The 115,343-nt window shown below is 60.2% G+C and carries 98 protein-coding genes, 1 tRNA gene, 1 rRNA gene and 2 pseudogenes (1 of these 102 running past the window's edge); 71 read left to right on the plus strand and 31 right to left on the minus strand.

The window, feature by feature from the left end; translation table 11 throughout:
* The first annotated feature begins 174 nt into the window (after positions 1-174).
* Positions 175-290: ribosomal RNA gene (gene rrf, locus AOA60_RS10065) — 5S ribosomal RNA — on the plus strand.
* An 83-nt stretch (positions 291-373) separates the two neighbouring features.
* Here the strand turns inward: rrf and AOA60_RS10070 are convergent.
* The 3 genes from AOA60_RS10070 to AOA60_RS10080 all read right to left on the minus strand — a co-directional run bounded on the left by AOA60_RS10070 (position 374) and on the right by AOA60_RS10080 (position 4,452).
* Positions 374-2,869 carry a TonB-dependent siderophore receptor gene (locus AOA60_RS10070; RefSeq protein WP_099584294.1) on the minus strand — a complete coding sequence of 832 codons (2,496 nt, stop codon included), beginning with the start codon at positions 2,867-2,869 and terminating at the stop codon, positions 374-376.
* Between the two features lie 91 nt (positions 2,870-2,960).
* Complete coding sequence (locus AOA60_RS10075) at positions 2,961-3,944, minus strand: FecR domain-containing protein (protein ID WP_099584295.1); 984 nt, start codon at positions 3,942-3,944, stop codon at positions 2,961-2,963.
* Positions 3,928-4,452, minus strand: a complete 525-nt coding sequence (locus tag AOA60_RS10080; protein WP_099584296.1) for a sigma-70 family RNA polymerase sigma factor — start codon at positions 4,450-4,452, stop codon at positions 3,928-3,930. The genes AOA60_RS10075 and AOA60_RS10080 overlap by 17 nt, the downstream gene beginning before the upstream one ends.
* A 280-nt stretch (positions 4,453-4,732) precedes the next feature.
* Between AOA60_RS10080 and AOA60_RS10085 the strand changes: the two genes are divergently transcribed.
* Positions 4,733-6,613 carry a methyl-accepting chemotaxis protein gene (locus tag AOA60_RS10085; RefSeq protein ID WP_099584297.1) on the plus strand — a complete coding sequence of 627 codons (1,881 nt, stop codon included), beginning with the start codon at positions 4,733-4,735 and terminating at the stop codon, positions 6,611-6,613.
* A 37-nt stretch (positions 6,614-6,650) separates the two neighbouring features.
* Here the strand turns inward: AOA60_RS10085 and AOA60_RS10090 are convergent, their stop codons facing one another.
* The 5 genes from AOA60_RS10090 to AOA60_RS10110 form a co-directional block, all read right to left on the minus strand.
* The gene (locus AOA60_RS10090; protein WP_099584298.1) at positions 6,651-7,115 is read right to left on the minus strand and encodes an SRPBCC family protein; all 465 of its coding nucleotides are present in this window, start codon (positions 7,113-7,115) and stop codon (positions 6,651-6,653) included.
* Between the two features lie 19 nt (positions 7,116-7,134).
* A complete protein-coding gene (locus AOA60_RS10095; RefSeq protein WP_099584299.1) occupies positions 7,135-10,512 on the minus strand; it encodes an amino acid adenylation domain-containing protein in 3,378 nt (1,125 codons plus the stop codon).
* Positions 10,509-11,456, minus strand: a complete 948-nt coding sequence (locus tag AOA60_RS10100) for a diiron oxygenase (protein WP_099584300.1) — start codon at positions 11,454-11,456, stop codon at positions 10,509-10,511. The genes AOA60_RS10095 and AOA60_RS10100 overlap by 4 nt, the downstream gene beginning before the upstream one ends.
* Positions 11,453-12,211, minus strand: a complete 759-nt coding sequence (locus AOA60_RS10105) for a DUF3050 domain-containing protein (RefSeq protein ID WP_099584301.1) — start codon at positions 12,209-12,211, stop codon at positions 11,453-11,455. The genes AOA60_RS10100 and AOA60_RS10105 overlap by 4 nt, the downstream gene beginning before the upstream one ends.
* 337 nt (positions 12,212-12,548) lie before the next feature.
* Positions 12,549-13,247 (minus strand): GntR family transcriptional regulator, encoded by a 699-nt coding sequence (locus AOA60_RS10110; protein ID WP_099584302.1) that lies wholly within the window; start codon positions 13,245-13,247, stop codon positions 12,549-12,551.
* 266 nt (positions 13,248-13,513) lie between these two features.
* Here AOA60_RS10110 and AOA60_RS10115 point away from each other — a divergent pair, with 266 nt between their 5' ends.
* The 11 genes from AOA60_RS10115 (at position 13,514) to AOA60_RS10165 (ending at position 26,399) form a co-directional block, all read left to right on the plus strand.
* Positions 13,514-14,407, plus strand: a complete 894-nt coding sequence (locus AOA60_RS10115) for a TauD/TfdA family dioxygenase (protein ID WP_099584303.1) — start codon at positions 13,514-13,516, stop codon at positions 14,405-14,407.
* 14 nt (positions 14,408-14,421) lie between these two features.
* Entirely contained in the window at positions 14,422-15,447 is a 1,026-nt protein-coding gene (locus AOA60_RS10120) for an ABC transporter substrate-binding protein (protein WP_099584304.1), read from the plus strand.
* A gap of 1 nt (position 15,448) precedes the next feature.
* On the plus strand, positions 15,449-16,300 hold the full coding sequence (locus AOA60_RS10125; RefSeq protein ID WP_099584305.1) for an ABC transporter ATP-binding protein: 852 nt from the start codon (positions 15,449-15,451) through the stop codon (positions 16,298-16,300).
* An 11-nt stretch (positions 16,301-16,311) separates the two neighbouring features.
* On the plus strand, positions 16,312-17,160 hold the full coding sequence (locus AOA60_RS10130) for an ABC transporter permease (protein WP_099584306.1): 849 nt from the start codon (positions 16,312-16,314) through the stop codon (positions 17,158-17,160).
* A 60-nt stretch (positions 17,161-17,220) separates the two neighbouring features.
* Positions 17,221-18,141, plus strand: a complete 921-nt coding sequence (locus tag AOA60_RS10135; RefSeq protein WP_099584307.1) for a LysR family transcriptional regulator — start codon at positions 17,221-17,223, stop codon at positions 18,139-18,141.
* Between the two features lie 130 nt (positions 18,142-18,271).
* On the plus strand, positions 18,272-19,807 hold the full coding sequence (locus tag AOA60_RS10140) for an MFS transporter (protein WP_099584444.1): 1,536 nt from the start codon (positions 18,272-18,274) through the stop codon (positions 19,805-19,807).
* A 15-nt stretch (positions 19,808-19,822) separates the two neighbouring features.
* Positions 19,823-20,881, plus strand: a complete 1,059-nt coding sequence (locus AOA60_RS10145) for an HlyD family secretion protein (protein WP_099584308.1) — start codon at positions 19,823-19,825, stop codon at positions 20,879-20,881.
* Positions 20,878-22,323, plus strand: a complete 1,446-nt coding sequence (locus tag AOA60_RS10150; protein WP_099584309.1) for an efflux transporter outer membrane subunit — start codon at positions 20,878-20,880, stop codon at positions 22,321-22,323. The genes AOA60_RS10145 and AOA60_RS10150 overlap by 4 nt, the downstream gene beginning before the upstream one ends.
* Before the next feature lie 73 nt (positions 22,324-22,396).
* Positions 22,397-22,906: a sigma-70 family RNA polymerase sigma factor gene (locus AOA60_RS10155; RefSeq protein WP_099584310.1), complete on the plus strand. Its 510-nt coding sequence runs from the start codon at positions 22,397-22,399 to the stop codon at positions 22,904-22,906.
* Positions 22,903-23,853 (plus strand): FecR domain-containing protein, encoded by a 951-nt coding sequence (locus AOA60_RS10160; RefSeq protein ID WP_099584311.1) that lies wholly within the window; start codon positions 22,903-22,905, stop codon positions 23,851-23,853. Before AOA60_RS10155 ends, AOA60_RS10160 begins: the two co-directional genes overlap by 4 nt.
* A gap of 92 nt (positions 23,854-23,945) precedes the next feature.
* Entirely contained in the window at positions 23,946-26,399 is a 2,454-nt protein-coding gene (locus tag AOA60_RS10165) for a TonB-dependent siderophore receptor (RefSeq protein WP_099584312.1), read from the plus strand.
* A 5-nt stretch (positions 26,400-26,404) separates the two neighbouring features.
* Here AOA60_RS10165 and AOA60_RS10170 read toward each other — a convergent pair whose 3' ends face one another.
* The 5 genes from AOA60_RS10170 to AOA60_RS10190 all read right to left on the minus strand — a co-directional run bounded on the left by AOA60_RS10170 (position 26,405) and on the right by AOA60_RS10190 (position 31,410).
* A complete protein-coding gene (locus AOA60_RS10170; RefSeq protein ID WP_099584313.1) occupies positions 26,405-27,076 on the minus strand; it encodes a protein phosphatase 2C domain-containing protein in 672 nt (223 codons plus the stop codon).
* Positions 27,073-27,759 carry a hypothetical protein gene (locus tag AOA60_RS10175; RefSeq protein WP_099584445.1) on the minus strand — a complete coding sequence of 229 codons (687 nt, stop codon included), beginning with the start codon at positions 27,757-27,759 and terminating at the stop codon, positions 27,073-27,075. The genes AOA60_RS10170 and AOA60_RS10175 overlap by 4 nt, the downstream gene beginning before the upstream one ends.
* A gap of 14 nt (positions 27,760-27,773) precedes the next feature.
* Entirely contained in the window at positions 27,774-28,469 is a 696-nt protein-coding gene (locus AOA60_RS10180; RefSeq protein WP_099584314.1) for a hypothetical protein, read from the minus strand.
* Positions 28,470-28,549: 80 nt separating this feature from the next.
* Positions 28,550-29,254, minus strand: a complete 705-nt coding sequence (locus tag AOA60_RS10185; RefSeq protein WP_099584315.1) for a DUF3142 domain-containing protein — start codon at positions 29,252-29,254, stop codon at positions 28,550-28,552.
* Positions 29,251-31,410, minus strand: a complete 2,160-nt coding sequence (locus AOA60_RS10190; RefSeq protein WP_099584316.1) for an outer membrane assembly lipoprotein YfiO — start codon at positions 31,408-31,410, stop codon at positions 29,251-29,253. Before AOA60_RS10190 ends, AOA60_RS10185 begins: the two co-directional genes overlap by 4 nt.
* 217 nt (positions 31,411-31,627) lie before the next feature.
* On the opposite strand from AOA60_RS10190, the gene AOA60_RS10195 reads away from it, so the two are divergent.
* The 4 genes from AOA60_RS10195 to AOA60_RS10210 are packed head-to-tail and all read left to right on the plus strand — an operon-like array spanning position 31,628 to position 36,287.
* Entirely contained in the window at positions 31,628-32,344 is a 717-nt protein-coding gene (locus AOA60_RS10195) for an efflux RND transporter periplasmic adaptor subunit (RefSeq protein ID WP_256592823.1), read from the plus strand.
* Positions 32,341-33,660: an efflux RND transporter periplasmic adaptor subunit gene (locus tag AOA60_RS10200; RefSeq protein WP_099584318.1), complete on the plus strand. Its 1,320-nt coding sequence runs from the start codon at positions 32,341-32,343 to the stop codon at positions 33,658-33,660. The genes AOA60_RS10195 and AOA60_RS10200 overlap by 4 nt, the downstream gene beginning before the upstream one ends.
* On the plus strand, positions 33,660-35,756 hold the full coding sequence (locus AOA60_RS10205; protein WP_099584319.1) for a biotin/lipoyl-binding protein: 2,097 nt from the start codon (positions 33,660-33,662) through the stop codon (positions 35,754-35,756). The genes AOA60_RS10200 and AOA60_RS10205 overlap by 1 nt, the downstream gene beginning before the upstream one ends.
* A 15-nt stretch (positions 35,757-35,771) precedes the next feature.
* Entirely contained in the window at positions 35,772-36,287 is a 516-nt protein-coding gene (locus AOA60_RS10210) for a GNAT family N-acetyltransferase (protein ID WP_099584320.1), read from the plus strand.
* Here the strand turns inward: AOA60_RS10210 and AOA60_RS10215 are convergent.
* Both AOA60_RS10215 and AOA60_RS10220 read right to left on the minus strand, forming a co-directional pair.
* Entirely contained in the window at positions 36,263-36,571 is a 309-nt protein-coding gene (locus AOA60_RS10215; protein WP_099584321.1) for a hypothetical protein, read from the minus strand. The genes AOA60_RS10210 and AOA60_RS10215 overlap by 25 nt on opposite strands.
* A 57-nt stretch (positions 36,572-36,628) precedes the next feature.
* Positions 36,629-37,216 carry a phage tail protein gene (locus AOA60_RS10220; RefSeq protein WP_099584322.1) on the minus strand — a complete coding sequence of 196 codons (588 nt, stop codon included), beginning with the start codon at positions 37,214-37,216 and terminating at the stop codon, positions 36,629-36,631.
* 197 nt (positions 37,217-37,413) lie between these two features.
* Here AOA60_RS10220 and AOA60_RS10225 point away from each other — a divergent pair, with 197 nt between their 5' ends.
* The 21 genes and pseudogenes from AOA60_RS10225 to AOA60_RS10325 all read left to right on the plus strand — a co-directional run bounded on the left by AOA60_RS10225 (position 37,414) and on the right by AOA60_RS10325 (position 66,677).
* Positions 37,414-39,018, plus strand: a complete 1,605-nt coding sequence (locus AOA60_RS10225) for a glycosyltransferase family 39 protein (RefSeq protein WP_099584323.1) — start codon at positions 37,414-37,416, stop codon at positions 39,016-39,018.
* Positions 39,019-39,136: 118 nt separating this feature from the next.
* The gene (locus AOA60_RS10230) at positions 39,137-39,970 is read left to right on the plus strand and encodes a sulfotransferase (protein ID WP_099584324.1); all 834 of its coding nucleotides are present in this window, start codon (positions 39,137-39,139) and stop codon (positions 39,968-39,970) included.
* A gap of 53 nt (positions 39,971-40,023) precedes the next feature.
* Positions 40,024-46,338 carry an Ig-like domain-containing protein gene (locus AOA60_RS10235; protein ID WP_099584325.1) on the plus strand — a complete coding sequence of 2,105 codons (6,315 nt, stop codon included), beginning with the start codon at positions 40,024-40,026 and terminating at the stop codon, positions 46,336-46,338.
* A 40-nt stretch (positions 46,339-46,378) separates the two neighbouring features.
* Positions 46,379-47,893, plus strand: coding sequence for a TolC family protein (locus tag AOA60_RS10240; RefSeq protein WP_099584326.1), 1,515 nt, complete (start codon positions 46,379-46,381; stop codon positions 47,891-47,893).
* Entirely contained in the window at positions 47,883-48,488 is a 606-nt protein-coding gene (gene cysC / locus AOA60_RS10245) for an adenylyl-sulfate kinase (protein WP_099584446.1), read from the plus strand. The genes AOA60_RS10240 and cysC overlap by 11 nt, the downstream gene beginning before the upstream one ends.
* 9 nt (positions 48,489-48,497) lie before the next feature.
* Entirely contained in the window at positions 48,498-48,743 is a 246-nt protein-coding gene (locus AOA60_RS10250; RefSeq protein ID WP_099584327.1) for a DUF2789 domain-containing protein, read from the plus strand.
* A gap of 90 nt (positions 48,744-48,833) precedes the next feature.
* Positions 48,834-50,161 (plus strand): annotated as a pseudogene (locus AOA60_RS10255) (Fic family protein).
* A 74-nt stretch (positions 50,162-50,235) separates the two neighbouring features.
* The gene (locus AOA60_RS10260; protein ID WP_099584328.1) at positions 50,236-50,889 is read left to right on the plus strand and encodes a hypothetical protein; all 654 of its coding nucleotides are present in this window, start codon (positions 50,236-50,238) and stop codon (positions 50,887-50,889) included.
* The gene (locus AOA60_RS10265) at positions 50,886-51,302 is read left to right on the plus strand and encodes a hypothetical protein (protein ID WP_099584329.1); all 417 of its coding nucleotides are present in this window, start codon (positions 50,886-50,888) and stop codon (positions 51,300-51,302) included. Before AOA60_RS10260 ends, AOA60_RS10265 begins: the two co-directional genes overlap by 4 nt.
* A gap of 351 nt (positions 51,303-51,653) precedes the next feature.
* On the plus strand, positions 51,654-52,064 hold the full coding sequence (locus tag AOA60_RS10270; protein ID WP_099584330.1) for a MarR family winged helix-turn-helix transcriptional regulator: 411 nt from the start codon (positions 51,654-51,656) through the stop codon (positions 52,062-52,064).
* Positions 52,061-54,139 carry an FUSC family protein gene (locus AOA60_RS10275; RefSeq protein WP_099584331.1) on the plus strand — a complete coding sequence of 693 codons (2,079 nt, stop codon included), beginning with the start codon at positions 52,061-52,063 and terminating at the stop codon, positions 54,137-54,139. The genes AOA60_RS10270 and AOA60_RS10275 overlap by 4 nt, the downstream gene beginning before the upstream one ends.
* The gene (locus AOA60_RS10280; protein WP_003187469.1) at positions 54,136-54,345 is read left to right on the plus strand and encodes a DUF1656 domain-containing protein; all 210 of its coding nucleotides are present in this window, start codon (positions 54,136-54,138) and stop codon (positions 54,343-54,345) included. The genes AOA60_RS10275 and AOA60_RS10280 overlap by 4 nt, the downstream gene beginning before the upstream one ends.
* Entirely contained in the window at positions 54,342-55,232 is an 891-nt protein-coding gene (locus AOA60_RS10285; protein WP_099584332.1) for an efflux RND transporter periplasmic adaptor subunit, read from the plus strand. The genes AOA60_RS10280 and AOA60_RS10285 overlap by 4 nt, the downstream gene beginning before the upstream one ends.
* Positions 55,229-56,671 (plus strand): efflux transporter outer membrane subunit, encoded by a 1,443-nt coding sequence (locus AOA60_RS10290; RefSeq protein ID WP_099584333.1) that lies wholly within the window; start codon positions 55,229-55,231, stop codon positions 56,669-56,671. The genes AOA60_RS10285 and AOA60_RS10290 overlap by 4 nt, the downstream gene beginning before the upstream one ends.
* An 81-nt stretch (positions 56,672-56,752) precedes the next feature.
* Positions 56,753-57,385, plus strand: a complete 633-nt coding sequence (locus AOA60_RS10295; RefSeq protein ID WP_099584334.1) for an NADH:ubiquinone oxidoreductase subunit N — start codon at positions 56,753-56,755, stop codon at positions 57,383-57,385.
* Between the two features lie 146 nt (positions 57,386-57,531).
* Positions 57,532-59,028, plus strand: a complete 1,497-nt coding sequence (locus AOA60_RS10300) for a YdgA family protein (protein WP_099584335.1) — start codon at positions 57,532-57,534, stop codon at positions 59,026-59,028.
* 298 nt (positions 59,029-59,326) lie between these two features.
* Entirely contained in the window at positions 59,327-61,807 is a 2,481-nt protein-coding gene (gene pgaA, locus AOA60_RS10305) for a poly-beta-1,6 N-acetyl-D-glucosamine export porin PgaA (protein WP_099584336.1), read from the plus strand.
* 12 nt (positions 61,808-61,819) lie between these two features.
* Positions 61,820-63,817 carry a poly-beta-1,6-N-acetyl-D-glucosamine N-deacetylase PgaB gene (gene pgaB, locus AOA60_RS10310; protein WP_099584337.1) on the plus strand — a complete coding sequence of 666 codons (1,998 nt, stop codon included), beginning with the start codon at positions 61,820-61,822 and terminating at the stop codon, positions 63,815-63,817.
* 2 nt (positions 63,818-63,819) lie between these two features.
* Positions 63,820-65,160 carry a poly-beta-1,6-N-acetyl-D-glucosamine synthase gene (gene pgaC, locus AOA60_RS10315; RefSeq protein WP_099584338.1) on the plus strand — a complete coding sequence of 447 codons (1,341 nt, stop codon included), beginning with the start codon at positions 63,820-63,822 and terminating at the stop codon, positions 65,158-65,160.
* A 2-nt stretch (positions 65,161-65,162) separates the two neighbouring features.
* On the plus strand, positions 65,163-65,645 hold the full coding sequence (pgaD, locus tag AOA60_RS10320; RefSeq protein ID WP_099584339.1) for a poly-beta-1,6-N-acetyl-D-glucosamine biosynthesis protein PgaD: 483 nt from the start codon (positions 65,163-65,165) through the stop codon (positions 65,643-65,645).
* Positions 65,646-66,056: 411 nt separating this feature from the next.
* Positions 66,057-66,677, plus strand: coding sequence for a hypothetical protein (locus AOA60_RS10325; protein ID WP_099584340.1), 621 nt, complete (start codon positions 66,057-66,059; stop codon positions 66,675-66,677).
* Positions 66,678-66,768: 91 nt separating this feature from the next.
* Here AOA60_RS10325 and AOA60_RS10330 read toward each other — a convergent pair whose 3' ends face one another.
* Both AOA60_RS10330 and AOA60_RS10335 read right to left on the minus strand, forming a co-directional pair.
* Complete coding sequence (locus tag AOA60_RS10330) at positions 66,769-67,356, minus strand: hypothetical protein (protein WP_099584341.1); 588 nt, start codon at positions 67,354-67,356, stop codon at positions 66,769-66,771.
* Between the two features lie 16 nt (positions 67,357-67,372).
* Positions 67,373-67,984, minus strand: coding sequence for a hypothetical protein (locus AOA60_RS10335; RefSeq protein WP_099584342.1), 612 nt, complete (start codon positions 67,982-67,984; stop codon positions 67,373-67,375).
* 173 nt (positions 67,985-68,157) lie between these two features.
* Between AOA60_RS10335 and AOA60_RS10340 the strand changes: the two genes are divergently transcribed.
* From AOA60_RS10340 to AOA60_RS10370, 7 genes are all read left to right on the plus strand, one after another.
* Positions 68,158-68,739: a hypothetical protein gene (locus AOA60_RS10340; protein WP_099584343.1), complete on the plus strand. Its 582-nt coding sequence runs from the start codon at positions 68,158-68,160 to the stop codon at positions 68,737-68,739.
* A gap of 38 nt (positions 68,740-68,777) precedes the next feature.
* The gene (locus tag AOA60_RS10345) at positions 68,778-69,458 is read left to right on the plus strand and encodes a CsgG/HfaB family protein (protein WP_099584344.1); all 681 of its coding nucleotides are present in this window, start codon (positions 68,778-68,780) and stop codon (positions 69,456-69,458) included.
* A gap of 29 nt (positions 69,459-69,487) precedes the next feature.
* Positions 69,488-69,850 (plus strand): DUF4810 domain-containing protein, encoded by a 363-nt coding sequence (locus AOA60_RS10350; RefSeq protein WP_032884856.1) that lies wholly within the window; start codon positions 69,488-69,490, stop codon positions 69,848-69,850.
* On the plus strand, positions 69,847-70,497 hold the full coding sequence (locus AOA60_RS10355) for a DUF799 domain-containing protein (protein ID WP_099584345.1): 651 nt from the start codon (positions 69,847-69,849) through the stop codon (positions 70,495-70,497). The genes AOA60_RS10350 and AOA60_RS10355 overlap by 4 nt, the downstream gene beginning before the upstream one ends.
* Before the next feature lie 144 nt (positions 70,498-70,641).
* Positions 70,642-72,264 (plus strand): VWA domain-containing protein, encoded by a 1,623-nt coding sequence (locus AOA60_RS10360; protein ID WP_099584346.1) that lies wholly within the window; start codon positions 70,642-70,644, stop codon positions 72,262-72,264.
* 131 nt (positions 72,265-72,395) lie between these two features.
* Positions 72,396-72,968, plus strand: a complete 573-nt coding sequence (locus AOA60_RS10365; protein ID WP_099584347.1) for an RNA polymerase sigma factor — start codon at positions 72,396-72,398, stop codon at positions 72,966-72,968.
* Positions 72,965-73,570, plus strand: a complete 606-nt coding sequence (locus AOA60_RS10370) for a hypothetical protein (protein WP_099584348.1) — start codon at positions 72,965-72,967, stop codon at positions 73,568-73,570. Before AOA60_RS10365 ends, AOA60_RS10370 begins: the two co-directional genes overlap by 4 nt.
* 46 nt (positions 73,571-73,616) lie before the next feature.
* Here AOA60_RS10370 and AOA60_RS10375 read toward each other — a convergent pair whose 3' ends face one another.
* Positions 73,617-74,648, minus strand: a complete 1,032-nt coding sequence (locus tag AOA60_RS10375) for an SDR family oxidoreductase (protein WP_099584349.1) — start codon at positions 74,646-74,648, stop codon at positions 73,617-73,619.
* 116 nt (positions 74,649-74,764) lie between these two features.
* On the opposite strand from AOA60_RS10375, the gene AOA60_RS10380 reads away from it, so the two are divergent.
* Together AOA60_RS10380 and AOA60_RS10385 are read left to right on the plus strand one after the other, a co-directional pair.
* Positions 74,765-75,658, plus strand: coding sequence for a LysR family transcriptional regulator (locus AOA60_RS10380; protein WP_099584350.1), 894 nt, complete (start codon positions 74,765-74,767; stop codon positions 75,656-75,658).
* Positions 75,659-76,289: 631 nt separating this feature from the next.
* Positions 76,290-77,195 carry a hypothetical protein gene (locus tag AOA60_RS10385; protein WP_143522418.1) on the plus strand — a complete coding sequence of 302 codons (906 nt, stop codon included), beginning with the start codon at positions 76,290-76,292 and terminating at the stop codon, positions 77,193-77,195.
* Between the two features lie 306 nt (positions 77,196-77,501).
* Here the strand turns inward: AOA60_RS10385 and AOA60_RS10390 are convergent, their stop codons facing one another.
* The 5 genes and pseudogenes from AOA60_RS10390 to AOA60_RS10410 all read right to left on the minus strand — a co-directional run bounded on the left by AOA60_RS10390 (position 77,502) and on the right by AOA60_RS10410 (position 84,951).
* Positions 77,502-78,635, minus strand: coding sequence for a DUF3800 domain-containing protein (locus AOA60_RS10390; protein WP_099584352.1), 1,134 nt, complete (start codon positions 78,633-78,635; stop codon positions 77,502-77,504).
* A 296-nt stretch (positions 78,636-78,931) separates the two neighbouring features.
* Positions 78,932-82,447 carry a DEAD/DEAH box helicase gene (locus AOA60_RS10395; protein WP_099584353.1) on the minus strand — a complete coding sequence of 1,172 codons (3,516 nt, stop codon included), beginning with the start codon at positions 82,445-82,447 and terminating at the stop codon, positions 78,932-78,934.
* Positions 82,434-83,210: a Hachiman antiphage defense system protein HamA gene (locus tag AOA60_RS10400; protein ID WP_256592824.1), complete on the minus strand. Its 777-nt coding sequence runs from the start codon at positions 83,208-83,210 to the stop codon at positions 82,434-82,436. The genes AOA60_RS10395 and AOA60_RS10400 overlap by 14 nt, the downstream gene beginning before the upstream one ends.
* Before the next feature lie 489 nt (positions 83,211-83,699).
* A pseudogene (locus tag AOA60_RS10405) lies at positions 83,700-84,765 on the minus strand (DUF927 domain-containing protein); the annotation flags it as partial.
* A gap of 109 nt (positions 84,766-84,874) precedes the next feature.
* Positions 84,875-84,951, minus strand: a tRNA-Arg gene (locus AOA60_RS10410).
* 369 nt (positions 84,952-85,320) lie between these two features.
* Between AOA60_RS10410 and gabD the strand changes: the two genes are divergently transcribed.
* Complete coding sequence (gabD, locus tag AOA60_RS10415) at positions 85,321-86,763, plus strand: NADP-dependent succinate-semialdehyde dehydrogenase (protein ID WP_095186318.1); 1,443 nt, start codon at positions 85,321-85,323, stop codon at positions 86,761-86,763.
* 183 nt (positions 86,764-86,946) lie between these two features.
* Positions 86,947-88,224 (plus strand): 4-aminobutyrate--2-oxoglutarate transaminase, encoded by a 1,278-nt coding sequence (gene gabT, locus AOA60_RS10420; RefSeq protein WP_032884867.1) that lies wholly within the window; start codon positions 86,947-86,949, stop codon positions 88,222-88,224.
* Positions 88,225-88,306: 82 nt separating this feature from the next.
* On the opposite strand, the gene AOA60_RS10425 is transcribed toward gabT, so the two are convergent.
* Both AOA60_RS10425 and desA read right to left on the minus strand, forming a co-directional pair.
* On the minus strand, positions 88,307-89,308 hold the full coding sequence (locus AOA60_RS10425; RefSeq protein ID WP_099584355.1) for a sensor domain-containing diguanylate cyclase: 1,002 nt from the start codon (positions 89,306-89,308) through the stop codon (positions 88,307-88,309).
* A gap of 188 nt (positions 89,309-89,496) precedes the next feature.
* On the minus strand, positions 89,497-90,681 hold the full coding sequence (gene desA, locus AOA60_RS10430; RefSeq protein WP_099584356.1) for a delta-9 fatty acid desaturase DesA: 1,185 nt from the start codon (positions 90,679-90,681) through the stop codon (positions 89,497-89,499).
* Positions 90,682-90,847: 166 nt separating this feature from the next.
* On the opposite strand from desA, the gene dibA reads away from it, so the two are divergent.
* The 6 genes from dibA to AOA60_RS10460 all read left to right on the plus strand — a co-directional run bounded on the left by dibA (position 90,848) and on the right by AOA60_RS10460 (position 97,065).
* The gene (gene dibA, locus AOA60_RS10435; protein ID WP_099584357.1) at positions 90,848-92,761 is read left to right on the plus strand and encodes a phosphodiesterase DibA; all 1,914 of its coding nucleotides are present in this window, start codon (positions 90,848-90,850) and stop codon (positions 92,759-92,761) included.
* 279 nt (positions 92,762-93,040) lie between these two features.
* Complete coding sequence (oscA, locus tag AOA60_RS10440; RefSeq protein WP_003170956.1) at positions 93,041-93,223, plus strand: sulfur starvation response protein OscA; 183 nt, start codon at positions 93,041-93,043, stop codon at positions 93,221-93,223.
* A 66-nt stretch (positions 93,224-93,289) separates the two neighbouring features.
* Positions 93,290-94,300 carry a sulfate ABC transporter substrate-binding protein gene (locus AOA60_RS10445; protein ID WP_027607869.1) on the plus strand — a complete coding sequence of 337 codons (1,011 nt, stop codon included), beginning with the start codon at positions 93,290-93,292 and terminating at the stop codon, positions 94,298-94,300.
* Positions 94,301-94,376: 76 nt separating this feature from the next.
* Complete coding sequence (gene cysT, locus AOA60_RS10450) at positions 94,377-95,195, plus strand: sulfate ABC transporter permease subunit CysT (protein WP_064450147.1); 819 nt, start codon at positions 94,377-94,379, stop codon at positions 95,193-95,195.
* A gap of 13 nt (positions 95,196-95,208) precedes the next feature.
* The gene (gene cysW, locus AOA60_RS10455) at positions 95,209-96,081 is read left to right on the plus strand and encodes a sulfate ABC transporter permease subunit CysW (protein ID WP_099584358.1); all 873 of its coding nucleotides are present in this window, start codon (positions 95,209-95,211) and stop codon (positions 96,079-96,081) included.
* Between the two features lie 3 nt (positions 96,082-96,084).
* Entirely contained in the window at positions 96,085-97,065 is a 981-nt protein-coding gene (locus tag AOA60_RS10460) for a sulfate/molybdate ABC transporter ATP-binding protein (protein ID WP_099584359.1), read from the plus strand.
* Between the two features lie 65 nt (positions 97,066-97,130).
* Here the strand turns inward: AOA60_RS10460 and AOA60_RS10465 are convergent, their stop codons facing one another.
* On the minus strand, positions 97,131-97,658 hold the full coding sequence (locus AOA60_RS10465) for a DUF962 domain-containing protein (RefSeq protein WP_099584360.1): 528 nt from the start codon (positions 97,656-97,658) through the stop codon (positions 97,131-97,133).
* Positions 97,659-97,741: 83 nt separating this feature from the next.
* Between AOA60_RS10465 and AOA60_RS10470 the strand changes: the two genes are divergently transcribed.
* Positions 97,742-98,428, plus strand: a complete 687-nt coding sequence (locus AOA60_RS10470; RefSeq protein ID WP_099584361.1) for a Crp/Fnr family transcriptional regulator — start codon at positions 97,742-97,744, stop codon at positions 98,426-98,428.
* On the opposite strand, the gene uraH is transcribed toward AOA60_RS10470, so the two are convergent.
* Both uraH and AOA60_RS10480 read right to left on the minus strand, forming a co-directional pair.
* On the minus strand, positions 98,423-98,833 hold the full coding sequence (gene uraH / locus AOA60_RS10475; protein ID WP_099584362.1) for a hydroxyisourate hydrolase: 411 nt from the start codon (positions 98,831-98,833) through the stop codon (positions 98,423-98,425). The two genes, AOA60_RS10470 and uraH, sit on opposite strands and share 6 nt — an antisense overlap.
* A gap of 22 nt (positions 98,834-98,855) precedes the next feature.
* On the minus strand, positions 98,856-99,329 hold the full coding sequence (locus tag AOA60_RS10480; RefSeq protein ID WP_099584363.1) for a heme-binding protein: 474 nt from the start codon (positions 99,327-99,329) through the stop codon (positions 98,856-98,858).
* Between the two features lie 100 nt (positions 99,330-99,429).
* On the opposite strand from AOA60_RS10480, the gene AOA60_RS10485 reads away from it, so the two are divergent.
* A complete protein-coding gene (locus tag AOA60_RS10485) occupies positions 99,430-99,795 on the plus strand; it encodes a response regulator transcription factor (RefSeq protein ID WP_099584364.1) in 366 nt (121 codons plus the stop codon).
* Between the two features lie 128 nt (positions 99,796-99,923).
* Here AOA60_RS10485 and AOA60_RS10490 read toward each other — a convergent pair whose 3' ends face one another.
* Positions 99,924-100,928 (minus strand): AraC family transcriptional regulator, encoded by a 1,005-nt coding sequence (locus AOA60_RS10490; protein WP_099584365.1) that lies wholly within the window; start codon positions 100,926-100,928, stop codon positions 99,924-99,926.
* A gap of 100 nt (positions 100,929-101,028) precedes the next feature.
* Here AOA60_RS10490 and AOA60_RS10495 point away from each other — a divergent pair, with 100 nt between their 5' ends.
* Positions 101,029-102,123 carry a fatty acid desaturase gene (locus AOA60_RS10495; RefSeq protein ID WP_099584366.1) on the plus strand — a complete coding sequence of 365 codons (1,095 nt, stop codon included), beginning with the start codon at positions 101,029-101,031 and terminating at the stop codon, positions 102,121-102,123.
* Here AOA60_RS10495 and AOA60_RS10500 read toward each other — a convergent pair.
* Together AOA60_RS10500 and AOA60_RS10505 are read right to left on the minus strand one after the other, a co-directional pair.
* On the minus strand, positions 102,014-102,949 hold the full coding sequence (locus AOA60_RS10500) for a LysR family transcriptional regulator (RefSeq protein ID WP_099584367.1): 936 nt from the start codon (positions 102,947-102,949) through the stop codon (positions 102,014-102,016). The genes AOA60_RS10495 and AOA60_RS10500 overlap by 110 nt on opposite strands.
* Before the next feature lie 97 nt (positions 102,950-103,046).
* On the minus strand, positions 103,047-104,216 hold the full coding sequence (locus tag AOA60_RS10505) for a CynX/NimT family MFS transporter (RefSeq protein WP_099584368.1): 1,170 nt from the start codon (positions 104,214-104,216) through the stop codon (positions 103,047-103,049).
* A gap of 102 nt (positions 104,217-104,318) precedes the next feature.
* On the opposite strand from AOA60_RS10505, the gene AOA60_RS10510 reads away from it, so the two are divergent.
* The 13 genes from AOA60_RS10510 to AOA60_RS10575 form a co-directional block, all read left to right on the plus strand.
* Positions 104,319-105,185, plus strand: coding sequence for a LysR family transcriptional regulator (locus tag AOA60_RS10510; RefSeq protein ID WP_099584369.1), 867 nt, complete (start codon positions 104,319-104,321; stop codon positions 105,183-105,185).
* Positions 105,186-105,409: 224 nt separating this feature from the next.
* A complete protein-coding gene (locus AOA60_RS10515) occupies positions 105,410-106,219 on the plus strand; it encodes an energy transducer TonB (RefSeq protein ID WP_099584370.1) in 810 nt (269 codons plus the stop codon).
* Positions 106,220-106,273: 54 nt separating this feature from the next.
* Positions 106,274-106,993, plus strand: coding sequence for a MotA/TolQ/ExbB proton channel family protein (locus AOA60_RS10520; protein WP_099584371.1), 720 nt, complete (start codon positions 106,274-106,276; stop codon positions 106,991-106,993).
* A 1-nt stretch (position 106,994) separates the two neighbouring features.
* Complete coding sequence (locus AOA60_RS10525; protein WP_010565408.1) at positions 106,995-107,396, plus strand: biopolymer transporter ExbD; 402 nt, start codon at positions 106,995-106,997, stop codon at positions 107,394-107,396.
* Between the two features lie 622 nt (positions 107,397-108,018).
* Positions 108,019-108,267 (plus strand): hypothetical protein, encoded by a 249-nt coding sequence (locus tag AOA60_RS10535; protein ID WP_099584372.1) that lies wholly within the window; start codon positions 108,019-108,021, stop codon positions 108,265-108,267.
* A gap of 242 nt (positions 108,268-108,509) precedes the next feature.
* Positions 108,510-109,091: an alpha/beta hydrolase gene (locus AOA60_RS10540; RefSeq protein ID WP_099584373.1), complete on the plus strand. Its 582-nt coding sequence runs from the start codon at positions 108,510-108,512 to the stop codon at positions 109,089-109,091.
* Positions 109,092-109,139: 48 nt separating this feature from the next.
* On the plus strand, positions 109,140-110,063 hold the full coding sequence (locus tag AOA60_RS10545) for a sigma 54-interacting transcriptional regulator (RefSeq protein ID WP_099584374.1): 924 nt from the start codon (positions 109,140-109,142) through the stop codon (positions 110,061-110,063).
* Between the two features lie 126 nt (positions 110,064-110,189).
* Positions 110,190-110,972, plus strand: coding sequence for a MetQ/NlpA family ABC transporter substrate-binding protein (locus tag AOA60_RS10550; RefSeq protein WP_099584375.1), 783 nt, complete (start codon positions 110,190-110,192; stop codon positions 110,970-110,972).
* A 283-nt stretch (positions 110,973-111,255) separates the two neighbouring features.
* Positions 111,256-112,644 (plus strand): TcdA/TcdB catalytic glycosyltransferase domain-containing protein, encoded by a 1,389-nt coding sequence (locus tag AOA60_RS10555; protein ID WP_099584376.1) that lies wholly within the window; start codon positions 111,256-111,258, stop codon positions 112,642-112,644.
* 336 nt (positions 112,645-112,980) lie between these two features.
* A complete protein-coding gene (locus AOA60_RS10560) occupies positions 112,981-113,646 on the plus strand; it encodes an amino acid ABC transporter permease (protein ID WP_003187615.1) in 666 nt (221 codons plus the stop codon).
* Entirely contained in the window at positions 113,627-114,286 is a 660-nt protein-coding gene (locus AOA60_RS10565) for an amino acid ABC transporter permease (protein WP_099584377.1), read from the plus strand. Before AOA60_RS10560 ends, AOA60_RS10565 begins: the two co-directional genes overlap by 20 nt.
* Positions 114,283-115,059: an amino acid ABC transporter ATP-binding protein gene (locus AOA60_RS10570; RefSeq protein ID WP_099584378.1), complete on the plus strand. Its 777-nt coding sequence runs from the start codon at positions 114,283-114,285 to the stop codon at positions 115,057-115,059. Before AOA60_RS10565 ends, AOA60_RS10570 begins: the two co-directional genes overlap by 4 nt.
* Positions 115,056-115,343 carry the 5' portion of a transporter substrate-binding domain-containing protein gene (locus AOA60_RS10575; RefSeq protein ID WP_099584379.1) on the plus strand. 561 nt of this gene lie beyond the right edge of the window, so only the first 288 of its 849 coding nucleotides appear in the window; its start codon is at positions 115,056-115,058; its stop codon lies beyond the right edge, outside the window. The genes AOA60_RS10570 and AOA60_RS10575 overlap by 4 nt, the downstream gene beginning before the upstream one ends.

Below are 115,343 nucleotides of genomic sequence, written 5' to 3' on the forward strand. Positions count from 1 at the left end.
AGTGAAACGATGCATCGCCGATGGTAGTGTGGGGTTTCCCCATGTGAGAGTAGGTCATCGTCAAGATTAAATTCCGAAACCCCATTTGCGAAAGCAGATGGGGTTTTGTTTTATGTAGAAACTCATGAATTTCATCGGAGCGATGCTAACGCAACGGTCCGATACACAGAATTTCTTGACGACCATAGAGCATTGGAACCACCTGATCCCATCCCGAACTCAGCAGTGAAACGATGCATCGCCGATGGTAGTGTGGGGTTTCCCCATGTGAGAGTAGGTCATCGTCAAGATTAAATTCCGAAACCCCTGTCTGTTAAACAGACAGGGGTTTTTTCGTTTAGAGCCGCTGGTGGGTGTGGTCCCCACTAACGGATCAGAACTGGTAACTGACGGTCGCGCTCAAGTTACGTTTCTCTCCTAGATAGCAGAAGTTCAGACTGGCACAGGACGCTACATAAGTTTCATTGGTCAAATTGTTCGCATTAAGCCGCACATCCACGCCCTTCAAACCGACCTTACCTAAGTCATATCCTACCGACGCGTCGTACAGCGTATAGGAAGGCACCTTCATCGTATTCTCCGCATCTGCCCAGCTATAACCTACATACCGCACGCCACCTCCAAGCCTCAACCCATCCAGTGCGCCAATCTCAAACTTATAGTCAGCCCAGATCGACGCCATATGACGAGGTGCCTGCGTCGGCGAGTTACCCTTGTTCTCAATCAGATTGTCAGCAGTGCTCAAGGTACTCACCATCGACTTGGAGTACTCGATATCGGTAAAGGTATAGCTGCCCAAGAGCTTGAGGTTATCGGTTAGCTGCATGTGCGCCTCCAATTCCAGCCCCTGCGAGCGCACAGCGCCGACACCACGATAGAAGTTTTCCTGCGGTAGCTTGGTTGCCAGATTTTCCTGATCGATGCGAAACCACGATGCCGTGAACAAGTTTTCGGTGCCTGGCGGCTGATACTTCAACCCTACTTCCCACTGTGTCCCATCGGTAGGTGCCAGCGGAGTGCCTGTACTGTCGGAATAGGAGTTGGGATTGAACGACTCGGAGTAGCTGACATAGGGTGCCAGGCCACTATCAAACAGGTACAACGCACCTGCGCGTCCAGTGAGTTTAGTGCGCTTATCACCGATCTCAGTACCCGCTGGCCGATTCGTCTCTGCAACGCGGTTTTCGTCAGAGGTCTGTACCCAGTCCTGACGCAACCCCAATGAAAACCGCCATTTATCCATTTCGATCAGGTCTTGCAGATAAACCCCGGTCTGCTCTAACCGTCGTAGATAGCTGGTAGGGCTGTAATAGCTGATAGCGGAGTTGCCGTAGGTGGGGTTAAACGCATTGATTGACTCAAGCGACCCACTCGTCCAATCCACCACGGTTTTACGCCGTTGATAGTCCGCACCCAACAGCGTGGTGTGCTTGGTCGCCCCAGTAAAAAATTCAGCCTGCAACATGTTGTCGATGATGAATGCATGCAGCTTCTCATCACCGCCCGAGTAATAGCGATTCAGCTCATTACTGGTCGGAGTGGTCCAGCCATAGGCGTACACCTGATCCAATTGCACCTTGGAATCCAGGTAGCGAAAGTTCTGTCGTGCGGTTAACACATCATCGAAGCGATGCTCAAACTGATAGCCGAACGACTGCTGGTCTCGCTTGTAGCCGTCAACTCCGGGCTCACCTTCAAAGAAGTGGTTGGAGATTCGCTGCCCATTGCGCTGATGCAGTGTGCCATCCGCTGGCATCCCGCTGTGATAGCCGCCATCAGGATCATGCTGAAGATAGGCCTGTAACGTCAGTGAAGTATCGTCGGTAAAGTCGATGCTCAGAGTTGGCGCCAATGCGTAGCGCTTCTCCTTGGCGTAGTCGAATTGGGTGTCGGATTTATCCGCCAGCCCTGTCAGTCGATAGGCGATGCGCTTGTCTTCATCCACTGGGCCGCTGAAGTCAAATCCCATCCCCCGTTGCCCGTTGCTTCCCACTGTCGCTTGAACCTGGTGATAAGGCTCGAACAGCGGCTTCTTGCTGGTCAGTGCCACCAAGCCGCCGGGCGAGCTGCGCCCATACAGTACCGAGGAAGGCCCCTTGAGAATGTCCACGCGCTCCAGGAAATACGGATCAACTTGCATCGTGCTATAGGTGCCGCTGTCCCCCATGGACTTCAAACCATCAAGGTAAATGTTATCCACCGAGCCATCATTGAAACCGCGCATCGCCACGTAGTCATACCGATGCGTTGCGCCATAGGGGTTGGTCAGCACGCCAGGTGTGTAACGCATGGCTTGGGAAACGGTCTGGGAGCCTTGGTCATCCATTTGCTCACGCGTCACTACCGAAACCGATTGCGAGGTCTCCAGTAGGGCGGTGCTAGTCTTGGTAGCGATCTGGCTGTGAGTCGCGTTGTAGCCTTCCATGCTCCCAAGGGCATTGCCCAAGGCGAAACCCTTGATGTCGGTGGTCGGTAGAGTCAGCGCGTTGCTTTCCGGCAGCACCTGCAAGACAAAGCTGACACCGTCTCCGGATACTGCCTGCAACCCTGTGCCTTCTAGCAGACGAGTAAAACCCTGCTCGGCAGAGTAGTCACCTTTTAGCCCCACCGACTGCCGGCCCTGAGTTTGTGCAGGCGTGCTGGACAGAGTAATGCCAGCCCGTCGAGAGAACTCATTGAGCACCTCGCTCAGCGGTCCTGCAGGTATCTCGTAGTGTTGATTAACCAGCTCTGCGCTGCCTTCTGTGGCCAAGACAGTGATCGGCACCGTACTGATACCCAGCGCCGTCGATAGCAATGCTGCGCGTATGGCTTGACCCAATAGGGGGTAGGAAGAGTCGCAAGTATTGCGGGGAAAACACACAGGCATGATCAAGATCCGTAGAGGCCGGTAAGGGCAGATTGATTGGCTTACTGACTAAGCCGGACTCTGGGAAAAAAGCCGCCAAAAAAAGTAAAAATCAGACCCTCCGCTCCAGGCTCACCCACCAAGGCGTGCGATAGCGCACGTGTACCGGCAGTGTGCGCGCAAGTATCGCCAGCAACTTATCGGTGTCCTCCAGACGGAACACACCCGATAGCCGTAAATCTGCAATATCCATCGAGCAGCCCAAATGGCCAGGGCGATAACGCCCAACTTCTGAAAGGAAATCGGCGAGTCGCATATTTCGAGTCACAATCAGCCCATCCGCCCACGCAGCAACGTCCATATCCGGTGGAGGAACAAGCATGGCTTCGGTCTGACGCAGGAGGTAACTCTCTCCCGCGCGAACGCGCGTCGAAAGTCCATCAGGTCTGTGAGGTGAGTGAATCACTACATTACCGCTGACCACATTCAAGCGTGTGCAGTCGTTGTCCTGGCGAACGGTAAAGCGCCCTTCGATGCCTTCGAGCAAGCCATGGCGCGTTTGAACCAACAAGGGGGCAGACAAAGCAGCGCCGCAGGTCACCAGCATTTCCCCACGCACCAATGTGATCAGACGCTGCAGCGCTTTGAAATCCAGGTCTACCGCACTGTCTGTGTTGAGTTGCAGGCGAGTGCCCTCGGGCAGTTGCATGCTGCGGCGCTCGCCGGTGGCTGTTGCGAAGTCAGAAGTCCAGCGCTGCCAACCGCTCAGATCCCGGCTTACCCATACCGCCGAACCCACCAACAGTGCTCCGGACAATAGCTTCAGTGCCTGCCGCCGCCCAAGGCCCTGAGCACTGTTTTCCAGTGCCCTGTGCGTCTCGGGGATCGCGGTCAGCTGGCTATTCAGCTCCTGCTGCAGCGCCTGAACCCGTTGCCAAGCCAGTTCATGATCATGATGAGCTTCGCGCCAGTGCTCACATTGCACGAGCAACTGAGTGTTGGCGCTGTTGTTACGCAAGCGCAGCATCCAACTGATAGCCTGCTTGACCACCCTAGGATCTGGGCCGCAGCGTGTGGAGTTATCCATGGGTGCCATAACGCAGGACGTAGCAGTGATAAAGCGCCTCGGCGACATAACGCTCAACTGACCTCAGTGAGATACCCATCTGCTGCGCGATCAGTTTGTACGTTAGCCCATCACACTGGGCCATCAGAAATGCCTTACGCACCTTGGGTTTCAAGCCTTCCAAAAGCCGGGCGATGTCCTCCAGCAACTCCAGCACCGATACTCGCGCCTCAGCACTCGGCGCCAACGCTTCGGGCAGATGGGCGATTGATTCGAGATAGGCCCGTTCGATCTCCTCGCGGCGCCAGTGATCAATGACTAAACCTCGGGCAATTGTGCGCAAAAATGCCCGTGGCGCCTTGAGTTCAAAACGCTCGGTTCTCTGCAGCAGGCGTACGAAGGTGTCTTGAGCCAGGTCTGCAGCATCGGCTGCATTACCCAGGCGGCTGCGCAGCCAAGTGTTCAGCCAGTTGTGGTGGGTGCAGTAAAGCGCCTGCACAACGTTTTCTTCACACGAGATGTACTCAGAGGGCGGCATGTAAACGAGCTCGGCCAGACGTCACAAATGATAATTAGTCGCATTGTTTGATAGGCGGAAAAAATTTGCAACTCTGGTCCTTGTACGACAACCACTGGTCGGTTTCCTACTTAAAAAGAAGATCTTTCCCACAAACCCCTAAGTTTTGCTTCGACGTGGCCGAAAGCCTGATAAGCCATGTGTGCACCGAAATAGAGCGGCCTGAGAAGCTGCCGACACCGTTACATGGAATGCTCCATTCGGCCCGCTCACCCCCCTTTGGCAAAAAGAAGTCGATGAAATGAATCTCAAATTCAGTCATAAAATTTTGTTGGCCGCGTCAGGCGTTGTGGTTCTGGCCTTCGCGTTATTTACCCTTTACAACGACTATCTGCAGCGCAGCACCATCAAGCAGAACCTGGAGTCGTCTATTCAGCAGTCTGGTGAGCTCACCGCCAGCAGCGTGCAGAACTGGCTCAGCGGTCGAATATTGGTGCTCGAAAGCCTGACGCAAAACGTTGCCCACCAAGGCAGTGGGGCTGACCTCCCGGGGTTGGTCGATCAACCAGCGTTCACTTCGAACTTCCAGTTCACCTATGTTGGCCAAACTAACGGGGTGTTCACCCAGCGCCCGGACGCAAAGATGCCTGACGGTTACGACCCTCGTCAGCGTCCTTGGTACAAACAAGCGGTGGCTGCCGATAAACCCATGCTCACGCCGCCCTATATGGCCGCAGTGGGAGGGCAGATCGTAACGATCGCCATGCCGGTGAAAAAGAATGGCGAGTTGCTCGGCGTGGTCGGCGGAGACCTGAGCCTGCAAACCCTGGTGAAGATCATCAACTCGGTGGATTTCGGCGGTATCGGCCATGCGTTCCTGGTCAGCGGTGACGGCCAAGTCATCGTCAGCCCTGACGAAGACCAAGTGATGAAAAACCTCAAGGACATCTATCCTGGCATCAGCCTGCGCATCGAGAAACTTAACCAGGAGGTCGTCCTCAAAGGCCAGGATCGCATCCTGTCGTTCACGCCTATCAGTGGCTTGCCTGGTGCTGATTGGTATATCGGTCTGTCGATTGATAAAGACAAAGCCTACGCACCGCTGGGTAAATTCCGTACGTCCGCATTGATTGCCATGCTGATCGCCGTCGTCGCGATTGCCGTGCTCTTGAGCTTGCTGATCCAAGTGCTGCTGCGGCCCCTGACCACCATGGGTATTGCCATGCAGGACATTGCCCAAGGCGAGGGCGACCTGACCCGCCGCCTGGCGGTCACCAGCAAAGACGAGTTCGGAGAAGTGGGCAGTGCGTTCAACCGGTTCGTGGAGCGTATTCACGCCTCGATTTCCGAAGTGTCCTCAGCCACACGCCAGGTGCATGACTTGTCCCAGCGTGTGATGGCGTCGTCCAATGCCTCGATCATCGGCTCTGACGAGCAGAGCGCACGCACCAACAGCGTGGCCGCAGCCATTAACGAGCTGGGCGCCGCTACCCAGGAAATCGCACGTAACGCCGCCGACGCTTCACAGCACGCCAGTGGTGCCAGCGAGCAGGCCGACGATGGGCGCAAAGTAGTTGAGCAAACCATCCTGGCAATGTCGGAGCTGTCGCAAAAGATCAGCCTGTCCTGTACCCAGATCGAAACTCTGAACGCCAGCACTGACAACATCGGCCACATCCTTGATGTGATCAAAGGTATTTCCCAGCAAACCAACCTGCTGGCATTGAACGCGGCCATCGAAGCGGCTCGTGCCGGTGAAGCAGGACGCGGATTTGCCGTGGTCGCTGATGAGGTGCGTAACCTGGCTCACCGTACCCAGGAGTCGGCTGAAGAAATTCATAAAATGATCACTTCGCTGCAAGTGGGTTCGCGTGAGGCAGTGACCACCATGAATGCCAGTCAGACCTCCAGTGAAGAAAGCGTTCAAGTGGCCAACCAGGCGGGCGAGCGCCTGGTCAGCGTTACGCAGCGAATCGTCGAGATCGACGGCATGAACCAGTCCGTCGCTGCGGCCACCGAGGAACAGACTGCCGTGGTGGAAACCCTCAACGTCGACATCAACCAGATCAACCTGCTGAACCAACAGGGCGTGACCAATCTCAACGAAACCCTGAAGGACTGCGATGCGCTCTCGCAACAAGCCAATCGGTTGAAGCAGCTGGTCGATAGCTTCAAGATTTGATCTGCCGAGTGTGTGGTAGGAGCGAGCGATTTCGCTCCTACCGCTTTGCCAGCAAGCGGCGGACATTCTCCAGGGCGCTGTCGACGAACCCCTGCACAAACTGTTCAAATCCCTCCTGCCCCTTGTCTTCGGGCTCGGCAATAACGGTCCAGGTTACCTTGGAGCACTGTTCTCCAAGTGCTTCTACGTTGATTGCCGCCCACAACCTGGCCACGCCCAGGGTGTTGTAGATCGTGGTCCAGGTCATGCGCATCGCATGCTCATCCCGGCTATTGAGCTGTTCCACCACGAGGTTGCCATCGTGGAAAAACTTCGTGCGCAACGCGCCCACACCGGCGCCGGTCATTTCGATATGCGTCAGGGCAGGAATGAATGCATCGAAGCCCCCGAACTGACCCACCGCGTTCCAGAGGTGGCTGGCAGGGCAATCGACCACGACGCAGGCGACGATCGGCACGCCGTTCGGGTTGCGGATTAACGTATCAGGTTGCAGCGGTTTCATGAGGTTGTCCTGAGGCGTTTCAAAGAAAGCCGATGGCCTTGAGGTAGTTACAGCCTTTGCTCAACAGCACCGAATCTTTTTCGGGGTAGGACTCCCCCATCTGCTGAACACCGTGCCGCGCGTTGTCGTGGCGAATCGTCGAAGTATCGCCGATGTCCTCATCCAGGCGATCAAGGTAGAACCCAAGTACGCCAAACAGTGCGTTGTCCGGTCCCACCGTTCGTAACGCCTGCTGCCATTGCGCAATGCTCACTCGTTCGAAGGGGTGGCCTGCCTGGCTGAATGCATCCAGGTAGCGCTCCCAACTCAAGGGTTGTGGGTTATGCAGGTTGAACACGTTTCTGTCGGCCTCAAAGCGGCCGCAGTGGAACGCCATGAAGCGCGCCAGAAAATCCACAGGCATCAAATCGAAGTTCAAATCCAAATGCGGCAGCAAGCCCAGTTGCAGAGACCCCTTGAGCATCAACATCAGGCGGTTTTTTTGCGGCTGGCAGACACCGTTGCGGCTGTTGAAACTGATATTCCCGGGACGATAGATATTCACCCAGGCACCTTGGGCGAGTGCGCCTCCCAGCTGTCGCTCGGCAACCCACTTGGACAGGTTGTAGCCGTTCTTGATGTACAGCGGCAATGTGGCCGCCGCAGGCGTTTCCAGCACCTGTCCCCGCGAATTGATGCTGCTGGAGGCCGACAGTGTCGAGACAAAATTGAAGACTTTTTTGCTGCGTGTTTCACATAAACGCAGGCACTCGAATATGGGGTCGACGTTATCCCTCGCCAGTGAGAGGTAGTCCAGTACGTGGTTGACCCGTGCCGCGTTGTGCACCAGTGCGCCGAAATCCTCTGCAAGGGCGTCGTACACCTCACGGCTCAAGCCCAATTGCGGCTGGCTGATATCGGCCGCGAAGACGTGCACCCGGCTCAGGTCCAGGTGTGCCAGGCGGTACTCGCGCAACGCCTCGGTAAACCGTGCCATCGCGGTATTCCCCGGCTCCTCGCGTACCAGGCAGGCAACCTGGGTTGCACCGCCGGCCAGTAAGGCTTCGACGATATGGCTGCCGACGAAACTGTTGGCCCCCGTCACGATCACTTTGCGGGGATCCCCCGCACGGTCTTGTGTCAGCGTGTTGATCACCCACTTCCGCTGGGCATCCCGAATCGCCTGAGCAAAGGGAGCATCGGGCCGTTCACCGTTCTCCAGCAGGGTTGCGAGGGTACGGATCGTCGGTACTTCCAGGAAGTGACCTAGCGTGAAACCACCGCCGAATTGCTCGCGAACACGCAGCATCAGCATCGACAGCAACATTGAATGACCGCCTAGATCGAAGAAGCTGTCATCCATGGACAGCCGATGAACGGGCAACGCCAGCAACTCACCCCACAGGCTGCTTAACCGCGTTTGAAACGGGGTGCATGCAGTGCAAGGAGAAGGCCGCAAAGGGGGCTCAAACGGTAGCGCCAACAGGGTTTTACGGTCGACTTTTCCATTGCAGGTGTACGGCATACCCGCCAACTCGACCCAACCGTCGGGCTGCATGTAGTCCGGCAGCCACTGCCGCACATATTGCTGCAGGCCTGCCACCGTAGCACCCGGTTCAGGCTGGGCGGCAAAACATCGGATTCTGTTTTCACCATCGATAACTACCGCAATCTGGCGATACAACCGGCTGTTGCGCAGGCATTGCTCAATTTCCTGAGGCTCAATCCGAAAGCCACGGATCTTCACCTGATCGTCGCATCGCCCACCCAGCACAATGCCGTCGGTGGTCCACTTGGCCAGGTCGCCGCTGCGGTAGGCCTGCAGGTTCCGGCCACCGGGCACTGTCAGTTCGACGAAAGCGCTGGCCGCTTGTTGCGGTTCTTTCACATATCCCAGGCTTACCCCAGGGCCGATGATGTACACCTCGCCCATCACCTGTTCATCCACCGGTTGCAGGTCGGCATCAAGGATCAGCACCTGGCTATTGGCAATGGGCAGGCCAAGGCTGCGGTTGCTGTCGCCGACCTGCATCACCCGATGGGTGACCAACACCGTCGCCTCTGTAGGGCCGTAGAGGTTGTGAAACTGACATTGCCCCGCCAGTCGCTCGATCACATGAGGCTCGCACGCATCGCCTCCCGTCAGCAGGTGCGTTAGCCCCAACCAGGCGTCGGGCGGCAGGATGTTGAGCAGGGCGGGCGGCAGAAAGGCGTGGGTGACACAGTGCTGGTGGAGCATTTCAAGCAGTTGGTGAGGATCGCGCCGTTGCTCTTCGCTTGGGACGACCAACTCGGCACCGGCTATCAAGGCAGGGAAAATATCGATCAGCGACGAATCGAAGCTCAACGGCGAGAACTGCAGGACGCGGCTCTGCGCGTCCAAACCCATGCAGCGCTTGAACCACGCCGTGAAGTGCGCCAGGTTGTATTGGCTGAGCAGCACGCCCTTGGGCTGGCCGGTGGTGCCCGATGTATAAAGCACGATGCAGGGGGCATCTGGGTGCGGGCGTTGGCGTATCAACGGGCGTGTGATGTCGGCGTCGAGGGGAGCGACACTGCGCACATCCACTGACACAAAACGCCCCCGCAATGGATGCTGACCGGCGTCCAGCAATACGCGAGCCCCCGCGCTTTCGAGCATGACGTGATGGCGTTGAGCGGGCTGCTCGGTGCCGAGCGGCATGTACACCGCGCCACAGCCCAGCACTGCGAGAATACTGGCGTATAGCTCAGTGGATTTTTCCAGGTACACACCCACCACCGGCGGCGCGTCTGCGGTGTCCAGCAAGGGCAGTAATCGTTGCTGGATCGCCAGGGCGTGGCGATGCAATTGACGGTAGGTCACCTGGCTGCCGGCGATGTTCAGCGCCGGGCGTTCGGCGAAGGTGTGCAGGCTGGCCTGCAGTTGTTCGATTGGCGACACCCGCGCTTCCTGCATCAACGTGAGGTCTGCCGTACGGTTGAATCGATGAAGAAACGCCAGCGCCTCCAAGGCTCGCAAGTCCTGCTCGGGCCACTCATTGGCAACTGCGGTTGCAGAAAAGTACCCTGGATCGCGGGCGAAGCCACTGACGTGCAGCACGACCCATTCGACCAGCGCACTCATCGCCTGCTGGCGCAGCCGGTGACCGTTTCCACTGGGCTCGTCGGCGATGTGCAGTACGGCAACTGTCCGCCAGTCGTGCGCATAAGCGCGCACTTGCAGCTGGGGCAGCCCGCCGTCGGCGACCGGACCAATGCCCACGCGCAGGCGTATCCGTGGGGTTTGGTCAGCGTGGATCGGCGGTGGTTGGCTGCCATCGTCAATCAACAGGTCGAGGGCGTCGTCGCTTGAGATATGCCCGTATTGCTCAAGCACTTGCCGGATATCGTTCAAAGCGCTGCTGGCGCCGCTCCAGCCAATGTTCAGTCGCCTCATGTAGGCCTCCCGGACGCTGGCAGGTAGTCGTTCAACGCCTGCGCAACACTGGGTGTCTGCAATAAACCGCTGTGCTGAAGGAAGGTCATGATATTGCCCATCAATGGGTGATGGCGGCTGATGGGGAACGCCAGTGCCATGACCTCATCGCGCAGTGCATTGCGTACTTTGTCATTGATGTCGAGATGATCAACCAGATGCAGGTCGAAGTTCTTCTGCAGGTCGTTGGTCAGGTAATGCGCCAGGAACGTCGGCAGCACTTGAGCGATGCTGTCGCGGTCATCGGCACTCGCGGCCTGCCAATAAATGCGCACCAGCCGCGTCCAGAATTGCGCGTGGCGACCTTCGTCAAACAAGTGGTCGGCCATCAAGCCGCGAACCGACGCTTTGACACTGTTGTCCTTGGAAAACGCTGCTACATCCTGGGTGACGGTGTTTTCGGCGATGGCCACGCCAATCAACTCCACCGCATCGCTCAGGTGAGCGGGTGCCAGGGCTTGTGCCGCCGGCAGCGCGCGGCTCAACTCGATTTGCCCGGGCAGGTCCAGCGGTTGTATGCCCGTCATGGCCACCGTCTGTTGCAGAAAATCCAGTGCAACCAGCGCGTGATAGTCCTCGTCCACCACAACGGTCATCGCGTCAACGCGGCAGGCGAGGGGGAAGGGCAGCGAGAAGCGATTCTTGGCTATGCTGCGGGCAGTTTTATCGACGATTTCAGTCTCGAAGATGACCACGTCATTGATGAACTTGTAAAAGCTTTGCACCAGCACGAAGTCGCGCCACTGCGGGCAATGTTGAACAAAGGCCGTGCTGAGTACCAATGGCTGGCGGCACAAGGGGTAGATCAACTTGTCATCGTTTTCCAGCAGGCGGCGAGGGCGTGTGCGAACGGTTGCGCGGCGCTCCCAATCTTCGGCAATGGCGGGGTAATTGGCAGTGTTCATGGGCGTACCCCTTGCAACGAGACCCGCAACTCGTCCCATAAGTCGATGCGACTTTGCATGGCGGCGAGGGCTGTATCCCCGGCTTGTTGGGCATACGCTGGATCTGCACTGAGCAGACGTGCGAGCAGTTGCTCCGCTGCCGGGCCATGATCCTGTGTATCCAGTTCGATGTGGCGCTTGAGATAGCCGCACAAGGTAGGCGCCTGATGCAGGATCGACGCATCCGCTTGCAGGATGCGCTCGAACATCGCGGGGATGACACGCTCGCGGCCGTACAGAAACGCAGCCGCCACACAGTGCGTGGGCGCGTTTACCGCGACGCATAACGTTGCCCTGACAAAACGGGCCACCCCGGCAGGCGGCGCAACCTCGTGCAAGGCCATATCTGCCGTCGCGCCTTGACGCAGGAACGCAACGAAACGGTTGATTGCAGAGGTGCTGGCGCCGACCTCGGCCATGGCTTCCAGGTACAGCTCGAAGTGGCTGCAATGGCCTCCACGGGGATGCGTGTCTGACTCTTCGCTCAGCACTATTTCATTGATCAGGCGTGCAGCTTGCGGGTCGCAGGGTGGCAGCCAGGGCAAGTGAGTGCAGGTCAGGTCCTGTTGCAGGCGTTTGGTGAGTGTCATGAAGTCCCAAACAGCGAAAACATGGCCTTCCATAAAGCGTCGTAACTTGCTAAGTGAAGTTATTTCCGCAAATAACGGATGGCTGTATAACTGCAGTTTTTTTTGTTCCAGTAACGGTTGATGCATGGTTGATGCCTATAAATTATTGCGTCTACTGTAGAAACAGCGATGGGCTTTTGTGATTGGCAAAAAGATAAGTAGATGTAAACCAGGCATGGCCAGGAAAGCCGCCCGCGCGCGTGAGGCGCTGAGTGAGTGGCCTGGTTTAGTAATAAAAGATGATAGGCGGGTTAAACAATTTGGCGAGCATACAAATATGTTAGAAGTTTTTCTAAATAATATGTGCTGTCAGTTAGTTTCGTTATTGAAGTCGGAAGTTTCTTCAGTGCGGGCCTCTGTCCAATGGGCAGTGACCCGCAACTCTTGATGGGCAAGGCGGGAGAGCGAGGTTCTGCTGAATGAATTACCTGGCGTCGGCTTCCAGGCCATTCAGGTAGGTGGTGATCACTTCCATCCCGCGCATCAAGTGATTGCGTAACGTCAGGATGCTCTCAGCGACGTGTTTGTGCGCCACGAGGTTCAGCAGTTCACGGTGATCTTCCTGGGATGTCTCCCCCAGCCCCATTGCTTCAAGGTTGAAACGCAGGAAGCGCTCTTCCTCATTCAGCCCGTGCTCTACCAATTTGAGTAGTCGCTGGTTGGGCGCCTTGCCATACAGGGTCATGTGAAACAGGCGATTAAGGCGACCAATCTCGGCGTAGTCTTTTTCCTGTTCCAGGGCACAGATGAAGGTGTCTGCCTCGGCGATATCAGCTTCGGTCAGCAAGGGAATCGACAGGCGCAGCGCCTCGGACTCCAGCAACATACGCAGCTCATAGGTCTCAGCTGAATTGTCTTCGATCAGCGGTGCAACCACGGCGCCTTTGTGGGTGACCACATGCAACAGTGACTGCGCCTCCAGCTGGCGCAAGGCTTCACGCACCGGCATGCGGCTGACCCCGAACAGGCTGGCCAGCTCTTGCTGGCGCATGGCGGTCCCGCAGGGCAATCGGCCGTCGAGGATGGCATTGCGCAGGGTTTCTTCAATCACGGAGCGAGCAAGATGGGCGGGAATAGGCCCGCTGATCTTGATGCTGTTCAAAGGGTTCGGCTTCTGCGTCACGGTTACGCTATCCTCCTTATTGGAAAAGTGGTGGCTAATTGGATCCAATGCACACTAGAGGCTGCCCATAGGCTTGTCAAACGGGCACGGTTTCGGCTTGTAAGCGTTTCAACATGCTGCTCAGACGGCCCACGTCGGGGTCTTGCGGGGTCTTACACGGCATTGGCATGCTGCGACATTCCCGCATATAGATATTCTCTAACGGTATTTAAATTGCCGTTCTTATATCTATAAAGTCACTCTCCTGTCTGACCGGGAGTGAACTCATGTCTGCCACCTCTACTGTTCCAACAGCGATCCCTACCGCCCAAACGTTCGAGATTCGCCCGCTGCCCGGCAGTGTCGGCGCCGAGGTTATTGGCCTGGACCTGTCCCGGCCAGTCAATGACCAGGATTTCGTCCGTATCCACCGTGCGCACCTGGATCACCATGTGGTGGTCTTTCGCGACCAACGTATCACCCCCGAACAACAGATTGCCTTCAGCCGTCGCTTTGGCGTGTTGCAGATCCACGTGCTCAAACAGTTCCTGCTGGCCAACCACCCGGAAATCCTGATCGTCTCCAACATCATCGAAAACGGCCAATCCATCGGCCTGGGCGACGCGGGAAAATTCTGGCATTCGGACCTGTCTTATAAAGAACTGCCGAGCCTTGGCTCGATGCTGCATGCCCAGGAGCTGCCCTGCGAAGGCGGCGACACCTTATTCGCCGACATGCACAAAGCCTGGGACCAACTGCCCGAGCATCTGCGCAAAGCGGTCGCTGGCCGCAGCGCCGCACATTCCTATACCGCGCGCTACAGCGAGACCAAATTCGAAGGCAACTGGCGCCCCACGCTCACCCCCGAGCAGTTGGCGCAGGTCGCAGAAGTGGTGCACCCGATTGTGCGCACTCACCCGGAAAACGGTCGCAAGGCGCTGTTCGTCAGTGAAGGCTTCACCACCCGCATCGTCGGCCTGCCCGAAGACGAAAGCCGCGACCTGCTCACCCAGCTCTACGCCCACAGCGTGCTGGCGCAGAACATCTATCACCACCAATGGCAGCCCCACGACCTGGTGTTCTGGGACAACCGCTCGTTGATCCACCTCGCCGCCGGTTGCCCGAGCCATCTGCGCCGCAAGCTGTTTCGCACCACCATCCAGGGCGACGCGCCTTTCTGATTCGGAGCATGACCATGTCCAGGAACATTCCATTTGCACGATTGGCCGCCACCGTTGGGCTGGGTATCAGCCTGCTGGCCGGCAGCCTGGTAGCCCCGGCGGTTGCCCAGGCGGAAGGAGAGATCCGCATCGCCGAACAATTCGGCATCGTTTACCTGCTGCTCAACGTAGTGCGCGACCAGAATCTCATCGAGAAATACGGCAAGCAGGAAGGTATCGACATCAAGGTCGATTGGACCCAGCTCTCCGGTGGCGCGGCAGTCAACGATGCGCTGCTTTCCGGCTCCATCGACATCGCCGGTGCCGGCGTCGGCCCACTGCTGACCATCTGGGATCGCACCCACGGCAAGCAGAACGTCAAGGCCGTAGCGTCACTGGGCAACTTCCCGTACTACCTGGTCAGCAACAATCCCAAGGTCAAGACCATTGCCGACTTCACCGACCAGGACCGCATCGCCGTGCCTGCGGTGGGCGTTTCGGTGCAGTCGCGCTTCCTGCAATATGCCGCCGCCAAGCAGTGGGGCGATAAGGAATTCAATCGCCTCGACAAGTACACCGTCGCCGTCCCGCACCCTGACGCCACCGCCGCGTTGATCGCTGGCGGTACCGAGCTGACCGGGCACTTTTCCAACCCGCCATTCCAGGATCAGGCCCTGGCCAACCCCAATGTGCATGTGGTGTTGAACACCTATGACCTGCTCGGCCCCAACTCACCGACGGTGTTGTTCGCCACCGAGAAATTCCGCAATGACAACCCGAAAACCTACAAGGCGTTCGTCGAGGCATTGACCGAAGCCGCACAATTTGCCCAGAACGACAAAGGCGCCGCCGCCGACACCTACATCCGCGTGACCAAGGCTAAGATCGACCGCGCCGAGCTGCTCAAGATCATCGACAACCCGCAGTTCGAATTCAGCGTCACGCCGAAAAATACTTACCCGCTGGCGGAATTCCTCTACCGCGTCGGCGCCATTAAAAACAAGCCTGAATCGTGGAAGGACTACTTCTTCCAGGACGCCAGGCCCCTGCAAGGAAGCTGAGATGAACGCGCCCTTGCAAGGCCACACGGCCAGCAACCTGCACACCGCCGAGCCGTTGCTGGCGGTGGATAACGTCAGCCTCGAATACCGCACCCCCGAGCGCGTGGTGCGGGCCACCCATCAGGTCAGTTTCGAGATCGACCCGGCTGACCGCTACGTGCTGCTCGGCCCTTCGGGCTGCGGCAAATCCACCTTGCTCAAGTCCATCGCCGGGTTTATCAAACCTTGCGAGGGCGAGATTCGTTTGCTGGGGCAAAAGGTCGAGCAACCGGGCCCGGACCGCATCGTGGTGTTTCAGGAATTTGACCAACTGCCGCCGTGGAAAACCGTCAAGCAAAACGTAATGTTCCCGCTGCTGGCGTCCAAGACCCTCAAGCGCCGCGAAGCTGAAGAACGCGCCCTGCATTACCTCGACAAAGTCGGCCTGAGTGCCTTCGCCGACGCCTACCCCCACACGTTATCCGGCGGCATGAAGGCCCGCGTGGCCATCGCCCGTGCCCTGGCCATGCAGCCGAAAATCCTGTTGATGGACGAGCCCTTCGCCGCCCTCGATGCCCTCACCCGGCGCAAGATGCAGGAAGAATTGCTGCTGCTCTGGGCAGAGGTGCGCTTCACCCTGTTGTTCGTCACCCACTCCATCGAAGAAGCACTGGTGGTGGGTAATCGCATCCTGTTGCTGTCCCCCCATCCGGGGCGCGTACGCGCAGAAATCCACAGCCATCAATACGACCTGCACAGCCTGGGCGGTGTGGACTTCCAGGCGTCGGCGCGACGGATTCATCGCTTGCTGTTCGATGAAACCAGCGCCGCGGAACCCGAGTTGGGTTTTGCCGACATCCGCATCGCTTACTAAGAGGGCAACCCATGCGCCAGGAATATGAAGTCACCCTCGAACCGCTGCTCAGTGTCCCCGTGGAGCGCGAATTGCCCCTGCGCCAACGCCTGTGGCAACAAGGCTGGCTGCGCAAGGGCCTGATCCTGATTGTGCTCGCGATCCTCTGGGAAGCCGTGGCGCGCTACCAGAACAACGACCTGCTGCTGCCGAGCTTTCTGCAGACGTCCGCCGCGTTGTACGACGGCCTGCTCAGCGGCGAATTGCTGAGCAAGGTGAGCATCTCGCTGGTGGTGCTGATCAAGGGTTACCTGATCGGCATTGTGCTGGCGTTTGCCCTGACCACCTTGGCCGTGTCGACCCAATTGGGCCGCGACCTGTTGAGCACCCTGACCTCGATGTTCAACCCGCTGCCAGCCATTGCGTTATTGCCGCTGGCGCTGCTGTGGTTCGGCCTGGGCCAGAACAGCCTGATTTTCGTGCTGGTGCATTCGGTGTTGTGGGCGCTGGCGCTCAACACCTATTCAGGGTTTCTCGGCGTGTCCGAGACGCTGCGCATGGCCGGTCGCAACTATGGTCTGAAGGGCATGCGCTTTGTGCTGTTTATCCTGATCCCGGCCGCGCTGCCGTCGATCCTCGCCGGCCTGAAAATCGGCTGGGCATTTGCCTGGCGCACACTGATCGCCGCCGAGTTGGTGTTCGGCGCCACCAGCGGCAAGGGCGGGCTGGGTTGGTACATCTTCCAGAACCGCAACGAGCTTTACACCGACAAGGTGTTTGCCGGGTTAGCGGTGGTGATCCTGATCGGCCTGCTGGTGGAGAACCTGGTGTTTGACACCTTCGAGCGGCTCACCGTGAAGCGTTGGGGCATGCAGCGCTGATCCACCTATCCCTGCTACGATTGCGCCCAGTTCACTCCCCTCTGATCATGAGTGCTTGGCATGCAACTACCGGACATGAACCTGCTGGTCGCCCTCGACGCTTTGCTCGACGAGGGCAGTGTGGTCGGCGCCGCCCGGCGGATGAACCTCAGCCCGGCGGCCATGAGCCGCACCCTCACGCGCATTCGCGAAGCGGTGGGCGACCCGATCCTGGTGCGTGCCGGGCGCGGCCTGGTGCCAACGCCCAAGGCATTGCAGTTACAGGGCCAGGTGCGCAACGTGGTGGAGCAGGCCGCGCTGCTGTTTCGCTCGGCTGACCAGGTAGACCTGAGCACGCTGCGCCGCCGCTTCAGCGTGCGCGCCAATGACTTTTTCATCGGTGTGTATGGCGGTCGTCTGTTCGACACCATGGAGCGCGTTGCGCCATTGTGCGAGCTGTGTTTCGTGCCCGAAGGCGACACCGACGACGAAGCCCTGCGCGAAGGGCGCCTGGATTTGCGCGTGAGCAACACCCAGCCGGCAAGCCCTGAGGTCAAGGTGCAGAACCTGTTCTCCACCACCTTCGTCGGCCTGGCGCGGCAGGACCACCCGTTGTTCGACGAGGAGATCACCGCGGCACGTTTCGCCAGCTACTCCCATATCAGCATCTCGCGGCGCGGCATCGCCCGGGGGCCGATCGATACCGCGCTGAATGCCCAGGGCCTGGAGCGCCGCGTGGCGATGATCGCCCCAGGGTTTCACGGCGCGATGTTCATGCTGCCCGACTCCGACCTGATCCTGCCGGTGCCCAAGGAAGCGCTCTACAGCGCCAACCGCCTGAAGCTGCCCCTGCGCGCCTTCCCGCTGCCGATCTCCTTGCCGACTCTGGTGTTGGCCCAATCCTGGCACCCGCGTTTCGACAAGGACCCGGCGCACAAATGGCTGCGCGAAACCATGCGCGAGAGCTGCCACGCCACGTGGCTGGAAGCCCAGCCGACCTGAATCTCAAGCGTACACAGGGCAAATTCAAGGATTGCGCCTGACGCACTTATAAGCTGCCGATAAGTAACTTTTTGTCATGGTTTTGCCTGATTAAACTGCTCGGGTATTTACCATGCCGAGTTACCTGTTCATGACTTCCCTCGCTGCCCCCACCCTCGCGGCCGCAGCCAAACCCAGCGCCCTCACCCCGCCCGTGTTCGGCGCGCGCATCATCATCGGCCTGGTCGGGGTGTTGCTGGCGGTGCTGGTGTCCGGCCTCAACGAGATGGTCACCAAGGTGGCCCTCGCCGATATCCGTGGTGCGCTGTACATCGGGTTTGACGAAGGCACCTGGCTGGTCGCGGCCTACACCGCCACCTCGGTCGCGGCGATGGCCTTTGCGCCCTGGTGCGCGGTGACGTTTTCCCTGCGCCGTTTCACCCTGTGCGCCATTGGCCTGTTCACCGTGCTTGGCATCCTGTGCCCGTTCGCACCGAACTACGAAAGCCTATTGCTGCTGCGCACCGTGCAAGGCCTGGCCGGTGGCGCGTTGCCGCCGATGCTGATGACCGTGGCGCTGCGTTTCCTGCCGGCCAACGTCAAGCTGTATGGTTTGGCCGGCTATGCACTCACCGCCACCTTCGGCCCGAGCCTCGGCACACCACTGGCGGCGCTGTGGACCGAATACGTCGGCTGGCAGTGGGCGTTCTGGCAGATCGTCGCGCCGTGCCTGCTGGCGATGGCCGCCGTGGCCTACGGCTTGCCCCAGGACCCGCTGCGCCTGGAGCGCTTCAAGCAGTTCAACTGGCGCGGCCTGCTGCTGGGCTTCCCGGCGATCTGCATGCTGGTGATCGGCATCCTGCAAGGCAATCGCCTGGACTGGTTCGAGTCGGGCCTGATCACCTGTTTGCTGAGTGGCGGCAGCGTGTTGCTGGTGCTGTTCATGCTCAATGAGTGGTCGCACCCGATGCCGTTTTTCAAGTTGCAGATGCTCGGTCTGCGTAATTTGTCGTTTGCCCTGATCGTACTGGCGGGCGTGCTGATGGTGCTGACCTCGGTGATCATCATCCCGTCGAGTTTCCTCGCCCAGGTCCAAGGCTATCGACCGCTGCAAACCGCGCCGGTGATGCTGCTGATGGCACTGCCGCAGTTGATCGCGCTGCCGCTGGTGGCTGCACTGTGCAACCTGCGCTGGGTCGATTGCCGCTGGGTGCTGGGGATCGGCCTGAGCATGCTGGTGCTGTGTTGCATCGGCAGCGCACACCTCACCTCGCAATGGATTCGCGACGATTTCTACGGCCTGTACCTGCTGCAAATCTTTGGACAGCCCATGGCTGTGTTGCCGCTGCTGATGCTGTCCACCGGCAGTATTCAGCCACAGGACGGCCCGTTCGCCTCGGCCTGGTTCAACACCGTCAAAGGCCTTTCCGCCGTGGTTGCCACCGGCGTGTTGGACACGTTGACCACCCAGCGCCTGCACTTTCACTCGACCATGCTGGTGGACCGCCTGGGCAATTCGCCCCTGGCCGACGGCAACGCGCCGGGCCTCGCCCATCGGTTGCACGAGCAGGCCGTAGTGCTCACGTCTTCGGATCTTTATTACGTCATGGGCGGCGTCGCCGTGGCGTTGATCCTGCTGATTTTCTGGATGCCCACGCGGATCTTTCCGCCTCGCGCACCGACCTAGCCAAAAGGAATTTTCATGAAACGCAAAGACAAAGTGGCCGTCTCCGTCATCACCATATTTGCCGTCGGTGTGCTGGTGTACCTGGTCGCGCCTGGCTTGTTGGGCAGTAAGCACCAAAGCACCAACGACGCGTTCGTCGCCGCTGACTTCACCTTGGTCGCCCCGCGCGTGGCGGGTTTTATCAAGGAAGTGCTGGTGGAGGACAACCAGCGGGTCAAGGCCGGACAACTGCTGGCGCTGATCGACGACCGGGATTTTCGCGCCGCCGCCCAGGCCGCTGATGCCGACACCTTGGTCGCCCAGGCTCAACTGAAAAACGCCACCGCGACCCTGGAACGGCAAAGTTCGGTGATCGCCCAAGCCCAGGCCACCGTCGCCGCGGACCGCGCCGAAGTGGCCTTCGCCGAACACGAACTGAACCGCTACAACCACCTCGCCGGCGTGGGCGCCGGCACGGTGCAAAACGCCCAGCAAGCCAAGACCCGCATCGACCAGGCCACCGCACGCCTGGCCAATGCCACAGCAGTGCTGGCAGCCGAGCGCAAGCAGGTGGAGATTCTCACCGCCCAGCGCGATGCCGCCGAAGGCGGGCTCAAGCGCGCCCAGGCCGCGCTGGAAATGGCCAGCTATCAGCTGTCCTACACGCGCATCGTGGCGCCGGTCGATGGCATGGTCGGCGAGCGCGCGGTGCGCGTCGGCGCCTATGTGACGCCGGGCAGCAAGATCCTCGCCGTGGTGCCGTTGGCCGAGGCCTACGTGGTGGCCAACTTCCAGGAAACCCAGCTCTCTCACATGCATGCCGGCCAAGCCGTGCAGGTGCGGGTCGACAGCCTCGACGGCGAGTTGCTCAACGGTCATCTGGAGAGCCTCGCCCCGGCGACTGGGGTGACCTTCGCCTCGGTCAAACCGGACAACGCCACGGGCAACTTCACCAAGGTGGTGCAGCGCATTCCGGTCAAAATTGTGCTGGAACCCAACCAGCCGCTGACCGAGCGCCTGCGCGTCGGTATGTCCGTGGAAGCGAGCGTCGACACCCAACCTGTTGCCGTTCAACGTGAGGTGGCGCAGCAATGAAACGCCTTGCCTGGCTCACCCTGAGTCTGATCAGCCTGAGCGCCTGCACCGTCGGCCCGGATTTCCAGCGCCCGCAAAGCCCTCAAGTGGCGCAATGGAACGAGCCCCAAGGCCGCCAAGCCGACAGCCGCGCCATCAGCGACCCACTCCAGGAGCGCTGGTGGGACGTGTTCCACGACGCACAACTCTCGGCCCTCACGCGCCGCGCCCTCACCGATAACCTTGACCTGAAACTGGCCAGCAGCCGCCTGGAACAAAGCCGCGCCGTGCGCCAAGTGACGACCGCCGAGCGCTATCCCAATGTCGAAGCCTCAGGTGCTTACCAGCGCAAACGCAACAGCGGCAAAGGCTTGAGCGACCCATCCGGCGAAAACGGGCGTTCCGCCTTCAACCAGTGGGACGCGGGCTTCTCCGCGTCCTGGGAGCTGGACTTCTGGGGCCGCGTCAAACGCGAAACCGAAGCCGCCGACGCCACCCTACAAGTCGCCGAAAACGACCGTCGCGCCGTGCTGTTGTCGGTGCTGGCCGAGACCGCCCAGGACTATATCCAACTGCGCGGCGTGCAAAACACCCGTGCCGTCACCGAGCAAAACCTCGACGTTGCGCGCCACAGCCTCAAGCTCTCGCAACTGCGCCTGGCCGACGGTGTAGCGACTGATCTGGACGTGGCCGAAGCCGCTGCCCAAGTCGCCGCCATCGAAGCGCGCTTGCCGGATTTGCAGCAACGCCAGGATCAGCTGATCAACGCCCTGAGCCTGCTGATGGGCGAGCCGCCACAAGCCCTGCACGCGCAGTTGTCCAAGGACGCCGCCGTACCGCAGACCCAGCGCCAAGTTGCCATCGGCCTGCCGTCGCAGCTTGCCGAACGCCGCCCGGATATCCGTCAGGCCGAAGCCCGTTTGCACGCGGCCACCGCCAACATCGGTGTGGCCAAGGGTGATTTCTACCCGCGTATCACCCTGTCCGGCAGCCTCGGCTCCCAGGCCATGCAGCTTTCGGATCTTGGCTCCTGGGGCTCACGAGCCTTCGCCTTCGGCCCTCAGTTCAGCCTGCCGCTGTTCAATGGCGGGCGCTTGCAAGGCATGGTGAATCTGCGCGAAGCCCAGCAACAGGAAGCGGCCCTGGCCTACCAGCAAACCGTGCTGCGCGCCTGGCATGAAATCGACGACCAACTGACCCGCTACAACGCCAGCCAACTGCGCCGCGACAGCCTCGCCGAAGCCGTGCGCCAGAACCAGATCGCCCTGACAACCGCGCAGCATCAGTACGTGGAAGGCGTAGCGGACTTCGTCAACGTGCTCACCGTGCAGAGCGCATTGCTGGCGACGCAGGAGCAGTGGGTGGAGAGTTCTACCGGCGTGTCGTTGGCCATGGTCGGGTTGTACAAGGCGTTGGGTGGGGGCTGGGAGTCGGTGTATCCGCTGCACACCGCCGAGCGCTGAGCAATAAAGAGTTTTGTCAGTCGCGAAATAAGATGTAATGATAATTGCTCTCAATAACTTATCTGAGCGTTTCATGGGCATCGCGACTGACGGCCAGCAACAGCTTCACCTCCTGTACCGCGACCACCACGGTTGGCTGCAAGGCTGGTTGCGCAAGCGCCTGGGTGACCGTGAGCATGCGGCGGACGTGGCTCAGGACACGTTCCTGCGCCTGCTGGTGTCCGGTCGCTTCCCCGGCGACAAGGAAAGCCGCAGCTACCTGGCGCAAATCGCACGTAACCTGGTGATCGATCATTGGCGACGGCTGCGCATTGAGCGCGCCTACCTGGAAAGCATCGCGCACCTGCCCGAGCCTGTATCTCCGTCCCTGGAGACCCGTGCGCTGATCCTCGAAACCTTGATGCAGATCGACGCCATGCTCGACCGCATGCCCGACAACGTGCGCCGTGCCTTCCTGTTGTCGCAGTTCGAAGGGCTGAGCTACACGCAGATCGCCGAGCGTCTGGGCGTTTCTGTCAGTTCGGTGCAGAAGTACATGACCCGTGCCATCGTCGCCTGCTATCAGGTGGTCTACGAAGAATGAAACACGACGCGCCTATCGCGCCGGCCATCGTCGAGCAAGCCAGTGAGTGGTTGATGCTGCAATGGGGGGGTGAGTTGCAAGGCGATCAACGCCAGGCGTTTGCCCAGTGGCAGGCCGCAGACCCGGAGCACCGGCGTGCCTGGCAGCGCTTGCAGCAGTTGCAGCACACCCTCGGCGGCGTACCCACTCACAGTGCCCGAGCGGTGTTGCGCGACACCCCGGACACCCAGCGCCGCGCCGCGCTCAAGCTGCTCGGCTTGCTGCTGGCGGCCGGTGGCAGCGGGGTTCTGGTGCAGCGCAGCGAACCCTGGCAAGCGGCGTTTGCCGAGTACCGCACGCGCACGGGCGAGATCCGCCACGTCACCCTCAGTGACGGCACGCGCCTGGACCTTAACAGCGACAGCGCCGTGGACCTGCGCTTCAGTGCTAGCGAACGGCGTGTCCGTCTGGTGCGTGGCGAGATCCTGTTGACCAGCGGCCAGGACCCTTCCCGCCCGCTGATCGTCGAAACCCCAGCCGGTGATGTGCAAGCGTTGGGCACCCGTTTTGCCGTGCGCGAGTTGCCCGACGGCAGTCGCGTCGACCTTTACGAAGGCCGCGTGCGGGTCAGCCCGTTGCACGGCACCGCCGTGCAGATGCAGGCCGGTGAGAGCCTGTGGTTCAACGCGGGCCAAAGCTGCGCGTTGCCTGGGTTGAGTGCCAATACCAGCAGTTGGACCGAGCATCGCCTGATCGCCGAGCGCCAGCCGCTGGGCGAGTTTGTCGCGCAATTGAGTCGCTATCGACCTGGGCTGCTGCGCTGTGATCAGGCGGTGGCGGGGCTGTTGCTCACCGGCGTATTTCCGCTGGATAACACCGACGCGATCCTCGCGGCCCTAGAGCGCTCACTGCCGGTGCAGGTGCAGGCGGTGACGCGCTACTGGGTGACGATCAAGGCGCGGGTCTGAAAATATTTTCATCACTGCTTGTCGGTTTCGGCTGCCCGCTCGGGATACCTCTTGAAAGCCAATCAAGAAGCGATCTCACGGGGAGTCCTGCAATGCCGCACCACCCAGTCCAACCCTTGGCCCGCGCGCTGCGCCGTGGCTTGTTTGTCAGCCTTTTGGCGACGGTGCCTGTGGCGCCGAGCTTTGTTCAAGCGCAAGAAAGCGCCGAAGCGCAGCACGCCTATAACATTCCGGCGGGTAGCCTCGACCAGGCACTGAATCGCTTTGCCAGCGCGTCGGGCATTTTGCTGTCGGTCGACGCCACGCTCACCGAAGGCAAGCGCACGGCGGGTCTGCAGGGCCGTTATGCGGTAGGGGTGGGGTTGGAGCAGTTGCTGGCAGGCAGCGGTTTGGTCGCCGTGCAATCCCAGGGCAGTTGGTCGTTGCAGGCGAGTTCTGCGGGCGGCCCGTTGCAGTTGGGCGCCACGCAGATCAATGGTCAGCAGGAGCAGGAAAGCGCCTGGGGCCCGGTGGACGGGATTGTCGCCAAGCGCAGTGCGTCCGGCAGCAAGACTGATTCGGCACTGGTGGAAATCCCGCAGACGATCAACGTGATCACCGCCACAGAGATCAAGGCCCGTGGCGCCCAGAGCGTGACCCAGGCGCTGCTCTACACCCCTGGCATGAGCGCCGGCGGCTTCGCTGACCGGGTCAAATTGTTTGACGAACCCACCTCGCGGGGTTTCTCGCCCACGCCGCTGTACCTCGACGGTTTGCACCTGCCTTACGGCGGCGGCAGCACCGGCGGCGCATTGCAGATCGAACCCTACTCCCTGGAGCGTATCGAAGTGCTCAAGGGCCCGGCGTCGGTGCTGTACGGGCAGAACCAGCCGGGCGGTATCGTCAACATGGTGAGCAAGCGGCCCAGCGAAACCCCCGTGCATCAGTTGGTGCTGGAAGCGGGTACGTACGAACACAAAAGTGCCGCCATCGACCTCAGTGGTCCGTTGGATGAGCAGGGGCAATTTCTCTACCGCCTGACCGGCCTGGCCAATGATGGGCAGGACGAAATCAACTACGTCGAAAACAAACGCCAGTTCATCGCCCCCAGCCTCACCTGGCAGCCCAACGACGACACCCGCCTGACCGTCTTCGCCCAGTACCAGAAAGACAAAGGCGTGCCCGAAGCCCAAGGCCTGCCGGCGTCCGGCACCCTCTGGGCCAACCCCAACGGCAAGATCAAGCGCGATCTGTTTATCGGTGAGCCGGGCGTCAACCAGTACAACCGCGAGCAGTACGTGCTGGGCTACGAGCTTTCCCATCGCCTCAACGACACCTGGACCCTCAAGCAAAATGCGCGCTACGCCGAGGTCGACGATCGCTACACCGCGCCGCTGCACGGCTACCGCTTCGTCGCCAACCCGGCCACCGGCGTGCAGGATCAGCGCTACCTGCAACGCTTCGGCGTGGACTGGTCGCAAACCAACAAAGTGTTCGGCGTGGACAGCATCGCCCAGGCCGAATTCGCTACCGGCGTGCTGGACCACACCCTGATCGTCGGCCTGGATTACTACCACTCCAACTCCCAGTTCCTCGGCCTGTACGACCGAAATCCGCCGATCATCGACCTGTTCAAGCCGGTCTACGGTCAGCGTATGAACTTCGGCCAGCCCTATCGCTGGGACCGCACCATTACCCAGACCGGCCTGTACGTGCAGGACCAGATCAAACTGGATAAATGGGCGTTTGTGCTCGGCGGTCGTTACGACTGGGCCAATGTGGTGAACAAGGAACCGATTCAGGACAGCCGCTTCGCCAGCAAGGACCAGGCCTTCACCGGTCGTGCCGGGTTGGTTTACCTGTTCGATAACGGTGTGGCGCCCTTCGTCAGCTACACCGAATCGTTCCTGCCGCTGGCCGGCACCAGTATCGATAAAAAACCGTTCGAGCCGTCCACCGGCAACCAATACGAAGTGGGCGTGAAGTACCAACCGCCCGGCCAGAAGAGTTTCGTACAGGTCTCGGTCTACCAACTGGACCAGGAAAACGTGCTGACCACCAACCCGGTAGATACCACCTACAGCACCCAAAGTGGCGCGATGCGTTCGCGGGGTGTCGAGCTGGAAGCCAAGGCCTCCCTCAGCGATGCATGGGACGTGGTGGCCTCGGCCTCGCGCAACGACGTCAAATACACCAAGGACAACGACGGCCGCGAAGGTCGCCACCCGGCCGGCATCTCACCGCTCACCGCCTCGATGTGGGTCAACTACACCGTGCTCGGCGACACCCCTTTGGCTGGCCTCGGCGCAGGCCTGGGCGTGCGCTATGCCCGTCAGAGCCTGGGTGACTATTACGCAGGCGCTTTCACCGTGCCGTCCTACAGTGTCTATGACGCCAGCCTGAGCTACGACCTGGGCAGTTCGCCGCTGAAACTCAAGGGCGTGAAGCTGGCGATGAACGTGCAAAACCTCACCAACAAGACCTATGTGTCGCAATGCACCAGTGATTTGGATTGTTACTACGGGGAAGGGCGCACAGTGGTGTCGAGTTTGACCTACGACTGGTGAGCCTTTCAGGTGTGTATCAGCAAACAGGTCACATCGTCTTCAGTCGGGTAGGCGTCGAGAGATCGCGCGGCAATGACGGCTAATTGGCTTTCGGGTGAGAGCTCTGCCCAGAAGCCGTCTGTTGCCAGAACCCATAGTGTATCTGGGGCTACTGGCAACGATTGAACGCAGGGCTCGTGGCTCCTGCGATGACTCATGCAGTTGAGTAGTTGTTTACGGGCCGCACTGCTGGCAATGAGCGAGTGGCTCAGATCGCCTTTCCAGTTGGGGCCGCAGTGTGGCGAGCTGAGCCAGTTCACGGGCTGATTTTTTTCCAGATGCCCCAGGCAGCAATCGCCAGCGTGAATGGTGATTGCGGTTTGGCCAAGAACCAGCAAGGCAAGGTAACTGGCGGAAGCGAATGGGAAGTCCGGGCACAGGTTTGAGTGCACGTCGTTGAATGAAGTGAGCGTCAGCTTCAGCGCCTCATCGAGCGAACGTACTTCAGTTGGCTGTGCATGGGCGAACGCATCGAGCACATGTTGAATCATGGCTTTCGCCAGTTGACCGCTTCCGGGTTTAGACGTCCCATCGGCGATGACATAGAGCTGGGCGCCAGCATTGTGCGCCCAGCCGCTGAAGTCACGGTTTTCTGCTCTATGAGTTCCTTTGCGGCTAAGTCTCAGGCGCAGGGTCAAACGCTCGCTCCTGCATCAATCAATGCAGCGAGACGGCTGTAAATCAAGGCCTCGCGATCGGGGTCTTGGGCTGTGCTTTGGATTACGTCTTGAAACGCCGTCAACTTGAGCAGCGCCGACAGTTGATCGCTCACGAAGCGTCGCAGGTCGACAGGGGCTTGTTTTACTTCTGCTGTCAGTTCCTCCCGGCCGTCCAGTAAAGCAATGATGTCTTCAATGTCGTTGGACATCAGGACGTCGCCGTTACCTCTTCCTTGATACGCCTGCAGTTTTGCGGCGAGAAACCAGGGGGCGGCAAAGACTTTGATGCGGGTGCCATTGGGCAACGCGTAATCAATGGCATGTTCCAGTCCACCGACAAACCAAGTATTAGAGAAACCCAGTACTTTCTCATCGGTGGGCATGAAGTCGACTTTCAGTTCACCCAAGCGCAAGCGGCATGTAACCGTATCCTGGCCTGTGTTTTTGAATCCCTTGATCTTGAGAGTTTCCTCCAGTCGGTACCAGGCTGCGGTGCTTGTCAGGTGGATGACCAAGTCCACGTCATCGGTGCCACGAATGGACTCCTGAGTGTATTCGTCGGTGATCAGCAGGACTGTCGTGCATCCACCCACAAAAGCCACTTGCCGCCGCAGCTCGGCCCCCAGCGCGTCGGCGACTTCCTCAAGCATTTGCAGCATCATTTCCCGGGCGGAGTTCACAGAATCCACTCCCTCAGCATGGCGTCGGCTACTTTGGCTTCGCGGGGGCCTCCTATGCGGATGGCATCAACGAGGGCCAGGAAATGGTAAAGAAGCTCATCCTTTTTTACCGCTCCCGGCACCGTCTTGTACAAGGGCGTGATTTCCTGGCCTTTGCTTTTGCCGTAGGCGTCCGGCCAAACGGGGATGAATTCGCCGCCGCTGATGACCTTTCCCGCCAGGATGGGGGCCGCGAAGGCGGTCGGAATGCCCCGAACGATGGGGCCTGGCTTCACCGGAAAAATATAACGAATGCTGTAAGTGACGAGATCAAGCAGTGCTTTTTTTCTGACGAGAGGCGAACCGTCGTTATTGTCCGTAAACACCAACCCAATTTCGCGGCATCGGCTTAAAGATGAAGATACCTCTGTCTTGCTCAGCCCCAATGCCGATGCGAGGGCTCTTACAGAGTAGCTTTGTTGATTGTCCTGTTCGGCAGGCTCGCTCTCGTCCCAACCGCGCCAGTCTTCGAGATCAGAAAGCTGAACGGCTTGTATGTCGTTTTCATTTTCAAAAAATTGCTTGATGGTCGAGATGACCGCCCCTTCCGAATCTTGCATCACGGAGAACTCGCGTTTTTTCACGCGCTCCCCCCTGGCCTGCAATTCCAGGCTTATGAGTTTGAACAAGATAAGTACGTCTTGACTTTTCATGGGGCTCCAAACTTAAGTGTCCTCTGTCCGCGGACAGAGGACACTTTCTTGCACGGCTTCAATACCGATGTCAAGGATGATCAGCGATTCTGCAAAAACACCACATACCCCCGAAACCATTCACTCCCCTGCAAATACCCCGGTTCCTCCCAGTCCCCACCCTGAATCAATCCGACCTTGAACGGCAGCCCCAGCCGATTCATACGTGGCAAATACGCCGCGTAATCCGGGATGCTGTGGCGGCCTTGATACGTTTGCACCACCACTTCATCCACCACGCCCTTGAGCTGGGCGATGGCGGCTGGGTCTGCGTTGCTGCTCCAGTCCATCAGACCGGTGATGCTCAGGCGTAGGTCGGCGGGCAGGCGCTGGCGCAGGTCGCGCAGGAAAGCGGCGTATTCGTGCAGGTATTGGGTGCGGGCGTCGAAGTCGATCTGGATGCCGACCACCGGGTTGCCCGCGTCGCGCCAGCGTTGCACCTGGCCGAGCAGTTGGGTGTAGACGCGTTCCGGCCAGTGCAGGGTGTGGGCGCGGTAGACCACCCAGACTTCGCCTTGGGTGATGCGCGGCACGCTGATGCCCTGGGCGATAAATTGCACGCCGCGTTGGGGCGCGCCGCGGGTTGAGTTGATTTGGCCCTGGAGGATGTACAGGGTCTTGGCCTGTTTGAGTACCGGCTGGGGCGTGACGCCGCTCCACAGCCAGAAGGCGTCATAGTCGCGAGCGTCGACGGCCGCGAAGGCCGGGCTTGCCAGCAGCAGCAAGCCTAGCCACAGGTATTTCACCAGTAGTACTGCAGGGATTTGCCCCACTGGGTGTCGCCAAAGCCGGACTTGAGTTGGCGGAACCAGGCTTTGCGCACCGCCGGTTCAACGTCCTGGCCGCCGCAGCTGTTATAGCCGGCCGGCGCGTAGCAGTTGATGGCGCGGAACAGCGCGTAGGCCTTGTCGTTCTTTGGCGCCTTGGCATCGGCGATCACCTGCTTGTAACCGTCGAGGCGCGAGAAGGTTTCGCCCTTGAAGTCCGACGCGGTGCTGCCCAGGCTGCCGGCGGCGCGGGCCTGTTCCAACGGCATGCCGTCCAGGCCGTTACGCAGGATGAATTCGCCGAAGCAGTTCAGCGCTTGTGGGTTTTTCGCATCGGTCTGCAAGGTCGCAGCGGTCTGCGCGATGCTCGGGCAGGCATAGCCGGATTCGGCCTTGTCGCCGTTCCACTGGAACAGCTTCAAGCTCTGGCCGCCGCTATAGACGTAGCCAAGGCTGGTGCCCAATTTGTCTTCCGGGGGCGAAGCCGGCAGTTGCTTGAGGTCCTCGGCGAACGTGGCGTACTGGCTGCGCAGCAGGTCTTTATACAGCAGCACGAACTGCGCGGTCTGGCGCTCCAGCGGGTCGCTGGCCTGGGCGATCTGTTGGCGCAGCAACTCAGGCCCGGCGACGTTGCGCAGCAGGATGTAACGCACCGGCTTGGCGCTGATCGGCGAGTCGCTGGCGAACACCTTGGCCAGTTGGCCGCTGCGCTCGTAGTTCATCGCCAGGGCCAGTTCCAGTTGGTCGCGTTGCAGCGGCAATTTGGCCTGGTCGAGCAGTTTCAGCCACAGGGCTTCGGCGCCTTTCCAGTCCTGTTTGTCTTCCAGCGCCAAGCCGCGCAGGGTCTGCTGGCTGAAGGCGAAGTAATTCAGGTTCGACGGAATGTCCTGAGGCAAGTGCTTCAAGGCGGTGTCTGGTTGATGCTCGATGTACAGGGCACTCACGGCCAGCAAGTAGTCGTACAGCTCTGGGGCGCTGGCAAAAGCGACTTTCTGTTTCTCCAGGTCTGTTCGGGAGAGCGCCGGCTGATCTCCGCCGCGCATCACCATCAGGTCGCTGACCAACTGGATCATCGGCGTCGCGACCGTCTCGCTGTTGACCATCAACAGCTTGAGGTCGGCCTCTTCGATCAGTTCATCCACCGATACATTGCGCTGTGCATCCGACGCCTGTGTCATCGCCCAGGCATACGCGTCGGCGAGCTGGATGTTGTCGTCCGCCAGCCAGTACACGCGGCGCAGCAGGCCTCGGGCGGAGGCAACGTAACGACCCTGTGGATAAGTCTCCAGATAGCCAACAAAGCCATCTTTGGCCTGGCCCAGTGCAGACTTGTCCACACGCGCAAGCTGCGGCATCCCGTATTCGTCGAATGCTTCGGCCTGCGCCTGGTTCAGCAAGGTGCGGGCGCTCATGTACTGCGCGGTTTCCTTCAACCAGGGCAGTTCGCTGCCGCTGGCGGCGGCAAAACCGCGCTCGGCCTCGCTGAAACGTCCGCTGTAAAAGTCGGCGGCCGCTTGCAGATACGTGCGCAGCATGCGGCCATTGGACGACTCGATCGGTTCGGCGATCACCGGGCCGTCCCAGGTGCAGGTGATGAGCAGTTCCAGCCGGGCCTTCGCCAGCAGCTGGCGTTCTGCGGTTGGCATGTCGGCTTGCACCACCTGGCTGATAAACGCAGTGGCGCTGTCATCGTCGTTGCTGCGACAGCGGCTGCCCTCGCCTTCGAGGTAGGCCTCGCCGGCAGTCGTGTACTCGTTTCGCTTAATGCCCAGAGAGGTCAGCAGGGTGTCGAGTTCGGCGGTGGGCGAGTCGTCCGAATCCGCTTCAGTTTCTGCGCTGGAAGCGGCAGCGAGGCGATACACCGGAAACGGCACCGGGCCGAAACCCTGGCTCAGATCGTCTTCGGTCAAAGCCTTCGGCGTCAGCGGTTCGGCTTTTTTGTCAGCCAGCAACAGGCGCAGGTTGACCCGACTGTCGTTGCCTGGGTTGAGAAAGGGAAGGTTGCTGCAGGCGTCGAGGCGGTCACGCGACACCCGCCAATCCGGGTAGCACGAGTCATCGGAACTGGCCTGGGCCGGTAGGGAAATACCGGCCAGCAGGGCCAGTGCCAGGGGTGACAGAAAACCGATGCGCATGACGTGTCCTTGATCCTGAGTCCTTGGAGGGCGCCAATAGTAGCCTGATCCGATGTTGGCTATGGTGAAGGCCTACACAAATCACAGATTTGTCCGCTTTGGGTGGTGGCAATTTAACCTCGCTGCCCTAGACTGCGCTGATGATCAGGGAGAGATTTGTATGAAGCCGTTGCATGGATGGGTATTGAGTTTTTCCTGCCTGATGGGCTCAGTGCCGATGGTGATGGCGGATGACCCGTTACTGGATCCTCCGGCTACGGCTGCCGTGAGCACCGGCAGCGAGGCGCGTGGTGTGTTGCGCGCTCGCGACCAGGCGATGCTGGCCAGTGAGTTGTCCGGGCGCATTGTCGATCTGCCGTTCAGCGAGGGTGAGTCATTCAAGAAGGGCGACACACTGGCGCGTTTCGACTGTTCGGCCTATCAGGCCCAACTCAATGCAGCGTCGGCGGCCAGTCGCGGCGCCGGTGAAGAACTGGCCCACAATAAGCAACTGGCGGCGCTCAATTCCGTCGGTCGCTTCGAAGTGGCACGCGCCGAAGCCAAACTCACCGAAACCCAGGCCCAGTCCCAGGTCTATCAGGTGCAGGTCAAGCGTTGCAGCGTGCTGGCGCCGTATGACGGCCAAGTGGTGCAGCGCAAAGTGCGACGCTATGAAAGTGTCTCGGCCGGCTCGCCGTTGTTGGAAATCGTCGACAACCGCAGCCTGGAGATCCACTTGCTGGTGCCGTCGCGCTGGATGGGCAAGCTCAAGACTGGGCAGACGTTCAACTTCACCCCCGATGAAACCGGCCAAGCGTTCAGCGCCACCGTCAAACGCCTGGGCGCACGCATTGACGAGGGCAGCCAGACGCTGTTGTTGGTGGCCACGGTGTCCAACGCAACCGGGCTGATGGCCGGCATGAGCGGCACCGCCCACTTCGCGCAACTGCAATGAACGCACCGATGCCAGGCAGTACCGAGCGGGTGTTTGCCCAGTTTCTCGAGCTTGAACGTCAGACCCGCGCCGCGCGCAGCACCGAGCAACTGGCCTACAGCCTGGTCAATGATGGTCAGCCGCTGTTTGGCTACCGCCACGCGGCGCTGTTGATTGCTGGCAAGGTGCAGGCGGTGACCGCTGTGAGCAGCGTCGATCCGAACGCGCCGTTTGTGGCGTTCGTCGAGCAGGCCGTGGCGCAACTGCACAAGCAGGCGCTGGGCGAGACCGCCCGTGTGGTGCCTGTCGAGCTAATGAGCGCACAGGTGCAGGCCGACTGGCTGAGTTTGTCTGCCGGGCATGTGTTCTGGTTGCCGTTCATCGGCCCTCAAGGCCGAGTATTCGGCGGTTTGTGGCTGGCACGGGATACTCCGTGGAACCCCGCAGAGCAGGTGCTGCTGGCGCAACTGGGTGACACTTACAGTCATGCCTGGCTCGCGCTGCAACCCCGCCAGCCTTGGCGGTTGCGCCTGACCCGTAAGCGGCAGGCCCTGGTGGTGATCGCGTTGCTGCTGTTGCTGTTGATCCCCGTGCGCCAGTCGGTGCTGGCGCCTGCCGAGGTGGTGCCGCTGGCCGGGCAAGTGGTGGCGGCACCGTTGGACGGCGTGATTGCGCAGTTTCTGGTCAAACCCAACCAACCCGTCAAGCGCGGTGACGTGCTGCTGCGCTTTGAAAGCACCACCCTCACCGCCCAGGCCGACGTGGCTGGGCGCGCGTTGGGCGTGGCCGAAGCCGAGCTCAAGGCCAATGCCCAGCGGGCGTTTGCCGACGCCGAATCCAATTCGCGCATCGACTTGCTGGCCGCGCGCGTCGAGCAAAAACGCGCCGAACGCGATTACGCCCGTGAGCTGCTCAAGCGCAGCGAAGTACGCGCCGAACGCGACGGTATCGCCGTCTTCGCCGATCCCGAGCGCTGGCTCGGCAAACCGGTGCAGACCGGCGAGCGCCTGTTGCAGATCGCCGACCCCGGCCAGGCTGAGCTGCGCATCGAACTGGCGGTGGGCGATGCGATTGCCCTGGAGCCGAACGCCCAAGTCGCACTCTTTCTTGACAGCGACCCGTTACAACGCCACCTCGCCACCCTGCAACGCGCCGCCTACGAGGCCCAACCCACGCCGGGGGGGCAATTGGCCTATCGCCTGGACGCGCAGTTCGATGACGCGCCGCCGCGTATCGGCCTGCGCGGTACTGCGAAGATCTTTGGCGAGCGTGCACCGTTGGCGCTGTACCTGTTGCGTCGACCGCTGGCGGGCCTGCGCCAGAGCGTGGGGCTTTAATGGGCCTGCCCAGATTGCGCGACGACCTGCAACTCTCCAGCGCCGGTGTCGCCCTGGACGGTTCGCCGCGCTGGACCCTGGCCGACCCGGTGCGCGGGCGTTACTTCAAACTTGGCGCCACCGCCATTCGGCTGTTGCGCCACTGGTCGTTGGGCGATGCGCAAAAAGTCCTGCAGGCTGCCAACCGCGAGCCGGGCTTGCCGCTGGGCGACAGCGAAGTGGATGAGCTGTTGAGTTTTCTACGCATCCACGACCTGATTGCCGCGCTGGACCCGGAACAACGGGCCAGCTACCTGTATAAAGCCGCCGCCCAGAAGCAAAGCCTATGGCAAGTGCTGCTGCACCAATACCTGTTCTTTCGCATTCCGCTGTGGCGCCCAGATGCTTTCCTCAACCGGGCCTGGCCATGGCTGGCGCGGTTTGGGCCGGGTTTGTTGCGCTACGGGTTGCCCATGATTCTGGGCCTGGGGGTGTTTCTGGTCGCGCGGGACTGGCAGCGTTTTTTGGCGACCTTTCCACATCTGTTCAGCCTGGGGGGAGCCTTGGCGTTCGGGGTCGCGCTGTTTTTCGCCAAGCTGTGCCATGAGTTCGGTCATGCCTTTATGGCCAAGCGGGCCGGGTGCCGGGTGCAGAGCATGGGGGTGGCGTTCATGGTGTTGCTGCCAATGTTCTACACCGATGTCAGCGACGCCTGGCGAGTGAATGACCGCCGCTCGCGGCTGATGATTGGCGCCGGCGGCGTAATGGCTGAACTGCTGCTCGCGTGCGTTGCGCTGCTGGCCTGGTCGCTGTTGCCGGACGGCCCGGCACGTACCGCGGCGTTCATGCTGGCCAGCGCCACGTGGTTGACCACCCTGGCGATCAACCTGAACCCGTTCATGCGCTTTGATGGTTACTTTTTGATCAGCGATCTGTGGGGCGTGGATAACCTGCAAGGCCGTGCCTTCGCCCTCTGCCGCTGGCGCTTGCGTGAGTGGTTGTTCGGCTATGGCGAACCGGCGCCGGAAACCTGGTCGCCGACAATGCAACGACGTCTCCTGTGGTGGGGTTACCTGGCGTGGCTGTGGCGCGCGGCGCTGTTCCTGGGGATCGCGTTGGCGGTGTATCACTTGTTTTTCAAACTGCTCGGGATCTTTCTGATGCTGGTGGAGTTGGTGTGGTTCATCTTCCTGCCGGTGTTCAAGGAGTGGCGCGAATGGTGGAGCCGACGCAGCCGTGCCCATACGCCGAGGGTGGTGCTGACGGGCCTCGGGTTGCTGCTGATAGTGCTGGCGCTGGTGGTGCCCTGGCGCAGTGCGGTGGAGCTGCCGACGATGCTCGAAGCGGGGCGCGCCAGTGCGTTGCATGCGCCGGTGGCGGCACGCGTCAAGGCATTGAACGTGGCGGACGGGCAAGTGGTGATCCAGGGCCAGGTGTTGGTCGAACTGGAGTCCCCTGACCTGGACGCCCGGCAGAGCATAGTGCGCCGCGAAGTCGAGATCCTGCAGCTGCAGATGCGTCGCCAGGCCGGGCGCAGCGAAACGGCGGCGGACGCCGGCATCAATGACCAGCGATTGTCCCAGGCCCTGGCCGAATACCGAGGCTTGGCCGCCCAGCGCGAGCGCCTGTTGTTGCGCGCGCCCCATGCCGGGACCGTGCGTGATGTGCTGCCGCAACTGAGCACAGGTCGCTGGTTGTCGCCCAAGGACGCGCTGGCGCAAGTGGTCGAGGACGGCGCGCGCCTGCGCGGTTACCTGGCGGAAGCTGAATTGTGGCGCGTGCAGCCGGGAGCCACCGGGCGATTTATCGCCGATGACCCGATGCACGCGGCGATTGCCGTGGCGTTGACGGACATCGATGCCAACGGCGTGGCTTATCTCGATCAAGAAGCCCTGACCTCCGATCACCACGGACCGATCGCCGTGCGCCGCGATGCAAACCAGCGCCCGGCACCGGTCCAGGCGCAATACGGCGCTCGGTTCACGACGGTGCAATCAATCCCTACGCCCCATCAGCCGTTGCGCGGGGTGGTGGTGTTGCAAGGGCGCAGCGAATCAGTGCTGGGTGTGGCTTGGCGACGAGTGGCAGCCTTGGGCGTGCGGGAAAGCGGTTTTTGACAGGAGTTGAACACGATGCTGAACAAGGATGGCGCTCTGGCGCAGGGCCTGGTGGTGCGCCCGTCGCGCAGTACCGATGGGCCGTTCCTACAGGGGCTTTACCGCTCGGCGCGGGCCGATCTGCAATGGATCGATGGCGAACAGGCGTTGGTGGAGGAGGTGATTGCCCAGCAGTTCCAGATCCAGGAAAAGGGCATGGATGAGCACTTTCCCGGCGCGCTGCATTACGTGGTCGAGAAACTGGGCACGCCCATCGGCGCGTTGAGTGCCGACTTCGGGCCTAACGAGATCCGCGTGCTGTACCTGGCGTTTATTCCGGCCGCTCGCGGCCAGGGGTTTGGCCGAGCGGTGTTGCAAGGTGTGCAGCAGGCCGCCAGCCAGGTGTTTTGCCCGGTGACCACGGTGGTATGGGCGAGCAACCCCCACGCGCGCCAGCATTACCTGGCGCTGGGGTTTCGGGTGGAGGAAGAGACACCCGCCGCGCAACGGCTAGTGTGGTACCCGTCTCAGTTGAACACGATGCAGAAATAGCCGCGTTCGGCATTTCGGCCCATGGCCGGCTCGCGGGACACAAACACCTGTTCCAGGCACACGTCCGGCAGCGGCAGGCAGCATAGACCGTCCACGAAATCGGTGGGGCCGAGGCTGCTGAACAACACGCTGAAAGCCCCGCGTGGGTTGTGCGGCAAGGTCGCTTGGGGCGTCTCGCGTACACGTTCGATCTGAATCGGCAGCGCCGAGCCGTCCGGCAAGTAAAGCGTGCTGCTGCCCGCCAGCAACGGGCGAAAATGTTCAGAGGTGACCAGGTTCAACATAAGCATGGCTCCGCTTCAAAAGCGCCGAGGCATTCAAGCCTCGGCAAAGGGGTGGCATCACTCGCGTGACGGAAAGATGCCGTTCAGGGCAATGCTGAAGTTGATGACCAGGAAGGGGTTCATGCTCCCCATGGGCTGGCCTTGGCCGGCAGGGTCAATGGTGCCGGTCAAGGTGGTGCTCACGCCTTGGAGCGGCACCGGGTTGGCGCCCTGTTGGTCCGAGTAAATGGTGGCATTGCCTGGCCCGGTACCGGATGCGCCGATAAACGAGTTGGTGGCGGTGGGCGCGTTGGCCGGGTTGCTGGCAGCGTTGGCCAGTTGCACCGAGGTGCTGGCCTTGAGCGCTGTGCTGCCATGGGTGTGGGCGGGCAGGTTGGCCAGTGTGGCAGTGATGCTCTCGGTGCCGGAGACTTCGCCGATAACACGCGGCGTCAAGCCTGGGCCGTTACCTTGGCAGACGGGCAGGCGACCTTGCAGATTGGGCAGCATGAAAGTCGTCGAGCCGTTGCCGCCGTAGGTGACGCCGATCAGGGCGAACAGCGCCTGGTTTTGGCTGAGGGAGAGGGTTTGACCGGCGCACAAGGCCCATTCCCGAGGAGCAAAATTAAACGCAAAGGGTTGGATAGTGCCGATGAATACTTCCATGGATCGTTCATCCTTGTAGAGGCTCTATAGGGGGTGGACGACCCTTGAAGGGGCGTCATCGCAGAGCGTAGACGCAGGTTTCGCCGGCTGCCCGACGCTTTCGAAACAGTGAGCGAATAGGGGCCGTTTGGCTTACAGTGGCGCTGGTTTATGCACATGCATGTTTTTCCCTGGAAACGGGCAGTACTGAGGGATTTGTGGTGCGAAGGTGGGTAGGACAAAACGAGAAGATCGGCGCCTTTGCCGCGTTCGACGGTGCCTTTACGGGCGCCGGCTGGCTCAGCCGCTTGTGGTGGTTGCCGATCCTGGGGCTGGCCATGGCCCTGCGCTTTTACGGCCTGACCGCTGCGGCGATCTGGGGCGACGAGGGCTCCAGCTTATTGCTCAGCGAATACGCCTTGGACGACCTGTGGTTTCACGCCGCCCACGATGTTCACCCACCGCTTTATTTTTTCATGCTGCGCGGCTGGATCGAGTTGTTTGGCGACGGCATCTGGTCGATCCGCAGCATAAGCGCGATCCCTGGCGTGGCGGTCGTGGGCCTGGGTATTTGGCTCACCCGGCAGCTGTCGACCCAACGTGCGGCCGTCCTCGCAGGCCTATTGCTGGCATTGATGCCCACGGCGGTGCGTTACAGCCAGGAAGTGCGCATGTATGCCCTGCTCGGTGTATGGCTGCTCGGTGCCACCCTGGCCTTGGTGTACTGGGTGCGCCGTCCGGAACGTGCGCGTTATCTGGTCGCCTACGTGTTGCTGATGACTGCCGGTTTCTACACCCACTACTTCACCGCCCTGTGCGTACTGGTGCACTGGGCCTGGCTGGGCGTGTTGTGCACGTCGCAACCAGCGGGCCAACGCCTGATCTTACGCCGCAGCTGGTGGCTGGCTAACGTCGCCATCGTGCTGCTTTACCTGCCCTGGCTGCCGAACCTGCTGGACCTGGTGCAGCATGTCGATCAACTCAAGGTCGGCGGCGATATTGGCTGGGAAGCGCCGGTCGACCTGTTCTCCGTACCGTCGATGATCTGGCAGTTTATGCTCCAGGACGAAGGCCTGGACCTCTGGCGGCCGCTGTTCTGGCTGTTCCCATTGCTGTTGATAGCGATGGTGGGCGTTACCGCCTGGCGTGACCGCGAGCCTGATCGCCCAGCAGTGCTATTGGCGCTGTTTTTTCTGCTGCCGCTGTTGCTGGTGTATGGGGTGTCGTTTATCTCGCCAGTATTTATCGAGCGCTACCTCACCGTATACGCCCTGGCATTACCGATGCTGGTGGCGGTGGCAATCGATCGTCTGCCCTCGCGCCGGGTGTGGCTCGGGGCGGCGTTGTTCGTGCTGTTGGTCGGTGTGGAACTGGTGGGGCTGAAGAATAATTTCGCAGTGGATGAGCACGACCAGTTCAACGTGCCGGTGGAGTTCGTCAATCGCAACTACCAGGAAGACGACCGCATCGTCCTCAGCGACATGATGTGGTACCTCAGCTACGTGTATTACGACCAGACCGACGCGCAGCTGCAGCTCTATACCCCGTCCAAACCCGACGGCACGCCGACCCGACCGAATGCCTATGGCTTCGGCACCTTGGTGGACCAGGACGGCGGGCGCATTTACCTCGACCGTTTGTCGGCATTACCCGCCGATACCCGGCGCGTCTGGCTGATCAGCAGCAACGATGGGCCGGACGAATTTGCGCCCGTGCCCGACGGCTGGCGCTTGATCAGCCAGCAAGACGGCGGCGGCGCGAGGGCGCGTCTCTATCTGCTGTGCCGCGGGCCAGACGCATCGCAGCGTGCGGGCTGTGACTAATATCCGTTTGGCATTAACGGCCTAGCAAAATAGTGGCAAATGACCACTAGTTGAGATTGCAATCCTCAGCTACGCTTGCACCACAAAACGGATTTTTGTCCTACAAAGTGGTGAATGGATGCAGTATCACTTTATCTCCGGACTGCCGCGTTCCGGTTCGACCCTGCTCTCTGCGATTCTCCTGCAGAACCCGCGTTTTCACGCCGGCATGAGCAGCCCAGTGAGCCCCTTGTTCAACGGGGTGCTGGCGCAATGCAGTGCGGGCAGCGAGTTCGGCTCGGTGATCGACGCCGGCACCCGCCGCCGTCTGCTGCGCGGGTTGTTCGATGCCTATTACGCCGACAAGGCCTCCACCCCCGTGGTGTTCGATACCAACCGCCAATGGTGCGCGCGCATGCCCGCGCTGCATGACCTGTTCCCCCAGGCCAAAGTGATCGCCTGTGTGCGCAACGTGGCCTGGGTGCTGGACAGCCTTGAACGCCTGTACCGCGCCAACCCGTTCGAGAACACCAAACTGTTCAACGACGATGACGAGCGCAACACCGTCTACAGCCGCTGCGAAACCCTGGCCCAGCGCAATCGCCTGGTGGGCTTTGCCTGGACCGCGCTCAAAGAGGCGTATTACGGCGAGAACGCCGAATCGTTGCTGGTCGTCGATTACGACTTGTTGAGCCAGGCCCCGGAGCGGGTGATGCGGCTGGTGTACGACTTCATCGGCGAGCCCTGGTTCGAACATGACTTCAACCACCTGACCTACGACGCGCCGCTCTTCGACCAGGCCCTGGGACTGGCCGGCCTGCACAAGGTCAAGCCCAAGGTCGCGCCACAGGCACGGCGCACGCTGTTGCCGCCGGACTTGTTTGAGAAGTATGCCGCGTTGTCGTTCTGGCGCGATGGGTCTGCCAGTGCGGCCAATGTCATTCGTATGAAAACCGACGCCGCGATCAGTTGATTGCGGCTTTTCCTTTTTTGCGTATTCAAGTCGTTCGAGTCCGGGTGATCGTCATGTGGTGGAGCAAAGGCAAATCGCGGGTAACCGAGGGCGCGCAAGCCCTGGCATCGCCAATGATTATGTGCCTGGAGCCGCGAATGCTGTTCGACGGCGCGGTGGCGGCCACCGTGGCCGATGCCGCGCAGCCGGATGCCCATCCCACGGCCGAGGCGGCCAAGCCTTCCACCGCCGACCAGCCGGCAGACACGCACGCGCCCCAGGGCCAGGTCGATGCGACCCAGGCGGCGGTGCCGGGCAAGAGCGTGTTGTTCGTCGATTCCCGGGTCAAGGATTCCGCGAGCCTGCTCGAAGGTGTGGCGCCCGGTACCCAGGTGGTGCAACTGGAGGCGAACAAGGACGGTTTGCAGCAGATCGCCGATTACCTCGACAGCCACCAGGGCGTGAGTTCGGTGCAGATCATCGCCCACGGCAATGCCGGCGATCTGTGGCTGGGTAACAGTTACCTGTCGGCGGATAACGTCCAGGCCCGCAGCGAGATATTGGCGCAGATCGGCCAGGACATGAACGTGGGCGGCGATATCCTGATTTATGGCTGCTACACCGCCGAAGGCGAGCGTGGCCTGAGTCTGGTCGATTCATTGGCGCAATTGACCGGCCGCGACGTGGCCGCATCCAACGACCGCACCGGCCTGGGCGGCGACTGGGACCTGGAAATCGCTACCGGCAACATCGAAAGCGCCAACGTGCTGTCCGCCAGCGCCATGAGTGAATACCAATGGGGCCTGGCCACCTGGACCGCCACCAACAACCTCAACTCCGGCGTCGGTTCCTTGCGTGCGGCGCTGTCGTCCGCGCAGAACGGCGACATTGTCACGTTCAGTAGCTCCATGACCGTTGCCCTGACCCAGGTGCTGTTGGTCAACAAAAACGTCACCATCGACGGTGACCTCAATAACGACAACGTGGCCGACGTGACGCTCGACGGCCAGTATCGCACCCAGATCCTACAAGTGACATCCGGCACCACGGCTACCCTCGATGGCCTGGTGATTACCCGGGGCATGACGGCCGGCAATGGCGGTAATGGCGGCGACGATGCGCTGGTGTCCAAGGGCGGCGGCATCTACAACGCAGGCACCTTGACCCTGAGAAACGTCACCGTGACCGCCAACGCCGCTTCCGGCGGTGGTGGCGGCGGCGGTGTAACGCCGCAATACGCCGGTGGCGGCGGTGGTGGTGGCGGCGCGATCACCGGTGGTACCGGTGGCAAGGGCGGCGACAGCCTCAACGCCACGGGCAGCAATGGCACCGCGGGGCAGGGCGGCGCGGGCGGCGGTTTCTTCAACATCGGCGGGCGTGGCGGCTCCACCACGGGTGGCGCCGGCGGTGCGGCGTATCCGGGTTATAGCACCGGCTCGGCCGGTGGTACGGCCAGCAGCGGCGGATTGTCCATCGGCGGTGGCGGCGGCGGTGACGGGTACGACAACTTCGGTGGCGACGGCGGCGGCGCGGTGGGCGGGATCTACAACGACACCGGCGCGACCCTGCGGATCATCGGTAACTCGACCCTCTCCAACAACGTCGGCGCGGGCGGTGGCGGTGGCGGTGGTGGCGCCGGCGGCAGCTATCTCCAGGCAGGTGGCGCGGGCGGTGTCGGGGTCGGCGCCATCTGGAACAAAGGCTCGATCCTGATCACCGCCGCCAACTTCGCGGCACTGGCCGGCAACGTTGGCGGCAGTGGCGTGGGAGGGACCAGCGCGGGTACCGCGGGTGTTTCGCCGTCCTCGGTGGCCAACGTCTACGGCGATGGCGGCACCATCAACACCAACTATGTGCCGGACGAGACGCCGCCCACCGCGACCGTCGTGGTGGCCAATACCAACCTGAACTCCGGCGGCACCTCGACGGTGACCATCACCTTCTCCGAAGCCGTGACGGGCCTCACTGCGGCGGACCTGACGGTGCAGAACGGCACCGTCGGCACCTTGACCAGTGGCGATGGCGGCATCACCTGGACCGGCACGTTGACTGCGGCCAGCAACATCACCGACACCACCAACGTCATCACCCTGAACAACGCCGGTGTAGCCGACCTGGCCGGCAACGCCGGCGTGGGCACGACCAACTCCAACAACTACATCGTCAACGATACCGTGGCGCCCACGGCGTCCATCGTGGTCAGCGACACCGCCCTCAGGATCGGCGAAACGAGCGCAGTGACCATCACCTTCAGCGAAGCAGTGAGCGGTTTCACCAGCGCTGACCTGACCGTCGCCAACGGCTCGATCAGCGGTCTGAGCACCAGTGACGGTGGCATCACCTGGACCGCCACGCTGACGCCGGATGCGACGGTCACCGACACCTCCAATCTGATTGTCCTGAACAACAGCGGCGTGGCGGATCTCAACGGCAACGCTGGCGTGGGCACCACCAACTCGAACAACTACGCGATCGATACGCAACGCCCAACCGCCACCATCGTGGTGGCCGACACCGCGTTGCGTATCGGCGAAACCTCCGTGGTGACCATTACATTCACCGAGGCCGTAAGTGGTTTCACCCTGGCCGACCTGAGCGCTGCCAATGGCAGCTTGAGCGTACTGAGCAGCAGCGACGGGGGTATCACCTGGACTGCAACGCTCACCCCGACGGCCAGCATCAGTGACACCACCAACCTGATCACCCTGACCAACAGCGGTATTGCCGACCTGGCCGGCAACGTCGGCAGCGGCACCACCGACTCGAACAACTATGCCGTCGATACCCTGCGTCCGACCGCCAGCATCGTGGTGGCCGATAGCGCACTGAACATCGGTGAGACGTCGCTGGTCACCATCACCTTCAGCGAGGCCGTCACTGATTTCACCCTGGCCGATATGACCGTCGCCAACGGCGCCTTGAGCGGGCTGAGCAGCGGTGACGGCGGTATTACCTGGACCGCCACGCTCACGCCGAGCGCCAGCACCACCGATGCCACCAACCTGATCGTCCTGGCCAACACCGGCGTGGCGGACGCGGCCGGTAACGCGGGCAGCGGCACCACCAGCTCCAACAACTTTGCGGTTGACACTCAACGTCCCACCGCCAGCATCGTGGTGGCCGACACCGCGTTGAGCGTCGGCGAAACATCGCTGGTCACCATCACGTTCAGCGAAGCGGTAACAGGTTTTACCGCCGCCGATCTGACGGTCGCCAACGGCACTGTCACCGGCCTGAGCAGTGGCGACGGCGGTATTACCTGGACCGGGACATTCACCCCCGGCGCCAGTCTCAGCGACACCAGCAACCTCATCACCCTGGACAACACCGGTGTGACTGACGCGGCGGGCAACGCAGGCAGCGGCACCACCGACTCCAATAACTACGCCATCGATACCCAGCGCCCCACCGCCACCCTCGTGGTCGCCGACACGGCCGTTGCTATTGGCGAAACCTCCGTGGTGACAATCACCTTCAGCGAGGCGGTGACCGGTTTCACCCTGGCTGACCTGAGTGTCACCAATGGCAGCCTGAGCGGCCTGAGCACCAGCGACAACATCACCTACACCGCAACCTTCACGCCATCGGCGGGCGTCAGCGATACCACCAACCTGATCACCCTCAATAACACCGGGATTGTCGACGGGGCAGGTAATACCGGCAGCGGCACCACCGATTCCAACAACTATGCCGTCGACACACTGCGCCCGACCGCCACCATCGTTGTCGCCGATACCGCGCTGAGCGTCGGCGAAACCTCGCTGGTGACCATTACGTTCTCGGAAGCGGTCAGTGGTTTCGACAATTCGGACCTGAGCGTGGCCAACGGCACATTGAGCGCGGTCAGCAGCAGCGATGGCGGCATCACCTGGATCGCCACGTTCACGCCGGCCCTCGGGGTCAGCGACACGTCCAACCTCATCATCCTGAACAACACCGGCGTCAGCGATGCGGCGGGCAACACCGGTACCGGCACCACCAACTCCAACAACTACCAGGTCGACACCAACGTGCCGACGGCGACCATTGTGATTGCCGACACCACATTGAGTATCGGCGAGACCTCGTTGGTCACCGTGACCTTCAACTCGGCGGTCAGCGGGTTCGACAATTCGGACCTGACCGTCAGCAACGGCACACTCAGCACCATGAGCAGCACCGACGGTGGCGTCACCTGGACGGCCACGTTCACGCCGAGCGCGAGCATTGCCGATACCAGCAACGTCATCACCCTGGACAATACTGGCCTGATCAACGGCGCGGGCAATGCCGGCGTGGGCACCACCGATTCCAACAACTACGCGGTCGACACAGTGCGCCCCACCGCGAGCATCGTTGTGGCGGACACCGCCATTGCCGCCGGCGAGACCTCACTGGTGACCATCACCTTCAGCGAGGCCGTGACGGCGTTCACCAGCGCCGACCTGACGGTGGCCAACGGCGTGCTCTCGGGGTTGAGCAGCAGCGACGGCGGCATCACCTGGACCGCGACGCTCACGCCGACCAACGGGGTCACGGACAGCAGCAACCTCATCACACTCAACAGTGGCGGCGTCGTCGACCTGGCCGGCAACGCCAATGTCGGCAGCACCGATTCGAACAACTATGCGCTGGACACCGAGCGTCCAACCGCAACGATTGTGCTGGCTGATTCCAGCCTCAGTGTCGGCGAAACCTCGTTGGTGACCATCACCTTCAGCGAGGCCGTCACCGGGTTCAGCAATGATGACCTAAGCGTCGCCAACGGCACCCTGAGCGCGGTGAGCAGCAGCGACGGCGGCCTGACCTGGACCGCCGTCTTCACCCCGGCCCTCGGCGTGCGCGACACGACCAACCTGATCGTCCTGGACAACACCGGCGTGAGTGACGCGGCGGGCAACAGCGGAACCGGTACCAGCAACTCGGCCAACTACAGCATCGATACCCAGGTGCCGACGGCCACCATCGTGGTCGCCGATACGGCGCTGAACATCGGTGAAACCTCGTTGGTGACCATCACGTTCAACGAGGCGGTGAGCGGTTTCGACAACAGCGACCTGAGCGTCAGCAACGGCACGCTGAGTAATCTGTCGTCCACCGACGGTGGCGTCACCTGGACGGCCACGTTCACGCCGAGCGCGAGCATTGCCGATACCAGCAACGTCATCACCCTGGACAATACTGGCCTGATCAACGGCGCGGGCAATGCCGGCGTGGGCACCACCGACTCCAACAACTACGCGGTCGACACCCAGCGTCCTACGGCGACGATCTCCGTGGCGGACAACAACCTGGGCATCGGCCAGACCACCACAGTGACCATCGGCTTCAGCGAAGCGGTCAGCGGTTTCGATTTGTCGGACCTGAGCGTGGCCAACGGTGTGCTGTCCAACCTGGCCAGCAGCGATGGCGGCAAGACCTGGACGGCTACCTTGACGCCGACGGCGGCGATCAGCGATGCCACCAACCTGATCGTACTGGACACCGGCTTGGTGAATGATGCGGCGGGTAACGTCGGCAGCGGCATCGTGATTTCCAACAACTTTGCCATTGATGGTGAGCGGCCTACCGCGACCATCAGCGTGGCCAACTCCAACCTGACGGTCGGGCAGACCACCACGGTGACCTTCACCTTCAGCGAGAAGGTCAGCGGTTTCGAGCTGGATGACCTCAGCGTGGCCAATGGCACCTTGTCCAACCTGGCCACCAACGACGGCGGCAAGACCTGGACCGCGACCCTGACACCGACGGCCAATATCAACGACCCGAGCAACTTCATCACGCTGGATTCCAGCCTGATGGCGGACCTCGCGGGCAACGCCGGCAGCGGTTTTGCCAACTCCAACAACTTTGCGATCAACACCATCGCGCTGACGGGCGACCCCCTGTTCCGTGTTACCACGCCGACGGCGCCTGTGGACGCACCGAACCAGCCGTTGCAGCCGATCATCTTCGGCCGGCCGGGGGGCGAGCTGGGTTCGCCTATCGGCTTCCCGCCGCTGTTCGAGCAACGTGAAATGGGCGGGGGCTTGCCGCCCATCGGCAGTATTTTCATCAACAACGGCGCTTCGTCGCCCAGTTTCATCGCCCAGGTGTTCAGCACCGATAGCAGTGGGGACGGCAGTGGCCAGGGCTTCCTCGGGTTTGGTGGCGGCGATGGCGGGGTGTTTGGTTCAAGCACGCTCTCGGGGTTGTTCAACCGCGAGAACAGCGGCGACGACAGTGGCTTCAAGGCGTTCGACAACAAGTCGATCAAGGGCAGCGGCGACGCGGCCCAGGGCCTGCGTGGCGTATTTGGCGCGCCGACTCTTGGCCAGCAACTGCAACAGATCAACGACACCGAGCATCGTCAGGTGATGGACCTGGCGGCCGCGCTGCAACAGGTCGGCATCAGCGAAATGCAGGCTTGAACACACTCCAATTTTGCGCAGGAACAGGGGCGGTACAGGGATGAAGACAGGTCAAAAGTTGTTCGGCGCCAGCCTGCTGGTGCTGGCGATCAGCGGTTGCGCGGTCACCAGCGAACCGATTGAGCGCAGTGTCAGTGAGCAGCGAGCCCGCAGCGATCTACACGGCATGTACAAGGATCAAGAGCCCCTCAGCGGCCCCTTGACTCTGCACCAGGCCATGGCCCGTGCGGTGAAATACAACCTCGAAGGTCGCTTGAAGGTGATGGAAGAAGCCTTGGCCAAGCGCCAATCGGACCTGTCCAGTTTCGACATGCTGCCGCGCATGGCCCTGTCCGCAGGCTACGCCGGGCGCAATAACACCAACGCCTCCAGCAGCCAGAGCGTGCTCACCGGTACGCAGTCCCTGGAGCCGTCCACCTCCCAGGATCGCGACCGCCGTGTGGCGGACCTGACCATGGTGTGGAACGTGCTCGACTTCGGCGTCAGCTACATCAGCGCCAAGCAGCAGGGCGACCAGCGCCTGATCATCCAGGAACGTCGACGCAAGGTGATCAACACCATCGTTCAGGACGTGCGCTCTGCCTACTGGCGCGCGGTGGCCGCCGAGCGTCTGCTGACCCAGATCGACAGCCTGATGGCACGGGTCGATCAAGCACAGGCCAACAGCCAAAACATGAGCGAGCAGCGCATCGGCGACCCGGTCCAGGCCCTCGGTTACCAGCGTTCGCTGATCGAAGCCACACGCCAATTGCAGGAGCAGCGCCGCGCCCTGTCCCTGGCCAAGACTGAACTGGCCACCCTGATCAACCTGCCCATGGGCACCGACCTGAAGCTGGCCACGCCGGACGAGTACACGGTGCCTCAACTCAAGGTCAATCTGAGCAGCCTGGAACAGGAAGCCCTGGCCAATCGCCCGGAACTGCGTGAGCAGGATTACCAGACCCGCATCAGCGCTGCGGAAACCCGCAAAGCCATGCTGCGCCTGCTGCCGGGCCTGGAGTTTTCCGCTGGCGGGCACTACGACAGCAACTCGTTCCTGGTAGACAATCGTTGGGCTGACTATGGCGCCAAGATCACCTGGAACCTGTTCAACGTGATCTCCGCCCCGGCGGCCATCGACGTGGCCAAGGCTGGCGAAGAAGTTGCCACCGCACGGCGCCAGGCCATGTCGATCGCGGTGCTGGCACAAGTCTATGTGGCCAACGCCAATTACCAGGACGCCGTGCGCCAGTTCAAGACCAACGAACAACTGGCGAACATCGACGGGCAAATCCTCACCCAACTGCGCAACCGGCATGAAGCAGCCGGCTTGGGCGAACTGGACCTGATCCAGGGCGAACTCAACACCCTGCAAGCCGACCTGCGCCGTGACCTGGCCTATGCCGACCTGCGCAATGCCTACGGCCAGATCTTCGCCAGCGCCGGGCTCGACCCGTTGCCCGAGCAATTGGACTCTGACCGCGTGCAGACCATCGCCACCGCGCTGGCCAGCCGTGAATCGGCCTGGGCTGCCGGCAACATCGCTGCACCGGTGCCGCGTGCTGTTGCCCAGTAACCTGGTGGCGCCGACGGCGAGCATCACGCGCCGTCAGCGCGAGGCGCGTAATGGGCATCGCGGTATGGCGATCCTGCTCACCGGTTTGCCCGCATCGGGCAAGTCGACCCTGGCCCAGGGGCTGCAAGCTGCGCTTTTCGAACAGGGTCGGCAAAGCATCGTGCTCGACGGCGATGCCTTGCGCGGCGGCCTTAATAAAGACTTGGGTTTTGCCGACGGCGACCGCGAGGAAAACATCCGCCGTGCCAGCGAACTGGCGGCGCTGCTGGTGGACAACGGGCAGATCGTGATCCTCGCGATGATCGCGCCGCTGACCGAATTGCGGGCGGTGTTTGCCGGACGCCTGGGCGCGGATTACCGGGAAGTGTGGTGCAGTGCATCCTTGGCGGTGTGCGAAGGGCGCGATCCCAAAGGGCACTACGCCCGGGCGCGACGGGGCGAATTGCCAGGATTTACCGGCGTGGGTTCACCCTATGAGCCGCCGAGGGATACTGCGTTGGTGCTGGATACCGGCGTGTTACCGGCGCAGCAGTGCGTCGAAGGTTTGCTGGCCTGGCTGGCGCCTGGACTAGACTCTGGAGAATCACCTTCTTAGGAGCCCGCCATGGAATCGCCAGTGCATAGCTTGCCGTCATTGTTCAAACAGTTGGGTTTGCCGGATGACCCGAAGAGCATTGATCAATTCTTGGCCAGTCATTCACCGCTCAAACCGGATCTGAAATTGGCGGATGCGTTTTTCTGGACCGACAGCCAGAGCGCTTTGTTGCGTGAGGAAATTTTGGATGACGCGGATTGGGCGGTGGTGGTGGATGAGTTGAATCTGATGTTGCGGAATGGGCGAGGTGTGTAAAAAACCTAGCAAAAGGTTGATCACTTGAAAAAAAACGAGGCTGGTTGAAAAAATCTAAGCTTTAATCGCGTCAGTGAATTTTTTCTGAGTCTGTGCGATGACTTTGATGGATATGCCCATCTCCATCAGTCCCTCGGGTTGAAAGCCATTGCGCCTGCCCGTGCTGCCATGATCAAGCCCGTCACACGCATCTCGATGATTGGTGATTGCCTGGCCGTTCCTCACGCCGTCGCCCTCGCTGTTGACTCGGTGCTTGAGCACATTCTTTTCGCTCTCAAGCATGAAGGCATCAACCTCGGCATTCTGGCCCAGGCCCTTGAAGTCGTTAGCGCTGACTCACTGCTACGTGAGCTGGAAAAAGCGCCCAACGGTCTTTTTATCCGAAAGGTTTGCTACCTATGGGAGGGCTTGACCCCGTCAACGCTTGGATTACAACAAACCGATCAACAGCCGGGTTTCTCCTCTGTTTGACCCGCAGTGTTACGTGACGGGGCCGTCTACGCGTAACTCCCGTTGGCGCATCGACTTCAATGGCTTGGGTTCTTTGGCTTATTGCGCGACCGTGGAGCGAACACCAGAGATAGAAGCGCTTCTGAGCTTCGATATCCTCGACCGCGCCAAATCCTTCATGGCCACCCTCCCACCCGAAATGATGGACCGTGCCATCCAGTGGGCCTACCTCCACGAAACCCGCGACTCGTTCGCCATCGAAAAAGAACAACCGAGCGAAGAAAAATCCCGCCGCTTCGTCCAACTGTTGCGCCAGGAGTTGATGGAAGAGCTGATGGCCTTCGCCAACCAACCGGTACGCGGCGTCGATCCGCTGGTAGCGGCGGCCGTTACCGCGTTCGGCTTTGTGTTCCTGCACCCGTTCATGGACGGCAACGGGCGCCTCTCGCGCTTCCTGATCCACCAAACGCTCTGCCACTACGGCGCACTGGAAAATGGCCTGCTGCTGCCGGTGTCCGTCGCGATGAAGCACGAAGAGCAGGCCTATCTGGAGGCGCTCAAAGGTTTTTCACGACCGACGCGCGAGTTCTGGGACGTCACCTGGCTGGACGGCGATCAAATGGCCTTCGACTTCATCGGCCACCCCTCGATCTACCGCTACTGGGACGCCACCTGCTGCGTCGAATTCACCCTGCAAATGGCCCGCCGCGCCCTGGAAGTGGAACTGCGCGAGGAAACCGAATTTCTCGAACGTTATGACCGGGTGATCAAGGCCGTGAATCAACGTTTTGACGTGCGCGGCAGTGATTTATCGGGGGTTGGTGATGATGTGCCTGGATAACGACGGCAAGGTTTCCAAGCACCGGCGCAAGCAGTTTCAGTACAGCGTGTCGGAGGAGGTGTTTGAGTTTATTGAGGAGGAGGTGGGGAGCGCTCTGCGTGAAATTGGGAAACTTCCTATCGACTAAAGGGAAGTGGACGATAGTGGCCGGTGTGTGGGAGTCGTTATTAACAGGCGCTAACTCCCTGCTCTGGACGCAACATGAAACGCCTGGTCCCACGCGAAGAAATTGAAAGTTATGAACTCACAAAGATCGAGAGCCCCTATTTTTCGGGAATAAAAGTGCGAGAGTTTTTTCGCGCCCCGTATGCGCTGCCCGGGTTGAGTAAATTGCTCAATGAGTGCGGTCTTTCTTCCGCTTGCTGCTCCGCTGAAAAAGACCAGCGGCGGGTTTTGGATAAACTAGGGGCCGGTGAGTGGTTGTTTGTGATGGACTATCCCTTTCTCCCCTTAAGTCGCGAATGTCGCGTCAAGTATGGACACCTAATGGGGCGCCGACTGTATGTTGGGCCTGGTAAATGGGAGAAAGTAAGCATCGATTACGATGGAATTCAAAATGCCGTGATCCTCGCCGCTAATCGGTTGGTTTCAGCAGGGGATGAGGGGAGGGTATTTCTCTCGGATGGAAAAGATCTCGCGAACACTACGAGAGTTATGACTCAACGGTGGGTAAGGCTTGATAGTCGAGATGATCAACTTACTCACCGATCAGTTGAGCGTCGATATGGAGAGCTGCGGCATATAAAACAACGTTATATGGAGGGAGATGACAACTGGCAGGTGGGTGGTAAGTCGTGGCATTGGCAGCCTGTAACACCGGACGTGTTCTACGAATACAAGGAGGCAGGAGAATGACGCGCAAGCATGTTTTTTGGTTTTGGGGAGCCATGGATGCCCTTTATCTGATTCGTTATGCGGTGGCCAGCGCAATACAGGCAAGGATTCCTTATTTAAGCGATCTTGAAAGTGCTTTATGGGTACTGCGTGATCATAGTGTTGTGCAGTTATACATGTTCGGCTTTGCCATGCTGCTGCAAGTTTCCATCGTGATTTCGTGCCTACTGTTCTTTCTTGGACGTAAACAGGTGAGGTGGGTTACTTACCTTCAAACACCCTTGCGATTGGCTTTTATTGTGCCTTCTGTTTCGCCTTTGCTGGTAGGGGCTCAGCTTGTCCCTAACTACAATTTGGTGTTAATGGCTGTGTTAGTGATTATTTCGGAGGCAATCAAAGTCTGGAGCGTATGGCGATGGTGCAAAAAACCCTGACCGGCCAAGAGACCTGAGAACCCATCAAGTCTGTGGCACAACCTCATCTGACATCCAAAACCGCCGCACTGGTCTCCCTGCCCTATGGCCTCGACATAATGGAAAATCCAGCAAGCCGACACCGATCCAAATGTGGGAGGGGGCTTGCCAGCGCATGCATCAATGACTGGCCCACCGCAATCGGGGGCAAGCCCCCTCTCACATGGGTTTTGCGCTGCTGCTACTGAAACGCTCCACCCATCGCTAAATTGTTTCAAAACTTGACGGAACAACCACCCTCCATCATATTGATAGTTAGCAAACTAACTGTATGCGAACTATCCAGTGCCTCAATCCCTCGAACAACTCCAGATGAACCTCAGCAGCAGCATGGTGGTGGGCGCCCGTAACTGGCGCAAAATCTGCCAGACCACGCTGGTGAGCTATGGCATCTCCGAAGCCTGCGCCGTGCCGCTCTTGATGATCGGTCGTTTGGGCGACGGTGTGCACCAGGTCAAAGTGGCCCAGGCGTCCGGGATGGAAAGCCCGTCCCTGGTGCGCCTGCTGGATCGCCTGTGCAATGACGGCTACGTGTGCCGTACCGAAGATGTCCACGACCGCCGCGCCAAGGCCTTGAGCCTCACCGAGCGTGGCCGTGAGTTGGTGCAAGCGGTTGAAGTGCAACTGGTGCGCCTGCGCCGCGAAGTGCTGGCGCAGATCGCACCCGCCGATATGGAAGCCGCGCTTCGTGTGCTGCGCGCCTTTGAGGCGGCGACGCTTTGAACGGGTTCTTTACCGGTTTTCCGCCCGCCCGCGACTGGTTCTACGGCGTGCGTACCTTCGCCGCGTCGATGATCGCGCTGTACATCGCCATGCTCATGCAAATGCCGCGTCCGTATTGGGCGATGGCCACGGTGTATATCGTCTCCAGCCCGTTTGTCGGCCCCACCAGCTCCAAGGCCCTGTACCGCGCCATTGGCACCTTGATGGGCGCGGCGGCGGCGGTGTTTTTCGTGCCGATGTTCGTGCAGTCACCCTACATTTTGGTAGTGGTGATCGCGCTGTGGACGGGCACTTTGCTGTTCCTCTCCATGCACCTGCGCACCGCCAACAACTATGCGCTAATGCTGGCCGGCTACACGCTGCCGCTGATCGCCCTGCCCGTGGTGGATAACCCGCTGGCGGTGTGGGATGTCGCCGAGGCGCGGACCGAAGAAATCTTCCTCGGCATTGCAGTCGCTGCCGTAGTGGGCGCGATGTTCTGGCCGCGCCGCCTGATGCCGGTATTCGATGGCTCGGTGGCCAAGTGGTTTGCCGATGCCCAGGTCTACAGCCAGCGCTTTCTGACGCGCAACGTGGCGCCGGAAGAGGTCAGCACCTTGCGCGGCGGCATGGTTGCCACCTTCAACACCCTTGAATTGATGATCGGCCAGTTGCCCCACGAAGGCGCGCGGCCGCAGACAGTGCGCAACACCAAGGAACTGCGTGGGCGCATGATCCATCTGCTGCCGGTGGTGGATGCCCTGGATGATGCCCTGTACGCCATCGAGCACCGTGCGCCGGAATTTCTAGACCGCATCAAGCCGATCCTGGAAGCCACCAGCCAATGGCTGGAAGGCACCCAAGAAAGCGCACCCATGGAAAGCTGGCGCGCCCTGCGTGATCAGGTCGACGCCCTGCAACCCCAAGGCGAAGCGCTGGATGATCGCCACACCTTGTTGTATTCCAACGCGCTGTACCGCCTGGGCGAATGGATCGACCTGTGGCAAGACTGCCGCAGCCTGCAGGCCGCGATCCAGTGCGAAAGCCAAGACACCTGGCGCGCCGTATACCGTCACTGGCGCCTGGGCCGGCTTACGCCATTCCTCGACCGTGGCCTGATGTTCTACTCGGCGTTTTCCACCGTCACCGCGATCATCGTCGCCTCGGTGCTGTGGATTCTGCTGGGCTGGACCGACGGCGGCAGCGCCGTGATCCTGGCCGCCGTGGCGTGCAGCTTCTTCGCGTCGATGGACGACCCGGCGCCGCAGATCTATCGATTCTTTTTCTGGACCGCCATGTCGGTGCTGTTCGCCAGCCTGTACCTGTTTCTGGTGCTGCCCAACCTGCACGATTTTCCGATGCTGGTGCTGGCGTTCGCCGTGCCGTTTATCTGCATCGGCACCCTAACCGTGCAGCCGCGATTCTACTTGGGCATGTTGCTGACGCTGGTGAACACCTCGTCGTTTATCAGTATCCAGGGCGCCTACGACGCGGACTTCCTCAACTTCGCCAACGTCAATCTGGCCGGGCCTGTGGGCCTGCTGTTTGCCTTTGTGTGGACGTTGGTCGCACGGCCTTTTGGCGCCGAATTCGCGGCCAAGCGCCTGACCCGTTTCAGCTGGCGTGACATCGTCGGCCTCACCGAACCCGCCACCCTGGCTGAACACCGGCACCTGGCCGTGCAAATGCTCGATCGCCTGATGCAGCACCTGCCGCGCCTGGCCCTTACCGGCCAGGACACCGGCATCGCCCTGCGCGATTTGCGCGTGGCGCTGAACCTGCTCGACCTGCTGGCCTATTCGCCGCGCATCCTCGGCGTGCCACGGGTGTTGCTCAACCAAGTGGTGGAAGGCGTCGGCGCTTACTTCAAAGCCTGCCTCAAGGCGGGTGAACGCTTGCCCGCGCCCAGCGGTCTGCTGATGACCCTGGACCGCACGCGCCGCGCCCTCAACGGGCAAGGCCTGCAGGACGAAGACGACACCCGCCTGCACCTGTTGCACGCCTTGGCCGGCCTGCGCCTGGCGCTGTTGCCCGGCGTCGAATTTATTGGTGGCACGGAGCTGGAAGCGCCGCTGCCGGATGGAGCGCCTTTATGATCGGTGATCTGGATATCAGCGGGGTGTTCCTGCCCACGCTGCTGGTGCTGATGGGCATTACGTACGTGTTGTTCCTGGTGGTGCACGGGCTGTTGACGCGCATGCACTTCTATCGCCTGGTCTGGCACCGGGCATTGTTCAATGTGGGGCTCTACGCGCTGTTGCTGGGCGCGGTGGACTCACTCAGTCGATACCTGATGACATGAAAAAACCTTTTTTGACCATCGGCCGTGTAGTCCTGACGCTGTTGATCGTGAGCTTCGCGGTCGTCGTTGTGTGGCGCATGGTCATGTACTACATGTTTGCGCCCTGGACCCGCGACGGCCACATTCGTGCCGACATCGTGCAGATCGCCCCGGACGTGTCCGGGCTGATCCAGCGCGTGGACGTGCGCGACAACCAGTTGGTGACCAAGGGCCAGGTACTGTTTGCCGTCGACCAGGACCGCTTCAAGCTGGCCCTGCGCCAGGCCCAGGCCGCCGTGGCCGACCGCCAGGAAACCCTGGCCCAGGCCAGCCGCGAGTACAAGCGTAACCGTGGCCTCGGCAACCTGGTGCCCAGCGAGCAACTGGAAGAAAGCCAGTCCCGCGTGGCCCGTGCCCAGTCGGCCCTGGCCGAAGCGCAAGTGACGGTGGATTCGGCCCAACTCAACCTGGATCGCTCGGTGATCCGCAGCCCGGTGGACGGCTACGTCAACGACCGCGCGCCGCGTACCCAGGAATTCGTCACCGCCGGCCACCCGGTGTTGTCGGTGGTGGACAGCAATTCCTTCCATATCGACGGCTATTTCGAAGAGACCAAGCTCGACGGCATCCACGTCGGCATGGCCGTGGACATCCGCGTGATCGGCGACAACGCCCGCCTGCGGGGCCATGTGCAGAGCATCGTCGCCGGTATCGAAGACCGTGACCGCAGCAGCGGCTCCAACCTGTTGCCCAACGTCAACCCGGCGTTCAGTTGGGTACGCCTGGCCCAGCGGATTCCGGTGCGCATCGCCTTTGACGACGTGCCGGCGGACTTCCGTATGATCGCCGGGCGCACGGCCACGGTGTCGATCATTGGCGACAAGCCCAATGACGGAGCCACGCCATGAAGCAGCTGTTGGCAACCGCCGCGCTGGGTTTGTTGCTGTCGGCCTGCCAAGTGGTAGGCCCGGACTACACGCTGCCGGACAAGGCCGCCGTCAACCGTGGCGACCTGCAAGGGCCAATCGCGGGCGAGGGCGCCAACGTGGTGTCGGCGCCGGTGCCGAGCGACTGGTGGAAGCTGTACAAAGACCCGCGCCTGGACGAACTGGTGCGCCAAGCGATGGCCTCCAACACCGACCTGCGCGTGGCCGCTGCCAACTTGCAGCGTGCGCGTTTCCAGACCCAACAGGCTGAATCTGCCGGCGGCTGGAGCCTCGGCGCCAAGGCCGAGGCGCAGCGCCTGCAGGAGTCCGGCGAAGCATTTTTGCTGGCCGACAAAGTGCCGGTGGGTAACATCGGCAGCGTCGGCATCACTACCTCGTATCAATTCGACCTGTTCGGCACCTTGCAACGCGGCATCGAAAGCGCCCAGGCCAGCGCCGATGCGGCCCAGGCCGCTGCCGATATCGCACGTATCACCCTGGTGGCCGATGTGGTGCGTTCCTACACCCAAGTGTGCGCGGCCAACGAAGAACTGGCGATTGCCAACGAGTCCCTGGACCTGCAAGCCCAAAGCACCAAACTGACCCAGCGCCTGCGCGACGCCGGCCGTGGCGATGAAACCCAGGTCACCCGTTCGCAAACCCAGTACAAATCCCTGCGCGCCGACATGCCGCGCTACGAAGCGGCGCGCCAGGCCGGGTTGTTCCGCCTGTCGATGCTGCTGGCCAAGCCGCTGGACCAACTGCCAGCGGGCACCGGCAGCTGCGCCGAGCTACCGCACATCGCCCAACTGCTGCCCGTGGGTGACGGCGCGGCGCTGCTCAAGCGCCGCCCCGACGTGCGCCAGGCGGAACGCCAACTGGCCGCCGCCACCGCTCGGATCGGCGTGGCCACTGGCGCCCTGTACCCGGACATCGCCATCGGCGCCACGGTGGGCACCGTCGGCCTGCTCGAAAACCTTGGCACGCCTGCGACCAACCGCTGGGGTTTTGGCCCGATGATCAGTTGGACCGTGCCGACCAACGGCGCCCGTGCCCGTGTCCACGAAGCCGAAGCCGCAACCCAGGGCGCCTTGGCGCATTTCGACGGAGTGGTACTCAACGCCATCCGCGAAACCCAGACCGGCCTGGCGCAATACACCGCGCAGTTGCAACGGCGCGACGCACTGGCCGAAGCGGGTGAGTCGGCCAAGGAAGCGGCGGGGCAGACCCACCGCTTCTTCCAGGCCGGCCGTGCGTCGTTCCTGGCGGACCTGCAAGCCACCCGCACCTACACCGACGTGCGGGCGCAGCTGGCGGCGGCCAACACCCAGGTTGCGATGAGTCAGATCGACCTGTTCCTGGCCTTGGGCGGCGGCTGGGAAAGCGGACGAACGCAACCTGCGCAAGCCAGCAAACCCTGAGCAGATAGCTATGCTTTGTCAGGTGGGGCGCCGTGATGCCCTGCCTGACACTGCTCGCGTTTGCTCATGGGGATTCCAATAATGAAAAACCCTTATGCTCCCGCTTTCTGGTGCGTGCTCTTCGCACTGGTGCTGTTATCGGCCGCGTATTTCTACGGCGTCATGCTCGCCCACCAGCTCGACAAGGCCATGGTCTTTCTCGACAGCGCCTGCCTGGTGATCGGTACCTTGTCCATCGGCGTGGTGGCCTGGGCTTCTTACCAGAATCAACGCATCAAGAAAAAACTCCTCGAACAAGGCAAGACCCGCGTGGCGATCTGGGACACCAAGGTTGCGCTGCGCCGGGTGGAAACGGTGTTCGACCGTTATTTCTGGGGCAGCTATTGGCAGCCGGGGCGCACGTTCCAGGAAGTCATGGGCGACCTCACCGGTACGCCGTTGGAAAAAAGCCTCGAAGTCCTGAAAAAACAGTGCGTGGCCCTCGATCATCAGGTCGCCGAAGGTAGGCATTGGCTCAATAATGCGCGGGAATTGTCTGATGTTGCGACACAGATGGCCCGCGAACGCTACCAACTGGACTTCTGCGACCCCAAGGCCGACACCCCCGGCAATGCGGTGATACACCGCGAGTTTGAGGTGCTGGTGTACACCTGGACGGCGCGCTTGAAGAGTTTCGATCACCAGTTGGATGAAATCGAGCTGGAGTATTCCTGAACTACTACTGAACTGATCCCTCTGAAAGGCTGGGCCGTTTACGGCCGCCAGTGCTAATCTTCCCCCGCTTTCGGCGGGCTTGAGCCAACCCTTACAGGGTTCAAGGAAGACAGCCCACTTCTCACAGGATTTGATCAGGTCACTTCATGAATAAGCCAGCAGTCGTTCTTTTGGGTTTTGTTGTCGCCGTTGGCGTCGTCAGTGCAGGCGGCGCCTGGTACACCGGTAAACAACTGGAGCCGGTGCTGCAAACCGCGATCCAGAACGCCAACAAGGAACTGCAGACCTCCATGGCCGGCGTCGATGGCACCGTGGCCCTGGAGCTGGTCTCCCTGGATCGTGGGGTGTTCAGCAGCACCGCCCATTACCGCTTGAAAGGCCAAGGCTCGGTCTTCGGCGAAGACAACCCGAACCCGGAACTGCTGTTTGTCGACCATATCGAACACGGCCCGCTGCCGTTCTCGCGCCTGGTGACGCTCAAGTGGCTGCCGGTCATGGCCACCAGTCACTACGCGCTGGAAAAGAACGCCACTACCGAGAAGTGGTTCGCCGCCGCCAAAGACGTGTCGCCGCTCAAAGGCGTGGCCAATATCGGCTACACCCGTTCGGTCAACGGCAACATCGAGTTGCTGCCGCTGGAGTTCAAGGACGACAAATCGTCGGTGAGCTTCTCTGGCGCCAACATGAACTTCGACGGCACCGCTGAGGGCCAGAAGGTCAAGGCCGATGGCTTTATGAACAGCCTCAAGGTCGCCGCCGTGGATGCCAATGGCGAAGCCTTCGAAGCCGAGCTGTCGGGCCTGACCATCGCCAGCAACCTGGAAAAATCCACCTTCGGTTTCTACACCGGGCAAAACACCGTTGAGCTGACCGACAGCAAGTTCACCTTCGGCCCGCAGAAAGCCGTGCTGACCGTCAAAGGCTTCGAGCAGAAAGATTCCAGCGAAACCAAGGACAACAACCTGGCCGGCCGTGTCGACTACAAGATCGACGAGATCGGCTACCAAGGCAAACCCGTGGGTTCGGCGGCGCTGGCTGTGAGCATGAAGAATGTCGACATCCCGGCCATGCTGGTGCTGACCAAGCTTTACCAGGACAAGATGCAGCCGGTACAAGCCGCTGCCGCCGCCAACCAGCCGGCACCTGAGCTGCAACTGACCGAAGCCGAGCAAGCCCTGGCCGAAGCCAACGTCAACCAGGTCCTGGCCGCCAAGCCGCAAGTGGCGGTAGAAAACCTGTCGCTGAAAACCACCCACGGCGAAAGCAAGTTCAGCCTGCTGGTCGACCTGGCCAAGCCGGTGTCCATGGAGCTGCCACCGGTTGAACTGGGCAAGCAGATGATTGCGCTGCTGGACGCCAACCTGACCCTGTCCAAGCCGATGATCGCTGACGTTTCCGCGCTGCAGGCGCAACTCGGCGGCGTGACCGACCCGAAAGCCATCGAGCAACAATCCCAGATGGCCGCCGAGATGGTCAGCGGCATGGCGGTGGGCACGCAGTTGGCGACCCTGGTCGGCAGCGACGTGGTGTCCAAGCTGCACTACGCCAACAATGAAGTGACGTTCAACGGCCAGAAGATGACTGTCGAGCAATTCATTGGTTTTGTGATGGCCAAAGTTGGTGCGGTGAGCGGCGCGCAGTAAATAATCTGCCCTGGCTCGCAAATAAATAATGGGGCAGCGGGCCTGCCCGCAACAGAGGTCAAACGGCTGGCGTTCATGCGTACCGAGCCCTTCTGTTGCAGGCAAGTCTGCTCCCGCATTCACATTTCAGATTTGCCCGCAATTCTGAACAATTGTTCTGAATTGGCCTTCTGCCAACTTTCCTAAGAGATAGTTCACACAGGAAAGCTAGGCCGGGTCATTAGACGCCGGCACCCTGCAGCGAATCGCGCAGGACCACCTATCGTTACAGCTTTCCGTGTGTAAGGAAGCTCACGATATGTTGCGAAACCTACCACTCAGTGCATCAGGCCGGTTGCGACTGCTCGTCGGGGCAGCTTTATGCAGCCAGCTATTGATGCCCGCTTTCGCCATGGCCGATCCGGCCTATGACGCGCTGATCATCCAGGCGCGCAACGGCAACTTCACACCCGCCCTTACCCAATTGCGTCAGCTGTCGGCCGAGCGCCAGACGCCAGGCCAGGTCAGCGATCATGTGGTGATCGCCGGTTGGGCCGGCCAGGATGCTGAAGTACTTAAGGTGTACGAGGCCGAGGGTAAACATCGCAACCTCAGCACCCAGGCGCTCGCCACCGTGGCGCGCACCTATCGCAATCAAAAGCAGTGGGCCCAGGCTGAGGCGGTCTATCGCCAGGCGCTGCTGCGTGAGCCAAATAACATCGACCTGCAACTGGGCCTCGCCCTGACCCAGGCCGACGGTGGCAAGACCACCGAAGCCGTGCAACGCACCCGTGCGTTGGTGGCCGCCAAGCCCGATGACCCCAACCGCCGCATGGCCCTGGGGTACGCGCTGACCCGCGCCGGCTTGAACTACGACGCGTTGTTTGAATTCGACCAGGCGTTTATCCGCGCCGGCGACAAACCCGACGTCGCCCGCGAATACATCGTTGCCCTGCAAAAGGCCCGCCTGCCGGAAGCCGCGTTGCGCCTGTCGGCCCAACGTCCCGGCCTGCTGGACCCGGTCACTCAACGGCGCCTGGAAGGCGACCTCGCCGCCGAGCGCGTGCGCATGGCCGAGTTCGCCACGCGCAGCGAAAAAGACCGCTACGTGATTGCCGACCGCGCCCTGGCGGATTACGACAAACTGCTCGCCCGCTGGACCCCGGACGCCACCGCCCATGACGACGTGGTGCGCTGGCGCATCGACCGCCTCGGCGCGCTCAAGGCGCGGGCGCGTACCGCCGAAGTGATCCGTGAGTACGAAATTCTTAAAGGCGAAGGCGTGCAATTGCCGACCTACGCCGTGCGCTGGGTGGCCGCGTCCTACCTCGACCAACGCCAGCCGGAAAAAGCCGAGCCGCTGTATCGCCAGGCCCTGAGCGCCACCGATGCCGAACCCGATGACCGGGTCGAAGACACCACTGCGTTGTTCTACGCCTTGCAGGAAAGCGACAAAGGCGAGGACGCCAACGAGGTTGCCAAGGGGCTCGCCAACAGCCAGAAACCCCGTGTCGAACTCAAGGGTCTGCCCGTCGGCAACCCCAACGACGCGTGGATGGACGCCCAGCAACTGTCGGCCCAGGCTGGCGTCTACGGCGGCGACCTGCCGGGCAGCGAAGCCGGTTTGGAAGCGCTGGTCGCCAAGGCTCCGGGCAACGTCGGCCTGCGTCTGGCCCAGGCCGACATGTACCGCGCCCGCGATCTGCCCCGGCGCGCCGAAGGCATCCTCAAGGAAACCGAAGCCCAGGCCCCGCGCGACATCGGCCTGGAAGTGAGCCAGGCGTACACCGCGATGGACCTGCAGGAGTGGCGCCAGCTCGACGTGCTTACCGACGACGTGGTTGCGCGCAACCCGGACAACCGCCAAGTGCAGCGCCTCAGCCGCCTGCGCGATGTGCATGACATGGCTGAGCTGCGCGTCGAGGCCTACACCGGTAAAAGCTTCGGCGGCGGTAACGACAGCGAGGCAGGGGCGGTTTCGGGGAGTCGTGACTGGGGCATCGAAAGCCGTCTCTACACGCCGCCCATCGACGAAGACTGGCGCCTGTTCGCGGGTGCCGGCTACGCCCGTGCAGATTTCGAAGAGGGCACCGGCCAGCATCGCTGGCAGGTGGTCGGTGTAGAGCGGCGCACCCGCGACATGACCATCGAAGCCGAGGTCTCCAACCATTCCTACGGCGATGGCTCCAAACAAGGCGCCGCGATTTCGATTGCCCGCGACATCAACGACCACTGGCAATACGGCGGCAGCCTCGGCTACCTGCTGAGCACCACGCCGTTGCGCGCGCTGAATGACGGCATCACGGCCAACGGCGGCAGCGGGTTTGTCCGCTGGCGCGCCAACGAAAGCCGCGAGTGGAAACTGACCCTCAGCCCGTCCCATTTCAGCGACGGCAACGACCGCTTCGAAGCCCTACTCAGCGGCCGCGAGGGCCTCTATAGCTCGCCGAGGGTGCAAGTCGACCTGGGCCTGGAAGTCGGCGCCAGTCGCAACAGCAAGGAAGACACGGTGTACTTCAATCCGAAGTCGGATTTCACCGTGCTGCCCGTCCTCACCATCAACCATGTGCTTTATCACCGCTACGAGACCCAGTGGAGTCAGCAGTTCCAGGTCGGTGCGGGTACGTATAGCCAGCGTGATTACTCCACCGGCGGCATGGCGTTGATCGGCTACGGCCAACGCTATCGCTGGAACGATGTACTGGACGTTGGCGCCAACCTGAGCCTGATCAGCCGACCTTACGACGGTGATCGCGAACGCGATCTGCGCCTGCTCGTCGACCTCACTTACCGTTTCTAAAAGAGCCTGACCATGACCTTCCTCAGCCGTTGCTTGTTGGTTCTGGGTGTATTGCTGGCCAGTGCCTGCGCCCAGCAACCCGCACCTTTCACTCCACCCGCCGAGCGGCCGACCCCGCTCAACGAACAGGCGTGGCCGAAAAACCATTTCCTGGGCATTGCCTACCACGACGTGTCGGATCGCGATCCCGACCAGGCCGTGGTGGCGGTGCGCACCGAGCGTTTGATCGAACAATTGGCCTGGCTGCGCGAGAACGGCTACCAGGCGGTCAGCGTTGACCAAATCCTGGCCGCCCGCCGTGGCGGCCCGGCATTGCCGCCCAAAGCCATCATGCTCAGCTTCGACGATGGCTATTCGAGCTTCTACACCCGCGTGCTGCCGATTTTGCGCGCCTACCACTGGCCGGCCCTGCTGGCGCCAGTGGGCAGTTGGATCGACACACCGCTCAACCAGCCGGTGGACTTTGCCGGCTCGCCCCGGCCGCGTGGCGAGTTCCTGACCTGGCAGCAGATTCGTGAAGTGTCCCAGTCCGGCCTGGTGGAAATCGCCGCACACACCGACGCCAATCACAAAGGCATCCTCGCCAACCCCCAGGGCAACCTGGAGCCGGCGGCGACCTCGTTGCGTTTTGACCCGGCTACCGGGCGTTATGAAAGCCAGGCGCAGTTCGATGCGCGGTTGCGTGCGGATGTGGTGGCGATCTCCAACAAAATCCAAACCGTGACCGGCAAGAAGCCACGGGTCTGGGTATGGCCATACGGCGCGGCCAAAGGCACCTCGCTGGCCATTGTCGGCGAGCAGGGCTACCAGATGGCCCTGACCCTGGAAGACGGCCTCGACAGCTCCGATAACCTGATGAACAGCCCGCGCTTCCTGGTGGCTTCCGACCCGGATGGCGAGCATTTCGCCAACAGCATCGTCGCGGTGCAAACCCCGGCACCGCTGCGGGTGCTGCATGTGGACCTGGATAACGTCTACGACCCGGATGCCGCCCAACAAGCGCGCAACCTCGACCAGTTGGTGCAACGTGTGGTGGACATGGGCGCCGGTACGGTGTTCCTGCAAGCCTTCGCCGACCCCAAGGGTGACGGCCTGGTGCACTCGCTGTACTTCCCCAACCGCCACTTGCCGATGCGCGCCGACCTGTTCAACCGCGTCGCCTGGCAGCTGCACACCCGTGCCCATGCCAGCGTGTATGCCTGGATGCCAGTGCTGAGTTTTGCCCTTGATCCCAAGCTGCCGCGTGTGACGCGCTGGGACCCGGAAAGCGGCAAGGTGGGCATCGACCCGGATCAATACAAACGCCTGTCGCCGTTCGACCCGCAAGTGCGCAAAATCATTGGCGAGCTCTATGAAGACCTGGCGCGCAACAGTGCCATCGACGGGGTGCTGTACCACGACGACGCGGTGTTCTCGGACTTCGAAGATGCCAGCCCCGCCGCACTCAAGGCCTATGCCGCCAACGGCCTGCCGGGCAGCATCGAGGCCCTGCGCGCCGACCCTGCGGCGATGCAGCGCTGGACGCGCTTCAAGAGCCGCTACCTGATCGACTTCACCAATGAGCTGACCGCCAAGGTCCGCGCCATTGCCGGGCCGCAGGTGCTGACCGCGCGCAACATCTTCGCGCAGCCGATGCTCAACCCCGAAAGCGAAGCCTGGTTCGCGCAGAACCTCGATGACTTCCTGCAGACCTACGACTGGACCGCGCCCATGGCCATGCCGCTGATGGAAGGCGAGACGCTGAAAAACTCCAACGCCTGGCTGGAAAAGCTGGTGGCGACGGTCAAGGCCCGCCCCGGTGCGATGCAGCGAACCGTATTCGAGCTGCAAGCCAAAGACTGGCGTACCCCGGGTGCCCCTGACCTGTCCGCCGCGCAAATGGCCGAATGGATGGGTGTACTCAAGCGCCAGGGTGTCACGAGTTTTGGCTACTACCCGGACAACTTCCTGGAAAATTCCCCGGACCTGAAGACTGTGCGTCCGGCCCTTTCCAACCAATGGAACCCTTGACCATGTTCGACAGAATCCTGGCTTTATTCGTGCTGGCACTGGTCTTGGGCGTGCCCCTGGGCCTGATCTTCCTGGTCACCGGGCAGTTCCTGATGGACTTCGTGTTCTTCTATCCGCTGTTCATGTCGGCGTTGTGGATTGCCGGCGGCTTGTACTTCTGGCTGCACTGGGAGCGCCACTGGCCTTGGGAAGAAGACACCCCGGCGCCGACCCTGGCCGGCAACCCGCTGATCTCGATCATCATCCCTTGCTACAACGAGGGAGATAACGCCGCCGACACCATCCATGCGGCGCTCGGTCAGCTGTACACGAACATCGAAGTGATCGCAGTCAACGACGGTTCCAAAGACAACACCGCCGCCGTGCTCGATGCCCTGGCGCTGGAACATCCGCGCCTGCGGGTGCTGCACCTGGCGCAGAACCAAGGCAAGGCCGTGGCCTTGCGCATGGGCGCCGTGGCGGCGCGCAGTGAATACCTGGTGTGCATCGACGGCGATGCGCTGCTTGATAAAAACGCAGCGGCCTACATGGTCGCGCCGATGCTCGACAACCCGCGCCTGGGCGCCGTGACCGGCAACCCACGCATCCGCACACGCTCGACCTTGATCGGCCGCGTGCAGGTGGGCGAGTTCTCCTCGATCATCGGCTTGATCAAGCGCACCCAGCGCGTGTTCGGGCGGATCTTCACCGTGTCGGGTGTGGTGGTGGCGTTCCGTAAAAAGGCGCTGGACCGCATCGACTACTGGTCCACCGACATGATCACCGAAGACATTGACGTCAGCTGGAAGCTGCAACTGGACCACTGGAGCATCTTCTACGAGCCGCGCGCACTGTGCTGGATCCTGATGCCCGAAACCGTCGGCGGCCTGTGGAAACAACGCCTGCGCTGGGCCCAGGGTGGTGCCGAAGTGTTGTTCAAAAACATTCGTGGCATTTGGCAATGGCGTCACCGCTACCTGTGGCCGCTGTTGTTCGAATACTGCCTGTCCACCGGCTGGGCCTTCACCTTCATGCTGTCGGTGATCTTTTGGGGCGTGGGTAAGTTCATCCCGCTGCCCCAGGCCATCGCCGTGGACTCACTGATGCCGCCGGCCTTTACCGGCCTGGTGTTGGCGATGGTGTGCCTGCTGCAATTCGCAGTCAGCATCCTGATCGACCGCCGCTACGAGAAAGACCTGTGGAAAACCCTGTTCTGGACCGTGTGGTACCCGATGGTGTTCTGGCTGGTCAGCCTGTTCACCACGTTGGTCAGTTTCCCCAAAGTGCTGTTCAACCAGCACCAGAAACGCGCGCGTTGGGTCAGCCCCGATCGCGGTATCAAACCTGTTGAAGAGGAGGCGTGATCATGAAACTGGTCAGAACTCGCCAAAGTACCGTGATGTGGATCATCGACGTGATCCTGACCCTGATGGCCTGGGCCGGACTGGTCTGGCTGCTGGCGCGTGGGATCACCTCGATGCTCGACACCCACGGCGGCCCGCGCATCGAGGCGCCGATCTTCGCCGCGCTCAACACCTTGCAGATCTACCTGTGGATTGCGTTGTTCAACGCCGTGATCCTGGTCTCCTGGGCGCGCTACCAGCAACGCAAGGGGCGCAAATTCGCCCAGCGCCGCGCCGAGGCCAAGGCCCTCAGCGACAAGCGCCTGAGCGAAAGCTTCAGCCTGGCGGAGGGCGACCTGGAGCAACTGCGCCGGCCAGGCGTGTTGGTGATCCACAACGACGAAGAGGGCGGCGTGTCGGAAGTCAAAGCCCATGTCTCCCGTGACGTGGAAAAGCCGGGGTTGACCCTCGTGCCTGGCGCAACCCAAAGCAAAGACGCCAGCTAAGGCTGTAAACCCGATCCAATGTGGGAGGGGGCTTGCCCTAATGCCAGTCAGTTAAGGACGAACGCCGTACCTGTGGCGAGGGAGCTTGCTCCCGCTGGGCTGCGATATAGGTGGTCCGTTCCTTGTTCACAAAGAATGGGACTGCTGCGCAGTCCAACGGGAGCAAATTCTTATCAAAAAAATATAACCCATTGTTTTTGCTCTTAAAAAATCAATCTGCCTTGACCAGTTGTATCCCCAGCTTGCGCGCTTTTCGTTCTAAAGCGCGCAGTTGGCGGTCACGGCTCTTCTCCTCAAATGCTTCAAGTCCCTTTTCCACAATAAGCCGGAGTGGCACCTTATGGACGCAAATCCCCCGCTATGCGCCTGACCTTTCCGGCCCGCAATTATTTAGACCCAAGGAAGCTGTCAATGAAACTGTATCGTCTGTTTATCTCACTCACGGCCCTGGCGACCTGCACCAGCAGCTTCGCTGCGGCGCCTGCCCTGCAAAATTTTCTCGCCTGCGACCAGAACTCTTTGGCGGTAGTAAGCCAGCCAGGGCTCACGGAACGTGTCGCCCATAAGGTAGCGAACGGCAAGATCACGCTCAGCGGCGGCACAAAGTCCGATATGGGCCAGCGCTGGATGTTCGACACGCCACTGACGCTTGACGGTATGACCTTGACCGGCTTTTTCGCCGAAGATCAGGACCTGATGGGCTCGCGCATCATCAACTGGGGTTTCTACACCGAGCAGGCGCCCGACGCGCTTTACGCACAGCTGAGTAAAGTACCGGGTACGGCGTTGGAGAAAGCCAACGGTATCTACGCGCGTGCGCAGATCTGGTCGCACAAGCAATCAGCCTGGGTGCCGGAAGGCGGCGATGACAACGCGGGCAAGCTGGTCACCGATACGGCCGAACGCATCTTGATGGTCGAGCCCGCACCCGGTGACCTGGCCAAGACCAGCAATGGCATGATCACCTGCTCGGTTCAGGGCGCGGTGAGCGCAGCGATGCTCAAGACCACTCGACCTGACCTGATCAAGTGAGCTGAGGCCGGTAACGATACCGCAGACATGCTGAATGCCTGCGGTGTTCTCCGGTTTTTCGCGAGCAAGCTCGCTCCTACAGAGGGTGGGGTTACAGCAACTTGCGCTGCACCGCCTCATCCAGCGTACTGCGCGTCAACGCCTCGACCACTTCCCGTGTGTCGCTTTGGAACGGGATGCCCACGATCAGCACCAGATGCATCCAGGTGCGCACCGATTCGCTCTTTTTGACGCGGCCCAGTTCCTTGCCTTCCTTGTCCTTGAACACTGTCTCCAGGGTGAAGATGTTTTTCGCTGTGGTCGGGATAACGAAGAACGTGAAACCGGTGATAAACGCCGACACCGGGCTGTATTCCTCGTTGTTGTGCAGCGTGGCATCCACGTAGATGTCCGAGTCGACCTTGTCGGTGCTCACCCGCGAAAAGCGCTGGGAGTCACGATACGAATCGGCCACGGCCTTTTCCCACATCACCACCGGGGCGCCGACGGCTGCGTTGCCCGGGCCGCCGTTGACGTGGTTCTGCGCGGTGGTGTGCACATACGCCGTGGGCTTTTGCGCCGGTGCGTTGGCGGTCGGTGGCCAGGTCTGTACGGCTGGCAGTTCGTGCTGCGAGTAGGACACGCAACCGGTCAGCAAGACCGCTGCGAGTACCAGGCTGTGTTTGATCAATCCTTTCATGTTTCGCTTCCTTTAATTACGGTTTGGCCAGGTTGGCAGTGGCGGTGTCGAGCAATTGCCCGACCAGTTTGGTCAGCTGTTGGCCGCCCATTGAAGGCGCCCAATATTGGCCGCTGTAAAGCCCGACGTTGTGCTCGAACTTGATCGAGTCCTTGGCCTTGGTCAGCTCTTTACCAGTGCGGTCGACAATCACCAGGTCGCCGGCCACCTCGAAGCTGTCCACATAGATCGGGCCGTTGACCCAGATCCAGATGGTCAGCGTCAGCAGCGCACCGGGGACGTACGCCGGGTGCGGTGCGCGATGGCCTTTGAGGGCGGTCATGTTGAATTTAAGTGTCACGTCCTGCTCGCCCAGGCGTACCGGGTACTCAGTAACTTGCTTGAAGTAACCCGCCGTGCGCACGTACTGGGTGATCTGGGCCGTCAGGGAGCTGCTGATGGCAGCCTTGTTGGCCTCGTTGACGTCGGCGGCGCTCACCGCCACATCAGCAATTTGCGCGCTGCGCGGGCTGCTGACAGCTACGGGGTGGAGCGGGGCGGCGATAGGGCCGGTGACGGTGTAGGAAACGCAGCCGGTCATCGACAGCGCGGCGAGCAGGGCCGAAGCCCGGAGGAAGACTTTAAACACGCAATATCCCTATTAATAAACAGACCCAACACAGTGTCTCGACCGCATGGTACACAACTTGAGAAATGTGCGGCGGCGCACGCAGGCGACCGAAAGCACTTGAGAAGCCCTCTCAACCCCGTAAAATGCCGCGATTGTTTAAAGCACGATACTTTTCAGGGACGAATTCAGACATGCGCGCGTTTGCCGTATTCCTCGTTGCCTGCCTGATGGCGGGCTGCGCCTCCAAGCCGGAGTACTATATTTCTCCGGCGCCGGTGACTATTCCCAAGACGGCCACTTACTGGCTCGATACCTTTGATGTTGAAGTGGTGGGCAAGAACGAGCGTTTTTTGCCGGATGACAAGGTGCGCCAGCAACTGGGCGTCGATCTGGTCGACCGCCTGCTCAGCGCCAAGCGTTATGCGACCAGCAAGGAAAAGGCCGATTACCTGTTGGACGTGAGCATCGTCTATACGCGCCATATCCCGGACTCCAAAGGTGGCCTCTCGACGTTGATCGTGGATGACAACACCATTCTGGCCGCTGTCGATTTCAGCTATCAGGTCAAGGTCAAGAAGGGGGCTGGCGAGGTGCTGCATTTTGCCAAGACGCGTAACAACCTTGTGCCCGCCGGTGTGATGGGTGAAGCACAAAAGTGGAGGACCATGGGCGGTATCATCACCAACTCCGGTAACTCCAGCGTCGAGCGTTTTTATACCGGCGTTTTGAGTCGCGACATCGTCGATGACCTGCGCGCCATTCCCTCTCGTTAATGCTGTCTACTACCGATTTATCACCCCAGGAGCACTACGTGAAAGCACTCTCCAAAATCCTGCTGTCAGGCCTCACCGCCGCAGCGCTGCTGACCGTGGCCGGTTGCGCCACCGAAAGCAATCGCGCCATGCCGGTGGAGCAGGTTGCCAGCGCCCACGTTGCCTATTCTGGCGTGCGCGTGCCGATTGCCGTGGGTAAGTTCGACAACCGCTCCAGCTACATGCGCGGCATCTTCTCCGATGGCGTTGACCGTCTCGGCGGCCAGGCCAAGACCATCCTCATCACCCACCTGCAGCAAACCAACCGCTTCAGCGTGCTGGACCGCGACAACATGGGCGAAATCTCCCAGGAAGCCGCGATCAAAGGCACCGCGCAGAAGCTCAAGGGCGCTGACTACGTAGTGACCGGCGACGTGACCGAGTTCGGCCGCAAAGAAACCGGCGACCGCCAGCTGTTCGGCATCCTCGGCCGTGGCAAAACCCAAGTGGCCTACGCCAAAGTTGCGCTGAACATCGTCAACATCAGCACCTCCGAAGTGGTGTATTCCACCCAGGGCGCCGGTGAATACGCGCTGTCCAACCGTGAAGTGGTCGGCTTCGGCGGCACCGCCAGCTACGACTCCACCCTCAATGGCAAGGTCCTGGACCTGGCCATGCGCGAAGCGATCAACCGCCTGGTCGACGGCATCAACGCCGGTGCCTGGAACCCACGCAACTGATCAGCAACACCTCAAGGAGCAGTACACGGATGAGCAAGGCAGTGAAGTTGGCGCTGATGCTGACAGCAATCGCGGCAGTCGCCGGGTGCCACACGGCGCCCCAACCCCTGTATCAATGGGAAAGCTACCAGCCGCAGGTTTATGAGTACTTCAAGGGCGAGCCCAAGGAAGCGCAGGTCGAGGCACTGGAACGCGATCTGCAAAAGATCAACGCCAGTGGCCGCAAGGCGCCGCCGGGTTACCACGCGCACCTGGGCATGCTCTACCTGAGCATGGGCAAGGATGATCAGATGGTGCAGGAGTTCCGCACCGAGAAAGCACTGTTTCCTGAGTCCGCCGCCTACATGGACTTTCTGCTGAAAAACGCCAAGACCGGAGTGGCCACCAAATGAGCCTGTTAAAACTCACTGGCGCCTTGCTGGCCCTGGCGTTGCTCGGCGGTTGTGCGACGCCCAAGACCGTGGATTACACGGCGTATAAACAGGCGCGGCCGAAGTCGATCCTGGTGCTGCCACCGATCAACGAATCCCCGGAAGTGCAGGCCTCGTACAGCCTGGTCTCGCAAGTGACCTACCCGCTGGCCGAAGCCGGTTACTACGTGTTGCCGATCGCTCTGGTGGACGAAACCTTCCGCCAGAACGGCCTGACCACCGCCAACGATATCCAGGGCCTGGCGCCGACCAAGCTGCATGACATCTTTGGCGCGGACGCGGCGCTGTACATCACCGTCAGCGAGTACGGCACCAAGTACATGCTGATCGCCAGCGACACCGCCGTGACCGCTTCGGCCAAACTGGTCGACCTGCGCACCGGCACCACCTTGTGGACCGGCACCGCACGCGCGTCCAGCGAGGAAGGCAACAACAACGGCGGTGGCCTGGTGGGCATGTTGATTACGGCGGCGGTCAAGCAGGTGATCAACAGCTCCACCGATGCAGCGCACCCGATTGCCGGTATCACCAGTGCGCGGTTGCTGTCACCGGGCCAACGCGCCGGGATCCTATACGGCCCGCGCAACCCCAAGTACGGCACGGACTGAGTCAATAACCTCGGTTCAACTGTGGGAGGGGCTTGCCCCCTCCCACAATTGGTCTGCAGTGTTATCTGAATCCGAATTAACCCGAACACCCCACCCCCCGCGTCTGACCTTGTGAACAGATCATTCACTCACGAGGCTCAGCCCATGTCCCATCCTCTGCTCTTCCTGCGTCCTGCCGCCCAAGGTTTTGCCGTTACCGTGCTGGTGGCGCTGGCTGGGTGTGAGTCGTCCTCTTCCCCCGATTTGGCCGAACCGGCCGCCCCTGTCGCCGAGCTGCAAAGCGCGCCGATGCAAGGCGCACTGGTCAAACGCATGGCCATGCCCGCCCCGATGCGGATGCAGGAGTCCATGGCCATGGACTACCGCAGCGAACCCCGTGAGCAATACGCCAACTTGCCGGACAACCCGGTGCACCGTGTGGCCGAAACACCGGTCTCCACCTTCAGCGTCGATGTCGACACCGGCAGCTACGCCAACGTACGACGTTTCCTCAACCAAGGCAGCCTGCCGCCCGAAGGCGCTGTGCGATTGGAGGAAATGGTCAACTACTTTCCCTACAGCTACGCACTGCCCAGCGACGGCTCACCGTTTGGCGTAACCACCGAACTCGCTGCCACACCGTGGAACCCGCACACCCAACTGCTACGCATCGGCATCAAGGCGTCCGACCGTGCCGTGGCGGAGCTGGCGCCGGCCAACCTGGTGTTCCTGGTGGACGTGTCCGGTTCCATGGACCGCCGCGAAGGCTTGCCGTTGGTGCAAGGCACGCTGAAATTGCTGGTGGATCAGTTGCGTGATCAGGACCGGGTTTCGCTGGTGGTGTATGCCGGTGAATCCCGCGTGGTGCTCAAGCCCACCTCGGGGCGCGACAAGGCCAAGATCCGCAATGCCATTGATCAACTCACTGCTGGCGGTTCCACGGCAGGCGCATCCGGCATCGAACTGGCCTATCAGATGGCCCGTGAAGGCTTTATCGACAAGGGCATCAACCGCATCCTGCTGGCCACCGACGGTGACTTCAATGTGGGCATCAGCGACTTCGACAGCCTCAAGCAGATGGCTGCCGAGCAGCGTAAAAGCGGCGTCGCGCTGACCACACTCGGCTTCGGTGTGGATAACTACAACGAACACCTGATGGAACAACTGGCCGATGCGGGCGACGGCAACTACGCCTACATCGACACCCTGCGCGAAGCCCGCAAAGTGCTGGTGGACCAACTCAGTTCCACCCTGGCCGTGGTGGCGCAGGATGTGAAACTGCAGGTGGAATTCAACCCGGCCCAGGTCAGCGAATATCGCTTGCTGGGCTATGAAAACCGCGCCTTGAAGCGTGAGGATTTCAACAACGACAAGGTCGACGCCGGCGAAATTGGCGCAGGGCATACCGTGACCGCGCTGTACGAAATCGTACCGAAGGGCGAGAAGGGCTGGTTGGAGCCGTTGCGCTACGCCAGCGCGCCTGCGGTCGAAGCTAAGTCCGATGAACTGGCGATGCTGCGCGTGCGCTACAAGCCTGCGGCAGGCGGTGATAGCCGCTTGATCGAGCGGCCCATCAGCCAAGACATCACCAAGGCCAGTGACGACCTGCGCTTCGCGGCGGCGGTAGCCGCCTTCGCCCAACAGCTCAAGGGCGATGGCCGCTACACTGGCAACATGAGCTTGAAGGACACCGCAGCACTGGCCCGCTCGGCGCGGGGCGATGACCCGTTCGGCCTGCGCAATGAATTCGTGCAATTGGTCGAACTGGCCCAAAGCCTGAAACCCTGAATGTGGGAGGGGGCTTGCCCCCGATGACACTAGAGCAGTCAATACATCGGTTACTGATAAACCGCCATCGGGAGCAAGCTCCCTCCCACCTTTGAGCAGCGCTAACTTTACAAAAGGAGTTCGCCCCTTACATGGCTGTTCCCGATGATCCACCCAGCGACGAATCCCTGCTGGCCCGCTACCGCACCGGCGACGCCGCCGCGTTCGAAGTCTTGTACGCGCGCCATCGCCAGGGCCTTTACCGTTTCCTCATATCCCTCTGCAACAAGGCCGAACTGGCCGAGGAGATCTACCAGGAAACCTGGCTCAGCCTGATTCGCAGCAGCACCCAGCCACAAGGCCGGGCGAGCTTTCGTACGTGGTTGTTCCAGATTGCCCGCAACCGCCTGATCGACCACTGGCGCAAGCACGGCATCCATAACCCGCTGCATGACAGCTACGACGAGCAACTGCACGCCCAGGCCGACGACAGCGCCGGCCCCGAGCAACAGTTGAGCCTGAGCCGCGACCAGGCGCGCCTCGACACCGCCCTGCAAGCCTTGCCCGAAGACCAGCGCGAAGTCTTCCTGCTGCGCGTGCACGGCGATCTCGACGTGCCACAAATCGCCACGCTCACCAACGCCCCGCTGGAAACCGTAAAAAGCCGCTTGCGCTACGCCTTGCAGAAACTGCGTCGTCTGCTGGCCGAAGAGGTATCTGTATGACTGATTCCCGACACACTCCGGACAATGACGACGAGCTGCTCCAGCATTTTCGTCAACACAGCACGGTCGAGCCGCCCGCGTCCCTCGACGCCTTCATCCTCAACACCGCCCGCCGCGAAGCCCCGGCGCCGCAACCGAACCTGTGGCAACGCTGGCTGCAAGCGTGCCAACGCCCACGCTGGCAAATGGCATTCGCCACCGTGGCCGGCCTGGCGTTGATGATCGGCGTGGTCATGCGCGAGCCGGTGCCGCAAACCGAAATCTCCACCGCTACGTTCTCCGCCGTGCACGAAGAAGCTGCACGGCCGGCACCTCAGGCGTTATCCGCCCCAGCACCAATGGCCCGCATCGCCGCCGCGCCCAAGACCGAAAGTGCGCCGGTTCAGGCCGAAATTGCCGGCGCGATGGCGGATCAGTCCATGGCAAAAATGAGCAAGCGCGCACCGGTTGCCCAGCCTTCGTTGGAGGAGGGGCTGCGGGAAATTATCCGGTTGCGTGAAGCGGGGCAAACCAAAGCGGCGGACGAACAGTTGCTGGTGTTGCATGAGCGTTTTCCCGAGGAGGATTTGCCGGCACGCCTGGAGGCGCTGCAAAAGCGTTGAGCCGGTGCCCACAAAAAAGCCCCAGGCCTGTTGGCCTGGGGCTTTTTTACACCCCGCCGTACTGCTGGTGCCAAGCCACCGTATCGGTGACGGTCTGCTCCAGCGCGCGAAAGCTCAGGCCAAGCTCCTTTTCACTCTTGCGGTGGTTGAACGAGGTGCGGTGCTCCTCGCGTATCAACAGCCGCAAGGTCGCCATGCTCAGCAAAATGGGTTTACCGGTGATGTAGGCGTAGGTCTCTTGCACGGCGGCCAACAGGTAGAGCACGGGCAGTGGCAGTTGTCGGGACGGGGTTTTCACATCGGCAATCCGTCCCAGCAGCGGGACTAACTGGCGCATGGTCAAGTTGCGGCCGGCCGCGAGATAACGTTCGCCGCGTCGCCCGTACTGGGCGGCAGCAATGTGTGCCAAGGCCACATCGCGAGCGTCGACCAGCGAAAAGGTGCCGGGGATCAGCCCCGGCAGCTTGCCATTGATCACGTCCCTGACCAATTGCCCCGAGGACGTCGGCCCACGGTCGCCCGGCCCCCACATCCAGCCAGGCAGTACCATGCACGCGCCCATCCGGGGATGGGTTTGCAGAAACCTCATCACTTCACGCTCAGCGAGGATTTTGCTGCGGTAGTAGTCATCCGCATCGGCTTCGGCGCGCAGGCACGTCTCATCAATGGGCGTACCGGGTGCGCCGTCGAGCACGGCAATCGAAGAGGTGTGCACAAACCGTCTGACCCCTGCGTCGTAGGCATGCTGGAGCAATGCTCGTGTGCCGGTCACGTTGATCCTTTCGAGCGCGTCCCAGTGGCTGCCGCCCTTGTAGTTATCGCGAAAGAACGCCGCGCAGTGAAACACCGTGTCGCAGCCTTGCAGCGCCGACGCAAAGGCGCCGACATCGGCCATGTCGCCCACCACCCATTCCACGCCCGGCAGGTCACTGAACTGCTGTTCAGCCTTGGTTTGCGAGCGCACCAGGGCCTTGACCGAGTAGCCGCGTGCAACCAACTCGCGGACCAGGTTGTTGCCCAGCAAACCGGTGGCGCCGGTCACGAACGTACTGTGCAGACGATGGGGATTTGAGTTCATTCAGGCCATACCAAGTGTTTAGAAGGCCGCTAGATATACCGCTGAGACCACGCGTGAAAAACGGCGACTGCGGCATAATGGCTTTGCATATTTGCAGACCAGGGATGAGCACGGGTATGGCGTCGCAAGCAAATTGGGATGATCTTCGTCTGCTGTTGGCCGTGTCGCGGCGTGGCAGTTTTCTGCAAGCGGGTCAGTTGCTGGGGGTAGCGGCGTCCACCGTTTCCCGGCGCTTGACCCAATTGGAAGCCGCCCTCGGGGAGCCGCTGGTGGAGCGCGGCGTCGAGGGATGCTGGCTGACCTCGCGCGGGCAATCGTTGGTGGACGTCGCGCTGGCGGCCGAGGCCGGCCTGCGCCGCCAGTCGATGATGGAGGGGGACGGGGCGCGGGCCGTGCTGAGCGGCACGGTACGGGTCAGTGCCGGCGAGGGGTTTTCGGCCTCGATCCTGGAAGCGGCCAATCGTTTTACCGCCCTGCACCCTGGCTGTGCCGTGGAGTTACTGGTCACCACCGACTTTCACAAGATCGTGCGCGGCGTGGCCGACATCGCCGTGCGCACCGCGCATCTGGGCGAACCTTCGCTGATCTATCGAGCGCTGGGCACACTCGACTACGGCGTGTTCGCGCAGGCTGCTTACCTGCAGCGATGCCCAGCGCTCACCCCCGCCACGGCGGCCAGTATCGCCTTGCTGCCGCCGCTGGACCTGTTGCCGCCCATGCGCGCGGCGAAGGCGGCGGGGCTGGACCATGCCGCGATCCGCGTGAGTTCGTTCAACGTGCAGCTTGAATCGGTGAGGCGCGGCATGGGCATCGCGGTGCTGCCGCGTCTCCTGGCGGAGGGCCTGAGCGAAATTTTCCCGGAGATTGAACTGCCGTCGCTGGACGTCTACCTGGTCACCCGGCCCCAGGCGTTGAAACAGGCGCATATCCACGGGTTTTTCATCCTGCTGGAGCAGGTGCTGCGCGAGGCCCTGGCCCGCACGGGGCGGGCTTCTTGGGGTGTTTCGTAGACTGTCTGAGACAGCCAGAAACTAGTGTCTGGTGCCCCGGCGTCGTTTGAACCAGGCATGCAATTATTTGATTTTGTTCAATATTTATTATTTTTTTCGAGATTAAGGATACAGGAGGGGATACACGGCGGGTGTTGCTAGATGATTTTTTTTGCTCACTGCTGGTTAGGGCGAGATTTTTTATACGATCTGATCGACTTTGCCAAATAAGGTGAGAATCCTTTGATTTCTAGGAAGCTTCTAAGAGTCGTTTGGGATCCTTTTCTGTATATGAAGGACGGGAGAGTTTTGCTCGAAATCCCCTCCCTGTAATGGCATAAGTATGGCATCATATTTATTCATCTCATCAAGGCTAGGCGTAGGCGTTGAGAAATCGCCAATTTTGTCCACTCCTCTGGGCGAGATGTGAAGTTTTTCTTGAAGCAATAAATTCGCAGCGGTTCTCTAGAGTTTAAACTGCTCAAGCTAGTCTCGTAACATTTGCATTTTTTTAAAGTAGCTATTGATCTGTAATTTGTCTCTTAGGAAAAATTAAGTTGGACTTTTTAGTGGGGTTGGCATACCCCCTGATAGGTTGTACGAGTACTAAAAGTAATTACTAAATTCAACATTTTTATGCTCCGAGGGAGTTATGGCTCGAAGTCAAAAGCAATTTGTACGCTGGGTTCCCCGCGAGGTATCTTCATGGCCATATCAAGTTTTTAAGAGCCACGAACGCGAACTTTATCGATCTTATTGGGCATACATGCCTACTATTAAGCTCGTCTATACGCATCTTGGTGGTGTTGCGAAATGGGAAGATCTCCCGACGGAGCACCTAGTTTTTAAAGATGAACAAAAAGCCGCATTATTTAAAGATATGAAAGATTGGTCGAGTGGATTTAATGAGTTTGAAAATTGGACGAACTTAAATGCACTTGTTTCCTTGGTTTCATATTTGGAGACTTATATTTCCGCTATTGTTTCTCTTGCGATTGAGTCCGATGTTGGGGTTCTTTATGGCGCTTCAAAATCGATTGATGGGATTTATGTGCTTAAGCATGGCAATATTCTTAAGTCGAATATTGGGGTTCACGTCAAAAACTGTGTGAAAGGTGACTGGTCATCGAGAATAGCTGCTTATAAGTCTATGTTTGGTACCGTTCCTACCGTTCTAGAAAGTAACATCAGCGACTTAGAGGCTATGCGCAACTTAAGAAACAATATCGGTCATGCCTTCGGCCGCGATATTGAGGATTCTCGAAGAAAAGGAATAAGGCGCACAGCTCCAATGGAGCGACTATCATTCGAGAGGTTGTACAAATATCAGCGATTAGCAAAAAAGATCGCTGGGGCAATAGATAAGCACTTGCTTCATCAACATATTGGAGACTTTGAGACCATATATTTCTACCATCAGATGGTACCTACGTTACCTACTCATGTGCACCCGAACAGTCGGGCTATACTTTTCAAAAAGGCACTCGGGCGTTTTGGTGCGCAGTCGATTGGTAAGAACTTTTGTTACGGCCTAGTTATGTATTATGAAAGTCTATGAAGGATATATTTTCTAGTGTTAAAAGTTTTTATTTTTGATGATTGGTTAAGGCTTGCTCTTTAAGGAAGTATTTGAAGTTATAAGCTCCGGCGCAGTCTGCGGTCCATCGCTTGTTGAGTCGGATACAGTGATTCGTGGGAGTGAAATTAACGAACTGTTGGCTAAGTAAAAATATCCATATTAGTTTTGGTTTATTTTTCTCTGTGTGTTTTTTATATCAAATCAGGGGGCGCTTAGAGGGGCTTATTTACAGTGGAATGTTTGTAAAGAGGCCCGTCAATTCAATGCAGTAGGCGTGTTTTTATATCAATCGCTTTTCAGGTGAGGAGGGAGTTTTCGATCAAACAAAAAATAATCAGCTTTCCAATCACTGTCCATGGTGGTGATTCTAAATAATAGAGCATTGCTAAACTTATCGGTTGCTTCGACAAGTTTTTGGAAAAGCTTCAGGTTTTCTTTTTGAGTCATGCTGAGATTTTTTTTCTTTTTCATCAGCATTTCCGCCGAATTTCGTTCTATGAAAGTAAAGTACTTTCCTAGGAAACCCACAATAACATCCGACAGCTGGATTCCTGGAACGGCTTTGGAGTCTGCAAAGCTGAAATCTATATACCTATCACCGTCCTTGATTCGGACTCCCTCAATTGCTTTTTGAATAGTAGGTTCCTCATCAAAAATATGCGTTGAGTTTTTGAATCTAGCTATTCGATTTAGAAATATGTCCTGAAAACCCTTTATTAGTTGGTTGGGAGTTTCGTCGACAATAAAAGCCAGTTCGGTAAGCGACTTCGCCTCAAGAAGTACTTTGCAAAGTAATGCAAGTGCCTGGTTATGTTCGATCGGTAGATGGGTTAAAACGAAGCTCCTTACAGAGCCCAAAAAGAGAGGCGTTGCGCCACGACCAACGTCGGGATAGTTGTAAGATCTGAGTATGGAAAGAAATCCCGCTACGTCACACGTAACCATGCGGTAAAGCTCGTTTTTTAGTTCGCGATGTATTGGCGCATATTTGCGAAACTGTTCGTCTGCAACAATTGATTCAATTATGTCAAGAATTGACCAGTTTAGGATGTTCATGTTTGTGTAGTGGATTTTTATATCTTGCTGGATTAGCCATTCTAAAAAAACCCCTAGCTTTCTGGAATCTAAAACTTTTTCAAAGTCCCCTTTGGCTACAAGATCGAACTTTAACTCGGGTGCGCTTTTTTGGATTTTTAGAATGCTTCGCAGTTCGTCCAGTGTTTCAATGCTAATATTTTCATCAGTCGCCACCCCGCCAAGTACAAAGTTATCGTATTTTGACACGTTAAAGCCGTTTTCGGTTAGCAGTAGTTTTCTTACATTATTGGTCTCGTCATAATATATTTTCATTTTTTTTTCTGTGCTGTGCACTGTAGGGTCAAAAGGTGCTAGGTTTTCTACATGTAAATCGTATTTCATAAGTTTTCCGTTTTCTACTGGGATTGTTAGACTAATATGTACCCGTGTATAGGGGTGTGCGTTATTTAACTACTATTAATATTTTCGATACTTTGATGGGGTTTTGCTCGTGACCGAATGCTAAATTGAAATGGTGGTAGAGCTGGGGATGAAATCTTGGATTTTTAAATATATAAGATTTTTAATTTGCAATCGGGTAGCGCACTATTAGACAGCGTTCACTGGTATATAACCCGATTGCTAAAGCCCAGTCCTCTGCTAACTTATTGAGTGTGCTGGCCAACTGATCTGTGTTTTTAGGCATCTGCATTCGCCCAGCGCATGAGTCCGCGGCCAATGCGCAGAGCTTCCACAAGTCTGGTCTTGCCTGGCAGTCGGCCCGAGAAGAGGCTTGGCTTGGGATCGAGCGCCGGTTTCTTAAAGGCGGCTACTCGTTGGTAGTCGGGGGTTACCAGCCAGGTCCGTCCATCGCCTTCGTCGGTGACGATCCTATAGAGTCCTTCGGACGGGGCAACATCAATATCAAGTAGTCGTTTGTAACGTGCGACCGACCACTTCTGGATGCCGGCGCTTAGAGCTTCGGTCCGGAAGCGCGCCCAAAGAGCGGCAGTGTTCGGCGTCGGCCAGTTGCTTGCAACTGTGTAGGCTGTGATCTCGTCGGACTCAAGCCAAGCTCGCATCTCAGATGGCGTAACAAAGACCGGTAGGGCGCCATCAATGGCAGCCATTGCTGCACGCCGTGACGGTAGGCCCGCGCGGATCAGCATCGCCATCATTAATCGAGGAACGCCTGTCTCGACCGTGGCCGCCGCGCCGCCTGCGACCATATCCGGTGCCCAACCGAGGGACATTCTGCGGGTACGGACCGCTTCCAGCGCCCAGACCAAGCGATAGGTGAAGGCATCTTCAACCGCACGCATATTCTGTGGTCCGATCTTAGATACGTCCTCGCCGGATACCCAACCACGCAGAATGGATTTCCAATTTGCCGGCAGCGCATTCGATTTGTCCGGTATAAAGGGACGCATGAACAGCAGGCGCTCGCCGAGACCGCCTAGCGCATCGGCGAGTTCGTCGACTTCGCCGCTGAGCGCGGCCTCGTCTGCCCGATCAAGTAGTGCGGCCAACTCGTCAGCCATATCATCGATCATGAGGCCCGCCTCAAGCCCGACGCCCATGGCGAAATGTCCGCGCCGAGCCTGTGCATTCGTGGTTTTCCAGATGAGGTCGGCGCGACTTTCGAGCACTCTCTTGTGCAGAGGGGCGATAGCTGCATCCTCGCGGGCAATCTGGCGTGCCCAAAGCGATCCCTTAAGTGCCTCGTCCAAGAGCATGGGGAGATCCTCGCGATCAGCATCCAGTGCTTCTATAAGACCGAACACGGTTGCGTCGAGTCGCTCTACGAGCTGAGACAGTGGCTCTTCATTAATCTTTTGCTCGTCGTCTTCTGCGTTTTCCGGGTCGCCTTCAACGCCGTCATTTCCATTGGGGCCGTACTCCACGGCAGCTGCCAGCCGATTGGCAACTTCGGCTTCTTCGTTAGGTGATCTCCATGCCTCGCGTGAGTTTGCGAGATACTCCCATGCATCGTCGCGATCTAGGACGCCCTTGCTTGATAGGCGTTCCAGGATCTCCGCAACGATTTGGATGAGGCCACTCTTCAAGGTCCGTGCCTTGGCTGAGGCGACCAGCCTGCGCCATTCACGTGTTCGCCAGTCTATCTCGTCAAACATCACATGGACGATCAGCCCTTCAACATCCACAAATGCACGCCCCGCACGGCCAGCGACATTAGCGAATTCCTCCCCTTTAATCTTCTCGCCCGCCCTATACAGCGCAGGTACCAGGAGGACAGCAGCGTTAAGGTTGAGGCCCTGAGAGAGAGTGGGAGACGCGACGATAACCTTCAATACGCCCTCGGACAGTAGGAGTTCCAGTTCGCGTAGAAATGGATTGGGAAGGCGGCCATGATGGATCGCTACACCCACTTTCAAGCTGGCCACGGCTGGATGATTTTCGCCCAACCATTCTTTACCCACCTCCAGGGCGCGGGCGATCAACGCCTCGTCATCTAGCAGCGACTCCAGATACCCTCGTTTGTTGAGATCTACGACCTGCTTGCCGTAGCTCTCGACCCAGTTAGCCTGGGTGGAGAAAATCAAGGTGCGTTTGCCCTGCTTAGCGAATTCCCATGCAGCAAACAATGCGAGATGCGAATTCTTGCGGGGATAGGGATTTTTCTCCCTTCCGCGCGCTGGCTTTTCTGCAACGAACCTGTCAACAAAGGGGCCTCCGGCATCAAGATCTAGCCGTAACCGCGCATCTTTACCACGCCACGTGAGCGCGCCGAATCGCTGACGAGTCGGGCGCCAGTCGGAGCGCACCGGCTCGCCCTCTTCATCCGAGCGTATCCAGGCCGTGAGGTCGTCCAATTCGCTGCCGCTTGGCAGGATTGCGGAGAGACATACAATACGCCGGGTGTTGGAATCAGCCCGTCGCAGCAGACGCTGTACGAGAGTTTCATAGCGGATTTCCCGCTCGCTAGGGCCGATCATATGGCCCTCGTCAAGGACGATTAGGCCTACATCGTCTATTAGGGCGGGATCGCTGCGCAGTGCGAAATCGAGCTTTTCAGGCGTAGCGATGATGATCTCGCGAGTTCGTAAGGCGTCCTCATCGCCCGCCGACAGACCGCTGGCGCCATAGAGTGAGGAGACGCTGAATCCGAGCGGTGCAAAGGTCTTCTTGAAAGAGCGCTCGGTCTGTGCAGACAAAGCGCGCAGCGGCGTTACGATTAACACCCGTTGACCCAAAGATAGTGTCATGAGCGCGGTAATCTCGGCTACGCGAGTTTTGCCTGCGCTGGTCGGTAGCGCTACGACGAGGTCGTCCGTAGTATCGGTGGAGCGCTGGGCAGCTTCGCGCTGCGAGGGCCACAGCTCCACTTCCGAGGTCTTCCTGGCATAGAGTGAAGAGATGAACAGCCGCCGTAGCTCAGGATATTTATCCTCAATGCCTTCGGGCGGCTCAGTCGGGAGGATCTGGTGCAGGGAGTGCTGCCATAGGTCGTCGATCAGGTGGCGGCAGAGGCTTGAAATCCACCATAGTGGGACGTTTGCGGCGTTGTCGGCCAGGCTAATGGCGGTTGCGAGCAGGGCCAGCGCACTTTCGATAGGCTCGTCTTCACCGGTTTCGAGCGCGAAGTCGAAGAATGCCAGCGCCCGGCAGATGGTCGTGTTAAGTATCGTCGAAAGGGCCTCGTCGACATCGGGTTCGTCAGCACGTAGCGCCTCCGCTATCTCCTCATCGCTATGGGTCTCGTCGCTCAGCCATTCGCGAACGAAGCCGCGTAGCTGGTCGAGATCGCGCAGGATCAGGTGTCGTATGGCCATCTCGCCCGGCGAACTGTTGAGGTCATCCGCCGTTTCGTTGAAGAGAGAATAGGCGACGGCGGAAAACCCTGCGAGATGGTAGGAAGAGGCTGCGATTGTGCGCCGGAAACCACGATCGGTTGAATTCGGATCACCATTGCGGACCAAGGCTTCGAAGGCGTTCGCGGCGTGCTCGAACGCCTTGCTGGTTAACTCAGAAGCTCCTTCCTTGGCACGCAAGGCCATCGCACCCCGAAGCAGTGCGAAGCCGTGTTCGGCCAGATCGGTCTCGATGGTTGCGCCAAGAGGTGGAGCGTTGGGCGGCAGGACCCCTTCTTCGCGCATTAGAGACCAGGCCGCGCCTCTGTATAGAAGGCGTCCTAGGATTCCGTCGGTGGTCGCCTTCGTTAGGAATGCAGTCAGCTCGTCAATAGTCTCCAAGGTCTTCCGCCTCCTTGTACATGGCTGCGATGAAGTCTTGGTGGTCTTCGACGTGGAGGTTCACAACGTATTGATCCTGATTGGTTCCGGCGGCGGCCAGGTTCTCTCTCAGCGATGCGTGGGGTCCATTACCTGACATGGTGAAGAGCATGTGGTCGATGCGATCGATCTGTAGAGATTTAATCCCCACTTCGTCGCGGAGGCTACGACCCAGTTCATTGTCACGGTGCTCATTGCTTTCTAACAGGCGGTTGGCAACGAACAAGAGTGAGTCTGGTGTGCAGCGGCCGTTATCTCGGTCTAGTACCTTACGTGCGCTGGTGACCGTCGCCTTGCTGAGCACCTTGTTGCTCTTAGCTTCTCCTTTCAGAAGCCAGAGCTTTTTGCCCTTTTTGTCGTAGCCGGCACCGATGAAATCATCGCCACGCATTGCCATGTTGCGGCCATCCTTATATCGAAGGCGGCGCACTGGGACGCGTAGGCCGACCTCCTCCTCGACTAACTCAGTCGCTAGGATCTCGCCAAGGTCGCCGGATCGTCCCTTTGAAGTCTGTGGCATTGCAGTTCGGAGGATTTCACTGGCAATCTTGTATCCGAGTCGACTCACATCCTCGGCTATGCGTTCAAGTGGTTCATAGTGCGCGCGGATGGTCTCGGCGAGGTCGTCGCAAATCTCGTCGCGGCCACCATCCTTTTCGACATAGGTCCAGTAATGCTTGCGCGCGGCCTTTACTTTGGCGGACTTGCACCATCTCTCATACATCTCCACGGCGATCCCTCTATCAAACAGCCCGATCCATGTGCGTTGTTGAGTGCAGAGTGGCCACTACGATCACCGAGTATGCATGCATCGTGCGTTTTCGGAAAATATTACATTTTGACAGTATTGAATGTGTGCTCTGGTTGGTCATTGTCCATAGTGCGCGGTAAGGGCTAGCTCGGAGTGCGTTCTGATATTCAGGAACTTTTTAAGATCTCTACGATGGTTATGCCTATTTTCGTGTCCCATTTTCCTTGAACACCTTTCGTGCCTGGAGCACCGGATTTCGGACCAAGGCCGTCAATTTGTGGGCTAGCTGCTTCTTGTTCCTCTCCAGTTCTTGGAGCGTTTCACGTTGAGGTGCGTATTTGTTCTGAGCCGCTTTAATTTCTGGGGTTGAAATCGAGTTTCTGTTAGACGTGCGGGTATCTCCATTTACATAGGGTGCTGCGAAAGGCTTGCCGGAATGGCAGGCCAAAATGGATAACTAATTTATGCGGCCTCGAAGGAGTGCCCGCTGTCATCCGCCATGAGTGCGGATGAGTTAAAAACGTAGGCACGGGCTTTAGGCATGCCCGGCAGTCTTACCGATTGAGCCGCTTTGCCATCGCTGCCAGGCTCTAAAATGGCGCGGCTCAATAGCTCTTTGTTAACGGCGTTCAGGTTCATGCCTTTGAAGACTTCGGAGCACCAAGCCTCGGGCAGTACGTAGTAGGTAGTGGTGGTGTGCAACGCATCACCCAGGCCGTGCTCCAGCGTCTTGCGAAAGCCCAGACGGTCAATGGTGCGAGGGCCGTGCTCGTCGATCTTGGCTGCGGCGGATTCCCAGCGGGTGAAACGGCTTTCTCCGAAACGCTCTATCACTTGGCGAAGGCGCGCTACGATGGCGTCATTTTCGAAGTTTCCGGCGCCGCCGCGCTCATTCAGCCAGGCATTGAGGCAGAGCTTTGCCGTCGTGGCGGCTCCGCCCTCAGGCCAACCTGTTATCCCCAAGGCGGTGGCCAACTCTCCAACGACAGCGGCCAACCCAAAACGAGTGGCAGCACGTTGGGCCTGTTCGCTCGCTGACTTGGGTAATGAAGTCGAGACAAACCGCTCAATGGTGTGGCGCAAAATGGTCGACCACCCCGCATCTTTCCGGGCTCACATAGGGCTGACAGGAAGGCGGTGTAATACTTGGTCACGTGTGCTTTTAGAGCGTCTGAAAGCGCAGCGGCGCCGTCAAAGCCATTGTGAGCGCGTCGAACATTCCAAGCCTTTTGCTGGCATCGGCAGGCACTGCGAGCACGCGTACTTCCATGCCTGCTTTAAGATTCTTGTCTGCCTCTGCCATGTGCTGCGCCAACGTCTTTTCCCCGGTAGAGCGAAACAACAAACGCCATTCCTGTGAGTTACGACCGGCCTGGCCTCGATCATTGGCGCGTGCTTTACCACTGCCATTACCCAGCATGTAAACCGTTTCGCCAATGATGTGCGGATCGCACATCCGAATTTCATCGAGAACCAATAAGCCGTCTGAGTGCGCGGCGGCGATGGACTTCAGGGCGTTGTCAGTAGTGGAATACACGGAGGGAAGAGAGGTGAACAGTCATAAACAAGAAAGCCCGCACAGGGCGGGCTTCTTGGGGTGTTTCGTAGACTGTCTGAGACAGCCCGAGACTGCTATATGGTGCACCCGGCGGGATTCGAACCCACGACCCCTGCCTTCGGAGGGCAGTACTCTATCCAGCTGAGCTACGGATGCTTGTGCGGGCGACATCATACCCATGTCGACCATGGGCGTCCATGCTGGTCTTTGGTCCTGAAACGGTAGGAATTTGCCTGACGAAGGCCCTGCGCCGCGTAACTCGGATCAATGCACGCCAATCTGCCTCGGCTACGCTGATCCGAAAGATTCGGCAAATGCGCCGTTTTCGTTCTTTTTTTCGAACAGACTATTGCCCTGTACCCCCATTGATCCTAGGATTCGTTTGAGATTTCAAACGCTCTGTCTCCCGTGCGCTTTCAACTTCCTCGCGTGCTGGGGCTGATTTCCCTGACGGCAGCCCACAAGGCGCCTTTCAACAACTCTAATTCGCTCCGCGTGCGCGCGGTGCTGTTAAGGAAAGCCGACATGCAGCTCAAAGATACCCAGTTGTTTCGCCAGCAAGCCTTTATCGATGGCGCTTGGGTCGATGCGGACAATGGTCAAACCATCAAGGTCAACAACCCTGCCACGGGCGAGATTCTCGGCACCGTGCCAAAGATGGGCGCCGCGGAAACCCGCCGTGCCATCGAAGCCGCCGACAAGGCCCTGCCGGCCTGGCGTGCACTGACCGCCAAGGAGCGCGCCAACAAGCTGCGCCGTTGGTTCGAACTGCTGATCGAAAACCAGGACGACCTCGGTCGCCTGATGACCCTCGAACAAGGCAAGCCGCTGGCCGAAGCCAAGGGCGAAATCGTCTACGCCGCGTCCTTTATCGAGTGGTTCGCTGAAGAAGCCAAGCGCATCTACGGTGACGTGATCCCCGGCCACCAGCCCGACAAGCGCCTGATCGTGATCAAGCAGCCAATCGGCGTGACCGCTGCCATCACTCCGTGGAACTTCCCGGCTGCCATGATCACCCGTAAAGCCGGCCCGGCCCTGGCCGCCGGTTGCACCATGGTGATCAAGCCTGCGTCGCAAACTCCGTTCTCGGCCCTGGCCCTGGTTGAGCTGGCGCACCGTGCTGGCATCCCGAAAGGTGTGTTGAGCGTGGTTACCGGCAGCGCTGGCGACATCGGCGGCGAGCTGACCAGCAACCCGATCGTGCGTAAATTGTCTTTCACCGGCTCGACCGAAATCGGTCGCCAACTGATGGCCGAATGCGCCAAGGACATCAAGAAAGTCTCCCTGGAACTGGGCGGCAACGCGCCGTTCATTGTGTTCGACGACGCGGACCTGGATAAGGCCGTGGAAGGCGCGATCATCTCCAAGTACCGCAACAACGGCCAGACCTGCGTCTGCGCCAACCGCCTGTATATCCAGGATTCGGTGTACGACGCGTTCGCCGAAAAACTCAAAGTGGCCGTGGCCAAGCTCAAGATCGGCAACGGTCTGGAAGACGGCACCACCACGGGCCCGCTGATCGACGAAAAAGCCGTGGCCAAGGTTCAGGAGCACATCGCTGATGCCCTGAGCAAAGGCGCCAAGCTGCTGGCCGGTGGCAAGGTGATGGAAGGCAACTTCTTCGAGCCGACCATCCTGGTCGACGTGCCGAAAAACGCCGCCGTCGCCAAGGAAGAAACCTTCGGTCCACTGGCGCCGCTGTTCCGTTTCAAAGACGAAGCCGAAGTGATCGCGATGTCCAACGACACCGAGTTCGGCCTGGCGTCCTACTTCTACGCCCGCGACCTGGGCCGCGTGTTCCGTGTGGCTGAAGCGCTGGAATACGGCATGGTCGGCGTCAACACCGGGTTGATCTCCAACGAAGTGGCGCCATTCGGCGGCATCAAGGCCTCGGGCCTGGGCCGTGAAGGCTCCAAGTATGGGATCGAGGATTACCTGGAAATCAAATACCTCTGCCTGGGCATCTAAGCCTCGGTTTGGCATGGCTGTAAACGCAAAGGGCACGAGAGCGCTGACCCTTTGCGTGTTTCACATGGTTATTCGTAGTGACCGGGAACGCTGTGGCAGTCGATCATCGCATGCTGCCGCAGTTGCCTCCCCGCCACGTATTCCTTGAACCGCGCCACCCGATGAGTGGCGAATGAGGACTTTATGAGCAAGACCAACGCATCCCTGATGAAACGCCGCGAAGCTGCTGTACCACGCGGTGTTGGCCAGATTCACCCGATTTTTGCCGAATCCGCAAAAAACGCCACCGTGACCGACGTTGAAGGTCGCGAGTTCATCGACTTCGCCGGCGGTATCGCCGTGCTGAACACCGGCCACGTGCACCCGAAAATCATCGCCGCCGTGACCGAGCAACTGAACAAGCTGACCCACACTTGCTTCCAGGTATTGGCCTACGAGCCGTACGTAGAAGTGTGCGAAAAGATCAACGCCAAGGTGCCAGGTGATTTCGTCAAGAAAACCCTGCTGGTCACCACCGGTTCCGAAGCTGTCGAAAACGCCGTGAAAATCGCCCGTGCCGCCACTGGCCGTGCTGGCGTGATCGCCTTCACCGGCGCTTACCACGGCCGCACCATGATGACCCTGGGTCTTACCGGTAAAGTCGTGCCTTACTCGGCCGGCATGGGCCTGATGCCTGGCGGCGTGTTCCGCGCGCTGTACCCGAACGAGCTGCACGGCGTGAGCGACGACGATTCCATCGCGAGCATCGAACGCATTTTCAAGAACGATGCCGAACCGCGTGATATCGCTGCCATCATCATCGAGCCGGTGCAGGGCGAAGGCGGTTTCTACGTCGCGCCTAAATCGTTCATGAAGCGCCTGCGCGAGTTGTGCGACAAGCACGGCATCCTGCTGATCGCCGACGAAGTGCAAACCGGTGCCGGCCGTACCGGTACCTTCTTTGCCATGGAACAGATGGGTGTTGCCGCCGACCTGACCACCTTCGCCAAATCCATCGCCGGTGGCTTCCCGCTGGCCGGTGTGTGCGGCAAGGCTGAATACATGGACGCCATCGCGCCAGGTGGCCTGGGCGGCACCTACGCCGGTAGCCCGATTGCCTGCGCCGCTGCGCTGGCGGTGATGGAAGTGTTCGAAGAAGAGCACCTGTTGGACCGCTGCAAGGCAGTGGGCGAGCGCCTGGTGACTGGCCTCAAGGCTATCCAGGCCAAGTACCCGGTGATCGGCGAAGTCCGTGCCCTGGGCGCGATGATCGCCGTCGAGCTGTTCGAAGACGGCGACAGCCACAAGCCGAACGCCGCTGCCGTTGCCTCCGTGGTGGCGAAGGCGCGTGACAAGGGCCTGATCCTGCTGTCCTGCGGCACCTACGGCAACGTGTTGCGCGTACTGGTCCCGCTGACCTCGCCGGACGAGCAACTGGACAAAGGCTTGGCGATCATCGAAGAGTGCTTCTCCGAGCTGTAAGCCCGGCGCCTACCTCGATGTAAAAAACCCGCCTCGGCGGGTTTTTTTATGAAGGCCACTTCTGAACCCCTGTGGGAGGCATTCAGCCAGCGATGACGCGGTTCTTGCCCTGGCGTTTTGCCTCGTACATGGCGGCATCGGCGCGGGCGAACAGGCTATCCAGGGTCGAGTCTTCCTCAGTCAGGCTGGCCAGGCCCTGGCTGATGGTGACGCTGAACGCCTGGCCTTCGAAGCTGAAACTCAGCGCCTGGATCTCTTTGCCCAGGCGCTCGGCCACTTGCAAGGCCATCTCAGGCGCGCAACCGGGCAGTACGGCGGCGAACTCTTCGCCACCAATGCGTCCGAACAGGTCGCCTCGGCGCAGTACCCCACGCCCGCTCTCGGCAATACGCCGCAGCACCTGGTCGCCCTCCAGGTGGCCATAGGTGTCGTTGACGTCCTTGAAATCATCAATGTCCAGCAACAGGAAGGCCAATTGCGCGCCTTGGGCACAGGCGGTGTCGAAGGCCTGGTTGGCGCATTCGAAGAAGTGCCGCCGGTTGCTGCTCTGGGTCAGCACGTCGGTGGTGGCGAGGCGGTGCAGTTCCAGTTCCAGCTGCTTCTTTTCGGTGATGTCTTCGGCCATGCCGACCACGATCACCGGCTCGCCGGGCTCGACCTGCTGGTTGATGTAGCACTTGTCACTCAGCCAACGGATCTGCCCGTCGGCGGTGATGATGCGGTACTCGCGGTCTTCTACGGCGCCTTGTTCCAGCACACGGGAAAGGCTGTGTTCGGCGTAGTCGAGGTCTTCCGGGTGAATGCTGTTGCGCCATTCCCGATGATCGGCGAGCAGCAAACCGGCGGAACGGCCGAATATTCGCTCGTAGGCCGGGCTCACATAGAGCACGCGCCGGGTCTCCCAATCGATGGCCCAAAGCACGGCATTCACGCTGACCAACAGCGAGCTGAGCAGTTGTTCGCGTTCGCTCAGCCGTTCGACTTCGCCCTGGGCATGCACCAGCGCCAGCAGGGTTGCAGCCGCAGCCGGACGTGGAGGGTCAGCGGTTGGGGTGTCGTTAACTAAGGGCTTTTCGAGAACCATCGGCACAACTCTCTCTGGGCGCGCCGCAGGATGGAGCAGCGGTCACAACAAGGGGCCACCATGATGGCGAAGTGTTCATTGAGAGAGGGTAAATGCGATGAAGTTCCATGAACGGTGCCGATTGGCGGTGCCCGGATAATGACGCCAAAAAGAGGGTGCGTGGGAGAGCAAGCCCTCCCACGGCACTGTCAGACCGCCGCAGGACGCAGCGAATAGGTCTTCAATTGGTGGGCAAAATCCCGCAGGGACTGGATGCCGCTCGCTTCGGCCTCGTGCACCCATTCCTTGATGGCGGCGAGCATATCGTGGCCGTTGGTGCTGGTCTTGAGCCAGATCTGCTGCAGCGCCAGGCGCTTTTCATAGATCACTTTCAAGGCCTGGCTGTGTTCCAGCATGCTTTGGATACGCAGGTGATGGCGGTCATCCAGCAGGCTGGTTTCCCGCGACAGCAGACGCTTGGCCCGGTGGAACTGGTGACGCACCGAATGATCGACCTTTTCCAGTTCCTGCTTGACCAGCGGGCCGATCACCAATTTGCGGTACTGGGCCATGATCTGGAAGCGGTTGTTGAGGATCGCCATGGCGGTGTCCATGTCCAGACTGCCTTTGCCCTCGACGCGATGGGCAATCGGCGCCACGCGCTGGACTTTGGCCAGGCGCAGGAAGCTGAACAGTTTGATCCACGCCCAACCCAGGTCGAACTCCCACTTCTTCACCGACAGCTTGGCCGAGTTGGGGTAGGTGTGGTGATTGTTATGCAGTTCTTCGCCACCGACGATGATGCCCCACGGCACCAGGTTGGTCGCCGCATCACGGCATTCGAAGTTGCGATAGCCCACCGCATGGCCCAAGCCGTTGATCACGCCGGCGGCCCAGAACGGAATCCACATCATCTGGATCGCCCAGATGGTGATGCCGATGGTGCCGAACAGCAGCAGGTCGATCACGCCCATGATCGCCACGCCCAGCAGCGGGTACGGGGTGTAGATTTTGCGTTCGATCCAGTCGTCCGGGCAGTTCTTGCCGTAGATGCGCAGGGTCTCGGGGTTTTCGGCCTCGGTGCGGTACAGCTCGGCGCCTTTGCGCAGCACGGTGGACAGGCCTTTGATGACCGGGCTGTGCGGGTCATCGACGGTTTCGCACTTGGCGTGGTGCTTGCGGTGGATGGCGGTCCACTCGCGGGTGTTCTGCGCCGTGGTCAGCCACAGCCAGAAGCGGAAGAAGTGTTTCAGGCCGGCATTGAGCTCCAGGGAGCGATGGGCTGAATAGCGGTGCAGATAAACCGTGACCCCAACGATGGTCACGTGGGTCATCAACAGAGTGACTGCAACCAGTTGCCAGGCTGACAGGTCAAGAAAACCGTTGTACCACATAGGCTGTATGGCCCTCTGATAAAGAAAAAAACAGCACCCGCATTATCACTGGCTTTAAGGATAAAACCAGTCACCGTTTCAGATAAGACTTACAAGGTGTTTCCTATTCTATAATCCCGACGCGTTGTAGGGCGATTCTGGTTTTTTAGTAAGGACTACTGGCCATATGCTGTTTTCATACCGAGGGGCCCTGCGTGTGGGGCTGGTATACCTGCTGGTTTCCATCGCATGGCTCCAGTTCAGCCATTACGTATTGATCAACTTTCTCGATGAACCGTGGGAGTTGGGGCGATGGCTGCAGGTGCGCGGTTATGTGTGGGTAGCCCTGAGCACCTTGGTCATTTACCTGTTGTGCGCACGCTTCGCCCGGACCCACCAGTTGCAGCAACCCCTCAAGGAAAACCGCGAGCGCCTGCGCCAGGCGGCGGCCGTCTTCGACTGCACCCGCGAAGGCGTACTGGTCAGCGACGCTAACGGCCTGATCGTGCATGTGAACCGGGCATTCATCGAGATCACCGGCTACCAGCGCGAAGACGTCATGGGTCAGCAGCCCAGCCTGCTGAAGTCCGGGCGCCATTCGTCGAGTTTTTACCAGCAGATGTTCCAGACCCTGGAACACACCGGTGAATGGAGCGGAGAAATCTGGAACCGACGCAAAAGCGGCGAGATTTACCCACAGTGGCAAACCATCCGGGTGATTCACGATGACCAGGGCCACGTCAGCCATTACGTTGCGGTGTTTTCCGACATCAGCGCCATCAAGGATTCCGAGCACGAGTTGGCGCACCTGGCGCACCACGATCCGCTGACCGACCTGCCCAACCGTCTGCTGTTTACCGACCGCGCCGAGCAGGCGCTGGCCTCGGCACAGCTGCACAAACGCGGCTGCGCCCTGCTGTTGCTGGACCTGGATCACTTCAAGATCATCAATGACAGCCTTGGCCATAACGTTGGTGACCAGTTGCTCAAGCTGGTGGGCGAGCGACTCAAGACGCTGTTCGGCCCCGGCGTGACCCTGGCGCGCCTGGGCGGCGATGAGTTCGCGGTGCTCGCGGAAAGTTGTTCACAGGTGGTGCAGGCAGCGGCGTTGGCGCAGCGCATGCTGGACGTGATGAAACAGCCGTTCACCTTTGACGGCAATCAACTGTTTATCAGCGCCAGCATCGGCATCAGCCTGTTTCCCAATGACGCCCTCAGCGCAGAGCAACTGCTGCGCAACGCGGACTCCGCGTTGTTCAAAGCCAAAAGCGCGGGCCGCGAAGGCTACGCCTTGTACACCGAAGAACTCACCGCCCACGCGCAGAACCGCGTGGAAATCGCCAGCGAACTGCGCCGCGCCCTCGACCAGCAGGAGTTGCGCGTCTACTACCAGCCTGTGCACGACCTGCATAGCAGCCGCCTGGTCGGCGTCGAAGCGCTGGTGCGCTGGCAGCATCCGGAACGCGGCCTGGTGCCGCCGGGCGAATTCATCCCCATCGCTGAACGTACCGGCTTGATTGCCGATATCGACGCCTGGGTAATGGAGCAGGCCTGTCGCCAGATGTGCCAATGGCTGGCCGACGGCGTGGCGCTGAGTTTTATCGCGATCAACGTGTCCAGCCGCCTGTTTGCCCGGCGTGAACTGTACGAGCAAGTCGCCCAGGTGCTGCACGATACCGGCCTTGATCCGGCTTTCCTGGAGCTGGAAGTCACCGAAAGTGCAGTGATGGATGACCCTGAGGTGGCCCTGGAACAACTGCACCGCCTGCGCGAACTGGGTCTGCGCCTGGCTATTGATGACTTCGGCACCGGCTATTCCTCCCTGCTGCGCCTCAAGCGCCTGCCGGTGCAGAAACTCAAGATCGACCAGGGTTTTGTCGCCGGGTTGCCATGGGATGAAGACGACGCCGCGATTGTGCGCGTGGTTATCGCGTTGGCGAAAAGCATGGGCATGCAGGTGCACGCCGAGGGCATCGAGCAGGTGGAGCAGGCGCAGTTTTTGTTGGAGCAGGGCTGTGACCTGGGGCAGGGCTATTGGTTTGGGCGGCCGATGCCGGCGAATAAAATTGACTGGGCGTGCGCCCCCACTATCCAGCCTTGAAATGCATTCAAAATGTGGGAGGGGGCTTGCCCCCGATAGCGGTGCCCCAGTCACAGAGTTGTTGGCTGAAAGATCGCCATCGGGGGCAAGCCCCCTCCCACATTTGGCTATGTGCACGGCTTAATCCCTTCGCAACCTCGTGCCCCTGCAGAAAATTCTTTCTGGTTATATAAACATTCTTAAATAGTATTTTTAAGAATATCCGCGCTTATCTACTATCGCCCTACGCCGCAAGCAGTGCCGCCACTGCGAGGCACTATTCATTTCAGGAGCGAGACCATGAGCGCATCTCTACGTAGCGTCGACGGCCAGGACGAAGCAGCCATTTTGCGTGAGATCCAGAGCGCCCTACGCGATCTGCGGTTTGGCGCGGTGGAAATCACTGTGCATAACGCCCAAGTGGTACAGATCGAACGCAAGGAAAAATTCCGTCTGCAGAATCCGGGTAACAAACCGAGCTGAGCAACCACGGCGATAGACCCCGTCACTATAAGAAAAAGCCAATACCCAAGAATTCTAGGAGCTTCTATGTCGTCGATTCGCCGTTACGCCCTGGCCGCCCTGGCCAGCGCCGTGTTTGCAGGTTCCGCTGTTGCCAAGGACTACGAGTTGCTCAACGTCTCGTACGACCCTACCCGTGAGCTGTACCAGGATTACAACGCTGAGTTCACCAACTTCTGGAAGCAGTCCCACCCAGGCGACACCGTCAAGATCCAGCAATCCCACGGTGGCTCGGGCAAGCAGGGCCGCGCCGTGATCGACGGCCTGCGCGCCGACGTAGTGACCCTGGCCCTGGCCGGCGACATCGACGAAATCGCAAAACTGGGCAAGACCCTGCCGGAAAACTGGCAGACCCGCCTGCCGGATGCGAGCACCCCGTATACCTCGACCATCGTGTTCCTGGTGCGCAAGGGCAACCCTAAAGGCATCAAGGACTGGGGCGACCTGATCAAGAAAGACGTTTCGGTGATCACGCCAAACCCGAAAACCTCCGGCGGTGCGCGCTGGAACTTCCTCGCCGCCTGGGCCTATGGCCTCAAATCCGGTGGCAGCGAAGCCAAGGCCCAGGAATACGTGAAAGAGTTGTTCAAACACGTGCCGATCCTCGATACCGGTGCACGCGGTTCGACCATCACCTTCGTCAACAACGGTCAGGGTGACGTGTTGCTGGCCTGGGAAAACGAAGCCTTCCTGGCGCTGAAAGAAGACGGCGGTGCCGACAAGTTCGACATCGTCGTACCGTCCCTGTCGATCCTCGCGGAGCCGCCAGTGGCCGTGGTCGACAAGAATGCCGAGAAAAAGGGCAACACCGAGATCGCTACCGAATACTTGAAACACCTGTACAGCCCGGCTGGCCAGGAGATTGCGGCCAAGAACTTCTACCGCCCACGCGATGCAAAAGTGGCCGCCAAATACGCCCAGCAGTTCCCGAAACTGGACCTGGTGACTATCGACAAAGACTTCGGTGGCTGGAAAACTGCCCAACCGAAATTCTTTAACGACGGTGGCGTGTTCGACCAGATCTACACGGCGCAGTAAGCCGAGAAATACACACCCACCGAGCCCGCATTCACCTGCGGGTTTTGTGTGTCAGTTCCGCTAACCAAGGACTCTTATGTCGCGTCGTATTTCCCCCGTCATACCCGGCTTCGGGCTGACGCTGGGCTACACCGTGGTGTACCTCAGCCTGATCGTACTGATCCCCCTCGCGGCGATGTTTGTCCACGCCGCTCAACTTACCTGGGATCAGTTCTGGGCCATCATCTCCGCACCGCGTGTGTTGGCGGCGTTGAAGTTGAGCTTCAGCACCGCGCTCTACGCCGCGCTGATCAACGGCGTCATCGGCACGCTGCTGGCCTGGGTGCTGGTGCGCTATACCTTCCCCGGCCGCAAGATCATCGATGCGATGATCGACCTGCCGTTCGCCCTGCCCACCGCCGTGGCCGGTATTGCGCTGACCGCGCTGTACACGCCGACCGGCCTGGTCGGCCAGTTCGCCGCTGACCTGGGCTTCAAGATCGCCTACTCGCCGCTGGGTATCACCCTGGCGCTGACCTTCGTGACCCTGCCGTTCGTGGTGCGCACGGTGCAGCCGGTACTCGCCGACATCCCCCGGGAAATCGAAGAAGCCGCCGCCTGCCTGGGCGCCAAGCCGTTGCAGGTGTTCCGTTACATCCTCGTCCCCGCGCTGCTGCCCGCCTGGCTCACCGGCTTTGCCCTGGCGTTTGCCCGTGGCGTCGGTGAGTACGGTTCGGTGATTTTCATCGCCGGCAACATGCCGATGAAAACCGAGATCCTGCCGCTGCTGATCATGGTCAAGCTTGACCAGTACGACTACCGCGGCGCCACGTCCATTGGCGTGTTGATGCTGGTGGTTTCCTTTGTCCTGCTGCTGCTGATCAACTTGTTGCAGCGGCGCATCGAACGTCCATAAGGAGGCGCGGAACATGTCCCAATCGTCTATTTCCGCCGCGTCCTCGGCCAACGCCGCCCGGCGTGGCAGTGCGGTGTCGCGACGCATCCTGATCGGCCTTGGCTGGCTGGTGTTTTTCCTGTTCCTGTTGCTGCCGCTGTTTATCGTGGTGTCCCAGGGCCTGAAGAACGGCCTGGGTACGTTCTTTAGCGCAATCCTGGAGCCCGACGCGCTGTCCGCGTTGAAACTCACGGTGATCGCCGTATTGATCTCGGTGCCGCTCAACCTGGTGTTCGGCGTCAGCGCCGCCTGGTGCGTGAGCAAGTACTCGTTCCGTGGCAAAAGCATCCTGGTGACGCTGATCGACTTGCCGTTCTCGGTTTCGCCGGTGATCGCGGGCCTGGTGTACGTGTTGATGTTCGGCGCCCAGGGCTTCTTCGGCCCATGGTTGCAGGAGCATGACATCCAGATCGTGTTCGCCCTGCCGGGCATCGTGCTGGCGACCATCTTCGTCACCGTGCCGTTCGTGGCCCGTGAGCTGATCCCGCTGATGCAGGAGCAGGGCACGCAGGAAGAAGAGGCCGCACGCCTGCTTGGGGCCAATGGCTGGCAGATGTTCTGGCATGTCACTGTGCCGAACATCAAATGGGGCCTGATCTACGGCGTGGTGCTGTGTACCGCGCGGGCCATGGGTGAGTTCGGCGCGGTGTCGGTGGTGTCCGGGCACATTCGCGGCGTGACCAACACTTTGCCGCTGCACGTCGAGATCCTCTACAACGAATACAACCACGTTGCCGCGTTTGCGGTGGCCAGCCTGTTGCTGATCCTGGCGCTCTTCATCCTGCTGCTCAAGCAGTGGAGCGAGAACCGTATCAACCGCCTGCGCAAAAGCGCCGGTGAGGAATAAGTCATGTCGATCGAAGTCCGTAATGTCAGCAAGAACTTCAACGCCTTCAAGGCCCTGAACAGCATCAACCTGGACATCCAGAGTGGCGAGCTGGTGGCGTTGCTGGGCCCGTCCGGCTGCGGCAAGACCACCTTGCTGCGCATCATCGCCGGCCTGGAAACCCCGGATGACGGCAGCATCGTGTTCCACGGTGAAGACGTCTCCGGCCACGACGTGCGTGATCGCAACGTCGGGTTTGTGTTCCAGCACTACGCGTTGTTCCGCCACATGACCGTGTTCGACAACGTCGCGTTCGGCCTGCGCATGAAGCCCAAGAACCAGCGCCCGAACGAAACCCAGATCGCGGCCAAGGTTCACGAACTGCTGAACATGGTGCAACTCGACTGGCTGTCTGATCGTTACCCGGAACAGCTCTCCGGTGGTCAGCGCCAACGTATCGCCCTGGCCCGCGCCCTGGCGGTCGAGCCCAAAGTGCTGCTGCTCGACGAACCCTTCGGCGCCCTCGACGCCAAAGTGCGTAAAGAACTGCGCCGCTGGCTGGCGCGCCTGCACGAAGACATCAACCTGACCTCGGTGTTCGTGACCCACGACCAGGAAGAGGCCATGGAAGTCGCCGACCGTATCGTGGTGATGAACAAGGGCGTGATCGAGCAGATCGGCTCACCGGGTGACGTCTATGAAAACCCGGCCAGCGATTTTGTGTACCACTTCCTGGGTGACTCCAACCGCCTGCACCTGGGGGAAGACAAGCACGTACTGTTCCGCCCTCACGAAGTGTCGCTGTCGCGCCATGAACTGGAAGATCACCATGCGGCCGAAGTGCGTGATATTCGCCCGCTGGGTGCGACCACGCGGGTGACGCTGAAGGTCGAAGGCCAGCCCGAGCTGATCGAGGCCGAAGTGGTCAAGGACCACGACAGCCTGACCGGTCTGGTGCGTGGCGAGACCCTCTTTTTCAAACCCAAGGTATGGCAAAAAGCCTGATAACCCCGCATACCCAATGTGAAAATGGGAGCCAATGTGGGGAGGGGGCTTGCCCCCTCCCACATTTAGACCTCGCTTGGCTTTAGATCGCGGCGCGCCACCGGGCCCGAGCGTTTCTCAATGTTCGCCTTCAGGTCCTGCCTCAACCCCAGCAAAAACGCCATCTCCGCCACCACAAACAACGGCCCCACGATCAACCCCGACACGTCGTCCACAAACGCCGGTTTCTTGCCTTCGTAGTAGTGCCCGACAAACTGAATCACCCAGCCCACCACAAACATGCCGATACCGCTGCTAAGCCACACCAGCGTGCTCTGCGCCGCCAACTCATGCCCGGCCCATACCGACAACCCCATCAACACCGTCATCAGCACGCCCAAGGCCAGTTCGAGGCGCAGGTAAAACCATGCCGAACACAACGCCACGATCACCGCCGGTGAAATCCACAGCCCCCCAATCGTCCATTCGGGACGCGACAGCAGCACGGCCACCGCCACCACAATCAGCGGGATACCAATGAAGTGGCTGGCGATATTGCGTGGGTCGCGGTGGTAGGCGGCGTATTGGCTGAGGTGGTCGACGAGGCTTTTCATTGTTGTTCCTCCTGTAGGATGTTTGATCATGCCCTGTCAGCCAGCGCCTGACTGTCAGCTGGGCGACAATCTTCGGAGTTCTCATGGACGCAGAGAAATGGCACGCCCGCCTGGCCAGCGGCCACTGGTTCAGCCAGCTGCCGGTAGCGCTACAGCGTAGTCTGTTGGCAGCGGCGCGGCTGCGCATGCTTACGGCGGGACAGTGCCTGTTCAAGCGCGGCGACCCGCCTTGTGGCCTGTACGCGGTGCTCGAAGGCGCGGTGCGCATCAGCGCGGTGAATGCCCAAGGCAAGGAAGCGGTGTTGAGCCTGGTGGAAACGCCTTACTGGTTCGGCGAAATCTGTCTGTTCGATAATCTGCCGCGCACCCACGATGCCCTGGCGATGGGGCCATGCACGTTGTTGCAGGTGCCGCAGGCGGCGATGCTCGGCATTCTCGAAGACCATCCGGCGTATTGGCGCGACGTGGCCCTGTTGATGAGCCACAAACTGCGCTTGTCGTTGATCAACATCGAACAGATGAGCCTGATGCCCGCGTCCGCGCGCCTGGCCCATCGGTTGCTGATGATCGCCGAGGGGTACGGCGAAATAGACCAGGCGCGCCGCACATTGCAGCTGCCCCAGGAGGACTTGGCGGCGATGCTGGGCCTGTCGCGCCAGACCACCAACAGTCTGCTCAAGGCGCTGGAGCAGCAGGGCATCATCGGCCTGGGTTATGGCGCGATTGAGATCCTCGATCTCAAAGGCCTGCAGCAGGCTGCGGGCCTATGAACCGCGATACGTCGAGAAACCGTAAGGGCTGAGCAGCAGCGGGATGTGGTAATGCTGGTCGGCCTGTTTGACCTGGAAGATCACCGGCACTTCAGGGAAAAACGTCTCGCGGTTGGCCTTTTTGTAGTAGTCGCCGGTCTTGAACACCACGCGGTACTCACCCGGCGTCATGCTGCGGTTGGCGGGGAACAGTTCGGCGATGCGCCCCTGCTGGTTGGTGACGCCTTCGGACAGTGACTGCCATTTATCGCCCACCTGCTGCTCCAGGGTGACGCTGACGCCGGCAGACGGCAGGCCGTTTTCCAGGTTGAGCACGTGCACGCTCAGGGGGTTGCCGTCGGCCAGGGCCAGTGTGCACAGGCTGCTGAGGCTGAGGGCGGCGAGGGTCATGCGGAGGGTTTTCATCAAGCGATCCTTTAGAGGGGAATCAGAGGGAAGTTTTCAGGCCCAGTTGCCCGGCGGCCTGTACGCCACAGGCTTCGTCCTGCGCGGCGCCACCGGCACCGGCGATGCCCAGCGCGCCGACCAGTTCAGACTCGGCAAACAGCGGCACGCCGCCGCCGAGCAACAGCAACTCGGGCAAGCTGTTAAGGTTGGCGGCCTCGGGATTGTTGCGCGCACGCTCGGCAAACAGCCGCGTCGGGGTTTTGGTTGATAGCGCGGTGTACGCCTTGCGCTGGCTGGCGAGGCTGTTGTGCGGGCCGACGCCGTCGGCGCGCAGGCTCAGCAGCAGGTTGCCGCCACGGTCCAATACCGTCAGCGCGGCGCTGCAGTGGGCAAGGCTGGCGTCGGCCAGTTGGCGCGCTGTGTGCAAGTCGAGGTCGGCATGGCGTGGCAACTGCGGTGCAGCCAGCGCGCCGGTACAGATGGCGAGGCTCAGGAACAAGGCATGGCGGGACATAAAGACGACTCCGGAAAACAGGCCGCCACCCTAGCCAGTCAACGGGGTCAGAAACCGCACAATTTGATGACAGGTTTGTAATCAAACCCAGAGGTAGGGCATGCAGGTGTTGTTAGTGGAAGACCAGCCGCAACTGGCGCAGCTCATGGCCCAAGGCCTGGACGAGGCCGGTTTCGCCGTGGAAGTCGCGGCCAATGGCATGGCGGCGCAGCGCTTTGTGGAAAGCACCGAGTACGATCTGGTGATTCTCGACGTGATGCTGCCAGGGCTGAATGCCTGGAAATTGCAGCAGGCGATTCGGCACAAGGGCGATACGCCGGTGTTGTTCCTGACCACGCCGGGCGGTATCGAAGATCGCCTGCGTGGGTTGGAATTGCATGAGGATGACTACCTGCTCAAACCGTTTGAAGCCAAGGCGTTGGTGGCGCGGGTGAGGAAGTTGTTGCGGCGCGATCGTGGGCGCTGACTGATCCGGAACTTGCAGTGCCTGGACCATTGCTATCGGGGGCAAGCCCCCTCCCACCTGTTGAAATGCGTTCCCCTGTGGGAGGGGGCTTGCCCCCGATGAGGCCATGACCCTCACCCCACATCTACCTACCGCAACCCATCGCGAAACTGCCCCGGCGTCACCCCCGTCCATCGCTTGAACGCCCGATTGAAACTGCTGGTATCGGCAAACCCCAGCAAATGGCTGATCTCGGCCAACGAGCACTGCGGGTCCCGCAAGTGCAGCAGCGCCAGGTTCTGCCGGCACTCATTGAGCAGCGCATCAAACCGACAGCCTTCATCCGCCAGGTGCCGCTGCAAGCTGCGCAAACTCAAGTGCAGCGCCTGGGCAATCCGCTCGGCGCTCGGCTCGCCGTCGGGCAGTTGCGCTTCGATCGCGGCGCGTACCTTGCGCTCCCAGGTCAGCGGTTGCAGCTGGGCGAGGGTGCGTTTGAGCACGGTTTCGTTGTGTTCGGCCAGCTCCGGGTTGGCGTCGTCGAGATGGCTGTCGAAGTCCTGCGCGGCGAACTCCAGGCAGTCATCGACGGCGCCAAAAAATACCGGTGCGCGGAACACTGCATGCCAGGGCTTGGGGTCAACCGGTTCCGGACGCCTTAGATAAACGGCCAAGGGCGCGTAATCCCGGCCCAGGCGATTGCGGCAGGTGCGCACATAGATCGCCGCAAATGCATCGATGGCTTCCAGTGCCGGCGCCGGGCTGTCTTGGGGTTGCAGCAGGCGGAAACGGTAGCGTTCGTCGTGCCGCGTCAGCTCCAGCGTCAGCGCATCGCTGACCACCTGGTGATAACGCACGATGCGCTCGAACACTTCGCGCAGGCTGCCGCTGGCCACCAGCGCATAGCCCAATGCGTGAAACGTGGTGGGGCTGACAAACCGCGACACCCGCAACCCAATCGCCGGATCGCCGCTGGCCTGCACCGCCAGTTCCCACAGGCGCGTGGTCGCCGACAGCGGGTAGCGCGCATTGGGGTCGTCCATCTGCTGCGGGTCGAGCCCGGCCTGGATGCACAGCGCGGCGCTGTCGAGGCCCAGGGCGTCGAGCTGCTTGCGCAGGGCACGGGTCCAGCTGGCGAGGGACGTGGGTTCGGTCATGGCGATTGGCGCTTGCGGTCAACAGGTTGGCGTGTGGGGCTGCTGCCCTGACGTACCGCGTGAGTCAGGATGCATCCATCAATAAACAGAGGATGGAAGCATGGACGGTACTTCTGCAAGTCCCCAGCAGATGAACGCGCAACAGCGTTCCGCGCATATCCGTGAAGTGGTACTGGCCGAAGGCGTGCGCTTGCGCCGGCAGCACCCGTGGTTGCTGCATCAGGACGCCTTGGGCGCGGGCATCCTGGCCTTTGCGCTGCTGGGCATGATCGGCTCGGCGGCGCTCTACATCACCGGGCATATGGCCTGGTGGGTGTGCCTGCTGCTCAACGCCTTCCTCGCTTCGCTGACCCACGAGCTGGAACACGACCTGATCCACAGCATGTACTTTCGCAAACGGCGTGTGCCCCACAACCTGATGATGGGCCTGGTGTGGCTGGCGCGGCCCAGCACCATCAACCCGTGGATCCGCCGCCACCTGCACCTCAACCATCACAAAGTCTCCGGCACCGAGACCGATATGGAAGAGCGCGCCATCACCAACGGCGAGCCTTGGGGCTTGGCGCGTTTGCTGATGGTGGGCGATAACGTGATGTCGGCGTTTATCCGCATGCTGCGCGCCAAGACCTGGGGCCACACATTCAAGATCCTCAAACGCTCGCTGCTGGTCTACGCACCACTGGCGCTGCTGCATTGGGGCGCGTGGTACATCTTCCTCGGGTTTCATGCGGCCAACGGCGTCGCCAGCCTGTTGGGCGCGCCGGTCGAGTGGTCCGCCAGCACATTGCAGATGATGCAGGTGATCGACATCGCCGCCGTGGTGATCATCGGCCCCAACGTGCTGCGCACCTTCTGCCTGCACTTTGTCAGCTCCAACATGCACTACTACGGCGATGTGGAACTGGGCAATGTGATCCAGCAGACCCAAGTGTTGAACCCCTGGTGGATGTGGCCGTTGCAGGCGTTTTGCTTCAACTTCGGCAGCACCCACGGGATTCATCATTTTGTGGTGAAGGAGCCGTTCTACATCCGCCAGATGACCGCCAAAGTGGCGCATAAGGTGATGGCCGAGATGGGCGTGCGGTTCAATGACTTCGGGACGTTTGCGCGGGCCAATCGGCTTGGTTTTCCACCGCCAGCAGCGTTTCGATCAGCGCCTTCGCCGCAGGCGACAGGCGAGCCCCAGCGCGGGTGATCACCCCGCAGCGGCTGTTCAGGCTTTCCAAGGCATGAGGCACGTTGCGCCAGTGCAGCACGTTCAATTCGCCACTGGCCAAGGGGGCGGCGAAGGCTTCTTCGGCGCCCAGGCCGATGGTGTCTGACTGGCGCACGATGACAGCCAGCGCGGCGAATTGCTCCAGCTCGATAGCGGGGGCAAAGTCGATGCGCCCGCTGAGGTTGGCCAGCAGTTTTCGAATGCCTGGTGCGATCAACGGCGTGGCCAGTGGATAGTCGAACAGGTCATTGGTCGACAGGCTGTCCTTGGCCAGCAACGGGTGTCCGGCGCGGCAGAAGAACACGCTGCGCCGAGACGAGAGCGCTTGGGTCTGGAAGTTCGGGTCGGCTTCGAAGTGGCGCACATCGGCGATGAAAAATTCAATCTCTTCACGGCTCAGGCTGCGCCCGAGCCTTTCCCAGTTATCCACCTGCAACACGCTGCGTACCTTGGGGTGGGCGGTGATGAGCCGTGCCATCGCTTGGGGAACCAGGTTGACCGCTGCCACTGCATCGCTGCCGAAGCGCACTTCACCGGCATCCAGCTTGGTCATGCGTGTGACTTCATGGCTGAGCCGGGCGGCGCCTTGAACCAGGCTCAAGGCATGTTGCAACACCACTTGGCCTTCGGGGGTGGGGCGCAAGTCCTTGTGCGCGCGGTCTACCAGTACGCAGCCGAATTCCTGCTCAAGGCCCTGGATGCTGCGACTGAAAGCCGGTTGGGTAATGCCCATGGCATCGGCGCCGCGCACAAAACTGCGGTACTCATTCAACGCGATGAAGTAGCGCAGTTGGCGAAGGTCCATTGTGTGCCCGACATCCTGTAGGAGAACCGGGATTTTAAGGGGATTGCTTATTCCGTCAACGAAGCTATAGCGATTTTGTTAGACCTTAAATGCATATCTATAGAGCCGGCGCCGTGCGGTAGGTGGCCGGGCTGAACACCCGCGTCACCACCAGCATCGTCACTGCGGTCACCGTCAGGACCACCCAGGCGCTGGCAAAACTGCCGGTGATTTCGCGCAGCCAGCCGGTCATCCATGGCGAAATCGCGTTGATCAAAAACCCCACGCCCTGCACGAAGGCCGCCAGTTGCCCGGCTTGGCGTGGGTCGCGATGGTGGTCGAGGGTCAGCAGCAGGCTCAGGGCGAAACACGCACCCAGGCCGAAGCCGCACAACGCTACCCACACATGGGGAAACTGCAGCGGCGCCAGCAGCAGCCCGAGGTAACCCACCGTTTGTGCCAACAGGCTGATCCAGAGCAAGGGGCGGCGGTCGATACCGCGTTGCGCCAGCATCGGCATCAGCAGTGCGGCGAGCACCTGGAAGATGGTCATGAACGCCAGCAACGAACCGCTGGGCAGCACGCCCCAGCCCAGTTGCTGATAGTAGGCCGGCAGCCACGCCACCAGGCTCATGTAGCCGCAATTCACCAGCCCGAAATACACCGCCAGCAGCCAGGCCCGACGATTGCGCAGGCCCTTGAACGCCGGCACCACCTGCGGGTTTTTCGCCGCACCCAAGGGCAGCCACACCCATAGCAGCAAGGCGCCCAGCGCCGGCAACAGCCACACGCCCAAACCTGCCTGCCATTGCTGGAAGTGTGTGGCCACCAATGGGCTGAGCAGCGCTGCCAGCCCACCACCGGCCATCAGCGAGGCCGAATACACGCCCATCGCCACCGGCACACGGTGACGGAATTCGCGTTTGATCATCGCCGGCACCAACGCCTGGATCAGCGCCACCCCGGCACCGCCGAGCAACGCGGTAACCAACAGCGCCGAGCCCTGGCCCATCAGCCAGCGCGCGAGGCACGCCAGCAGAATCATCATCAAGCCCAGGGCGATGCCGCGCCGTTCACCGAGTTGCGCTTCGACGCGCACGCCCACCAGCGCCACCAGCCCCATGCACACCACCGGCAGGCTGGTGAGCAGGGCGCTGCTCTGGAAACTCAGGCCGGTGGCCAAGCGGATTTCACCGAGCAACGGGCTGATGGAACTGAGGATCGGCCGCAGGTTCAGGCCCAGCACCACCAGCAGGCCCCAGCCGGCGAGGGATTTGTTGAGGGTCATGCAGCGCTCTTGCGGTGAGTAAATGAGGCGTGAGTATGGCCAGCGCCACAGGTATTCTGAAATTAAATATAACCATGCCATCCAGTGGTAAAGGGAATGATCATGTTCGATCCCGTGTTGCTCAGAAGTTTTGTGGCTGTGGTGGACTGCGCCAACTTCACCCGTGCCGCCGAGCGCCTGCACCTGACCCAATCCACCGTCAGCCAGCAGATCCGCCGCCTGGAAGACGCGGTGGCGTGCCAGTTGCTGGATCGCGACCAACGCCGCGTCGTCGCCACGGCCGAAGGCGAGCGCTTGCTGGCCTATGCGCGGCGCATCCTCGCGCTGCATGAAGAGGCCGCCGATGTGTTGATCAACCAGCAGAGCGACAGCGTGCTGCGCCTCGGGGTGCCGGAAGATTTTGCCGCCGAGCGCCTGATGCCGTTGCTCTCGGCCTTCGTGCTGGCGTATCCACGGGTGCGCCTGGAGGTCACCAGCGGTCTGGGCCCGGAGTTGCAGCGCCAATTTCGCAGCGGCGAGTTCGATGTGCTGCTGGTCAAGCAGATGGGCGACAGCGACGACTGCCTGGCCTCGTGGCCCGAGCCGCTGTGTTGGGTCGACAGCCGCAGCACGCCGTCGTTGGGCCGCGATCCATTGCCGCTGGTGGCGTTCCCGGTGGGCGGGCTGTACCGCAATGAAATGCTGCACCACCTGGAAGTAGGCGGCTGGCGCTGGCGCATCGGCTATTCCAGCGCCAGCCTGGCCAGCGTGTGTTCGGCGGTGGCGGCGGGGTTGGGCGTGAGCTTGTTGCCGCGCCGGGTGGTGCAGCCGGGGCATGTGGAATTGGGACCGGACAGCGGTTTGCCAGCGGTACAAGGCGTGCGCCTGGCGTTATATGCGCGCCACGGCCTGAGCGCGGCGGGGCAATGCTTGCAGGCTGAGTTGCTGGATTTGTGCGCGAACAGCCCCATCGAGCCATGCCTTCAATGAATACTTTTTATGCCTGAAAAGCATTGAAAAAATACACCTTGGCGCCAGCCCTTGCAGGCCGTGGGCTGGGCATTTGCGTCAGTTTTATTTATTCAATTTAGATCTATGTATAACTTTAAAGATTACTTTAAGAGATAAGCGTCTGGCCCCGATGATTCAGCCCTCGACGGCCTTCCACGCAGGCCCGTCGGTTTTTTGTTTCAAAAACCGTAGGGAGTGAATCAATGGGCAATGTCCAGACCGCCGCCAGTGCACACGAGGCGCCATGGCGCCAGGCACCGGCTGGTGAGTTGGTCGACCTTGGCCGGCCGCATCGCGCGCCATTGGGACAACTGCGAACGCAGAAGACGCCGAAGCGTTTTTCCAGCCGCCGCGAAGGGATTCTGCTCGGGTTGCTGGTGCTGGCCCTGCACGGTGCGGTGATCTATTGGGTGAGCCAGAAGGCCACACCGGTGCTGCCGATTGTGCCGCCGGAAATCCCGCCGATGACCATCGAATTTTCCCAGCCGGCGCCACCCGTGGTGGAACCGCCACCGCCCGCGCCGCCACCACCGCCGCCGCCGGTGGTCGAGCCGCCGCCACCTGTGGTGGATGAATTGGCCGCCAAGCCGGCGCCGAAAAAGATTCCCAAACCCAAGCCAGTTCCCAAGCCGGTGCCCAAGCCTGTCGCGAAACCGGTTGAGCAACCGCCGGCGCCGCCTGTACCTGCGCCACCCGCGCCGGCACCGGTCGCGCCGCCAGCACCCGCCCCGGTCACCCCGGCTTCGGCCAACGCCGCGTACCTGAAGAATCCGGCGCCGGAGTATCCGTCACTGGCCCAGCGCCGGGGCTGGGAAGGCACGGTGCTGTTGCGGGTGCATGTATTGGCCAGCGGCAAGCCGGGTGAGATCCAGATCCAGAAAAGCAGCGGTCGCCAGCAACTCGACGACGCCGCACTGACCGCCGTGAAGCGTTGGAGCTTCGTGCCGGCCAAGCAGGGCGAAGTGGCCCAGGACGGCTGGGTCAGCGTACCGATCGACTTCAAGATTCACTAACTATTGCGCTGCGGGGTGCTGCACACGCCGCGACTTGTACAGAGGGAACACACCATGGCATTAGCATCTCCACTTGAATCCATTGAAAGCGCGGTCATCTGGCTGTTGGTGGTCTTTTCGGTCGCCACCTGGGGCCTGGCCCTGCTCAAGGGCGTGCAGTTCGGGCGTCTCAAGGCCCAGGATCGCAAGTTCCACAAACAGTTCTGGGCGGCGTCGAGTCTGGATTCGGCCGCTGAACTGGCTGAAACGCAGCCGGGCGCTGCGGCCCGTGTGGCCCAGGCCGGTTACGCCGCGATCCAGGTCGGCGAAACACCCCACGCGGCGGACTTGAGCCAGGCGATCAACCATCAGGACCGCCTCGAACGCGCCCTGCGTCAACAGATCGTACGCGAGCGCCGCTCCCTGGAAACCGGCTTGGCCGTGGTCGCGAGTATCGGCAGCACCTCGCCGTTTATCGGCCTGTTCGGCACCGTGTGGGGGATCATGGAAGCGCTCAAGGGCATCAGCGCCGCCGGTTCTGCCAGCCTGGAAACCGTGGCCGGGCCGATTGGCGCAGCGTTGGTGGCGACTGGCGTCGGTATCGCCGTCGCGGTGCCTGCGGTGCTGGTCTACAACTACTTCCTGCGTCGCCTGAAGCTCACGGCGGCCGATCTTGATGACTTTGCCCACGACTTCTACAGCCTCGCGCAGAAAAACTCCTTCCGTGTACTGCTGCACCCGGCGCTGAACAAAGCCAATGCCGGCAACCCGCAAAAAGTGAAGGAGGCGTCCTGAGATGGCCTTCTCCACGCAAGACAGTGATGAGGTGCTGAGCGAGATCAACGTTACGCCGCTGGTGGACGTGATGCTGGTGCTGCTGGTGGTGTTCATCGTCACCGCGCCGCTGCTGACCAACGCGATTCCGATCAACCTGCCCAAGACCGAGGCCGTGGCCCCGGTCGAGCAAAAAGACCCGCTGGTGGTCAGCATCGACGGCGCCGGCAAGTTGTTTATCAACAAGGACGAAATCCAGCCGGACCTACTGGAATTCAACCTGCAGGCGGCCAAGGCCAAGGATCCCGATGTGCGGGTACAACTGCAGGCGGATGACGGAGTGAACTACGGCGAAGTGGCGCGAGCCATGGCGTCTATCGAGCGCGCGGGGATAACCAAGCTGTCGGTGATTACCGCCCGTTGATTGCAAAAGCCTCGACAATTTTTTGGCCGTCTCCTTGGCAGGGTGCGGCCTTTTTTTTGCCTCGATTTCAGCAATACCACAGATTCAGAGTGAACCAACCCCAGCGATTTGCGGATACCGGATTTCAACTTCACGCTGAAACTTTCCAGCGCTTTCTTTAAGCCAGCCAATCAACCGAGCAATATCAGGTTCCGATTGCCGTCCGTTGCGACAAATAACGTAGTACGCCGCCGGCGACATCAGCACCGGCCCGCCGAGTGTGTGGAGGCGGCTATTTAACGCAGCCAAGTGTGATGGCCAGAAGCGAAAACTCGTCATGGTTTGTAAAGGGCCAGCAAGTCATATCCCTTTAAATTGCAGGACGTTTCCGAGACAATCCCCGCCGCCTTGTGGCTGTTGGAATGGATGGCTAGTCTTCGGCCCGTCGCTGGTTTTCAGTGATCGGGTTTAGCAGCCTGAGTTCAATAGGCACACGGTTCACATCCGCGTTTATGGCGGCTGTGCGTGGGGCACCCTCGGGTGCGCTGGTGTTCCTATTGGCCAGTCTGCTAACCCGCGTACAGCTGCCACTTATCGTTTAGCAGCGTTAGTGGTCGCTCCCATGTTCAATAGGAGTTACACCATGACCAAAGCACTTCCCGATCCACCCCTCGATTGTCTCGTCGCCAACGAAAATCTCAGTTTCGAAGACGCCCAACTTTATATCGCTCACCTGATCCACAGCGCCTCGGCCACCGTATGGGACTGCTGTGAGCACCTGCAGCCGCACGACCGCGCGAAAGTCCATGCGGTGTGGCATTTGCTGGAAATGGCCAAGACGGTGGTAGATCGCACCATCGACTGTATGCCTCGGACCCGTCACGCGAGCTGAAAACCACTGCAATTCCAATGTGAAATCCGATCAATGTGGGAGGGGGCTTGCCCCCGATGGCGGTGTATCAGTCAGCTTATCTGTAGCTGACCCACTGCAATCGGGGGCAAGCCCCTCCCACATTTGGATCTGCTGAGGTAATAAGTTTTTGGTTATTAATAAATAGCTTCTTATTCCTTAACGAATATAAACCCCGTCCCTATACTGTCCTACAACGTTAAACGCTGCAGGAGGGCACACCCATGCACAGCGAGTCGATTCGTTATCTGATCGTGCCGGGCTGGCAAGGATCGCCAGAAGATCATTGGCAAACCCATTGGCAAAACAGCTTGCCCAACAGTGCGCGGGTGGAGCAGGCCGACTGGTTCACCCCGCGTCGCGAAGACTGGGTGGCTGCGCTCGCCGAGGCCATCGCCGCCGACAGTACGCCGGTGATTCTGATCGCCCATAGCCTGGGCTGCATCACCGTGGCCCATTGGGCTGCCGCCGCGCCGTTGCAGTACCTGCGGCAGGTGCGCGGAGCGTTGCTGGTGGCGCCGGCCGATGTCGAACGCCCGGCCTGCTCTGCGGCCCTGCGCAACTTCGCGCCCATCCCGACCGATCTGCTGCCGTTTCCCAGCCAAGTGGTTGGCTCCGACAACGACAGTGCCGTCAGCGCCCCGCGTGCGCTGGAGCTGGCGCGTAATTGGGGCGCCGAAGCCGGCATCCTCTCCGGCGCTGGCCACATCAATGTGAAGTCCGGTCACCAGCGCTGGGAGCAGGGTTTCGCCTACCTCTATCGCCTGCAAAACCGCCTTGAGCACCACGCCCGGCGTAGCGCATAAATTTTTTCAACGCCCCCGTCCCTGAGTGGATTGGGGCGGGAGCCTGCCATGAGTCATGAAACCTTCGGCCAGCCCTTGCTGACCTTCCCCGACGCCGAAAAGAGCCCGCTGAGCATTCGTGCCAAGGCGCTGGTGTTTGTCGACCCGCGTTCGCGGCAACTGCGCGAAGACCTGGAAAACCTCGCCCCCCGAGCCTTGCCGGTGTTGATCCGTGGCGAGACCGGCAGCGGTAAAGAGCTGCTGGCGCGGCATATCCACCGTGGCAGTGATCGCACCGGGCTGTTTGTCTCGGTCAACTGCGGCGCGATCAGCCCGACTTACGCCGATGCCGAGTTGTTCGGCTACGCCGCCGGCGCCCACAGTGGAGCCGCCAGCAGCCGGGCCGGTTGGTTTGGTTCGGCCAATGGCGGCACCTTGTATCTGGATGAGATCGGCGACTTGCCGCTGCCGATCCAGGTCAAATTGCTCGCTGCCCTGGAAAACCACGAAGTCACCCGCGTCGGCGCCCATCAGCCGAGCCCGGTGGACGTGCGCCTGGTGGCCGCCACCAGTATCGACCTGGCCCAGGCCGTGGCGGCGGGCAAGTTTCATGAGCGGCTGTTCCATTACTTGAGCGAAGGCCGACTCGACTTGCCGGCGCTGCGCGAGCGGGTCGGCGACATCCTTTCATTGGCCGAGTACTTCCTCGGCATCTACAGCCAGCGCCTGGACCTGCCAGTGCCGCTGATCAGCGATGCGGCCCAGCGCGTCCTCGAACACCACAGCTGGCCGGGCAATACCCGGGAACTTGAGAACGTCATTCACTTTGCCCTGCTGGTCAGCAGCGGCGACGAGATTTTGCCCGAGCATTTGAACCTGCCGGCGGCGGGCTCACCGTTGGAGCAACTGCAGCGGATTTTCAACAGCGCCAGTCCTGCCGAGCAGGAATCATTGCGAAAATTCCTACATGAGCAAAATGGAATATCAACGTGAATAAAAGATATTGTTCGGGAATAAAAAAACTAGGTATTGTCCGTTTCACGCCGCGATAGCACTTCGCTGGCACACCACATAACAACGGTCGTCACCGACGCCCCGGAATTCCGATAAGGACACTGCATGAAAAAGGTTCTGTTGTTTACCGCTCTGGCGGCTGCCCTGACTGCCGGCTTCGCCCAGGCCAACGAGAAACTGGTGGTGGCCGCCACCCCGATCCCGCACGCCGAGATCCTGGAGCTGATCAAGCCAACCCTGAAAAAGGAAGGCGTGGACCTGGAAATCAAAGTGTTCACCGACTACGTGCAGCCGAACGTGCAAGTCGCTGAGAAACGCCTGGATGCGAACTACTTCCAGACCCTGCCGTACCTGGAAAACTTCAACAAGGGCAAGGGCACCAACCTGGTCACCGTGGTCGGCGTGCACGTTGAACCTTTCGGTGGTTACTCGAAAAAGATCAAGAAAATTGAAGACCTGAAAGATGGCGCCACGGTTGCCATCCCGAACGAAGGCTCCAACAGCGGCCGCGCCCTGTTGCTGCTGCAAAAGAACGGCGTGATCACCCTGAAAGACCCGACCAACGCTCTGGCCACGCCCAAAGACATTGCCAGCAACCCGAAACACCTGAAATTCAAAGAATTGGAATCGGCCCTGCTGCCACGCGTACTGGACCAGGTTGACCTGGCGTTGATCAACACCAACTACGCCCTGGAAGCCAAGCTGAACCCGGCCAAGGACGCACTGATCCTGGAAAGCTCCGACTCGCCTTACGTGAACTACCTTGTGGCTCGCCCGGACAACAAGGACAGCGATGCAATCCAGAAACTGTCCAAGGCCCTGACCAGCCCGGAAGTCAAAGCTTTCATCGAGAAGAAGTACAGCGGCGCGGTCGTGCCGGCGTTCTGATGTAACCCAAACCTCCTTCAAGGTTTTAACGCCGACGGCTTGCATCGCGTCGGCGTTTTTTTATTCCGGGTTTTTGATAAAAAAGAGAAATAAAATTAAAGGCGTTAAGTAAGTTATTGGTCGAGGTTCGCCGTTTAGTTCATTGGCTGGCTTGATGGATTGTGTCTGGGTGTGTTTTTAAATTGCCTTACATTTTACGGTTTGATTAGTTGGTTTAGTAGGACCAAACTTGCGCGCGTTGTAAGAGTGATCGCATGGAGGCGCCCGTGAGTTCTACCAACTTTTGGAAGTCAATGTCATTATGATGAAATCCATTTCTCCATACGATGTACGAATCCCTCTGGCTGGTCATGCGAATGACGCTACTCATTTGTCATCTGCTGCAGGATTTGAAGCAAAATACCCCGAAGATCAGTTCAAGCCAGTCCCCAATAATATCCACATGGTCTGGGTGGGTTCCAAACCGGGTTCGAATCAGGATAGTTATTTACGCCAGTGGGCCTCCATGAACCCGAATCATAAAATAATGTTATGGGTTGACTCTACTCAGTTTGATGCTTACGCAACTAATAAATCAGCTCAGGCAAAAGCCGAAAGTGTTTACCCAAACTACCAGTCAGAAAGACCTGTTCGAGGGTTGTTCAGTCAACTTAAGACAGCAATTAACAACCCGCTGCAATTGCCTCGCAATCAAATCGAGCAGAAACAAGTTATTGCAGAGCTTAATAAAGAGCTTTTGTCTTCAGGTAACAAAGCGTTGAAGGAAGCATTGCTGCCTGAGGGTGGAAAAGTTACGCCCCAAAACGCCTCTCAAGTGCTCAGTGCTTTTGAACGTCACGCGTCACGCACCGACGACAAGTTTCATCAAGCAGAAGCCATCATTCTCGACCAGACGACAAAGTCTTGGGACCGCTACGCCAGTAACCCTCCCCGTGACACGAAGACCCTGGCGGCTTTACGGGAGCGTTTCAGCGATCTGAAGAACGTGCAGATACGTGACTTGAGCAATCCTGCCGACATACGCCTGCAAAACAAGGACGTGTATCAGCATGAAATCATGGGCCGCAACGGCGGTTACGCCGCAGCTTCCGACGTCGCCCGATATGAAATCGTCAATCACTATGGCGGCACCTACACGGATATTGACCTGGAAAGCGTGCGCCCGCTTGATGGCGCCTTAAATGCCCACCCAGACCTGATGCTGGTCGGCATGGCTGCTGGCAAGAGTGAGGCAAGTGGCAACGCCACCCCCTATTTTGCCAACGCACTGTTCTCCAGCCACCCCCAGAGCGCGATGCTGAAGAGCCTGATTGATGACATCGGGGACAAATACCGTTCGATGAAAGGCAATGAGTACGCTGGAGACCGTTACTTCAGCCGTCCGAATAAAAGCACGATCGAAACCACCGGGCCCAACGCACTACGTGGGCATGTTGACAGGGTGATACAAGAAGCCAAAGGGCGACCGGAGCTGATCCGTAGCGACGCCGTCTCCTCCGCTGAACGTATCTGGGACATGGCAAAGCCACAGAACAAAGAGTACTGGGGCCTGGTGGATTCCCACTTCAAGTTCCCGGACAACTACGTCAACTTTGAGACCGAAGAACAGCAAAACAGCGCCACCAAAGCCATGGCGGGAGGTGCTGATCGGCGGCCATCCACCAAAGGTTGAGCCGATGAAAAAAAGCCTCACCACGGTGAGGCTGTTGTTTTTTTACAGCTTGACGATTGATCGCCCTGCGCAACGCCATCAACCACTTCACCAACTCCTGCGGATCCATCGGTTTCACTTCCGGCATGGTTCGATCCCTCGAATCTCAGACCCTCCAACCATAGCTGTCACCCGTCAAACCCGCGAATCCGGGGGTTATCTTTTTGGGTGATATCAATATGCTATTTGGATATTTAAATTTTCTTTTTTATACCTTTAAAGTTCGCGCTACCCGGCGTTACCCACGCCGGATCGGATTGCGCTCGCTGATTACCCTTGCGGCGTCATGGACTGGAAATGACCTTCGATTTCGCTTTTATCCTCAGCACGCTCCCGGCGTTTCTGAAAGCCGTGGGGGTGACGCTGCAAGTCGGCCTGATTGCCATTGCCACCTCGCTGCTGGTGGCACTGATCAACGCCGCGCTGCTGGTGTTTCGCACGCCCTACCTGTCGCGCCTGGTGGCGCTGTACGTGGAGCTGGCGCGTAACACGCCGCTGCTGATCCAACTGTTTTTTGTTTACTTCGCGCTGCCGGCACTGGGCTTCAATATCTCCGGGTTCTGGGCGGCGATCATCACCATGACGTTCCTGGGCGGCGCCTACCTCACCGAGGTGCTGCGTGCCGGTGTGGAAGCGGTGCCGCTGGCGCAGATCGAGTCGGGCAAGTCCATCGGCCTGTCTGACTGGCAGTTGCTGCGCCATGTGATCCTGCCCCAGGCCGGCATCCTCAGCCTGCCGGCGCTGTTCGCCAATTTCATCTTCCTGCTCAAGGAGACCACCGTGGTCTCCGCCGTGGCGGTGCCGGAGATTCTCTACACCACCAAGAGCTACATCGCCCTTTACTACAAGACCTACGAAATGCTCGCCGTGCTGACGCTGATTTGCGTGCTGTTGTTTTTGCCGCTGTCGCTGTTGCTCAGCCGCCTGGAAAGGAGGCTCCAGCATGGCCAGTTCGGGTCTTGAGTTGTTGTGGGTGTCGTTGCCGCAATTGGGCAAGGGCGCTGCACAAACCCTGTCGATCTCGTTTTTGAGCATTGCCTTCAGCACCATCGGCGGCGTGTTGTATGGCGTGCTGCGCACGTTGAATAACAAGGTGATCAACGCAGTGCTGCGGGTGTACCTGGAGTTGTTCCGGGCGATCCCGGTGCTGGTATGGCTGTACTTGCTGTTTTTTGGCCTGCCGATTTTCTTCGGCTTGAGCATCCCGAGCTTCTGGTGCGCGGTGCTGGTGCTGTCGCTGTGGGGCGCCAGCGAGGTGGGCGAGGTGGTGCGCGGCGCCTTGCATTCGCTGCCCCGTGGCCAGCGAGAAGCGGGCTTGTCGATTGGCCTGTCGGACCCGCAGCTGTACGGCTACGTGCTGCTGCCCCAGGCCCTCAAGCGCATGACCCCGCCGACCATCAACGTCTACACGCGCATCATCAAGACCAGCTCCCTGGCGGTGCTGATCGGTGTGGTGGACGTGATCAAGGTCGGTCAGCAAATCATCGAACGCACCTACGAGTCGGTCCTGATCTACGGCGTGCTGTTCCTGTTTTTCTTCTTTATCTGCTACCCGTTGTCGGCCGCCTCCAAGGTGCTGGAACGGCGCTGGGCCCAAGCATGAGCGCATTGATCGAGTTTCAGGGTTTCAACAAATTTTTCGGCGAGACGCAGGTGCTCAAGGGCATCGACCTGAGTGTGCAACGCGGCGAAGTGGTGGTGATCCTCGGCCCCAGCGGCTGCGGCAAAAGCACCTTGCTGCGTTGCCTCAATGGGCTGGAAGTGGCCCACAGCGGCAGTCTGCGGTTTGCAGGTCGCGAGCTGCTGGGCAAAAACACCGACTGGCGCCAGGTGCGCCAGGACATCGGCATGGTGTTCCAGAGCTACCACTTGTTCCCGCACATGAGCGTGCTCGACAACATCCTGCTCGGCCCGCTCAAAGTGCAAAAACGCGACCCCCGCGAAGCCCGCGAGCAGGCCGAAAAGCTGTTGGAACGTGTCGGTCTGGCCGACAAGCGCGATGCCTTCCCGCGCCAGCTCTCCGGTGGCCAGCAGCAACGTATCGCCATCGTCCGTTCGCTGTGCATGAACCCGCAGGTCATGCTGTTTGACGAAGTCACCGCCGCCCTTGACCCGGAAATGGTCAAGGAAGTGCTGGAAGTGATCCAGGGGCTGGCCCGCGATGGCATGACCCTGCTGATCGTCACCCATGAAATGGCCTTCGCCCGCGCCGTCGCCGACCGCGTGGTGTTTATGGAGGCCGGTCGCATCCTCGAACACAACACCCCCGAGGCATTCTTTACGAACCCGCAAACCGCACGCGCGCAGCAGTTCCTGGAGAAGTTCTCCTTTGTTTCAACACTGCCCAAGAAAACCAAGGAACTGGAACTGATATGAAAAAACTACTGTTGCCACTGTTGGCCGTCGCCTTGCTGGCCGGCTGCGATAAAAAGGCCGAAGAGCCGGTAAAACCTGCGGCCGTCAGCTACATCGACAAAATCAAGGCGCGGGACAAGCTGATCGTTGGGGTCTTTACCGACAAACCACCGTTTGGCTTTGTGAATGAAGCGGGCCGTTACGTTGGCTTCGATACCGACATCGGCCGTCAATTCGCCAAGGACCTGCTGGGCGATGAGAACAAAGTCGAATTCGTCGCCGTGGAACCGGCCAGCCGCATTCCG

This window comes from Pseudomonas sp. 2822-17, assembly GCF_002742485.1.
Classification (GTDB): domain Bacteria; phylum Pseudomonadota; class Gammaproteobacteria; order Pseudomonadales; family Pseudomonadaceae; genus Aquipseudomonas; species Aquipseudomonas cyclaminis.

Bases quoted from the DNA above. Each gene is read 5' to 3' on its own strand.
- AOA60_RS10470 (WP_099584361.1), top strand. From the start codon at position 97,742: ATGGACGCAGAGAAATGGCACGCCCGCCTGGCCAGCGGCCACTGGTTC.
- AOA60_RS10075 (WP_099584295.1), bottom strand. From the start codon at position 3,944: ATGGCACCCATGGATAACTCCACACGCTGCGGCCCAGATCCTAGGGTG.
- AOA60_RS10280 (WP_003187469.1), top strand. From the start codon at position 54,136: ATGATCGGTGATCTGGATATCAGCGGGGTGTTCCTGCCCACGCTGCTG.
- AOA60_RS10465 (WP_099584360.1), bottom strand. From the start codon at position 97,658: ATGAAAAGCCTCGTCGACCACCTCAGCCAATACGCCGCCTACCACCGC.
- AOA60_RS10080 (WP_099584296.1), bottom strand. From the start codon at position 4,452: ATGCCGCCCTCTGAGTACATCTCGTGTGAAGAAAACGTTGTGCAGGCG.
- AOA60_RS10560 (WP_003187615.1), top strand. From the start codon at position 112,981: ATGACCTTCGATTTCGCTTTTATCCTCAGCACGCTCCCGGCGTTTCTG.
- AOA60_RS10500 (WP_099584367.1), bottom strand. From the start codon at position 102,949: ATGGACCTTCGCCAACTGCGCTACTTCATCGCGTTGAATGAGTACCGC.
- gabT (WP_032884867.1), top strand. From the start codon at position 86,947: ATGAGCAAGACCAACGCATCCCTGATGAAACGCCGCGAAGCTGCTGTA.
- AOA60_RS10330 (WP_099584341.1), bottom strand. From the start codon at position 67,356: ATGAAAGGATTGATCAAACACAGCCTGGTACTCGCAGCGGTCTTGCTG.
- AOA60_RS10155 (WP_099584310.1), top strand. From the start codon at position 22,397: ATGGGCATCGCGACTGACGGCCAGCAACAGCTTCACCTCCTGTACCGC.
- AOA60_RS10520 (WP_099584371.1), top strand. From the start codon at position 106,274: ATGGCATTAGCATCTCCACTTGAATCCATTGAAAGCGCGGTCATCTGG.
- AOA60_RS10540 (WP_099584373.1), top strand. From the start codon at position 108,510: ATGCACAGCGAGTCGATTCGTTATCTGATCGTGCCGGGCTGGCAAGGA.
- AOA60_RS10390 (WP_099584352.1), bottom strand. From the start codon at position 78,635: ATGAAATACGATTTACATGTAGAAAACCTAGCACCTTTTGACCCTACA.
- pgaD (WP_099584339.1), top strand. From the start codon at position 65,163: ATGAAACTGGTCAGAACTCGCCAAAGTACCGTGATGTGGATCATCGAC.
- AOA60_RS10260 (WP_099584328.1), top strand. From the start codon at position 50,236: ATGAAACGCCTGGTCCCACGCGAAGAAATTGAAAGTTATGAACTCACA.
- AOA60_RS10220 (WP_099584322.1), bottom strand. From the start codon at position 37,216: ATGGAAGTATTCATCGGCACTATCCAACCCTTTGCGTTTAATTTTGCT.
- AOA60_RS10145 (WP_099584308.1), top strand. From the start codon at position 19,823: ATGAAACGCAAAGACAAAGTGGCCGTCTCCGTCATCACCATATTTGCC.
- AOA60_RS10480 (WP_099584363.1), bottom strand. From the start codon at position 99,329: ATGTCCCGCCATGCCTTGTTCCTGAGCCTCGCCATCTGTACCGGCGCG.
- AOA60_RS10545 (WP_099584374.1), top strand. From the start codon at position 109,140: ATGAGTCATGAAACCTTCGGCCAGCCCTTGCTGACCTTCCCCGACGCC.
- AOA60_RS10550 (WP_099584375.1), top strand. From the start codon at position 110,190: ATGAAAAAGGTTCTGTTGTTTACCGCTCTGGCGGCTGCCCTGACTGCC.
- AOA60_RS10425 (WP_099584355.1), bottom strand. From the start codon at position 89,308: ATGGTTCTCGAAAAGCCCTTAGTTAACGACACCCCAACCGCTGACCCT.
- AOA60_RS10285 (WP_099584332.1), top strand. From the start codon at position 54,342: ATGAAAAAACCTTTTTTGACCATCGGCCGTGTAGTCCTGACGCTGTTG.
- AOA60_RS10370 (WP_099584348.1), top strand. From the start codon at position 72,965: ATGACTGATTCCCGACACACTCCGGACAATGACGACGAGCTGCTCCAG.
- AOA60_RS10130 (WP_099584306.1), top strand. From the start codon at position 16,312: ATGCGCCAGGAATATGAAGTCACCCTCGAACCGCTGCTCAGTGTCCCC.
- pgaA (WP_099584336.1), top strand. From the start codon at position 59,327: ATGTTGCGAAACCTACCACTCAGTGCATCAGGCCGGTTGCGACTGCTC.
- AOA60_RS10215 (WP_099584321.1), bottom strand. From the start codon at position 36,571: ATGTTGAACCTGGTCACCTCTGAACATTTTCGCCCGTTGCTGGCGGGC.
- oscA (WP_003170956.1), top strand. From the start codon at position 93,041: ATGAGCGCATCTCTACGTAGCGTCGACGGCCAGGACGAAGCAGCCATT.
- AOA60_RS10090 (WP_099584298.1), bottom strand. From the start codon at position 7,115: ATGAAACCGCTGCAACCTGATACGTTAATCCGCAACCCGAACGGCGTG.
- AOA60_RS10300 (WP_099584335.1), top strand. From the start codon at position 57,532: ATGAATAAGCCAGCAGTCGTTCTTTTGGGTTTTGTTGTCGCCGTTGGC.
- desA (WP_099584356.1), bottom strand. From the start codon at position 90,681: ATGTGGTACAACGGTTTTCTTGACCTGTCAGCCTGGCAACTGGTTGCA.
- AOA60_RS10360 (WP_099584346.1), top strand. From the start codon at position 70,642: ATGTCCCATCCTCTGCTCTTCCTGCGTCCTGCCGCCCAAGGTTTTGCC.
- AOA60_RS10340 (WP_099584343.1), top strand. From the start codon at position 68,158: ATGCGCGCGTTTGCCGTATTCCTCGTTGCCTGCCTGATGGCGGGCTGC.
- AOA60_RS10195 (WP_256592823.1), top strand. From the start codon at position 31,628: ATGGTGATGGCGGATGACCCGTTACTGGATCCTCCGGCTACGGCTGCC.
- AOA60_RS10115 (WP_099584303.1), top strand. From the start codon at position 13,514: ATGTCTGCCACCTCTACTGTTCCAACAGCGATCCCTACCGCCCAAACG.
- AOA60_RS10265 (WP_099584329.1), top strand. From the start codon at position 50,886: ATGACGCGCAAGCATGTTTTTTGGTTTTGGGGAGCCATGGATGCCCTT.
- AOA60_RS10105 (WP_099584301.1), bottom strand. From the start codon at position 12,211: ATGCATCAACCGTTACTGGAACAAAAAAAACTGCAGTTATACAGCCAT.
- pgaB (WP_099584337.1), top strand. From the start codon at position 61,820: ATGACCTTCCTCAGCCGTTGCTTGTTGGTTCTGGGTGTATTGCTGGCC.
- AOA60_RS10490 (WP_099584365.1), bottom strand. From the start codon at position 100,928: ATGACCGAACCCACGTCCCTCGCCAGCTGGACCCGTGCCCTGCGCAAG.
- AOA60_RS10165 (WP_099584312.1), top strand. From the start codon at position 23,946: ATGCCGCACCACCCAGTCCAACCCTTGGCCCGCGCGCTGCGCCGTGGC.
- AOA60_RS10120 (WP_099584304.1), top strand. From the start codon at position 14,422: ATGTCCAGGAACATTCCATTTGCACGATTGGCCGCCACCGTTGGGCTG.
- AOA60_RS10485 (WP_099584364.1), top strand. From the start codon at position 99,430: ATGCAGGTGTTGTTAGTGGAAGACCAGCCGCAACTGGCGCAGCTCATG.
- AOA60_RS10160 (WP_099584311.1), top strand. From the start codon at position 22,903: ATGAAACACGACGCGCCTATCGCGCCGGCCATCGTCGAGCAAGCCAGT.
- cysW (WP_099584358.1), top strand. From the start codon at position 95,209: ATGTCCCAATCGTCTATTTCCGCCGCGTCCTCGGCCAACGCCGCCCGG.
- AOA60_RS10515 (WP_099584370.1), top strand. From the start codon at position 105,410: ATGGGCAATGTCCAGACCGCCGCCAGTGCACACGAGGCGCCATGGCGC.
- AOA60_RS10365 (WP_099584347.1), top strand. From the start codon at position 72,396: ATGGCTGTTCCCGATGATCCACCCAGCGACGAATCCCTGCTGGCCCGC.
- AOA60_RS10355 (WP_099584345.1), top strand. From the start codon at position 69,847: ATGAGCCTGTTAAAACTCACTGGCGCCTTGCTGGCCCTGGCGTTGCTC.
- cysT (WP_064450147.1), top strand. From the start codon at position 94,377: ATGTCGCGTCGTATTTCCCCCGTCATACCCGGCTTCGGGCTGACGCTG.
- AOA60_RS10295 (WP_099584334.1), top strand. From the start codon at position 56,753: ATGAAAAACCCTTATGCTCCCGCTTTCTGGTGCGTGCTCTTCGCACTG.
- AOA60_RS10325 (WP_099584340.1), top strand. From the start codon at position 66,057: ATGAAACTGTATCGTCTGTTTATCTCACTCACGGCCCTGGCGACCTGC.
- AOA60_RS10495 (WP_099584366.1), top strand. From the start codon at position 101,029: ATGGACGGTACTTCTGCAAGTCCCCAGCAGATGAACGCGCAACAGCGT.
- AOA60_RS10250 (WP_099584327.1), top strand. From the start codon at position 48,498: ATGGAATCGCCAGTGCATAGCTTGCCGTCATTGTTCAAACAGTTGGGT.
- AOA60_RS10525 (WP_010565408.1), top strand. From the start codon at position 106,995: ATGGCCTTCTCCACGCAAGACAGTGATGAGGTGCTGAGCGAGATCAAC.
- AOA60_RS10070 (WP_099584294.1), bottom strand. From the start codon at position 2,869: ATGCCTGTGTGTTTTCCCCGCAATACTTGCGACTCTTCCTACCCCCTA.
- AOA60_RS10190 (WP_099584316.1), bottom strand. From the start codon at position 31,410: ATGCGCATCGGTTTTCTGTCACCCCTGGCACTGGCCCTGCTGGCCGGT.
- AOA60_RS10385 (WP_143522418.1), top strand. From the start codon at position 76,290: ATGGCTCGAAGTCAAAAGCAATTTGTACGCTGGGTTCCCCGCGAGGTA.
- AOA60_RS10380 (WP_099584350.1), top strand. From the start codon at position 74,765: ATGGCGTCGCAAGCAAATTGGGATGATCTTCGTCTGCTGTTGGCCGTG.
- AOA60_RS10350 (WP_032884856.1), top strand. From the start codon at position 69,488: ATGAGCAAGGCAGTGAAGTTGGCGCTGATGCTGACAGCAATCGCGGCA.
- AOA60_RS10200 (WP_099584318.1), top strand. From the start codon at position 32,341: ATGAACGCACCGATGCCAGGCAGTACCGAGCGGGTGTTTGCCCAGTTT.
- AOA60_RS10085 (WP_099584297.1), top strand. From the start codon at position 4,733: ATGAATCTCAAATTCAGTCATAAAATTTTGTTGGCCGCGTCAGGCGTT.
- AOA60_RS10505 (WP_099584368.1), bottom strand. From the start codon at position 104,216: ATGACCCTCAACAAATCCCTCGCCGGCTGGGGCCTGCTGGTGGTGCTG.
- gabD (WP_095186318.1), top strand. From the start codon at position 85,321: ATGCAGCTCAAAGATACCCAGTTGTTTCGCCAGCAAGCCTTTATCGAT.
- AOA60_RS10180 (WP_099584314.1), bottom strand. From the start codon at position 28,469: ATGAAAAGTCAAGACGTACTTATCTTGTTCAAACTCATAAGCCTGGAA.
- AOA60_RS10445 (WP_027607869.1), top strand. From the start codon at position 93,290: ATGTCGTCGATTCGCCGTTACGCCCTGGCCGCCCTGGCCAGCGCCGTG.
- AOA60_RS10150 (WP_099584309.1), top strand. From the start codon at position 20,878: ATGAAACGCCTTGCCTGGCTCACCCTGAGTCTGATCAGCCTGAGCGCC.
- AOA60_RS10205 (WP_099584319.1), top strand. From the start codon at position 33,660: ATGGGCCTGCCCAGATTGCGCGACGACCTGCAACTCTCCAGCGCCGGT.
- AOA60_RS10230 (WP_099584324.1), top strand. From the start codon at position 39,137: ATGCAGTATCACTTTATCTCCGGACTGCCGCGTTCCGGTTCGACCCTG.
- AOA60_RS10210 (WP_099584320.1), top strand. From the start codon at position 35,772: ATGCTGAACAAGGATGGCGCTCTGGCGCAGGGCCTGGTGGTGCGCCCG.
- AOA60_RS10240 (WP_099584326.1), top strand. From the start codon at position 46,379: ATGAAGACAGGTCAAAAGTTGTTCGGCGCCAGCCTGCTGGTGCTGGCG.
- pgaC (WP_099584338.1), top strand. From the start codon at position 63,820: ATGTTCGACAGAATCCTGGCTTTATTCGTGCTGGCACTGGTCTTGGGC.
- AOA60_RS10535 (WP_099584372.1), top strand. From the start codon at position 108,019: ATGACCAAAGCACTTCCCGATCCACCCCTCGATTGTCTCGTCGCCAAC.
- AOA60_RS10290 (WP_099584333.1), top strand. From the start codon at position 55,229: ATGAAGCAGCTGTTGGCAACCGCCGCGCTGGGTTTGTTGCTGTCGGCC.
- AOA60_RS10235 (WP_099584325.1), top strand. From the start codon at position 40,024: ATGTGGTGGAGCAAAGGCAAATCGCGGGTAACCGAGGGCGCGCAAGCC.
- AOA60_RS10510 (WP_099584369.1), top strand. From the start codon at position 104,319: ATGTTCGATCCCGTGTTGCTCAGAAGTTTTGTGGCTGTGGTGGACTGC.
- AOA60_RS10125 (WP_099584305.1), top strand. From the start codon at position 15,449: ATGAACGCGCCCTTGCAAGGCCACACGGCCAGCAACCTGCACACCGCC.
- AOA60_RS10095 (WP_099584299.1), bottom strand. From the start codon at position 10,512: ATGAGGCGACTGAACATTGGCTGGAGCGGCGCCAGCAGCGCTTTGAAC.
- dibA (WP_099584357.1), top strand. From the start codon at position 90,848: ATGCTGTTTTCATACCGAGGGGCCCTGCGTGTGGGGCTGGTATACCTG.
- AOA60_RS10565 (WP_099584377.1), top strand. From the start codon at position 113,627: ATGGCCAGTTCGGGTCTTGAGTTGTTGTGGGTGTCGTTGCCGCAATTG.
- AOA60_RS10460 (WP_099584359.1), top strand. From the start codon at position 96,085: ATGTCGATCGAAGTCCGTAATGTCAGCAAGAACTTCAACGCCTTCAAG.
- uraH (WP_099584362.1), bottom strand. From the start codon at position 98,833: ATGAAAACCCTCCGCATGACCCTCGCCGCCCTCAGCCTCAGCAGCCTG.
- AOA60_RS10175 (WP_099584445.1), bottom strand. From the start codon at position 27,759: ATGATGCTGCAAATGCTTGAGGAAGTCGCCGACGCGCTGGGGGCCGAG.
- AOA60_RS10375 (WP_099584349.1), bottom strand. From the start codon at position 74,648: ATGAACTCAAATCCCCATCGTCTGCACAGTACGTTCGTGACCGGCGCC.
- AOA60_RS10100 (WP_099584300.1), bottom strand. From the start codon at position 11,456: ATGAACACTGCCAATTACCCCGCCATTGCCGAAGATTGGGAGCGCCGC.
- AOA60_RS10570 (WP_099584378.1), top strand. From the start codon at position 114,283: ATGAGCGCATTGATCGAGTTTCAGGGTTTCAACAAATTTTTCGGCGAG.
- AOA60_RS10135 (WP_099584307.1), top strand. From the start codon at position 17,221: ATGCAACTACCGGACATGAACCTGCTGGTCGCCCTCGACGCTTTGCTC.
- AOA60_RS10400 (WP_256592824.1), bottom strand. From the start codon at position 83,210: ATGTATGAGAGATGGTGCAAGTCCGCCAAAGTAAAGGCCGCGCGCAAG.
- AOA60_RS10140 (WP_099584444.1), top strand. From the start codon at position 18,272: ATGACTTCCCTCGCTGCCCCCACCCTCGCGGCCGCAGCCAAACCCAGC.
- AOA60_RS10270 (WP_099584330.1), top strand. From the start codon at position 51,654: ATGAACCTCAGCAGCAGCATGGTGGTGGGCGCCCGTAACTGGCGCAAA.